The organism is Archangium sp., from assembly GCF_036277355.1.
Taxonomy (GTDB): Bacteria; Myxococcota; Myxococcia; order Myxococcales; family Myxococcaceae; genus Archangium.
Window position 1 is genome coordinate 57672 of sequence record NZ_DASUNC010000019.1, and the last position, 112345, is coordinate 170016.

100 protein-coding genes, 2 pseudogenes and 1 riboswitch (2 of these 103 only partly in view) are annotated in these 112345 nt (G+C 69.4%); of the genes and pseudogenes, 67 read left to right on the forward strand and 35 right to left on the reverse strand.

Going from position 1 to position 112345, the window contains the following annotated elements; all coding sequences use genetic code 11:
* On the reverse strand, positions 1 to 911 hold the 5' end (the start) of the coding sequence (locus VFZ09_RS05315; RefSeq protein WP_329726384.1) for a PQQ-binding-like beta-propeller repeat protein. 1276 nt of this gene lie to the left of the window's left edge; the window shows 911 of its 2187 coding nt (coding positions 1-911); it begins with the start codon at positions 909 to 911; its stop codon lies off the left edge, out of view.
* A 103-nt stretch (positions 912 to 1014) separates the two neighbouring features.
* Between VFZ09_RS05315 and VFZ09_RS05320 the strand changes: the two genes are divergently transcribed.
* The 7 genes from VFZ09_RS05320 (at position 1015) to VFZ09_RS05350 (ending at position 9223) form a co-directional block, all read left to right on the forward strand.
* A complete protein-coding gene (locus VFZ09_RS05320; RefSeq protein WP_329726385.1) occupies positions 1015 to 3216 on the forward strand; it encodes an HTH domain-containing protein in 2202 nt (733 codons plus the stop codon).
* A 54-nt stretch (positions 3217 to 3270) separates the two neighbouring features.
* On the forward strand, positions 3271 to 4203 hold the full coding sequence (locus tag VFZ09_RS05325) for a HEAT repeat domain-containing protein (RefSeq protein ID WP_329726386.1): 933 nt from the start codon (positions 3271 to 3273) through the stop codon (positions 4201 to 4203).
* A 5-nt stretch (positions 4204 to 4208) separates the two neighbouring features.
* The gene (locus VFZ09_RS05330; RefSeq protein WP_329726387.1) at positions 4209 to 4814 is read left to right on the forward strand and encodes a hypothetical protein; all 606 of its coding nucleotides are present in this window, start codon (positions 4209 to 4211) and stop codon (positions 4812 to 4814) included.
* Positions 4815 to 4836: 22 nt separating this feature from the next.
* Entirely contained in the window at positions 4837 to 6162 is a 1326-nt protein-coding gene (locus VFZ09_RS05335) for a homoserine dehydrogenase (RefSeq protein WP_329726388.1), read from the forward strand.
* Between the two features lie 107 nt (positions 6163 to 6269).
* Positions 6270 to 7274 (forward strand): biotin--[acetyl-CoA-carboxylase] ligase, encoded by a 1005-nt coding sequence (locus VFZ09_RS05340; RefSeq protein WP_329726389.1) that lies wholly within the window; start codon positions 6270 to 6272, stop codon positions 7272 to 7274.
* Positions 7275 to 7289: 15 nt separating this feature from the next.
* Positions 7290 to 8060, forward strand: coding sequence for a type III pantothenate kinase (locus VFZ09_RS05345; protein ID WP_329726390.1), 771 nt, complete (start codon positions 7290 to 7292; stop codon positions 8058 to 8060).
* Positions 8057 to 9223, forward strand: coding sequence for a hypothetical protein (locus VFZ09_RS05350; protein ID WP_329726391.1), 1167 nt, complete (start codon positions 8057 to 8059; stop codon positions 9221 to 9223). The genes VFZ09_RS05345 and VFZ09_RS05350 overlap by 4 nt, the downstream gene beginning before the upstream one ends.
* Before the next feature lie 168 nt (positions 9224 to 9391).
* Here VFZ09_RS05350 and VFZ09_RS05355 read toward each other — a convergent pair whose 3' ends face one another.
* The 4 genes from VFZ09_RS05355 to ald all read right to left on the reverse strand — a co-directional run bounded on the left by VFZ09_RS05355 (position 9392) and on the right by ald (position 14203).
* Complete coding sequence (locus VFZ09_RS05355) at positions 9392 to 11095, reverse strand: response regulator (protein WP_329726392.1); 1704 nt, start codon at positions 11093 to 11095, stop codon at positions 9392 to 9394.
* Positions 11096 to 11277: 182 nt separating this feature from the next.
* Positions 11278 to 12105 carry an anti-sigma factor family protein gene (locus VFZ09_RS05360; RefSeq protein WP_329726393.1) on the reverse strand — a complete coding sequence of 276 codons (828 nt, stop codon included), beginning with the start codon at positions 12103 to 12105 and terminating at the stop codon, positions 11278 to 11280.
* A gap of 79 nt (positions 12106 to 12184) precedes the next feature.
* Positions 12185 to 12856, reverse strand: a complete 672-nt coding sequence (locus tag VFZ09_RS05365) for a sigma-70 family RNA polymerase sigma factor (protein ID WP_329726394.1) — start codon at positions 12854 to 12856, stop codon at positions 12185 to 12187.
* A gap of 216 nt (positions 12857 to 13072) precedes the next feature.
* Positions 13073 to 14203 (reverse strand): alanine dehydrogenase, encoded by a 1131-nt coding sequence (gene ald, locus VFZ09_RS05370; protein WP_329726395.1) that lies wholly within the window; start codon positions 14201 to 14203, stop codon positions 13073 to 13075.
* Between the two features lie 172 nt (positions 14204 to 14375).
* Here ald and VFZ09_RS05375 point away from each other — a divergent pair, with 172 nt between their 5' ends.
* A complete protein-coding gene (locus VFZ09_RS05375; RefSeq protein ID WP_329726396.1) occupies positions 14376 to 15680 on the forward strand; it encodes a radical SAM protein in 1305 nt (434 codons plus the stop codon).
* Between the two features lie 19 nt (positions 15681 to 15699).
* On the opposite strand, the pseudogene VFZ09_RS05380 reads toward VFZ09_RS05375, so the two are convergent.
* Positions 15700 to 16200 (reverse strand): annotated as a pseudogene (locus VFZ09_RS05380) (response regulator); the annotation flags it as partial.
* Positions 16201 to 16809: 609 nt separating this feature from the next.
* Positions 16810 to 17322 (reverse strand): annotated as a pseudogene (locus VFZ09_RS05385) (response regulator); the annotation flags it as partial.
* Positions 17323 to 17431: 109 nt separating this feature from the next.
* On the opposite strand from VFZ09_RS05385, the gene VFZ09_RS05390 reads away from it, so the two are divergent.
* The 6 genes from VFZ09_RS05390 to VFZ09_RS05415 are packed head-to-tail and all read left to right on the forward strand — an operon-like array spanning position 17432 to position 24536.
* Positions 17432 to 17947: a chemotaxis protein CheW gene (locus VFZ09_RS05390; RefSeq protein WP_329726397.1), complete on the forward strand. Its 516-nt coding sequence runs from the start codon at positions 17432 to 17434 to the stop codon at positions 17945 to 17947.
* Complete coding sequence (locus VFZ09_RS05395) at positions 17944 to 18327, forward strand: Frizzy aggregation protein FrzB (RefSeq protein ID WP_329726398.1); 384 nt, start codon at positions 17944 to 17946, stop codon at positions 18325 to 18327. The genes VFZ09_RS05390 and VFZ09_RS05395 overlap by 4 nt, the downstream gene beginning before the upstream one ends.
* A gap of 5 nt (positions 18328 to 18332) precedes the next feature.
* A complete protein-coding gene (locus tag VFZ09_RS05400; protein ID WP_329726399.1) occupies positions 18333 to 19559 on the forward strand; it encodes a methyl-accepting chemotaxis protein in 1227 nt (408 codons plus the stop codon).
* Between the two features lie 54 nt (positions 19560 to 19613).
* Entirely contained in the window at positions 19614 to 21890 is a 2277-nt protein-coding gene (locus VFZ09_RS05405) for a hybrid sensor histidine kinase/response regulator (protein WP_329726400.1), read from the forward strand.
* Between the two features lie 19 nt (positions 21891 to 21909).
* Positions 21910 to 22917: a chemotaxis protein CheB gene (locus VFZ09_RS05410; protein WP_329726401.1), complete on the forward strand. Its 1008-nt coding sequence runs from the start codon at positions 21910 to 21912 to the stop codon at positions 22915 to 22917.
* The gene (locus tag VFZ09_RS05415; protein WP_329726402.1) at positions 22911 to 24536 is read left to right on the forward strand and encodes a CheR family methyltransferase; all 1626 of its coding nucleotides are present in this window, start codon (positions 22911 to 22913) and stop codon (positions 24534 to 24536) included. Before VFZ09_RS05410 ends, VFZ09_RS05415 begins: the two co-directional genes overlap by 7 nt.
* Before the next feature lie 4 nt (positions 24537 to 24540).
* On the opposite strand, the gene VFZ09_RS05420 is transcribed toward VFZ09_RS05415, so the two are convergent.
* Complete coding sequence (locus VFZ09_RS05420) at positions 24541 to 24861, reverse strand: polyhydroxyalkanoic acid system family protein (RefSeq protein WP_329726403.1); 321 nt, start codon at positions 24859 to 24861, stop codon at positions 24541 to 24543.
* 207 nt (positions 24862 to 25068) lie between these two features.
* Here VFZ09_RS05420 and VFZ09_RS05425 point away from each other — a divergent pair, with 207 nt between their 5' ends.
* The 7 genes from VFZ09_RS05425 (at position 25069) to VFZ09_RS05455 (ending at position 33519) form a co-directional block, all read left to right on the forward strand.
* The gene (locus VFZ09_RS05425; RefSeq protein ID WP_329726404.1) at positions 25069 to 26100 is read left to right on the forward strand and encodes a hypothetical protein; all 1032 of its coding nucleotides are present in this window, start codon (positions 25069 to 25071) and stop codon (positions 26098 to 26100) included.
* Between the two features lie 66 nt (positions 26101 to 26166).
* Positions 26167 to 27312 carry a DUF1015 family protein gene (locus VFZ09_RS05430; RefSeq protein WP_329726405.1) on the forward strand — a complete coding sequence of 382 codons (1146 nt, stop codon included), beginning with the start codon at positions 26167 to 26169 and terminating at the stop codon, positions 27310 to 27312.
* A 49-nt stretch (positions 27313 to 27361) separates the two neighbouring features.
* Complete coding sequence (locus tag VFZ09_RS05435) at positions 27362 to 28114, forward strand: tRNA1(Val) (adenine(37)-N6)-methyltransferase (RefSeq protein WP_329726406.1); 753 nt, start codon at positions 27362 to 27364, stop codon at positions 28112 to 28114.
* 261 nt (positions 28115 to 28375) lie between these two features.
* Positions 28376 to 28708, forward strand: coding sequence for a PAAR domain-containing protein (locus VFZ09_RS05440; protein ID WP_329726407.1), 333 nt, complete (start codon positions 28376 to 28378; stop codon positions 28706 to 28708).
* 21 nt (positions 28709 to 28729) lie between these two features.
* Positions 28730 to 31693, forward strand: a complete 2964-nt coding sequence (locus tag VFZ09_RS05445; RefSeq protein ID WP_329726408.1) for an RHS repeat-associated core domain-containing protein — start codon at positions 28730 to 28732, stop codon at positions 31691 to 31693.
* 20 nt (positions 31694 to 31713) lie between these two features.
* Positions 31714 to 32595, forward strand: a complete 882-nt coding sequence (locus tag VFZ09_RS05450) for a hypothetical protein (RefSeq protein WP_329726409.1) — start codon at positions 31714 to 31716, stop codon at positions 32593 to 32595.
* 36 nt (positions 32596 to 32631) lie between these two features.
* A complete protein-coding gene (locus VFZ09_RS05455; RefSeq protein WP_329726410.1) occupies positions 32632 to 33519 on the forward strand; it encodes a DUF4123 domain-containing protein in 888 nt (295 codons plus the stop codon).
* A 28-nt stretch (positions 33520 to 33547) separates the two neighbouring features.
* On the opposite strand, the gene VFZ09_RS05460 is transcribed toward VFZ09_RS05455, so the two are convergent.
* Genes VFZ09_RS05460 through VFZ09_RS05470 form a run of 3 tightly spaced genes read right to left on the reverse strand, consistent with a single transcriptional unit; the run spans position 33548 to position 36425 of the window.
* Positions 33548 to 34684, reverse strand: coding sequence for a hypothetical protein (locus VFZ09_RS05460; RefSeq protein WP_329726411.1), 1137 nt, complete (start codon positions 34682 to 34684; stop codon positions 33548 to 33550).
* Entirely contained in the window at positions 34684 to 35520 is an 837-nt protein-coding gene (locus tag VFZ09_RS05465) for a hypothetical protein (protein WP_329726412.1), read from the reverse strand. The genes VFZ09_RS05460 and VFZ09_RS05465 overlap by 1 nt, the downstream gene beginning before the upstream one ends.
* Positions 35517 to 36425, reverse strand: coding sequence for an ABC transporter ATP-binding protein (locus VFZ09_RS05470; protein WP_329726413.1), 909 nt, complete (start codon positions 36423 to 36425; stop codon positions 35517 to 35519). The genes VFZ09_RS05465 and VFZ09_RS05470 overlap by 4 nt, the downstream gene beginning before the upstream one ends.
* A gap of 242 nt (positions 36426 to 36667) precedes the next feature.
* On the opposite strand from VFZ09_RS05470, the gene VFZ09_RS05475 reads away from it, so the two are divergent.
* From VFZ09_RS05475 to VFZ09_RS05495, 5 genes are read left to right on the forward strand one after another with little or no spacing between them, the layout of a single operon-like run.
* Positions 36668 to 36877 (forward strand): hypothetical protein, encoded by a 210-nt coding sequence (locus VFZ09_RS05475; RefSeq protein WP_329726414.1) that lies wholly within the window; start codon positions 36668 to 36670, stop codon positions 36875 to 36877.
* Positions 36878 to 36935: 58 nt separating this feature from the next.
* Complete coding sequence (hemB, locus tag VFZ09_RS05480) at positions 36936 to 37907, forward strand: porphobilinogen synthase (protein ID WP_329726415.1); 972 nt, start codon at positions 36936 to 36938, stop codon at positions 37905 to 37907.
* A gap of 33 nt (positions 37908 to 37940) precedes the next feature.
* Entirely contained in the window at positions 37941 to 38486 is a 546-nt protein-coding gene (locus VFZ09_RS05485) for a hypothetical protein (protein ID WP_329726416.1), read from the forward strand.
* Positions 38487 to 38527: 41 nt separating this feature from the next.
* Complete coding sequence (locus tag VFZ09_RS05490) at positions 38528 to 39118, forward strand: RDD family protein (protein WP_414640673.1); 591 nt, start codon at positions 38528 to 38530, stop codon at positions 39116 to 39118.
* Positions 39103 to 41298, forward strand: a complete 2196-nt coding sequence (locus tag VFZ09_RS05495; protein ID WP_329726418.1) for a D-alanine--D-alanine ligase family protein — start codon at positions 39103 to 39105, stop codon at positions 41296 to 41298. The genes VFZ09_RS05490 and VFZ09_RS05495 overlap by 16 nt, the downstream gene beginning before the upstream one ends.
* A gap of 24 nt (positions 41299 to 41322) precedes the next feature.
* Here the strand turns inward: VFZ09_RS05495 and VFZ09_RS05500 are convergent, their stop codons facing one another.
* Genes VFZ09_RS05500 through VFZ09_RS05510 form a run of 3 tightly spaced genes read right to left on the reverse strand, consistent with a single transcriptional unit; the run spans position 41323 to position 44193 of the window.
* Positions 41323 to 41505 (reverse strand): hypothetical protein, encoded by a 183-nt coding sequence (locus VFZ09_RS05500; protein ID WP_329726419.1) that lies wholly within the window; start codon positions 41503 to 41505, stop codon positions 41323 to 41325.
* Between the two features lie 11 nt (positions 41506 to 41516).
* On the reverse strand, positions 41517 to 42698 hold the full coding sequence (locus VFZ09_RS05505; protein ID WP_329726420.1) for an acyl-CoA dehydrogenase family protein: 1182 nt from the start codon (positions 42696 to 42698) through the stop codon (positions 41517 to 41519).
* A gap of 55 nt (positions 42699 to 42753) precedes the next feature.
* Positions 42754 to 44193 carry a carotenoid oxygenase family protein gene (locus VFZ09_RS05510; RefSeq protein WP_329726421.1) on the reverse strand — a complete coding sequence of 480 codons (1440 nt, stop codon included), beginning with the start codon at positions 44191 to 44193 and terminating at the stop codon, positions 42754 to 42756.
* Positions 44194 to 44355: 162 nt separating this feature from the next.
* On the opposite strand from VFZ09_RS05510, the gene VFZ09_RS05515 reads away from it, so the two are divergent.
* From VFZ09_RS05515 to VFZ09_RS05530, 4 genes are read left to right on the forward strand one after another with little or no spacing between them, the layout of a single operon-like run.
* Positions 44356 to 45486, forward strand: a complete 1131-nt coding sequence (locus tag VFZ09_RS05515) for a LamG domain-containing protein (RefSeq protein WP_329726422.1) — start codon at positions 44356 to 44358, stop codon at positions 45484 to 45486.
* 57 nt (positions 45487 to 45543) lie between these two features.
* The gene (locus VFZ09_RS05520; RefSeq protein ID WP_329726423.1) at positions 45544 to 46191 is read left to right on the forward strand and encodes a TetR/AcrR family transcriptional regulator; all 648 of its coding nucleotides are present in this window, start codon (positions 45544 to 45546) and stop codon (positions 46189 to 46191) included.
* A gap of 32 nt (positions 46192 to 46223) precedes the next feature.
* Complete coding sequence (locus tag VFZ09_RS05525) at positions 46224 to 47558, forward strand: P1 family peptidase (protein WP_329726424.1); 1335 nt, start codon at positions 46224 to 46226, stop codon at positions 47556 to 47558.
* Between the two features lie 40 nt (positions 47559 to 47598).
* Positions 47599 to 47709: a hypothetical protein gene (locus tag VFZ09_RS05530; RefSeq protein WP_047858218.1), complete on the forward strand. Its 111-nt coding sequence runs from the start codon at positions 47599 to 47601 to the stop codon at positions 47707 to 47709.
* A 48-nt stretch (positions 47710 to 47757) separates the two neighbouring features.
* On the opposite strand, the gene VFZ09_RS05535 is transcribed toward VFZ09_RS05530, so the two are convergent.
* The gene (locus tag VFZ09_RS05535) at positions 47758 to 48252 is read right to left on the reverse strand and encodes a hypothetical protein (RefSeq protein ID WP_329726425.1); all 495 of its coding nucleotides are present in this window, start codon (positions 48250 to 48252) and stop codon (positions 47758 to 47760) included.
* Between the two features lie 113 nt (positions 48253 to 48365).
* On the opposite strand from VFZ09_RS05535, the gene VFZ09_RS05540 reads away from it, so the two are divergent.
* Together VFZ09_RS05540 and VFZ09_RS05545 are read left to right on the forward strand one after the other, a co-directional pair.
* On the forward strand, positions 48366 to 49532 hold the full coding sequence (locus VFZ09_RS05540) for an AI-2E family transporter (protein WP_329726426.1): 1167 nt from the start codon (positions 48366 to 48368) through the stop codon (positions 49530 to 49532).
* Positions 49533 to 49592: 60 nt separating this feature from the next.
* Positions 49593 to 51236: a hypothetical protein gene (locus VFZ09_RS05545; protein WP_329726427.1), complete on the forward strand. Its 1644-nt coding sequence runs from the start codon at positions 49593 to 49595 to the stop codon at positions 51234 to 51236.
* Positions 51237 to 51260: 24 nt separating this feature from the next.
* Here the strand turns inward: VFZ09_RS05545 and VFZ09_RS05550 are convergent, their stop codons facing one another.
* From VFZ09_RS05550 to VFZ09_RS05560, 3 genes are all read right to left on the reverse strand, one after another.
* The gene (locus VFZ09_RS05550; protein WP_329726428.1) at positions 51261 to 52016 is read right to left on the reverse strand and encodes a response regulator transcription factor; all 756 of its coding nucleotides are present in this window, start codon (positions 52014 to 52016) and stop codon (positions 51261 to 51263) included.
* A complete protein-coding gene (locus VFZ09_RS05555; RefSeq protein ID WP_329726429.1) occupies positions 52013 to 53293 on the reverse strand; it encodes a sensor histidine kinase in 1281 nt (426 codons plus the stop codon). The genes VFZ09_RS05550 and VFZ09_RS05555 overlap by 4 nt, the downstream gene beginning before the upstream one ends.
* 91 nt (positions 53294 to 53384) lie before the next feature.
* A complete protein-coding gene (locus VFZ09_RS05560) occupies positions 53385 to 53765 on the reverse strand; it encodes a hypothetical protein (protein ID WP_329726430.1) in 381 nt (126 codons plus the stop codon).
* Positions 53766 to 53903: 138 nt separating this feature from the next.
* Between VFZ09_RS05560 and VFZ09_RS05565 the strand changes: the two genes are divergently transcribed.
* From VFZ09_RS05565 to VFZ09_RS05600, 8 genes are all read left to right on the forward strand, one after another.
* Positions 53904 to 54629 (forward strand): HesA/MoeB/ThiF family protein, encoded by a 726-nt coding sequence (locus VFZ09_RS05565; RefSeq protein ID WP_329726431.1) that lies wholly within the window; start codon positions 53904 to 53906, stop codon positions 54627 to 54629.
* Positions 54617 to 54859, forward strand: coding sequence for a sulfurtransferase TusA family protein (locus VFZ09_RS05570; RefSeq protein ID WP_047858212.1), 243 nt, complete (start codon positions 54617 to 54619; stop codon positions 54857 to 54859). The genes VFZ09_RS05565 and VFZ09_RS05570 overlap by 13 nt, the downstream gene beginning before the upstream one ends.
* A gap of 3 nt (positions 54860 to 54862) precedes the next feature.
* Entirely contained in the window at positions 54863 to 55135 is a 273-nt protein-coding gene (locus VFZ09_RS05575; RefSeq protein WP_329726432.1) for a ubiquitin-like small modifier protein 1, read from the forward strand.
* 4 nt (positions 55136 to 55139) lie between these two features.
* Positions 55140 to 55751 carry a ThiF family adenylyltransferase gene (locus VFZ09_RS05580; RefSeq protein ID WP_329726433.1) on the forward strand — a complete coding sequence of 204 codons (612 nt, stop codon included), beginning with the start codon at positions 55140 to 55142 and terminating at the stop codon, positions 55749 to 55751.
* A gap of 13 nt (positions 55752 to 55764) precedes the next feature.
* On the forward strand, positions 55765 to 56253 hold the full coding sequence (locus VFZ09_RS05585; protein WP_329726434.1) for a M67 family metallopeptidase: 489 nt from the start codon (positions 55765 to 55767) through the stop codon (positions 56251 to 56253).
* A 163-nt stretch (positions 56254 to 56416) separates the two neighbouring features.
* Positions 56417 to 57193 carry an adenylyl-sulfate kinase gene (cysC, locus tag VFZ09_RS05590; protein WP_329726435.1) on the forward strand — a complete coding sequence of 259 codons (777 nt, stop codon included), beginning with the start codon at positions 56417 to 56419 and terminating at the stop codon, positions 57191 to 57193.
* 110 nt (positions 57194 to 57303) lie between these two features.
* Positions 57304 to 58185, forward strand: coding sequence for an ATP-dependent sacrificial sulfur transferase LarE (gene larE / locus VFZ09_RS05595; protein WP_329726436.1), 882 nt, complete (start codon positions 57304 to 57306; stop codon positions 58183 to 58185).
* A gap of 333 nt (positions 58186 to 58518) precedes the next feature.
* Positions 58519 to 58683, forward strand: coding sequence for a ribbon-helix-helix domain-containing protein (locus VFZ09_RS05600; RefSeq protein ID WP_073562486.1), 165 nt, complete (start codon positions 58519 to 58521; stop codon positions 58681 to 58683).
* Here the strand turns inward: VFZ09_RS05600 and VFZ09_RS05605 are convergent.
* The gene (locus VFZ09_RS05605; protein ID WP_329726437.1) at positions 58680 to 59543 is read right to left on the reverse strand and encodes a tRNA pseudouridine(38-40) synthase TruA; all 864 of its coding nucleotides are present in this window, start codon (positions 59541 to 59543) and stop codon (positions 58680 to 58682) included. The two genes, VFZ09_RS05600 and VFZ09_RS05605, sit on opposite strands and share 4 nt — an antisense overlap.
* Positions 59544 to 59622: 79 nt before the next feature.
* Between VFZ09_RS05605 and VFZ09_RS05610 the strand changes: the two genes are divergently transcribed.
* The 4 genes from VFZ09_RS05610 to VFZ09_RS05625 all read left to right on the forward strand — a co-directional run bounded on the left by VFZ09_RS05610 (position 59623) and on the right by VFZ09_RS05625 (position 63301).
* The gene (locus VFZ09_RS05610) at positions 59623 to 60585 is read left to right on the forward strand and encodes an AgmX/PglI C-terminal domain-containing protein (protein WP_329726438.1); all 963 of its coding nucleotides are present in this window, start codon (positions 59623 to 59625) and stop codon (positions 60583 to 60585) included.
* 68 nt (positions 60586 to 60653) lie between these two features.
* The gene (locus tag VFZ09_RS05615) at positions 60654 to 61286 is read left to right on the forward strand and encodes a hypothetical protein (RefSeq protein ID WP_043395457.1); all 633 of its coding nucleotides are present in this window, start codon (positions 60654 to 60656) and stop codon (positions 61284 to 61286) included.
* 206 nt (positions 61287 to 61492) lie between these two features.
* Entirely contained in the window at positions 61493 to 62770 is a 1278-nt protein-coding gene (gene clpX, locus VFZ09_RS05620; RefSeq protein ID WP_204219198.1) for an ATP-dependent Clp protease ATP-binding subunit ClpX, read from the forward strand.
* A gap of 120 nt (positions 62771 to 62890) precedes the next feature.
* Entirely contained in the window at positions 62891 to 63301 is a 411-nt protein-coding gene (locus tag VFZ09_RS05625; protein WP_329726439.1) for an endonuclease domain-containing protein, read from the forward strand.
* Between the two features lie 33 nt (positions 63302 to 63334).
* On the opposite strand, the gene VFZ09_RS05630 is transcribed toward VFZ09_RS05625, so the two are convergent.
* Together VFZ09_RS05630 and VFZ09_RS05635 are read right to left on the reverse strand one after the other, a co-directional pair.
* Positions 63335 to 64849 (reverse strand): Hsp70 family protein, encoded by a 1515-nt coding sequence (locus VFZ09_RS05630; protein ID WP_329726440.1) that lies wholly within the window; start codon positions 64847 to 64849, stop codon positions 63335 to 63337.
* 61 nt (positions 64850 to 64910) lie between these two features.
* Complete coding sequence (locus VFZ09_RS05635) at positions 64911 to 67322, reverse strand: hypothetical protein (protein ID WP_329726441.1); 2412 nt, start codon at positions 67320 to 67322, stop codon at positions 64911 to 64913.
* A 415-nt stretch (positions 67323 to 67737) separates the two neighbouring features.
* Here VFZ09_RS05635 and VFZ09_RS05640 point away from each other — a divergent pair, with 415 nt between their 5' ends.
* The 6 genes from VFZ09_RS05640 (at position 67738) to VFZ09_RS05665 (ending at position 76375) form a co-directional block, all read left to right on the forward strand.
* Positions 67738 to 70020, forward strand: coding sequence for a serine protein kinase PrkA (locus tag VFZ09_RS05640; protein WP_329726442.1), 2283 nt, complete (start codon positions 67738 to 67740; stop codon positions 70018 to 70020).
* Positions 70021 to 70153: 133 nt separating this feature from the next.
* Positions 70154 to 71038 (forward strand): serine protease, encoded by an 885-nt coding sequence (locus tag VFZ09_RS05645; RefSeq protein ID WP_329726443.1) that lies wholly within the window; start codon positions 70154 to 70156, stop codon positions 71036 to 71038.
* Positions 71039 to 71111: 73 nt separating this feature from the next.
* A complete protein-coding gene (locus VFZ09_RS05650; protein WP_329726444.1) occupies positions 71112 to 71579 on the forward strand; it encodes a cytidine/deoxycytidylate deaminase family protein in 468 nt (155 codons plus the stop codon).
* Between the two features lie 239 nt (positions 71580 to 71818).
* Positions 71819 to 72499 (forward strand): histidine kinase dimerization/phospho-acceptor domain-containing protein, encoded by a 681-nt coding sequence (locus VFZ09_RS05655; protein ID WP_329726445.1) that lies wholly within the window; start codon positions 71819 to 71821, stop codon positions 72497 to 72499.
* 66 nt (positions 72500 to 72565) lie between these two features.
* Positions 72566 to 73999: an enhancer binding protein Nla6 gene (gene nla6, locus VFZ09_RS05660; RefSeq protein ID WP_329726446.1), complete on the forward strand. Its 1434-nt coding sequence runs from the start codon at positions 72566 to 72568 to the stop codon at positions 73997 to 73999.
* Positions 74000 to 74353: 354 nt separating this feature from the next.
* Positions 74354 to 76375, forward strand: coding sequence for an ArsA family ATPase (locus VFZ09_RS05665; protein ID WP_329726447.1), 2022 nt, complete (start codon positions 74354 to 74356; stop codon positions 76373 to 76375).
* A gap of 145 nt (positions 76376 to 76520) precedes the next feature.
* On the opposite strand, the gene VFZ09_RS05670 is transcribed toward VFZ09_RS05665, so the two are convergent.
* Complete coding sequence (locus VFZ09_RS05670; protein ID WP_329726448.1) at positions 76521 to 76982, reverse strand: hypothetical protein; 462 nt, start codon at positions 76980 to 76982, stop codon at positions 76521 to 76523.
* Between the two features lie 82 nt (positions 76983 to 77064).
* On the reverse strand, positions 77065 to 77745 hold the full coding sequence (locus VFZ09_RS05675) for a tetratricopeptide repeat protein (RefSeq protein WP_329726449.1): 681 nt from the start codon (positions 77743 to 77745) through the stop codon (positions 77065 to 77067).
* Between the two features lie 97 nt (positions 77746 to 77842).
* Here VFZ09_RS05675 and VFZ09_RS05680 point away from each other — a divergent pair, with 97 nt between their 5' ends.
* From VFZ09_RS05680 to cmk, 3 genes are read left to right on the forward strand one after another with little or no spacing between them, the layout of a single operon-like run.
* On the forward strand, positions 77843 to 78814 hold the full coding sequence (locus VFZ09_RS05680) for an acetyl-CoA carboxylase carboxyltransferase subunit alpha (RefSeq protein WP_329726450.1): 972 nt from the start codon (positions 77843 to 77845) through the stop codon (positions 78812 to 78814).
* A 27-nt stretch (positions 78815 to 78841) separates the two neighbouring features.
* Positions 78842 to 79936 carry a histidinol-phosphate transaminase gene (hisC, locus tag VFZ09_RS05685; RefSeq protein ID WP_329726451.1) on the forward strand — a complete coding sequence of 365 codons (1095 nt, stop codon included), beginning with the start codon at positions 78842 to 78844 and terminating at the stop codon, positions 79934 to 79936.
* Positions 79933 to 80622, forward strand: a complete 690-nt coding sequence (gene cmk, locus VFZ09_RS05690) for a (d)CMP kinase (protein ID WP_329726452.1) — start codon at positions 79933 to 79935, stop codon at positions 80620 to 80622. Before hisC ends, cmk begins: the two co-directional genes overlap by 4 nt.
* 48 nt (positions 80623 to 80670) lie before the next feature.
* On the opposite strand, the gene VFZ09_RS05695 is transcribed toward cmk, so the two are convergent.
* Positions 80671 to 81162 (reverse strand): GAF domain-containing protein, encoded by a 492-nt coding sequence (locus VFZ09_RS05695; protein ID WP_329726453.1) that lies wholly within the window; start codon positions 81160 to 81162, stop codon positions 80671 to 80673.
* Between the two features lie 117 nt (positions 81163 to 81279).
* A complete protein-coding gene (locus VFZ09_RS05700; RefSeq protein WP_329726454.1) occupies positions 81280 to 82959 on the reverse strand; it encodes a serine/threonine-protein kinase in 1680 nt (559 codons plus the stop codon).
* A gap of 212 nt (positions 82960 to 83171) precedes the next feature.
* Between VFZ09_RS05700 and VFZ09_RS05705 the strand changes: the two genes are divergently transcribed.
* Entirely contained in the window at positions 83172 to 85133 is a 1962-nt protein-coding gene (locus VFZ09_RS05705) for an ABC-F family ATP-binding cassette domain-containing protein (RefSeq protein WP_329726455.1), read from the forward strand.
* Between the two features lie 43 nt (positions 85134 to 85176).
* Here VFZ09_RS05705 and VFZ09_RS05710 read toward each other — a convergent pair whose 3' ends face one another.
* Positions 85177 to 86022, reverse strand: a complete 846-nt coding sequence (locus VFZ09_RS05710) for a hypothetical protein (RefSeq protein ID WP_329726456.1) — start codon at positions 86020 to 86022, stop codon at positions 85177 to 85179.
* 155 nt (positions 86023 to 86177) lie between these two features.
* On the opposite strand from VFZ09_RS05710, the gene VFZ09_RS05715 reads away from it, so the two are divergent.
* Positions 86178 to 87437, forward strand: coding sequence for a dipeptidase (locus VFZ09_RS05715; RefSeq protein WP_329726457.1), 1260 nt, complete (start codon positions 86178 to 86180; stop codon positions 87435 to 87437).
* Positions 87438 to 87466: 29 nt separating this feature from the next.
* Here the strand turns inward: VFZ09_RS05715 and VFZ09_RS05720 are convergent, their stop codons facing one another.
* From VFZ09_RS05720 to VFZ09_RS05740, 5 genes are all read right to left on the reverse strand, one after another.
* Entirely contained in the window at positions 87467 to 88048 is a 582-nt protein-coding gene (locus VFZ09_RS05720) for a Uma2 family endonuclease (protein WP_329726458.1), read from the reverse strand.
* 67 nt (positions 88049 to 88115) lie between these two features.
* Positions 88116 to 90215 (reverse strand): serine/threonine protein kinase, encoded by a 2100-nt coding sequence (locus VFZ09_RS05725; protein WP_329726459.1) that lies wholly within the window; start codon positions 90213 to 90215, stop codon positions 88116 to 88118.
* Positions 90216 to 90218: 3 nt separating this feature from the next.
* Entirely contained in the window at positions 90219 to 90986 is a 768-nt protein-coding gene (locus VFZ09_RS05730; protein WP_329726460.1) for a sigma-70 family RNA polymerase sigma factor, read from the reverse strand.
* Between the two features lie 69 nt (positions 90987 to 91055).
* Positions 91056 to 92699 (reverse strand): apolipoprotein N-acyltransferase, encoded by a 1644-nt coding sequence (lnt, locus tag VFZ09_RS05735; RefSeq protein WP_329726461.1) that lies wholly within the window; start codon positions 92697 to 92699, stop codon positions 91056 to 91058.
* Positions 92696 to 93337, reverse strand: a complete 642-nt coding sequence (locus tag VFZ09_RS05740; RefSeq protein ID WP_329726462.1) for a hypothetical protein — start codon at positions 93335 to 93337, stop codon at positions 92696 to 92698. Before VFZ09_RS05740 ends, lnt begins: the two co-directional genes overlap by 4 nt.
* 66 nt (positions 93338 to 93403) lie before the next feature.
* Between VFZ09_RS05740 and VFZ09_RS05745 the strand changes: the two genes are divergently transcribed.
* Complete coding sequence (locus VFZ09_RS05745; RefSeq protein ID WP_329726463.1) at positions 93404 to 94294, forward strand: hypothetical protein; 891 nt, start codon at positions 93404 to 93406, stop codon at positions 94292 to 94294.
* A gap of 30 nt (positions 94295 to 94324) precedes the next feature.
* Here VFZ09_RS05745 and VFZ09_RS05750 read toward each other — a convergent pair whose 3' ends face one another.
* Positions 94325 to 96574 carry an ATP-binding protein gene (locus tag VFZ09_RS05750; protein ID WP_329726464.1) on the reverse strand — a complete coding sequence of 750 codons (2250 nt, stop codon included), beginning with the start codon at positions 96572 to 96574 and terminating at the stop codon, positions 94325 to 94327.
* Positions 96575 to 96676: 102 nt separating this feature from the next.
* On the opposite strand from VFZ09_RS05750, the gene VFZ09_RS05755 reads away from it, so the two are divergent.
* The 10 genes from VFZ09_RS05755 (at position 96677) to VFZ09_RS05800 (ending at position 108204) form a co-directional block, all read left to right on the forward strand.
* Positions 96677 to 99070, forward strand: coding sequence for a transglycosylase SLT domain-containing protein (locus VFZ09_RS05755; RefSeq protein WP_329726465.1), 2394 nt, complete (start codon positions 96677 to 96679; stop codon positions 99068 to 99070).
* A 69-nt stretch (positions 99071 to 99139) separates the two neighbouring features.
* Entirely contained in the window at positions 99140 to 100537 is a 1398-nt protein-coding gene (gene selA, locus VFZ09_RS05760) for an L-seryl-tRNA(Sec) selenium transferase (protein ID WP_329726466.1), read from the forward strand.
* Positions 100531 to 101130: an HNH endonuclease gene (locus VFZ09_RS05765; RefSeq protein WP_329726467.1), complete on the forward strand. Its 600-nt coding sequence runs from the start codon at positions 100531 to 100533 to the stop codon at positions 101128 to 101130. Before selA ends, VFZ09_RS05765 begins: the two co-directional genes overlap by 7 nt.
* 133 nt (positions 101131 to 101263) lie before the next feature.
* Complete coding sequence (locus VFZ09_RS05770; protein WP_329726468.1) at positions 101264 to 102991, forward strand: hypothetical protein; 1728 nt, start codon at positions 101264 to 101266, stop codon at positions 102989 to 102991.
* Positions 102992 to 103120: 129 nt separating this feature from the next.
* Positions 103121 to 104068, forward strand: coding sequence for a P-loop NTPase (locus VFZ09_RS05775; protein WP_329726469.1), 948 nt, complete (start codon positions 103121 to 103123; stop codon positions 104066 to 104068).
* Positions 104068 to 105291: a helix-turn-helix domain-containing protein gene (locus tag VFZ09_RS05780; protein WP_329726470.1), complete on the forward strand. Its 1224-nt coding sequence runs from the start codon at positions 104068 to 104070 to the stop codon at positions 105289 to 105291. Before VFZ09_RS05775 ends, VFZ09_RS05780 begins: the two co-directional genes overlap by 1 nt.
* A 94-nt stretch (positions 105292 to 105385) precedes the next feature.
* Positions 105386 to 105649, forward strand: coding sequence for a hypothetical protein (locus VFZ09_RS05785; protein ID WP_047858179.1), 264 nt, complete (start codon positions 105386 to 105388; stop codon positions 105647 to 105649).
* The gene (locus VFZ09_RS05790; protein ID WP_329726498.1) at positions 105643 to 106644 is read left to right on the forward strand and encodes an RluA family pseudouridine synthase; all 1002 of its coding nucleotides are present in this window, start codon (positions 105643 to 105645) and stop codon (positions 106642 to 106644) included. The genes VFZ09_RS05785 and VFZ09_RS05790 overlap by 7 nt, the downstream gene beginning before the upstream one ends.
* A 75-nt stretch (positions 106645 to 106719) precedes the next feature.
* Positions 106720 to 106775, forward strand: a riboswitch (guanidine-III (ykkC-III) riboswitch).
* Between the two features lie 16 nt (positions 106776 to 106791).
* Complete coding sequence (gene sugE, locus VFZ09_RS05795; protein WP_329726471.1) at positions 106792 to 107118, forward strand: quaternary ammonium compound efflux SMR transporter SugE; 327 nt, start codon at positions 106792 to 106794, stop codon at positions 107116 to 107118.
* A gap of 54 nt (positions 107119 to 107172) precedes the next feature.
* Positions 107173 to 108204: an NAD(P)/FAD-dependent oxidoreductase gene (locus tag VFZ09_RS05800; protein ID WP_329726472.1), complete on the forward strand. Its 1032-nt coding sequence runs from the start codon at positions 107173 to 107175 to the stop codon at positions 108202 to 108204.
* A gap of 18 nt (positions 108205 to 108222) precedes the next feature.
* Here VFZ09_RS05800 and VFZ09_RS05805 read toward each other — a convergent pair whose 3' ends face one another.
* Positions 108223 to 109542, reverse strand: a complete 1320-nt coding sequence (locus tag VFZ09_RS05805; protein ID WP_329726473.1) for an HD-GYP domain-containing protein — start codon at positions 109540 to 109542, stop codon at positions 108223 to 108225.
* A 5-nt stretch (positions 109543 to 109547) separates the two neighbouring features.
* Positions 109548 to 111314 carry a HEAT repeat domain-containing protein gene (locus VFZ09_RS05810; RefSeq protein ID WP_329726474.1) on the reverse strand — a complete coding sequence of 589 codons (1767 nt, stop codon included), beginning with the start codon at positions 111312 to 111314 and terminating at the stop codon, positions 109548 to 109550.
* Between the two features lie 278 nt (positions 111315 to 111592).
* On the opposite strand from VFZ09_RS05810, the gene VFZ09_RS05815 reads away from it, so the two are divergent.
* The gene (locus tag VFZ09_RS05815) at positions 111593 to 112237 is read left to right on the forward strand and encodes a hypothetical protein (RefSeq protein ID WP_329726475.1); all 645 of its coding nucleotides are present in this window, start codon (positions 111593 to 111595) and stop codon (positions 112235 to 112237) included.
* 30 nt (positions 112238 to 112267) lie between these two features.
* Here VFZ09_RS05815 and VFZ09_RS05820 read toward each other — a convergent pair whose 3' ends face one another.
* On the reverse strand, positions 112268 to 112345 hold the 3' portion of the coding sequence (locus tag VFZ09_RS05820) for a hypothetical protein (RefSeq protein ID WP_329726476.1). Its footprint extends 720 nt past the window's final position; the window shows 78 of its 798 coding nt (coding positions 721-798); its start codon lies beyond the right edge, outside the window; the stop codon is at positions 112268 to 112270.

Below are 112345 nucleotides of genomic sequence, written 5' to 3' on the forward strand. Positions count from 1 at the left end.
TTGCCCGCCAGGGCCCGCTCGCGCTCGGACATGGCCACCCCCAGCGCCTGCCCCAGGTGGTACATGGCCTCCACCAGCGCCTGGCCCGTCAGCGGGACGGTGGCCCCGCCCAGCCGCGCCTCGCCCGCCTTCAGGTCCAGCGTCAGCTCCGGACGCACCCCCGCGGGCTCCAGGCCGAAGCGCGGCTCGCCCAGCTCCACCGCCCGCGCCAGGTCCGCCGCCTGCCGCGCCAGCTCCAGCGCCGTCAGGAAGGGCGGCCCCGGCGCGCGCCAGGCCACCGGCCGCTCCGGCAGCGACAGCCACACCTCTCCCGGGCACAGCAGCGACGCCAACGCCGGGCCCTTCTCCTTCGCCGAGCGCCGCAGCACGTCATCCGCGTCGTCCAGCGCGAAGCCGAAGCCGGGCACCCCCGGTGGCGCCACCCGCCGTGTGAAGGGCTCGGGACGCCGCTCCTCCCGGAAGTGGACCGGCTCCTCCAGCTGCTTCAGCGCCCGCTCGAGGGCCTGCTCGGCCGCCCCCGCCAGTCTCCGGGGGGCCACCTTCCGGATGTCGTCCAGGAACCCCTGTCCTCCCACCCGCACCGCCTCCGCCAGTTCCTCCGCGTCCAGCCTCAGCGGTGGGCGCAGCAGCCGGGCCGGCCGCGACAGGCTCGCCACCTGCAGCTCGATGTCCGTTCCTGAACGGCGCAGCACCAGCTCCAGGTGCGCCTCCGTCAGCGACACCTGCGCCAGCCGGCGCCCTCCCGCGTGCAGCCCCGTCACGGCTTCCACGAGCGCCGGCACCGCCTCCACGAGCGGTTCCTCCACCGCTCCGGGCAGCAGATTGACCCCGTCCAGCTCCAGCGAAACGGAATCGTGCGGCGCCTCCGCGGGTTCGCGCTTCCACCGATGTCCGATGCGAAAGCGGATCATCCCTTCCCCATTCGTTGACAACCCAGAATAGCGATGGCTAGCATCCGCCGCCTATACGGACCTACATTTTTGTAACCGTTCGATTTTGTTGGGGAATTAGCCGATGACTTTTTATGAGGCCGCTCTCCGCGTGCTGGAGAGCGAAGGACGTCCCCTCACCTTCCTCGAGATCACCGAGAAGTCGATCGCCCAGAACCTGCTGTCCCACGTGGGCAAGACGCCCGAGCTGACGATGTTGTCGCGGCTCGCGGCGATGGCCCGCAGGACGCGCGATCGCAAGGTGGTCGTCACCGCCAAGGACACCTTCGCGCTCGCCGATTGGGCGTTGCCGGAGGATGCCGAGGCGCTGGCGCTGACGGGGGTGATGGAAGCCCATCCTGAAGAGAGCCTGCCGCCCCTGCGGCCGGTCGAGCGTCACCCGGAGCCGCGCACGGACAACGTGCGGGTGGCCGGCCGTGGCAGCGAGCGCAAGCGCCGCCGGGAGGAGGAGGAGGAGGGACGGGGTGGCCGCCGCCGCCGCTTCCCGCCCATTCCGGAGGTGGTGTTCGAGATCCTCAGCGAGGCCGACCAGGCCCTGCGCCCGGACCAGATCCTGGAGCAGGCGCGGACCAAGGAGCTGGCCGCCGAGGACGCCACGGTGGAGGCGCTGCTCACCGCGCTGCTGGAGGACAACCAGCGCCGCATCGACGCGGGCCGCCGGCCCCAGTTCTCCTTCTCGAAGGAGACGGGAGCGGTGGCGCTGGAGCGTGCCGGTGCGCCGAGCGAGGCTCCGCCGCTGGAGCTGCAGGCCGCCTTCGCCGCCGCGCTGGGCATTCCGCTCGAGGACGGCCGTCCGGTGCTGCCGAGGGCAAGTGCCGCCGCCGCCGCGACGCCCGAGGCCCAGGCCGACGCCGCGCTGCTGACCACGGCGCGTGCCGCGGTGAAGGACGCGCGCAAGGCCGTGGCGCGGGTGCTGCGCAAGCGCCTGGGCGAACTGGAGGTGGGCGCCTTCGAGAAGTCCGTCGTGAAGATGATGCACGCGCTGGGCTTCCGCGAGCTGAAGGTGGCCAAGCGCTCCAAGGAAGGCCCGCTGCTCACCGCGCGCAAGCGCGAGGGCAGCGTGGATCTGCGCTACGCCATCCGCATGCTCAAGGGCACGCCGTCGTTGGATCGTAAGGCGGTGCAGGAGCTGCGCAAGGACCTGGGCCACTACTCGGCGCAGGTGGGCCTGCTGGCGAGCGCCGGGGACGTGCGGGGCGATGCGCGCACCGAGGCCCAGGCGAGCGGCTCGCTGGTGATGCTCTGGTGCGGGGACGCGCTCGGCGAGAAGTTCCTCGAGGCCAAGGCCGCGGTGACCGTCACCACGGTGGAGCTGTACGACGTGGACGAGCGCTTCTTCGAGGTGGCGAAGCTCGAGGCCGACGAGGCCCAGAAGCGCCGCGAGGAGCGCCAGCGCGAGAAGCAGGCCCGCGCCGACGAGGGCGAGGAGGGCGCCGAGGAGTCCGAGACTCCGCGCGAGGCTGGCACCGCCGAGCCGGCCGCGCCGTCGCGCCGCGAGGAGCGTCAGCGGGAGCGGGAGGAGCGCAAGCGTGAGCGGGAGGAGCGCCGCGAGGAGCGCCGCCGCGAGCGTCAGGCCGCCGCCCAGGCAGAGCAGGCCGAGGCCGCCGGAGCCGCTGGTGCTGGTGCTGGTGCCGCCGCCGTCGCGCCCACCGAGGCCACCGCGCCCGCCGGTCTCTCCGAGGAGCAGGAGGGCGAGGAGGGGGACGAGGAGGGCGAGGACGAGGATCTGGAGGCCGCGAGCGCCTTCGTGGCCGGGGGTGGACAGCCCGAGGGTGCGCCGGGAGAGGGCGCCGCCGCGGGTGAGCGCAAGCGCCGCCGCCGCCGCCGCCGGGGCCGTCGCGGCCGGGGTGGCCGGGGTCCAGAGGGCGCGCCGGGTGAGGCCGGTGCCGCGGGTGCGACGCCCGCCGAGGGTGCCGCCGCTGGGGTGACGTCCACCGAGGGTGCCGCTCCCGCCGAGGGTGCCGCTCCCGCCGAGGGTGCCGCCGCCGCCGCCGGGGCCACGTCCGCCGAGGGCGCCGAGGGCCTCGCGGCTCCGGGTGAGGCCACGAGGACGGCCGCCGAGTGGCAGTCGCCCTTCCCGAGTGTGGAGAGCGCCGCCACGGCCGAGGCCCAGCGCACCGCCGCGGAGGAGTACGCCCGGGTGGCCGCCGAGAAGGCCGAGTCCGTCGCCGAGGGGGCCCGTGCGCCCTCGGAGCCGGAGCCCGCGAGCCCCGCCAACGGGCCTGCTTCCTCGGGGAGCGGCTCGCCGGAGGGTGGAAACGCCTGAGGTTCTCGCGCTCCCGCGTGAGAGGCGCGCGGGAGTGCGTTAGGGTAGGCCGGTATGAAGCCCGGCCTGCTCATGGTGTTGATGGCCCTGATGCTCGGCGCCTGCCGTTCGCGGGAGCCGAGCTTTCCGGTCGCGCGCATCTCGATCCAGGGCGCGACGTTGGTCGACAACGGCCTGCTCGGTTGGGCCTCGACGGACGTCCACGACCTCTTCGCCCGCACGCTGCGCGACAGCCGCCGCTTCGAGCTGCTCGGAGAGGGCGACAAGGGCGGGAAGGACAAGCGTGCCCAGGGCGCCTGGACGCTGACGCTCGAGCTGCCCTTCACCCGTGAGGCGCTCAAGGACGGCAGCGCGTACTCCTTCGCCGAGGTGGGCGTCACCCTGTCCATGGAGCGCCGGGGCGAGGAGACCGATCAGCGCTACGAGGTGGTGGGGCTGGGCGAGGTGCGCGTGGAGCGCAAGGACGCCGAGGCCCGGCGCGAGGCCCTGCGCGAGGCCCTTCGCCGTGCGCTCAGCCAGGTGACGCAGGCGGCCGCGCTCCAGCTGGCGGCGGTGGATCGCCCGGACGCGGCGCTGCTTCAGGATCTGCGGTCCCAGGATGACCGCATCCGCCAGTTCGCGCTGCGCGTGCTCGCGGACCGGCGCAACCCCGCGGCGGCGCCGCTGCTGATCAGCCAGCTCCAGGAGGAAGACGATCCGCAGACGGTGCGTCAGGCCATCGGCGCGCTGGCGGAGATGAAGGCGCGGGATGCGGTGCCCGCGCTCATCGACCTGGTGAAGGATCGGGAGATCGGCTTCGTGCAGGAGGTGGTCTTCGCCATCGGGGAGATCGGCGGACCCGAGGCCGAGGCATACCTCTTCACCGTGGCCCAGGGCCACGATCAGCCGGATGTGCAGGCCGCGGCCCAGCAGGCACTGGATACACTCCTGGCATCACGCAAGCTCTCTGCTCCGGAGGCGCGCGGCACGGACCGCGCGGAACACTGACACCTATGAAGCTTTCGTCTGTCGTACGGTGGGGCCTCGGGGCCTCGCTGCTGGTGGTGGGTGCTGGCGCATGCTCCTCGAGCCGGCAGCAGGTGGCCGAGCGGGAGACCCGTCCCGCCGCCAATTCCCTGGCCGCGTACTACCCGCTGGCCGTGGGCAACCGTTGGACGTACCGGGTCAACGGCCGCGCGGACCGGACGGTGGACGTGGAGGTGCTCAAGGAGGAGGACGGGTACTTCCACGACAACCAGGGCGGGCAGCTCTCGGTGGACGGCTTCGGCGTGAGGGATCGCAAGCGCTACCTGCTGCGCGGACCGCTCACCGAGGGCACCCAGTGGACCAACGTGGTGTCCGTGTCCTCCACCGAGCGCTACCGCATCCTCCAGGCGGGAGTGCCCTGCGAGGCGCCCGCGGGCTCCTTCCAGCACTGTGTGCGGGTGGAGGCGCGCAACCGCGTGGATGCGGAGACGACGCTGGTGAACGCGCTCACCTTCGCCGAGGGCGTGGGACTGGTGCGCATCGACGTGTCCGCCGAGAAGAGCAACGGCGAGCGCCTGCCGCAGACGTGGTTGGAGCTGGCGTCCTACAAGCTCCAGGAATCGGGCCGCTGAACAACGCAGGGGAGGGAGTCACGTGAAAGAGATCGGCATCGCCCTGCTGGGACTGGGCAACGTGGGACTGGGGACGTACCGCATCCTCGCCAACCACGCGAAGGACATCGAGCGCCGCCTGGGAGCCCGGGTGCGCGTGCGCCACGTGCTGGTGCGCAACGCGGGCAAGGCGCGGCCCGAGGACGTGCCCGCCTCGCTCATCACCCATGACATGAAGACGATCCTCGAGGACAAGGACGTCTCCGTCGTGGTGGAGGTGATGGGAGGGCTGAGCCCCTCGCGCGAGTACCTCGAGCAGGCCATTGCCTCGGGCCGCAACGTGGTGACGGCGAACAAGGCGCTGCTGTCGGCGTACGGAGAGGCGCTCTACTCGAAGGCCCTGGCGCGCGGGGTGGACGTGCACTTCGAGGGCGCCGTCTGCGGCGGCATCCCCATCATCCGCACGCTGCGCGAGGCGCTCGCGTCGGACCGGGTGGAGTCGCTCACCGGCATCGTCAACGGCACCACCAACTTCATCCTCTCGGCCATGGCCAACGAGGGGGCCAGCTACGCGGACGCGCTCCGGCGCGCGCAGGAGCTCGGCTACGCGGAGGCGGATCCCACGCTGGACGTGAGCGGCATGGACGCGGCGCAGAAGCTGTGCCTGCTGGCCTCGCTGGCCTTCTCCGCGCGCGTGTCCCCCGAGTCCATCCTCGTGGAGGGGATTACGAGCCTCACCCCCACGGACATCGCCTACGGGCGCGAGGCGGGGTACGTGCTCAAGCTGCTCGCCACGGCGCGCCGGGCCCCCGAGGGACTGGACGTGCGCGTGCACCCGGCCTTCATCCCCTCGGCCAGCCCCCTGTCGGACGTGAGCAGCGCCTTCAACGCGGTGCTTCTCCAGTCCGCGGCGCTGGGGGCCTCGCTCTACTCGGGCCGGGGCGCCGGAGACCTGCCCACGGGCAGCGCGGTGGTGTCCGACATCATCGACACCTGCCGCAACCTCCTGGCCGGCGTCTCCGGGCGGCTGCCCCTGCCGTGCCCGCCCCACATCCACGACGTGCCCCTGCTGTCCTCCGGGGAGCGCCGCGGGCCCGTCTACCTGCGCTTCTCCGTGAGCGACGAGCCCGGTGTGCTGGGGCGCATCGCCAGCGTGCTGGGCGAGAAGGGGGTGAGCATCAACTCGGTGCTCCAGCGCCCGCCTCGTCCCGCGGACGCGCACGCCACCATCGTCGTCTTCACCCACGACACCCGCGAGGCGGACGTCTCGGCCGCCGTGCAGTGGATCGACTCACTGCGCAGCACACGTGCACCTACCCAGGTCATCCGCATCGAGGAAGGCCCGGGAGTGTTGCTCGCCAGCCGTTAGGAGGGCAGGCGGGCATCCGAGCGAAGGTTCACCACCCGGCGGGGCCTGTTGAAAGCGGGGCCGCCGATCCCTACCCTGGGAGCCCTTTTTCCAGGGAGGTTCGCGGCATGGGTGTCACGGAGAACGCCGAGCAGACGCAGCAGGAGATCATCCTCGGCTTCCTCGCGGACGGGCGGGAGGAGTTCCTCTCGGGCGAGGCGCTCTCCGCCAAGCTGGGCCTGTCCCGGACCGCGGTGTGGAAGCACGTGCAGTCGCTGCGCGAGAAGGGCTACCGCATCGACGCCGTGCCCGCGCGGGGCTACCGGCTGGTGGACGTGCCGGATCGGCTCTCGCCGCTGGAGCTGGCGCCGCTGCTGTCCACTCACGACCTGGGCCAGAGCATCCACTTCCACGAGTCGCTGCCGTCCACCAACGAGGCCGCCTTCCGGCTGGCGGCGGACGGTGCCGAGCACGGCGAGGTGGTCATCACCGATCAACAGACTGCGGGCAAGGGCCGCCGGGGCCGCACGTGGGTGTCGCCGGCCGGGTTGAACCTGTACTTCTCCGCCATCCTCCGGCCGGAGCTGCCGCCCCAGCGCGCCCCCGAGCTCACCCTGGTGGCCGCGGTGGCGCTCGCCGAGGCGCTGCGCGAGGCGGATGCCGACGCCCTCATCAAGTGGCCCAACGACGTGCAGATCGGCGGCCGCAAGGTGGCGGGCATCCTCACGGAGCTGTCCGCGGAGCCGGAGCGGGTGCACTTCGTGGTGCTGGGCATCGGCGTGAACCTCAACGCGGGCCCCGAGCACTTCCCGCCCGAGGTGGCCAGCACCGCCACGTCGCTCTCCCAGGCGCTGGGCCGGCGCGTCAACCGGGCCCTCTTCACCGCGTCCCTCTGGGGCCGCCTGGAGGAGTGGTTGGATCTGCACCACGAGGTGGGCTTCGAGCCGGTGCGCGCGCGCTGGAAGGAGCTGTCCGCCACGCTGCGCCAGGAGGTGCTGGTGCGTACCGGCGGGTCGGAATTGCGCGGTGTGGCTGAAGACATCGACACGTCGGGTGCACTGCTGGTGCGGACGGCCGGGGGCTCGCTGGAAAGGGTGCTCGCCGGGGATGTGGAGCAACTGCGGCCCCGCTAGACTGCGCGGCGAGCCATGCTTCTCGCCATCGACGTCGGCAACACCAACACGGTGATTGGGGTGTACGAAGGCAAGCGCCTCCTGGACCACTGGCGTCTGGAGACGAGTGCCCGCCGCACGTCGGATGAGTACGGCATCCTGCTGCGCCAGCTCTTCCAGTCGAGCGGGATCGATCCGGACAAGGTGCGCGCGGTGGCGGTGTCCAGCGTGGTGCCGCCGCTGCAGTTCAACCTGGAGCGGATGAGCGAGCGCTACTTCAAGACGCGCCCCATGTTCGTCGGGCCCGGGGTGAAGACGGGCATGCCCATCCTCTACGACAACCCGCGCGAGGTGGGCGCGGACCGCATCGTCAACGCGGTGGCCGCCTACGACAAGCACCACCAGGGCCTCATCGTGGTGGACTTCGGCACGGCCACCACGCTCGACGCGGTGACGCCGAAGGGCGAGTACCTCGGCGGGGCCATCTGCCCCGGCATCAACATCTCCATGGAGGCGCTCTTCCAGAACGCCTCGAAGCTGCCGCGCGTGGAGCTCGCCCGGCCTCCGCACGTGGTGGGCCGCAACACGGTGCACTCCATCCAGTCCGGCCTGTTCTACGGCTACGTGGGCATGGTGGACGGCATCTGCGCCCGCCTCCAGTCGGAGATCGGCTTCGAGACGCGGGTGGTGGCCACCGGTGGCCTGGCGCCCCTGGTGGCCAGCGAGTCCAAGCTCATTCACGAAGTCGACGAGTTCCTCACGCTCGAGGGGCTCCGCATCATCTACGGAAGGAATCACGCCTCATGAGCACCGCTGCCCAGCCGATCCCCGCGGCCCCCGCCGGTTGTCCCATCACCGCCGAGTTCCTCCCGCCCAACATGCGCAAGCATGTGGATCCGGCCGCGCCCGTGCCCCTGCGGATGATGGCCGCCAAGGCGCTGGTGCCGCTGGCGCCCGCGGACATGCTCGGCGCGCTCTTCATGCTCACGTTCGACGCGGACGCGGCGGTGCGGGAGACGGCCGCCAGGTCGGCCGCGGCGCTGCCGGATCGCTTCTCCACGGGCCTGCGCGACGAGGCCGTCGCGCCCCCGGTGCTGGGCTGGTTCCTCTCGCTGCTGGGCGGCAAGGACGCCCTGGCGGAGATGCTCGTGCTCAACCCGTCCACGCCGGATGACGCCGTGGCCGAGGTGGCGCGCACCTGCAGCGCGAAGATCGCGGAGATCATCGGTCAGAACCAGCTGCGCGTGCTGCGCTCCGAGAACATCATCCGCGGCCTGTGCGCCAACCCCCATGCCACCCCGGCGCTGATCGACAACGTGTGCGACTTCGCGGTGCGCAGCGGCATGGCCGTCGCGGATGTGCCCCAGATGCAGGCGGCTCGCGTCCGCGTCTTCGGGCCCTCCGCCGCGCCCCCCGAGGCCGGTCCCACCGCCGAGGAGATCCTCAAGGAGCTCGAGGACGCCACGCCCAAGGCCGCCGCCGCGGCTCCGGCGGAGGCGAAGGAGGGGGAGGATCCCACCGCCGCCATTCCCGAGGCCAAGAAGCTCAGCCTCACCCAGCGCATCATGAAGATGAGCATCGCCCAGAAGATCAAGCTGGCGACGCTGGGCAACAAGGAGGCGCGCAGCTTCCTCATCCGCGACACCAACAAGCTCGTCTGCACCGCCGTGATCCGCAGCCCCCGCATCACCGACGGCGAGGTCCTCAGCTGCGCCACCAACAAGGCCGTCAACGAGGAGGTGTTGCGCATCATCTACAACAGCCGTGAGTTCACGAAGAACTACAAGATCAAGATGGCGCTGTTGAAGAACCCCAAGCTTCCGCTCGCCGTGGGCATGAAGTTCCTCAGCACCCTGCGCGAGAACGACCTCAAGGATCTCAGCCGGGACAAGAACGTCCCATCAGGCCTTCAGAGCGTGGCCAAGAAGATGGTGGACAAGAAGAACGAGCCCAAGAAGGAAGAGAAGTAGGGCTCGGGTGGGGGAGGGGCCCGCTCGGGTTCGAACCCGGGGCCCTCGATACCCTCACCCCGTCCCTCTCCCGATGGGAGAGGGGATGTGACTCGGTGGGGCAGGGGACTCCCTGGGAGGGTCCCCGAGACGACTGTCTCGAGGGGACTCCTCGACGACGGCTCTGCTTCAGGCGACGGCTTCTTCGTCGTCCTCGACTGCCGGCTGCTCCTCCAGGAGCTGCGTGGCGATCGCCAGCGCCTTCTTCGTCTTCTCGCGCAGCTTCTCGTCCGACTTGATGCGCGTGTACAGCCGCGCCACGCGGTCCTCGTTGCGCGCCACCTGCTCCTCCATCTCGGTGATGCGCTTGCGCAGCTCGTCCGTCTCCTGGCCCGCCTGCGCCTTCACCGCCTCCAGCTCCTCGCGCCAGCTGTCGCCCTCGCTCCTCGCCGCCGCCAGCTCCGCCTCCAGCTGCTCCGCCCTCGCCCTCAGCTCCTCCACCTCGCCCGACTGCGCCTGGTACTGCTCCACCTCCGCCTGCAGCGCCGCCGCCCGCGCCGTGGCCCCTCGCGCCTCCTCCTTCGCCGCATTCAGCTGCTGCTCCACCCGGCGCCGCTCCGCCATCAGCTGATCCGCCTTCGTCTTCAGCGTCTTCAGCTCCGCGTCCCGCCGCGCGATCTCGTCCGTCGTCCCGTTGGCCTGCTGCTCCAGCGCCAGCAGCCGATCCTGCTGCTCGACGATCTCCTGCTCCTTCTGGTTCAGCTCGCTCTTGAGGCGGAGGATCTCCCGATCCTTCCGGTTGGACGCCTCACGCAGCGCCAGCGTGGCCGAGTCGTTCTTGCCCACCGAGGCCTTCGCCGTCTCCAGCTCGGTGTTCTTCGTCTCCAGCTCGGCCTCGAGCTCCTGCACCCGCGTCTCCGCGCTGCTGGCCTGGCTGCGCGCATCCTCCAGCGCGCCTTCCATCTCGAGCACCTTGGCGCGCAGGTTGCGCAGCTCGGCCGCGTCCGCCGCCGACATGGCCGGAGCCGCGGGCGTGCTCACCGGAGCCGCCCGGGGCGTGGGGGCCGGCGGCGTAGCGCGGGGCGCGGGCGTCACGGGCGCCGGAGCCGGCCTGGCCACCGGAGCCGGAGTGGGGCGCGCCACCGGAGCAGGGGCCGGCTTCGGAGCCGGGGCCGGCGGGGGCTCCGGCGGCATGAAGCCCACCACCGTCTTGTCGCTGTCCATGCCCAGCGAGTCGAGCGCGTTGTCGTCCTCGCCACCGCCCAGGCCGTCCAGCCCGGAGAAGTCGTCCTCGGGCGAGCTCAGCTCCGGCGGGGCCTCCACCGGCTCCTCGATGCTGCCCGTCACCGGCGGATCATCCACGCTGTCGCCGAACGGGTTGTCGAGCAGCGCCAGCTCCTCGCCGTGGCTCTCCAGCGGCTCGCCCTCGATGGCCAGCTCCTCGCCCTGCACCGGCTCGTCGCCCAGTCCGTCCAGTCCGCCCAGGCTCAGGCCGTCATCGACGACCTCGCCCGCGGGCAGCTCCGGGAAGCCGATCAGCGCACCGGCGCGATCCACCAGCTCGTCGGCGTTCACCGGCTTGGCCACGTAGTCGTCCGCGTGCGCCTTCAGCTTGCGGTGCTGAGCGAAACCATCCGGGTTGCCGATGATGATGATCGGAATCGTCTTGAGCTCATCGTCCTTCTTCAGCTTGCCGCAGATCAGATAGCCGTTCTGTCCGGCCGAGAGATCCACCGCGAGCACCACCAGCTCGGGCCGATCACGGCGGATCTGCTCCACGCTGCCCTTGCCGTCGGTGGTCTCCTGCACCGCGAAGCCGCGGGCCTCCAGGGCCTGCCGCAGATTCGCGGAGAGGGCGGTGTCACTTTCGACGATCAGGATGTTCTTGGACATGGAAGGGATGCCGGACCTGTTGGGGCGTGCGCGTCGCGCGTCGGAGACGGGAGACGGCCACGCTGGAAAACTCGCTCGGGGAGGCTATCGGTGCCTACCGGGACCGTCAATCTTCGGTCCAGTCGGAGTTCCAGGCAGTCCAGCTCGTGGGGCAGGCGGGCAGCCCGCGCCGCACGGGTGCTTCAGCGCTGTAGCGACACGGGCCGCGCGGCCACGTCCGGCGAGACCGGATGCGACGGCCGGCTCTTCATCGCCGCCTGCTCGGCCACCATGCGGCGGATGTCCGATTCGTCCAGGTCACTCACCAACTCGTAGACGATCTCCTCGTCCCGCCACACCGCCACGTTGTACCCGTGGCTGGAGCCCACCTGCACGGAGGGCAGGGGAGGGGCCTCCACCTCGCGCTTGGCGTCGTCGAAGACGAACAGGCCGATGCGCCGGGCCGGCGCGCCCTGCTTGTCCGCGTTGCGCTCGTAGCTGATGTACGCGGCGGGGTACTTCTCCACGTTGGAGATGCGCGCTCCGGCCAGCTGCACGTTGGGCAGCCGGGGCACGGAGACCCGGTGGTCCAACTTGCCGTCGAACCAGGCCTCCACGTGCTCGTGCGAGTGGCCCGCGACCTCCACCGGCAACTGCCGGGCGTGCCAGCGCGCGGCGTCCTCCACGAAGCGCTGCCGCTGCTCGGGCCGCAGCACCATCCACGCGCCGCCGGCCATCAGCACCACCACGGCCGCGGCGCTCGCGCGCAACCACCACATCTGCGTGTCGCGGCGCTGCTCCTGGCGGATGCCCAGCTGGATCCGCGCCCTCAGCGCATCCGGAGCGCGGGTGGTCTCCACCGCGTGACGCGCGGCCCGGCGCAGCGACTGCTGCATCCGGACTTCCATGTTCACCCGCTGCGCGCACTCGGCACAGCCGGTGAGGTGCGCTTCAACGTCCAGCCGCTCCTCGGGCTGAAACTCGCCGTCGAGGAACGGGTAGAGGATGGAATCGAGTTCCTGGCAGGTCATGAGCGCTCAGGGCGGGAGATGGTTGGGGTCCCGTTCGGAAATATCGTGAAGAAATATTTCCGGGGCCATCAACCTCGATCTACCCCACCTTCTTCCTGCGTCGGTAATCTTCGAGGTTCGTCGGTGATCCCGCGGCGGCGGCCGTGCTGTCCCCATTCGCCGCCTCGCCCCCGTCCTGACGCAGCACGCCAGAGCCCTGCGCGTACTCGCGCAGCGTCTTCTGCAGCAGCTTGCGTCCGCGGAACAGGCGGCTCATCACAGTACCCACGGGGCACTCGAGGATCTCCGCGATCTCCTTGTAGGAGAACTCCTGCAGGTCCGCGAGGATGACCACCAGCCGGAAGTCGATGGGCAGCGCGTCGATGGCGCGCAACACATCATCCGACAGGAGGCGATCGAAGAAGTACTGCTCGGGGTTGGCCGCGAAGTCCGTCGCGTCCCGGCTCACGAAGCGCTCGTGCACCGCCTCGCGCTCCACACCTTCCACCACACTGCGCTCCTTCACCTTGCGCCGGTAGCGGTTGATGAAGGTGTTGGTGAGGATCTTGAAGAGCCAGGCCTTGATGTTGGTGCCGCGTTCGAACTTGTCGAAGAAGCGGTAGGCCCGCATGCAGGTGTCCTGCACCAGGTCCTCGGCGTCCCGCTCATTCTTCGTCAGCCTCAGGGCCGCGGAGTATAGCGGGTCGAGGTGGGCCAGGGCCAGTTCCTCGAATTCCTGCTTCGTCCGGTTGTTCTGCCTGAAGTCCAGCATGCTCCCGCCTTCCAGAGGCCCGAAATTACAGGCAATTGAGTCGTTACCTACCCGGCAATGTATGCACGGGAACAGACTGGGCAACAACACAAAGCCCGCTGGCGCCGTTTGCACGGCTGCCCCAGCGGGCGGGAGACAACCGGCGGGGAGAATTATTCCCTGATTTCGGGAGCAACCCCTCCGCCGGGGTGTCGCACTGTGGATGACCGGAAACTACTACCGGCCCTTGGCGCCGATGGCGTCGAAGATGGACATGTAGTTGTAGCCGAGGTCCTTGGCGACGGCCTCGTAGGTGACCTGGCCGTTGTAGGTGTTGAGGCCGCGGGCCAGGGCCTTGTCGGCCTTGATGGCCTCGACGAGGCCCATGTCGGCGATCTTCCGGGCGTAGGGCCGGGTGGTGTTGGTGAGGGCGAAGGTGGAGGTCTGGGGCACCGCGCCGGGCATGTTGGCCACGCAGTAGTGCACCACGCCGTGCTTCACGAAGGTGGGGTTGTCGTGGGTGGTGGGGACGCAGGTCTCGATGCAGCCGCCCTGGTCCACCGCCACGTCCACCACCACGGAGCCGGGGCTCATCTCGGCCACGAGGGCCTCGGAGACGAGCTTGGGCGCCGCGGCGCCGGGGATGAGCACGCCGCCGACGACGATGTCCGCCTCGCGCACGCTCTTGGCGATGCTCTCGGTGTCCGAGGCCAGCGTGGCCACGCGGCCGAGGAACACGTCATCCAGGTAGGTGAGGCGCTCGAGGTTGACGTCGAGGATGGTGACCTCGGCGCCCATGCCCACGGCGACCTTGGCCGCGCAGGTGCCCACCACGCCGCCACCGATGATGGTGACGCGGCCGCGGCGCACGCCGGGCACGCCGCCCAGGAGGATTCCCTTGCCCCCGTGCGCCTTCTCCAGGCACGCGGCGCCGACCTGGATGGCCATCTTGCCGGCCACCTCGGACATCGGCTTGAGCAGGGGCAGCGAGCCGTCATCCAGCTGGATGGTCTCGTACGCCACCGCGGAGGCCTTCTTCTTCACCAGGGTGCGCGTGAGCTCGGGGTCCACGCCGGACAGGTGGAAGTAGGTGTAGATGATCTGCCCGTTCTGGATGCGCTCGTACTCGGGCGCGATGGGCTCCTTCACCTTGACGATCATCTCGGCGCGCTTCCACACCTCGTCCGCGCTCTGGACGATCTGCGCGCCAACGCGCTGGTATTCCGAGTCGGGGATGCCGGAGCCGACGCCGGCGTTCGTCTCGACCAGAACCGTGTGGCCCGCGCTGGTCAGGGCGCGAACGCCCGCCGGAACCATGCCGACACGGTACTCGCGGGTCTTGATCTCCTTGGGGACTCCGACAATCACTTGAGCTGCCTCCGAAATGTCCGCGATAAGGGACGCAAAAGCGGGCGGACCCTAGGCAGGGGCCCTGGGGGAGTCAAGACGCGCTCCGGCATGGGGCCATCCGGAGAGCCATACGGCTCGTGAATGCGCGGCGCGTCGAAAGCTTCGCCCGCCAGTGATAGTTAACGAGGTCATGACTTTGGCACCGAAGCTGTTGTTCGCGGATCCGAAGGGGCGCGTGATGGAGCACCCTTATCTGCTGGCCACCCTGCGCAGCGGGGAGGAGCTCGTTCCCCCGCAGGACAAGCCCATTCCGCTGCCGTCCGCTGGCCGGCTCGTCCACCTGCCGGGCCGGCTGCCCGTGGGCATCGATCCCGAGACGGGGGAGCTGGAGCTCGTCCGCGAGATCAAGATGAACGGGAAGACCTTCGTGCCCAACGCGGTGGGCGCGCTGCTGCCTCCGGGCTACACGCGGACGTTCCTGCCCGGCGAGGTGAAGGCGGACGGTCCCGTGCTTCCGCAGTGGGCCTATACCGCCGCCGCCTGGGGCGAGGACGGTCCGGTGGCCTGGGCCATCCACACCGACAAGCGCTCGCACTGGGATCCGGAGAAGTACTCCACCCCCGAGCTGAAGAAGATCGTCGACGCGCACCTGGCGCGCTTCCCCGGCAACCGCGTGCTCAAGCAGCTCACCACGTGCGCGATGCTGTACCGGTGCTTCACCTCGCAGAACATCTTCTACGTGCGCGACGAGGGCGCCATCCCCGCCTCGGTGATGTGCAACGCGCGCTGCGTGGGGTGCATCTCGGATCAGCCCGCGGATGGGCCTCCCGCCTCGCACGAGCGCATGAATGACGGGCCCACCGGCGAGGAGATGGGACGGATCGGCCTGTACCACCTGGAGCATGCGCCGGGCCGCACCATGGTCAGCTTCGGCCAGGGCTGCGAGGGCGAGCCGCTCACCCGGTGGAAGTTCATCGCCGAGGCCATCCGCTACATGCGCGAGCGCACCTCGCGCGGCTCCATCAACATCAACACCAACGCGAGCCTCACCAAGGGACTCGAGGCGCTCTTCGACGCGGGGCTGGACGCCATCCGCGTGTCGCTCAACTCGGCGTCGAAGGAGCTCTACGAGGCCTACTACAAGCCGGTGAAGTACGGCTGGGAGGACGTGGAGGCGTCCATCGCCCTGGCGCGCGAGCGGGGGGCGTACCTCGCGCTCAACCTGCTGCTCTTCCCGGGCGTCACCGATCGCGAGGGCGAGGTGAAGGCCCTGGAGCGGCTGGTGAAGAAGTACAAGGTGGACCAGGTGCAGACGCGCTCGCTGTGCATCGATCCCATCCAGTACCTGGAGGTGGCGCGAGACAAGGGCGCGGGCGGCGAGCCCGTGGGCATCCGCACGCTGCTGCGCCGGCTCAAGGCGGCCCGGCCGGGGTTGATCATCGGCAACTTCGCGCGCGGGCTCGACGAGCGGGAGAACGCGGCCAACGCGCGTTGAAGCAGGGCTCGAGCGCGGGTTACTCCTGCAGCTCCTTCGCCACCAGGTGGCCCAGCACGGCGTCCTTCGGCACGTAGCCGTCGGCGCCGGCCTCGCGGCAGATGCGCTGCAGCTCCTCGATGTTCTCGCCGGAGCACAGCAGCACCTTGATGCCCTTGAAGAGGCTGTTGCTCTTGATGAACCGGCAGAACTGCTCGCCGTTCACGTTGGGCATGCGCACGTCCAACAGCACCAGGTCCGGGCGCGTCTGCTTCTTCAGGATGATCTTCGTCGCCTTGTCCGCGGAGTCGGCGATGTGCACCTCGAAGCCCTTGCTCACCAGGTCCGCTTCGATGATGCGCGCCGTCATCTCACTGTCATCGACGATGAGGATGCGGGGTTTCCTTCCGGCCGCCGCCGCCATCTTCGCGGCCGAGGGGAATCCACCCGTCGCGGCCGGAGCGGGCGCGGCGGCAGGCGCGGCCGGAGCCGGAGTGGCCGCCGCAGCGGGTGCGGCCGCCGGGGCAGGGGACGCCGCCGGAGTGTGGGCGGGCGCGGCCGCCTGAGGCGCCACGGGGACCGGAGCCGGGCCATGCGCGGCGGGAGCCGGCTGGGCCGTCGCCGCGTGGGCCGCCGGAGCCGTGGGATGCGCCGCGACGGGAGCCGCGGGCCTCGCGGGCGCCGTCGCCGGAGGAGCGGCATGCGCCGGAGCCGTGGTGCGCGGAGCCGTCGGAGCGGGGGGGGCGCCCGCCGCCGGAGCGGAGTGCGCACCCGCCGGGGCCTGCGCCACCGGACGAGGCTGGGCCACCTGTCCCGGGACGGGCGCGCGAGGAGCGGCCGGTGCCGCATGGGCGCCCGCCGCCGGAGCGGGGTGCGCACCCGCCGGAGCCTGCGCTACTGGACGAGGCTGGGCCACCTGTCCCGCGACGGGCGCGCGAGGAGCGGCCGGTGCCGCATGGGCTCCCGCCGCTGGAGCGGGATGGGCTGCCGCGGCCGGTGTCGGATGGGCGCCCGCCGGAGCCTGCGCTACCGGACGAGGCTGGGCCACCTGTCCCGCGACGGGGGCACGTGGGCCGGGAATCGCCTGTCCCGGAGCCGCCGCGGGGGCGACGCGAGGCGGCGCGGCGACATTCGCCTGGGGAACTCCAGGTCCGGTGGGGCGGGGACCGGGCGCGGCGGCGGGGGGACGGGTTGCCGGTGCCACCGCGGGCGGGCGGGGGGCCGCCGTGGTCCCCGCAGGGCGGGCGGCCGGGGCGGCGGGCGCTGCCGCTGGACGTGCGGGTGCGGCCGCACTGGCCGTGGGGGCCCTCAGGATGCGCATGATGCCGCCGATCACCGCCTCGATGCCGCCCCCCTTGAGGATGTAGGCGTCCGCGCCCGAGTTCCGGGTCTTGGCCGCCAGTTCCTCCTCGGAGATGTCCGAGTAGAGGACCAGCTTGGAGGTGACCTTCTTCTGGGTGCGGAGGTACTCGACGACGTCATCGCCGAACATCTCCGGCATGTTCACGTCCATGAGGATGAGCGCGAACGGTCCCTCGGCGAGCTTCTGGTCGAGGCTCGCCAGGTCGGTCGCTCCGGTGGCGTGGTAGCCGGCAGCGGAGAGGGCCCGGACCGTGAGTTCCACCAGCATCGGGCTATCATCGATGACCAGTACGCGAGACATCTGCCTCCTCAAGGAATACTGCTGTTACCCTACACCGTTGAGTGGGCCCGGACCATGTGATTCGGTCCTCTCTTGACCCACTTCGCTAGCCTCCGGATACTTTGGCGCCTTGACCAATACTCCCCTTCAGCGTGCGCTTCGGAAGGCTCCCGACCGAGCCATCACGGGCCAGGCCCGGCCGGAGCAGGAATTCTTCTGCTTCCGCGTGGGTGAGCTTCGCCTCGCGGTCCCCAGTGAGAATGTCCTCGAGGTCATTCGCACCGGGCTCCTCACGCCCCTTCCGCGAACTCCATCCTTCCTCCTGGGTGTTACCGGCCATCGCGGCGAGGTACTCCCCGTGATGGATCTCCTGCGCTTCCTTGGCAAGGGGGAGGCCCGCGTCGGGGCCAGGACCCGGCTCTTCATCGGCACCAGCGGCAACTACCGCGTCGGTGTGGTGGCGGATGCGGTGCTCGGCCTGCGGCGCATCCCCGTGGCCGACATCCTTCCTCCTCCCCTGGGCGGGGATGCGGCCGTCGAGCACCTGCTCGGCGTCCATGGGGGCGCCACGCCCCAGGATGCCATCGCCCTCATCAACTTCACCAAGCTGCTCCAGAGCGCCCGGCAGCGGGCGGTGGTGCGATGATCTACGACGATCACTCGCCCGACCCGTCCGAGCAGAACGAGGTCGACCTCCTCTTCTTCGAGGTCGGCGGCGTCGTCTACGGCACCGATGCCCAGCAGGTGCTGCGCATCGATCGCTCGCACCCGGACGATCTGGAAGTGCCGGGGCTCGGTCCGCTCAAGCGTGGCGGCCGCGCGCTCGTCTTCGACACTCCTGAAGGGGAGGGCCACCTGAAGGTGGACGCCATCCGCGGCGTGCGGCCCGTCCCCATCCTGGACCTGCGGCGCCTGCCGGTCGTGGCTGGTGCGGCACCGTATGCGGTCGGTGTGTTCCTCGACCAGGAACGCCCCGTGATGCTCATCGATCTCGTTGAAACCTTGAATGCTCAAGGAAGGCACTGAAGGCAATGTCCCCCGCTGACACGAAGAACGAAGTTGTCCCGACGGAGGGCGCGGCTGCCCCTCGTACCAAGAAGGCCGGCTCGCTCAAGCCCCTCACCGACACCGTCATCGCGGTGCTGGCGGGCAACCTCGAGGCACGCGTTCCCAAGAACGCCCTGGAGGACGATGCCGCCGACCTGGCCCAGCTCTTCAACCAGCTGCTGGACCGGCACGCCTCCTCCGAGCGCCGCAAGCAGGTGGCCGCCCAGGAGATCGATCAGGCCATCGACGCCCTCATCACCCTGGTGCGCGAGGGTGACCTGGCCCAGTGGAACACCTCCACCGAGGACGCCCAGCTCGGGCCCCTGCTCGAGGGCTTCGGCAAGGTGATCGAGACGCTGCGCACCTTCGTTCGCGAGATCAACGAGGCGGCCCTGCGCCTGTCCTCGTCCGCCAACCAGGTGCTCGCCGCCTCCACGCAGCACGAGACGAGCAGCACCGAGCAGGCCGCGGCCATCCACGAGACCACGGCCACGATGGAAGAGCTCAAGCACGCCTCGGCGCAGATCGCCGAGAACGCCGGCAGCGTGGCGCGCGTGGCCGAGGAGACCCTGGGTGCCGCTCGCGCGGGCCGGGGCGCCATCGGCGAGTTCATCCAGGCCATGCAGCAGATCCGCAGCGACGGCGTCGCCGTGGCCGACTCCATCACCAAGCTGTCCAAGCGCGTGGAGCGCATCGGCACCGTCGTCGAGGTCATCGACGAGATCGCCGACCGCTCGGACCTGCTCGCGCTCAACGCGGCCCTCGAGGGCAGCCGCGCCGGTGAGGCGGGCAAGGGCTTCTCCATCGTCGCGGCCGAGATGCGCCGCCTGGCGGAGAACGTCATGGAGTCCACCAAGGAGATCAAGAACCTGATCACCGAGATCCGCGAGGCCACGGCCGCCGCCGGCAGCGCCGCGGATGCCTCCAAGGAGGCCACGGAGTCCGGTGAGAAGCTGGGCGCGGTGGCCGCGCAGGCCGTCGAGGGCATCCTCGCCGGTGTGCAGGAGACGAGTGACGCCGCCCGCGTCATCAACCTCGCCACGCAGCAGCAGCGCACCGCCACCGAGCAGGTGGTGGCCTCCATGGCGGAGATCGAGGACGTGACGCGTCAGACCACCCAGGCCTCCAAGCAGGCCACGGGTGCCGCCGCCGAGCTCACGCAGCTCGCCGGCCGTCTGGCGGAGCTCATCAAGCGTTTCAAGGCCGACTAGTCAGGAGCGGGAGAGGCAACTCGGGGCGGATTTCCGTCCTGACGCCCTCTGGTCATGGACACCGAGTCCCTCAAGAAATCCCTCCTGTCGAAGTTCCAGGAGGTCAGCGCCGACCGTCTGCAGAAGATCCAGCTGGGCATTCTCGATCTCGAGAAGCCCACCGCGGATCAGGCGGCGGACGAGGTCGCGCGCGAGCTGCACACGATGAAGGGCGAGGCCCGCATGCTGGGCCTGGCCGCCATCGGCCAGCTCGCGCACGCGGCCGAGGACGTGTTGCGCGCCGAGCGAGACGGGAGGGCCGCCACCGAGGTGGCGACGGACCTCCTGCTGCGTGCGTGCGACACCATTTCGGACCTCCTGGAGGACACCGAGGGCGCCCAGTCGGGCACCCCGGCCTCGCAGGAGATGGTCGAGGCGCTCACCGCGGCCTCCGGCCACGCGCCTCCGGCCATCGGCGGCGCCCGGCCCTCGCAGACGGCCATTGCGGTGGTGCCCGCGGTCCCCGTGGTGGAAGCCACCCTCGAGGAGCCCGCGGAGCCCGTCTACGTGCCTCCGCCCGCCGCGGCGGTGTCACCTCCGCCCCGCGCCAGGGCCGAGCACGCCCACGAGGAGGGTCACTCCCCCAAGGCGCTCGCCGATCGCAGCATCCGCGTGAATGTCGAGGTGCTCGACTCGCTCGGGCTGCTCGCGGGAGATCTCCTGGTGGAGAGCGCGCGTGGCCGGCTGCGCGCGTCCGAGGCCGAGGCGCTGCTGCAGCGCTTCTCGCGCCTGGGCGACCGCTTCCTCAAGCTGGCCGAGCATCTGGCTGTCCCCAACTCGCTGCGCAACGACCTCGAGCGCATCGAGGGCGATCTGCACATGCTGCGCGACGACGCGTTCCGCTTCGTGCGCCGCAACGGGGACGGCATCGAGACGCTGCACGGCAACCTGTCGATGATGGCGGACCACGTGGCCGAGGCCCGCCTCGTGCCGCTGTCCACCGTCTTCGACGCCTTCCCGCGCGCCGTGCGCGACATCGCCCGCGCCCAGAGCAAGGACGTGGACCTCGTCATCGAGAACGCCGACCTCGGCGTGGATCGCTCGATGCTGGCCGACGTGCGCGACGCCCTGGTGCACCTGCTGCGCAACGGCGTGGACCACGGCCTGGAGACGCCCGACGAGCGCCGCATGCTCGGCAAGCCCGCCGCGGGCCGCCTGCGCATCCGCGTGCGCGCCGACGGCGACATGCTCAGCATCGAGGTGGACGACGACGGCCGCGGCATGGATCCGCAGAAGCTGCGGGAAGCGGCCGTGCGCAAGGGCCTGCTGACCGAGTCCCAGGCCGCCGCCCTCTCCGAGCGCGAGGCCATGGAGCTCATCTTCCGCGCCGGCTTCTCCACCCGCCATGAGATCACCGACATCTCCGGCCGCGGCGTGGGCATGGACGTGGTGAAGAAGAAGGTGGAGTCGCTGGGCGGCTCGGTGGGCATCGTCAGCCGCCTGGGCCGTGGCAGCGCCTTCACCCTGCGCCTGCCGCAGTCGCTGGCCCTCATGAAGGTGCTGCTGGTGCGCCTGGGCGACGACGTCTACGGCATGCCCGCCGCGGACGTGGTGGCGGTGATGCGCGTGAAGCCCGAGGACCGGATGGAGGTCTTCGGCACCCTCGCGGTGAAGCACCGCGGCAAGCCCACCGCGCTGGTGGGCCTGGGGCCGCTGCTGGGCGTCAACGGAGGCAACCGCTTCGACAAGCCGCCCGCCGTGGTGGTGCGTCACGGCGATGACCTGGCCGCCCTCGTGGTGGACGGCTTCGTGGACGAGCGCGAGGTGGCGGTGAAGCCCTGCGGAGGCGAGTTCCTCAAGGGCGCCGCCTTCATCGCCGGCACCGCCGCGCTGGAGGACGGCCGCATCGCCGTGCTCCTGCACGTGCCGGACATCATGACGGAGGTGCGCCGCATGGCGCGGCCCGTCACCCAGGGTCAGGCCGCCAAGCGCCTCCGGGTGCTGCTGGTGGACGACTCGCCCATCGCGCGCGCCACCGAGTCGGCGCTCGTCAAGGCGCTGGGGCACACCGTGGACGAGGCCCAGGACGGCGAGGAGGGCTACCTCAAGGCCCAGTCGCAGCAGTACGACCTCATCCTCTCGGACGTGCAGATGCCCCGGCTGGACGGCTTCTCCCTCACGCGGCGGCTCAAGTCCACCGTGGGGCTGTCCCGCATCCCGGTCATCATCCTGTCCTCGCTCGCGTCGCCGGAGGACAGGCGGCGCGGGGCCGAGGCGGGCGCGGATGCGTACCTGGTGAAGGGCGAACTGGGCGTGGAGAGCCTGGCGCAGACCATCGATCGTCTGACCTGAAGCGAGGCGAGGGGGAAGCTTGGACGTCGGTGCGTCCGCATACCGAGTGTTGCTGGTGGGCGAGGTGCTTCGGAGCGCCTCGCGGGGGTTGTTCGACGGGGTGGTGCTCGCCCCGGCCGGCAACGTCTGCGAGTTCTCCGAGGCCCTCGAGGTCGTGCAGCGTCTGCACCCGGACGTGGTCGTGGTGGACCTGTCCGGCCCGGATGCCCTCAAGGCCATTCAACGGGTGATGGCGGAGCGGCCCGTGCCGGTGCTCGCGCTCCACCCGGGCACGCTCTCCGGCGCCGAGGCCTTCCAGGCGCTCGCCTTCGGGGCCGTGGACGTGGTGGATCGGCCACACGAGCCCGGCATCGACTTCTGGCAGGCGGTGGGCCGCAAGTTGATGTTGCTCGCCGAGGTGCGCGTGTCGCGCCCCGTGCAGGTCCAGAAGCAGAACGTCCGTCCCGCGGCCACCGAGGCGCCGTACCCCCTGGTGGTCATTGCCTCCTCCCTCGGAGGGCCCAAGGCCCTCTCCGTGGTGCTCAAGATGCTTCCCAAGGACTTCCCCGCGCCGGTGTGCATCTGCCAGCACATCAGCCACGGGTTCACCGAGGGCCTGGCCCAGTGGCTCGGCTCCGAATCGCCGTTGAAGGTGGTGGAGGCCACCGACGGCGAGGAGATGGTGCCCGGCTGTGTCTACATCGCGCGCTCGGGCTCGCACCTGGTGGTGCGTCCCAAGGGACGGCTGGTGTTGGATCCCAGTCCCCCGGTGCGAGGCTTCCGGCCCTCGTGTGACGTGCTGCTGACGTCCGCGGCGGAGTCCTTCGGGACGCGCGTGCTGGGCGTCATCCTCACCGGAATGGGCCGCGACGGTGCCCGCGGACTCAAGGAGATCCGCGAGCGCGGCGGGCGGACCATCGCCCAGGACAAGGCGAGCTGTGCCGTGTACGGCATGCCCAAGGAGGCCGTGCGCCTCGGGGCCGCCGAGGAAGTGCTGCCGCTCGAGCAGATCGGTCCAACCCTCGTTCAGTGGGTACAGTCATGCTGACGGTGACCTCCAAGGCCCTGCAGCAGCTCTCGTCCCTGCTGTTGGAGCGGGCGGGGCTGAAGATCACTCCGGACGGCTACCACAGCCTCCGGCTGGCGTTGTCCACGCGCATGCCCGTGGTGGGCATCGTCAACGCCGAGGAGTACGTGAAGCTGCTGCGCTCCGCGGAGGACGAGCTGCGCGCGCTGCTGCCGCTCGTCACGGTGGGGCACACCGAGTTCTTCCGCGATCCCAAGCAGTTCCGGGCGCTGGAGAGCCGCATCCTCCCGGACGCCCTGTGGAAGGCGCGGCGGGAGAACCGCCGGGTGTCCATCTGGTCCGCGGGCTGCGCCACCGGCGAGGAGCCCTACAGCCTGGCCATGGTGCTGGCCGAGCAGGGCGCGCTCCCCATCGAGGTGGACCTGTGGGCCACGGACCTGAACCTCGCCGCGGTGGAGGCCGCGAAGCAGGGGCGCTTCTCGGCCCGCCGCGTGGCCGGCATGCACGGCGATCGCCGCACGCGCTTCTTCCGGCCGGTAGAGGACGGGTACGAGATCGTCTCCTCGCTCAAGGACTACGTGCGCTTCGACGGGCAGAACCTCGCCGTCCCCGTCTTCGAGAAGGTGAAGCCGGAGTCGCTGGATCTCATCCTCTGCCGCAACGTCATCATCTACTTCGATCTGCCCACCATCCGCGCGCTGATGGATCGCTTCCTCGCGGCGCTGCGGCCCGGGGCCCTGCTGCTGCTGGGCTACTCGGAGAGCCTCTTCAAGGTCTACGATCGCTTCGAGATGGTGGAGATGGAAGGGGCGTTCGTCTACCGGCGGCCCGTGAAGCCGCTGGCGCCGCGCACGCCCATCGGCATCGGGAACACGAAGTCCCACTCCGCGCTGCTCCCGTCGACCCGGGCCCTCAAGACGACGCTCGACACGTCCGCCAAGGTGCCTTCGGTAGCGCGCAAGACGGTGGAGGTGCCCGCGTCCAAGGCTCCCGAGGCGCCTCTTCCGGCGCTCCCCCCGGGCCCCCAGGAGCCGCCCCGGAAGTTGCTCGAGGCCTCCACCGGAGGCGCCGAGGCGGGCCGCACGCGCACCGGGGAGATGCCCGCGTGGTCGCTGATGCTGGCGCCGGGCGAGCGGCTCAACGCCGCCGTGCGGATGATCGAGCGCGGTGACTTCGTGTCCGCGGTGGCCACCGTGGAGCAGCTCCTATCGGACGAGCCGGGCCACCTGGACGCGTTGCTCACCCTGGGCAACATCTACTCGCTGAGCGGACGTGTCGTGGACGCGCGGGATGCCTTCGCGCAGGCCATCAACCGCGAGCCGCTGTGCGTGGAAGCGCGGGTGTTCGGCGGACTGGCGGAGCTGCAGGCCGGAGAGCTCGCCGAGGCCCGTGCGGAGCTGGGCAAGGCGCTCTTCCTGGAGCCCTCGCTGGCCATCGGTCACTACCTGATGGCGCAGGTGCACGAGCGGCTGAAGGATCACGAGGCGGCGCGGCGGCACTACCGCAACGCCATCTCGCAGCTGCGCTTCCCCCAGCGCCAGCTGGCCGGCCACTATCCGGAGCTGCCGGACTCGGCCGAGTCCATCTCCCGCGCGGCGCGTTACGCGCTCGCCGCGCTGGAGGAGGGACCGCTGCTGTAGCCGGCTACGCCAGGCCCTTGTCGTCGTCGAGGCCGCCCTTGCTCGGGTCGAGCGCGGCCGTGAACTTCTTCTGCAGGTAGGACCTGGCCTGGCTGCGCAGCAGCATGCCGGGGTCGGTGCCCTCGCCCTGGATGGCGCCGTCGGTGATGGTGAAGCTGGCATCGAGGTTGATGCCCATCACCTTGCCAATCACCTTCGCGCCGTCCCCGGCCCAGTTGGCCTTCACGCCGTACTTCTCCGTCCAGTACTCGAGGAGCTGCTCGACGCGCTTCCTGGCCTCGTCCTTCGGGAGGGAGTGGGGGACCTCGAACTTCATCGTGCCCATATGGCGCTCCTGGGTTCGTGAATGGACCCGCCCGGTCCAGGGATGCCGGAGCGGGAGGGGAACCCGGGTCTCGCCGCCGGGCGCGCGGAAGTCAACATTCCGATGACGCTCTGTCCACCCTCTCCCTCTGGGAGAAGGTGAGATTCCCGCTGCATCGGCCGTGCATTGGGGTTTGATGCCGCCGAGTCCGGACAAGGAGTGGTTCGCGTGTCCCCGTTGACCCGTTGGTTGTCCCTCGCCGCTGTCCTCCTGCTCGCCATGCCGGGGACGGCCCGCGCGCAGTACGCCTCCGATGCGCCGGTGCAGCCGCCGGACACGGCCTCGCTGCGCACCGCGCCCCAGGCACCTCTCACCCAGGAAGGACAGTTGCCGCCCGCGGCGCCCCGGGCCTCCGATGAGCCCGAGGCCAACGGGGCCATCCTCGATGGCCACCTGCGCTACGGCGCGTTCCTCTCCGGGCCGGGCAGCCTCTCCTTCATCCTGCACCACTCCGTCATGGGGGCACTGGGCGGCTTCTTCACCCAGGGCATCGCCAACGGCTTCAGCTTCGAGCGCAGCTCCCGCGAGGCCATGCTGGCGGGCACGCTCCTCGGCGCGGGGCTCGGGTTCGGCGCGTCGGCGTGGTGGCAGTTCTACAACTGGATCGACAAGCCGATGGGCTACTTCGGCATCGGCAACTCCCTCATCGGAGGCATGTTCGCCGCGGGCTTCGTGGACATGCTCACGCGCGATGTGACCGCGCTGGCCTGGGCCTCCTTCGTGGGGGCCGAGCTCGGTGCGTGGCTCACCGCGACCGTTGCCGGCAGCCAGTTGCCGCTCGATGACGGCATGCTGGTGGCCTCGGGAGGAGGGTGGGGCCTCATCTACGGCGCGCTGCTGCTGGCTGTCGTTCACTTCTCCGGCACGAAGATCTCCGGGAAGGCGTGGGCGGACACCCTGCTGATCACCCCGGGCATCGGCGCGACGGCGCTCGCGCTGGCCACGATGAAATACGACCCCAGCCCCGGGCAGATCCTGAGGGCGGACATCTTCGGCGTGGGCGTGGGCGCGGTGGTGCTGCTGCTGTCCGGACTGGTGCTCGGCGGGTTCGATCAGCCCACCCCGTACGTGCTGTCCTTCCTCGGCTCGGCGGGCGCCATCGCCACCGTGAGCCTCCTGTGGGAGGAGGCCGCCGAGCGTCCGGGCCCGCTGGGTCTCGGCCCGGCGCGCTCCAAGCCCTACCGCTGCGTGTGGTGGTAGCTCGGCTGCCGGGCGCCCGAGAGGGCGTCGTGGCGGGCGGGGAAGCGGGGCCCCATTTTTTCCCATATGGCGCGCGTCCTCCCGTTCTCAGCCCTGCTTCCTTCGCTCGAATCGCACCTGGCGGCCGATGACGAGGGTTCTCCCTTCAACGCTCCGCCCCGCTCCGCCTTCATCCGCCCGCTGCTCGACAGGGTGGACCCCACGGCGGAGCTGGGACGGCTGAGGCAGGCGGGCTCCGTCCTGCGCGACTCCCGCCCGGCCCTGTACCTGGCGGAGGTGTACAGCTCCGCGGGCCGGCTCGGAGGGCCTCCGGTCCGCTTCCTCCTGTGTGGCCTGGCGCCGGACGCGGCCGAGCCGCTGGAGCACGAGCCCTACCGGCCCCGCTCGGCCCAGGTGGAGCCCACCGTCACCCTGGCGGCGGACGACCATGGAGTGCTCCGGGCCCTGCTGGCCGAGGCCGCCGAGTTGAGCAGCACCGTGTGGCAGGGCACCTTCGAGGACGCCCCGGTGTCCCTGCGGCGCATCGAGCCCTCGCCCGTGGCCCGGCGCATCCAGGCGGTGCTCGACGAGGCGCCCCTGCGCCCCCTGGCCGAGCTGGATGAGCGCAGGCCGAGTCTGGCGGCCATCGTGCCGCTGTCGGATCCCGGGCTGCACTTCGAGCCGGTGCACCGCGCCATCCAGGGCCTGGAGACCTTCGAGGAGGAGACCTTCCTCGCGCTCGTGACGGCGTACGCGCGCATCCATGACCTGGACGAGCCGCTGACGACGCCTCGGGGCGTGGCCCTGGCGAACGAGCGGCTGGCGACGCTGGTGCGCGGACACCACGCGGTGCTGATGGTGCTGCCCGGAGGGCGGGGGAAGATCCTGCGCTTCCGGCAGGGGTTGGATCTGGCGCACCTGAAGGCCGCGCCGCGCAATCCGACGCTGCGCAGCCTGGACCTGGCGCTGCTCAACGCGCTGGTGCTGCGCACGGTGCTGGGCATCAAGGACCCCGAGGATCCGGGACACCCGCAGGTGTTCGCGGTGCAGGGGCTGGACTCGCTGGTGCGCGGCGTCCACGCGGGGACGTTCCAGGTGGGCTTCGCGCTCAACCCGCCGCCCCTGTGGGAGGTGCGCGCGGTGATGGAGGCGGCGCAGTCGCTGCCACCCAAGACGCTGCGGGTGGAGCCCGCGCCGCCCGCGGGGCTCCTGTTCCTGGATCCGGAGGCCTAGGAGCGGGGTGGGTGCCCTGCTGACAGAAGCGTTGGCGTGGCCCCAGCGCATGCCGCTCGAGCTCCGGCCCGGGGCCGGGGAGACGCTCGATTCCGTCTGCGGGGGAGAGGTGAGGGTGCTCCAGCGCCGCCGGGGCTACCGCTTCACGTTGGATCCAGTGCTGCTCGCGCACTTCGCCGTCTACGAGGCCGGAGCGGTGCGGGGCCGGCTGATGGACCTGGGCACCGGCTGCGGCATCATCCCGCTCATCCTCGCGCGGCGGTTGGGCTGCGAGAGCATCACCGGGCTGGAGCTCCAGCCGCGTCTGTTCTCCCTGGCCGAGCGCAACGTGCACCTGAACCGCTGCGAGCGGGAGGTGTCGCTGGTGCGGGGAGATCTGCGCTGCGTGGACCGGCTGTTCCCGAAGGCCAGCTTCTCCTACGTGCTGTGCAACCCGCCGTACCGGGCGCGGGAGCAGGGGAGGATCAGCACGGACATGGAGAAGGCGCTGGCGCGGCACGAGATCTCCTGCGAGCTGCGGGACGTGGCGCGCTCGGCGGCGTATCTGCTGAGGAGCCGCGGGAGCTTCTGCGGGGTGTACCCGGCCTCGCGGCTGTCCGAGCTGATGGCCGTGCTGCACGCGGCGAAGCTGGAGCCGAGGACCATGCGCATGGTGCACTCGCGCGCGGGGCGCCCCGCGAAGCTGGTGTTGATGCACGCCGTGAAGGGCGCGCCCACCGGGCTCACCGTGCTGCCCCCGCTCGTCATCCACGCCGATGACGAGCAGGCCTTCTCGCGCGAGGTCAGCGCGATGGTGGAGTGAACTTTTCACTCTGGCCATAAAGTCGTTTGGGACTCGGGTCGAAATTCCGCCTTCACTCTGAGAATCGCTGGTATCGAGTGCTACACTGAACGTGGCGTTTGCCGGGATTCACAGGGGGGGGTGGTGTTCTCCGACAGCGGTGCAGCACTCGCGACATCAGAGGAAGCCGCCGAGGTGAAACCCAACCCTGTGGACTCAGTCCAGTGACAACTGCTTCAGAGGAGAGAGCGCTCCATGCCTCCAGCTGCTCGAATCAGTGACATGCATACCTGCCCGAAGTCGGAGCCGGGCCCGGTCCCCCATGTGGGAGGGCCCGTATCGGCGGGTGAGTCAACGGTGCTCATCGGTTACATGCCCGCGGCACGAGTGGGTGACATGGCCGTGTGCGTGGGGCCTCCGGACTCCATCTCCCAGGGTGAGTCAACGGTGATCATCGGAGGCAAGCCCGCGGCGCGGTTGGGGGATCCGACCTCGCATGGTGGAGTGGTGGTCGCGGGCTGTCCGACGGTGCTCATCGGCGTTGCAGCTCAGTCCAAGTGCATGGCGGATGCGTCGGCGGGTGGCGCGCCCTTCGTGACCAAGGCCGGGTCGTAAGCGTCCACCAGGACCATCGGCATGCTGAAAATTCATGACACGCAGTTGTCCACGCTGCGCAAGCACTTCCTGGCTGAGTCGCTGGCCCGGTCGTTCCAGTCGTCCTCGCTGAGTTCCTCCGTGGAGTCTGCGACCGGCGATGTGCTGGTGGCGGATCCCAAAGGCAACCAAGCCCGGTACACGTTGGACGGGCATGGATTCGTCAATGGTGTGACGAGCCCCCTGGGTCGCCGTTGGCGGCTGGAGAATGACTCCCAGGGAAAGCTGCTCGCTCTATCCGACCCCAAGGGCCTGCGCCTTGGTTTGTCCTATGACTCGCGAGGCTTGCTCACCAGCACATCGCAGGGCTCTCACAAGCTCTTCGACGTAGGCTACGACAAGCAGGGACTGCTCAACGAAATCATCTACCCCGATGGGACCCGACGCACTTACGAATACAAGACGCCGCAGTTGATATCGGCCGTGGGCAACCGGCTGGGTGCCGGGGTTGAATACAAGTACGACTCCGGGGGATTGCTCGAATCCATCCGTGATGGGAATGGCCATCGGACACAGTTCGAGTATGGCCGGTGGAGCCGTCCTGATCGAGCCATCCGCGCGGATGGCTCGTACGAGTCGTATGTGTACAACTCCCGTGGGCTCGTCGAGCGGATCTTCACTGGCTCCGAACTGCTGGCCTACATCGAATACGACGACCAGGATCAGCCCGTCGTCATTACCTACGGTGGTGGAGAGAGGCTCTCGCGGGTCTATGAGGGTGGCAGGCTCGTTGAGACATCCACCGAGGGTTCCACCGTCAAGTATGTGTATGACGACAAGGGCCACGTCCTTGAGGAGCACCAGGATGACCTCGTCGTCCGGTATGACTATGACGAGTCAGGGGCGCTGACGGGTTTGGTGTATCCCTCCGGCGAGCGGGTCGAGTTCGCCCTGGACGCGGACCAGCGTCCATCGAGCATTCGGCTCTGGACGGGGGATTTCTACCGCTTCGGATATGGCGCGGATGATCGGACGATAGAACTATCCGGTCCCAATGACCTGACCACCGTCATCCGGCAATCACAGCTCGGGCTGCCTGTCTCGGTAGTGACCCGGCGATCTAACTTCGCCACTGCTCGGGATCTCTTCTCGTATACATGCGAGTATGACGCCGAGGCCCGGCTGCGGTCCTGCAAAGACTCCGCCTTCGGGAGTCGACGGTTCACCTACGATTCCGAGGGGCAGATTCTCGAGGTCGATTCCGAGAACCCCGGCCTGAGAGAGCGCTTCGCGTATGATCTCGCGGGCAACCGTGTGCGCTGGAACGAGCAGCGCGCCACCTTTGATTCCGTCAACCGGCTGATTCAACAGGGGGACACTTGGTGTGGCTACGATGCACGCGGAAACCTCGTGTCCCTGCGTTCTTCCGCGGGCGAGTGGATCTATCGCTATAACTTCCGCAACCTGCTCGTGGAGGCGCACGGGCCCGGTGGGCAGAGAGTTTCCTACGGGTACGATGCGCTCGGACGCCGCATCTGGAAGCGCACGGCGGCGGCGGAGGTACGCTACGTCTGGGCGGGTGAGACGCTCATCGGTGAGGTGGAGCGCTCCGGTAGCCGGACTATCACCCGTGATTTCCTCTACATCCCGGGGACATACACGCCATTGGCCATGCGTGTGGATGGCCGAATCTACTCCTACCACACGGATCACCGGGGTGTCCCGATCCGTCTCACGAACGAGGTCGGCTCCGTCGTCTGGGCCGCGGATTACAGCGCCTATGGCCAAGCGTCGGTCCTGGTGGAGCGGATTTCCAACCCCCTCCGTCTTCCTGGCCAGTATCACGATGAGGAGACGGGGCTGCAGTACAACCGCTTCCGGTACTACTCGCCGCTGCTGGGGCGCTACCTCACCCAGGATCCCACCACGTACTTGAATGGGCTCCATTTCTACAGCTATGCCAGCAATGATCCGATCAACTCGGCGGATCCGCAGGGACTCTGGAGCTGGAGTTGGAGTGCAGTCGCCTCAATAGCGGCCAGCGCCGTAGTTGGCATCGCCGTCACAGTTGCCGTTGGTGCCCTGCTGGCTCCGTTGGCGCTGCCAGCCCTGGCGGTGACGGCAGCTGCGGTCGTATTGGGAGGCGCCGCCGCAGGCGCCGTGGGCTTCGGCTTGAACGAGGCGCTCAATCAGACGGACTTCTGCTTCCTATGTATCCTCAAGGCGATGGGCAAAGGCGCGCTAGTTGGTGCCGTTGCTTCGTTGCCTTTCGTGTTCCTGCCTGCGGCGGCGGGGGCGCTGGCCTTCATGGGCGCAGGCGCTGCGAGCGGAGCCATCGGGTACATTGGCGACTGGCTCGCCAGCCCGGGAGCAGAGTGGAGTTGGTTGGGCTTCAGCATATCCGTGGGATTGGGGGCTGTCACCGCGGGCGTTGGGGCTAAATACATGAAGTGGAAGCAGAGCCGGAACGCTCCTCGTGAGGCTCCGCCCGCGGAGACTCCGGAACCGCCGGTGCCGCAGCCAGAGGCACCAGTAGGCCATTCGAAGGGCACCACCGTACGTCTCGATCAGGTTCGTTATAGTCAGAAAACGGTCAACCCGGAAATGAGGGGCAGTTCGGGGGACAAGGCTTCTATCAGCGATGTGGCGAATGACATGCGAAATAATGGCTGGAATACGAAGAGCGATCCCCCTGACATGGTGGATTGGGGCGATGGGCAATACCAAACGTTGGATCATCGCCGGATCATGGCGGCCCGAGAGGCCGGTCTGGAGGAGATTCCCGCCAACATTCACGCAGCCAGCGATCCACTTCCCCCTGATGTTGCGCAACGCTTCGAATTCCAAAAGACATTCACGGATCCAGTGACTGGAGTGAAATACAATAAGGGAGATTTGCCAACGACCTGGGGAGAAGCAGCGATGGGGCGCGCTGCCAAGCAGGGGTCGAGCTTCCCATTGAGAGGCAGCGTAGAGCCGCCCAAGCTTTCTGGTTCGGGTAATTGATATTGGCGAGGTTCTGGCAAGTGTCCAAGGTCAATAGTATCGATTCTATGTATCGGCAGTACCTCGAAACCAGGTTTGCTCCTGGGGCCGTAGCTTCGCTGATTGGAGTGCTTCATCAAGCGGATTTGACCGATGAGGCGAAAGCCTTGAAGGCGTACTTCGAGGGTGGGCCCGGTGTGATATATACCGCGCAGAAAACACCCTGGCTTGGGCGCAAGTGTTTTGTGGGAGCCGTGTTGCCGGGCACTGCCAAGCCCGGAGATTTGTGGTTCGACATCGTTGAGATGGCGATGATGGTGTTGGTGCCTGGGAACAACAAAGCCGATCCCAAGAAATGGTTCTGGCTGAGTACGCATCCTGCGTATCTGTGGCAGTTCAAAGGCTTCGCGGCCCTGTCGCGGTGGAGGCTGCGCCAGCAACATTTCTTGAAGGCCAAGGATCTCATGTCGACGGATGCGCGCTTCGCTTCCGTGCAGGAGACAGAATTTGTTTCCGACGTGTATCACGAGGAAGCGGTTGCCTACGCTCGTTGGTTTGGCAAATTCCTGTGTAGCCAACATGTCCTTCAACTGGCGAAAGAATTCCTGCCTCGGGAGTGCTTCGACTCTGTGCTGCCCAAGGGGGTCCGGTTCTGGAGTGAAACGGAGTTCGTGGACTCTCAATTCGTACGCATCGCGACCGGGCAAGACACGCTGGAAAAGGAGCCCGATGACGAGTTTGCGCTGAGGGAGAGCAAAGAGAACGAGAAGCTTGCCGACAGAATGCTCTACGAGGAGTGGGAGCGCAGGGTCGAGGTGGGCGTATCCACATTCGTTCCTCTACAGGTTGGCCTGGTACAGAAGTCTCCAGCACGAGTCTATGAGTTCATGGAACTCGAGGCCCTCGCACCGCGACCCGGATAGGCAGGCACTCGGTCTATGGCGGGAGGGAAGAGTGGAGTGACGGCTGCTGGCACAGACAAGAGACTCATCGTCGAGGTGCGCTGGGGCGCGAACGCGGGCCACAAGGCGGTGGTCGAGCCAGGGCGGGTGCTGCGTGTTGGCAGGGCGGAGCCGGCGGAGTTCGTGGTTGTCGGCGACACCGGAGTGTCCGCTCTGCACTTCGAGCTGGCTTGGGATGGAGCGACGTGCCAGTTGAAGAACCTGGCAAGTGGAGCGGGCACGCTGCTGAACGGGCAACTCGTGGATGAATCAGAGGTCTCCCACGGAGCCTGGGTGCGCGCGGGCCAGACCGATTTCTCCGTTTATTTCGAAGGCAATACCCCTCCGCCTTCGCCCGCTGACCCCGAATCCGCCGAGCGCAAGGCACGCGCGTTGGATGTGCTCTCCGGGCTGACCGGACCTCTCTTCGCGGTGCTGGATGCGGCGCGGGATGAGCGGATCCTCGTCCTGCTGCGCGAATCGGTAGAGGCGTATCGCTCCCTCTATGAGGGAGCCCAGGGCGAGGCGATGGCGGAGATCGCGCCCTACGTGGTCCATCTGCCCAGGGACTCGCGGCTGCTGCGGTCGCTGGTTCAGGAGGGGTGGGGGAGGAACTGGGGGATCTTCCTGTCCAGCCAGCGGCCCTTCAGGGACGTGCGGCGCCACCTCCGCAAGTTCCTCATGGTGAAGGACTCCGCGAACCGGGAACTCTACTTCCGCTTCTACGATCCGCGCGTCCTCCGGGTCTTCCTCCCCACGAGCTGGCCCGAGCAGAACCAGGCGCTCTTCGAGGGAATCGGGGCCTACTGGGCGGAGGGGGACGATGGCACGAGCCTGCTCCGCTTCGCCTTGAAGGAGCAGGCGCTCCACCGGGAGATCATTCCGCTCGCCGAGAGCCCGGCATAGACCGGGCCCCTCGGCTCGACCCCGGAATTCACGGCGTGGGGCTGGCCTCCTGCGGCTTCTCGTTCTGGGCGCCCTGCTGCTCGCGGCAGAAGGCGAGCTGCTGCTTGATGGTCTCGAGCGGCACGGCCAGCTCCAGCTTGAACTCGTTGCCGTCCGGCCGCACCTTCGCGAAGTCCAGCAGCTGCGCCAGTTCCTTCTCGCCCTCGGTCTGCGCCTTCATCCGCGCCAGCGACAGCGCGCCTCCGAGCGACTTGCCCAGGTCTGTCACCTTGTCCGCGTCCGGCCCCTTCACCTGCGCCGTCATCGCGAAGTCCGAGCTCGCGTCCACGTGCAGCTCCACGTTCTCCGCCACCTCGGCCAGCCGTGCCGCCAGCTCCTGCTGCTCCTGCGGGAACAGCTTCTTGAGCTGCTCCGTCGAGATCACCCCATACATCTCTCCGTACGTGCTGCTCTCGGAGATGACGGGCGGCTCGTCCGGCCCGCGGCCCTCGACCCGGTCGATCACCTGCTTCACCCCGTCCGCCGACCGGCCGAACACCAGCATCTGGTTGTTCCACAGGCCCATCTGCGGCCCGTCCCGCCGCACCACGCTCCCGTCCGGCATCTTGCGCTCGTACTGCCGCTCGAAGAGCCGCGCCTCGTCTCCGTAGTCGTAGTGCGTCGCCCCCCGGCTGCTCAGCAGGTTCTTCAGGCGCTCGTCCCCGAAGTTGCCCGAGAGGATGACCCCATCATCCGTGAGCACCATCCGGTCCAGGTCCTGGAACGGGTCCACGCCCGTCTCCTTCTTGAACCGCTCCAGCTCCGCGCCCTCCCGGTTCATCAGGCACTCCAGCAGCATCTCCCCGATGGGCGAGTGACGGATGGCGTTGGCCTCGATGACCACCGCCGTCTTCCCCTTGCCCCGGGGCAGCGCCGCCAGCACCGGATCGCTCGGCCGTATCGGCTTCTGCTCCGCCACCGTCCCCGCGTCCATCACCGCGGGCATCACGTACGTGCGCCGCTTCTCCATGCGCTCGCGCTCCGCCGGCCGCAGCCGGTTCGGGAACGCCACCTTCGGCGGGGGAGGGGCCTCCTCCTCGCCCTGTCCCGACAGCATCAGCCACGCGGCCAGGCCGAAGAGCACCACCGCGAACACCAGCCACAGTCCACGACGCCGCTGCTGCATCAGTAATCCCTCCCCTCGAACCACCAGAAGCCCAGCGCCAGCACGCCCAGGCCGAACACGAACACTCCCGCCAACAGCATCGTCAGCGACTGCACCCCCAGTGGCGTCGAGGCCGCCAGGTCCATTCCCGCCTTCGCCAGCGCGGACAGCCGCGGCAGCACCAGCGTCACGCCCTTGAACAGCTCGCGGCTCACGCCCTCCTCGAGGAAGGGGGCGATCTTCGTCCGGAAGCCCGCGATGACGCCCGCCACCAGCGTGATGCCTCCCAGCGCCGCGCACAGGGCCGAGCTGCGGATCAGCGTCGCCGTCGTCAGCATCACCGCGTACACCGCCGCGAAGCTCACGCACGCCAGCAGCGCCGAAATCACCGGCCCCACCGTCCAGTACCCCGTCTTCACCCCGAAGATGAGCACCAGCCCCACCGAGCCGTACAGCGACCCGAGCAGCGCCAGCGTCATCACCCCCACGAACGTGCCCGCCAGGATGTGCCAGCGGCGCAAGGGCAGGGCGAGCAGGTGCTCGATGCGCCCCGGCGACAGCAGGCTCGGCGCGAAGTCACAGCACGAGACGATGCCGAACAGGATGCCCCCGTAGAAGACCAGGGCCGCCGCCGCCATGAACACCGGCTTGAGCGCCACGTCCACCGCGCGGATGTTGATGTCCATCACCTCGCCGAACAGCCGCGAGGCCGCCAGCGCCCCGTCCACCACTTCGATCTTCAGGCTCAGCGACAGCGTCACCAGCACGCCCGTGACGCCCAGCAGGAAGGCCAGGATGAACTTGCGCGAGACCGCCTCGCGCAACACGTACCCCGCGATTCCCAACACGCCGTTCATGCCGCCACCCCCATGGCCGAGGCCAGCACGCTCTCCAGATCCTGCCCGTCCCGCTTGAGCTCCACCAGCAGCGCTCCCGCCGCCCGCGCCTTGTCCAGCGCCGCGTTCAGCCCCGCCGCGTCCGCCGCTTCCACGTGGTACTGGCCCTCGGTGCCCGCCGCCGTGAAGCCCGCCGCGCCCAGCGCCCCCGCGTCCGCTCCCGGCGCGAAGCGCACCACCCACCGCGCACCGCTCCGGGCCAGCTCCTCCAGCCGCCCCTCGCGCAGCACCTTGCCGTTGCCGAGGATCGCCACCCGGTCGCACAGCCGCTCGGTCTCCGCCAGCAGGTGCGAGTTGAGGAACAGGGTCGTGCCGCGCTGCACCTCCTCCTGGAGGATCCGCCGCACTTCCACCCGTCCCATCGGATCGATGCCGTCCGTGGGCTCGTCGAGGATCAGCAGATCCGGGCTGCCCAGCATCGCCGCCGCCAGCCCCAGCCGCTGCCGCATGCCCTTCGAGTACCCGCCGATGCGCCGGCCCAGCGCGTCCCCCAGTCCCACCCGCTCCAGCAGGCGCAGGTTCGCGGCCTTGTCCGGCTTCAGTCCTTTCAGGCCCGCCACCGTCCCCAGGAAGGCCGGCGCCAGCCACGCGCCCGGCAGGTGCAGCCGCTCGGGCAGGTAGCCGATGCGCGCCCGGATTCGCGGATCCTCCGGCGAGCCACCGAGCACCCGCACCGTCCCCTCCGTGGGCTGCACGATTCCCAGCATGCTCTTGATGAACGTCGTCTTCCCCGCGCCGTTGGGGCCGATCAGCCCGAACGCGCTGCCTTCTGGTACGGAGAGGTCCACACCCCGCAGCGCCTCGTGTCCGGCGCGGAACGCTCGCCGGTAGGTCTTACGGAGTCCGATCACTTCGATGGCTGGCACGATGCGCACTCTACGACGGAGCCCGGCCCGCGATTGCCCTGCATGCCACACGAGCCAGCACCCGAGCCCGTGTCCCGGCCGCTCGCGAGCCCCTTTGCGCACCCGGGAAATGCGGTTCGCACCTTTTTTCCGGGTGCTTGGAGGTCCCAACTTTTCCGGCCTTCGTGGTTTCGCGCCCTTGCGGGGCGCCCCTGCATGGCCCGGCGTGTGCACAAGCCGCGAAGCACAGGAGGCAACACCCCATGTCCACGATCAAGCTGATGGAGCAGGAGCTGTACGCGGCGCGCCGGGAGCTGGCGGAGGCGGAGCGCGGTCTGCGCGAGAACACCGAGGCGGCCCGGACCCGCTATGCCCGCGCCGTCCACGAGGCCGAGCTCGCCGAACGCATGGCCGCTCGCATGTCCAGGCAGCGCAGCTGGCTCGACGAGAGCTGGCGCCTGGCTGCTGTCTGAGCAGCCCCATCAGGAGATTTCCTTTCCGGTGGCCGCCAACGGTTTATACCGTCGGCACATGGCTCATCCGATCCACCGACCCCGCCGGCTGCGCCGCAGCCCGGCCCTCCGTGAGATGGTGCGCGAGACCACGCTCGCGCCCTCGGACTTCATCTATCCGCTCTTCGTCGTCGAGGGCCGCGACATCCGCCGCCCCATCGGCTCCATGCCCGGCATCTCCAACCTCTCGGTGGAGCATGCCGTCGCCGAGGCGAAGCAGGCCCACGCGCTCGGCGTGCCCGCGGTGCTCCTCTTCGGCATCCCGAATCACAAGGACGCCCAGGGCTCCCAGGCCTACGCGCGCGAGGGCATCGTCCAGCGCGCCATCCGGGAGATCAAGAACGCGCTGCCGGACATGCTCGTCATCGCCGACGTGTGCCTGTGCGAGTACACCGACCACGGCCACTGCGGCATCATCGAGGGCGGCCATGTCGCCAACGACGCCACGCTGCCGCTGCTCTCGCGGATGGCCGTGACGTGCGCCCAGGCCGGCGCGGACATCATCGCCCCCTCGGACATGATGGACGGGCGCGTGGCCTCCATCCGCTCGGCGCTGGACGAGGTGAAGCTCACCGAGGTCCCCATCCTCTCCTACGCCGTCAAGTACGCCTCGGCCTTCTACGGGCCCTTCCGCGAGGCCGCCCAGAGCACGCCCCAGTTCGGAGACCGGCGCACCCACCAGATGGACCCGGGCAACGTGCGCGAGGCCCTCAAGGAGACGGACCTGGACATCGAGGAGGGCGCGGACATGATCATGGTCAAGCCCGCGCTGTCCTACCTGGACGTCATCCACCGGGTGCGCGAGCGCGTGAACGTGCCGGTGGTGGCCTACAACGTGTCCGCCGAGTACTCCATGGTGAAGGCCGCCGCGCAGAACGGGTGGATCGACGGAGATCGGCTGATGCTGGAGATTCTCACCTCCATCAAGCGCGCGGGTTCGGATCTCATCATTACCTATCACGCGCTGGAAGCCGCGAAGCTGCTCGGTTGACGGTCGGGCACGGCGTCTCTACAGAATCGGCACATGGCCACCCGCAAGAAGAAACGGCCCCCCCATCGCAAGGCGGCACCCCCGGCGGCGACCCGGCGCACCCCCCGTGCCGGCAAGCGCCCGGGTGCCGCCCGCACCGCCATCCCCGCCTCCGCCGTGCGGCCCGCGGGGCCCCTCCAGTACAAGGTCGTCGAGCTGTCCACCGTGGACGAGGGGACGCTCGAGCGCACCGTGAATGAGTGGAGCCTCCGGGGGTGGACCCTGGACGGGGTGCAGTTCGCCATGCGCGAGTCCTCCAAGCGGCCCGCCATGGCCTTCGTCTTCTTCACCCGCGAGGGAGAGCCCGCCGCCCAGGACGTGGAGGGCGCGCGCGGCCGGCTGCGGCAGATGTCCGAGACGGGCTCGCCCACGGCCCAACTGGTGGCCTCGCCGGACTTCACCGGCAACGCCGCCGCCTCGTCCTCGCCGTACCAGCGGCCTCCGGGCATGGTGAGCGCCCATGAGCGGCTCGCGCAGCTCGCGGGCCTGGACGAGCCCGAGCGCCCCGAGCGGGGCCTCATCCTGGAGCCCGAAGAGTGAGCCCCTCCCATCCTGTCTTCTCCACCCACCGCCGGCCCGGCCTGCGCGTGGTCCACGACGGCGACGAGCTTCCGGGCTCACCCTATCCCAAGGCCTCGCTGTGGATGCGGGCGGGCGCGCGCATCGTGGACGTCGCGGTGGCCTGGGGTCTCTGCGTCGTCTGCGGCGCCGCCGGCGAGGTGGTGGCGCTGCTCTTCCTGCTGCTGGCCGACGGCATGCTCCAGGGCCAGAGCGTGGGCAAGCGCATCTTCGGCGTGAAGGTGATGCACCTGCCCACGCAGTCCGCCGCGCGACACCGCGACAGCACCCTGCGCAACGCCCCGCTGGCCCTCATCGTCCTGCTGGGGATGATGCCGAAGCCCCTCGGGCTGGTGGTGGGCCTCGCGGGGCTCGTGGTGATCGGCGGCGTGGAGGCCCTGCGCGTGGTGAGGGATCCGCTCGGCTGGCGGCTGGGGGATACCTGGGCCCAGACGCAGGTGGTGGACGGGAAGGTCGTCGCCGGAGCAACGGTTGCAGCACGCACACCTGTGACGGCCGCTCGCGTCCCAGGCAGATTCTTGTCCGCGGCCCGGCTCCGCCGGATCCGCCATTTCAAGAAGTCCAGAAGGGGAAAGCCTTGCGCATCGCGCTGACGTACAACCTCCGGTTGTCCGACTCGGAAGACGAGGCGGAGTTCGACACTCAAGAGACGGTGAACACGCTGGCCTCGGCCATCGAGCGGCTCGGCCACCGGCTCGAGCGTTTCGAGGTGAGCGGCCCGGCTTCCCGCACCGTCGCGCGGCTCGAGGCGTACAGCCCGGACCTCATCTTCAACATCGCCGAGGGCCGCCGCGGCCGCTTCCGCGAGGCCTTCTACCCGGCGCTCTTCGAGGAGCTGGGCTTCGCGTACACCGGCTCGGACGCGTACGCGCTGGCGGTGACGCTGGACAAGCAGCTCACCAAGCTGGTGCTCTCCAAGCACGGCATCCGCACCCCGGGCTGGCAGTTCGTCGAGAAGCTCACCGAGCTCAAGGCGGAGGATCTGCGCTTCCCCGTCATCATCAAGCCCAACTTCGAGGGCTCGTCCAAGGGCATCACCCAGGACTCGGTGGCCGAGACGTTGGAGCAGGCCCGCGAGAAGGTGTCCCAGGCCCTGGCGCGCTACCCGGCCGGCGTCCTCGTGGAGGAGTTCATCAGTGGCACGGACATCACCGTCCCGTACCTGGCGGCGGTGCAGAACGACCATGACGGCGTGCTCAGCCCGACGGAGTACGACATCGATCCGGCCGCCATCGCCGGCCGCAAGTACGCCATCTACGACTACGAGCTGAAGACGAAGAAGGAGAACGCCGTCAAGGTGCGCGCCCCGGCCAACATCCCTCCGAAGGTGGCCGAGGAGATGCGCACCATGTCGAAGAAGATCTTCCAGGCGCTCGACTGCCGGGACTTGGGACGGATCGACTTCCGGCTCAGCGACGCGGGCGTGCCGTATTTCCTGGAGATCAACGCGCTGCCGAGCCTGGAGCCGGGCGCGGGCATCTACGCCGCCGCGGCCATGGAGGGCATGCACCTGGACGGGGTGGTGGGCGCCATCATCCAGAGCGCGGCGCGGCGCAACAAGATCAAGGACGGCAAGCGCCAGGGCAAGCCGGCGCGCAAGTCGGGTCCGCTGCGCGTGGGCTTCACCTACAACGTCAAGCGCGTGAAGCCGGCGTTGGACGGCCAGGCGGTGGAGGACAGCGAGGCCGAGTACGACTCGCCCACCACGCTGCAGGCCATCCGCGAGGCCATCGCCTCGTGGGGCCACGAGGTGGTGGACCTGGAGGCCACGGCGGAGCTGCCCAGCGTGCTGGCCAGCACGCCGCTGGACATCGTGTTCAACATCGCCGAGGGCTTCAAGGGCCGCAACCGCGAGAGCCAGGTGCCGGCCATGTTGGAGCTGCTGGACATCCCGTACACGGGCTCGGATCCGGCCACGCTCTCCATCGCGCTGGACAAGGCGCTGGCGAAGAAGATCGTCCGCCAGGCGGGCATCCACACGCCCAACTTCCAGCTGATGCACACGGGCAAGGAGCGGCTCAACAAGGAGTTCACCAGCTTCCCGCTGATGGTGAAGCCGGTGGCCGAGGGCTCCTCCAAGGGCGTGGTGAGCAAGAGCGTCTGCCACAACGAGGCGGAGCTGCGCGAGGTGGTGAAGGAGATCGTCACCAAGTACCAGCAGCCGGCGCTCATCGAGGAGTACATCGGCGGGCGTGAGTTCACGGTGGGCCTGCTGGGCGAGCGCCGCCCGCGCGTGCTGCCGCCCATGGAGATCGTCTTCCTGGACAAGGCGGACAAGACGCCCATCTACAGCTTCGAGCACAAGCTGGATTGGACGGATCGCATCCGCTACGACGCGCCCGCGAAGCTGGAGCCCGCGCTGCTGGAGAAGCTGAGGGCGGCGGCGCGTGGCTCGTTCATGGCGCTGGGATGCCGGGACGTGGCGCGCATCGACTTCCGCATGGACGACAAGGGCCGCATCTACTTCATCGAGTGCAACCCGCTGCCGGGTCTGACTCCGGGGTGGAGCGACCTGGTGCTCATCGCGCAGGGCGCCGGCATGGACTACCGGGGCCTGATTGGCGAGATCATGGCCCCGGCCATCCGCCGCTACAAGGAGCGCGAGGCCCGCCGCGCGGCGGATGAGAGCGCGCTGATGAAGCTGGCCATGGAGAAGGCCGCCCTCGAGAAGGCCGCCATGGCCGAGGACAACAAGGCCGTGACGGGCTCGGGCTCCGGGTCGTCGTCCTCCTCGGGCGAGGGGCCGGTCCGCATGGACATGAAGGCTCACTGAGACAGGGCTGGGACCTGGCGGACGTCAGTCGTTGGTGAAGATCGGAAACCGGCAGAGCGTCTCGAAGCCGAGGCGCTCCAGCAGGGGCCCGGAGGTGCTCGCGCGGGAGTGGACGGTGGCGAGGGGAATGCCCCGTCCGGCGGCATAGCCCAGCCGCGCGGTCACGAGCGCCCGGTACAGCCCTCGCCCACGGAAGGCGGGCAGCACGAACGGCCCGCTCAGAGCATGACCGTGTTGGCTTCCACTCCGAGCAGCACGCTGCCGATGAGCTCCAGCGTGGCCGGGGCCACCATGGCGTGCTGCGTGGCCACGTGGATGTCGCGCAGGCAGCGCTGCAACGGACTGGCGCGGTAGACGGCCGTGCCTCCCGCCGCGTCGTACATCCGGTCCACCACGCGCGCGCAACTCCGCATGGCGTGCGTATAGGACAGCCGCAGCTCCGCCCGGTGCTTCACCGTCACCTCGCCGCGCGTGGCGGCCTCGAAGGTGGTGTGCACCGTCTCGAGCAGGAAGGCGCGCGCGGCACGCAGCGTGGCCTCGGCCTCGGCCACCGCCTCCTGCACCGCGGCCCTCCTGGCCAGCAACTGGCCACCGTGCGCCATGAGCTTCTTCTGGCTCGCCAGGGCCGTCAGCTCGTCGATGGCGCGGCGGGCGATTCCGAGCGCGACGGCCGGGATGCCCACCCCCAGCAGTCCGAAGGCGGGGAAGGCGTAGAGCGGCCGAGCGACACGCGGGCGCTCGGTGACGAGCGACATGCTCCGATCGGCGGGCACGAAGACGTCCCGTACCTCCATGTCGCCGCTGCCCGTGCCGCACAGGCCCGAGGCGTGCCAGGTGTCGTGCAGCGTCACGTCCGAGCTGGGGAAGAAGAACAGGCGCACCTCGGGCACGGGCCCACGCATCTGGGGGGCACCGTCCTTCGTCACCACCGCGCCACTCACGAGCCAGCGGCAGTTCTGGCTCCCACTGGCCCAGGGCCAACGCCCGGTGACCCGGTAGCCTCCCTCGACGAGCTCGGCACGGCCCATGGGGGCGGCCACTCCGCCGGTGATGACGTCCGGCGCTCCATAGATGACGCGGGCCTGCGGCTCGGGCAGCCACGCCGAGCACATGGCGGTGCACGCGCCGATCATGACGCACCAGCCCGCCGAGCCGTCCGCCCGTGAGAGCATCTCGACGGCCTCGATGATAACGGCCGGGTGCAGCTCGAGGCCTCCGTAGGCCTCGGGCACCACCATGCGGAAGAGCCCGGCCTGGGCCAGCTCCTGGGCGAGATCGGCTGGCAGCCGGCGGGCTGTTTCAATCTCCTCGGAGCGGGCGGCAACCCTGGGCGCGAGTTGGCGGAGGGTGGCGAGCAGCGGGTGCTCTCCAGCGGACTTCACGGCGGCGGAGGTCGTCATGCCGGAATCGTACGAGGAGCCCGGCCCGGCTGGCCAGTGACGCCATCGGGTTACGCTACGCCGCCGGTACCCAGGTGCCGTGGAAGGTGAACGGGAAGCCGTGGTCCAGCCAGGCTCGCGCCACCGGGCCCGCCTCCGGCGTCCTCGCGTCCAGCACCGCCAGGTACGTCTGGTCGCTCGTCGCGTCGTAGGTCTGGGCGAGCAGCCAGCCATCGTCCTCGGCCGAGCCGCCCGGGCGCGGGATGAACACGGGCTCGGAGGCGTAGTGCTCGCGCCCCAGCGTCACCACCGTCTCCCGGCCCGTCTCCATGTCCACCTTCACCAGCGCGTCCTGCGGCCCCCGCCACGCCTTCTGCCCCGAGTGCGCCGCCAGGTACACGTAGCGGTGGCGCGCCCCCGAGAGCAACGGCGTGGCCCCGGGGAACTCGCAGCGCCGATCCGAGATCTGCTCGGTGCGCAGCGTGCCCGCCTTCGGGTCGATCGTCGTCCGGTGCAGCCGGCCCTGCGCGTCCGTGGAGGCCCACCCGTGGATCTGCTCGGCCAGCCACTGGTTGGTGCCGAAGTCCGGGTAGCGCACGGAGTCCACCACGATGCGCCCGTCCTGCTCGAACGCGTTGCCGAAGTGCCACGTGTAGAAGGGCTCCGCCTGGAAGCGCATCACCTTCGAGGGCTCGTCGATGGGGATGACGAGCACCTCCGTTCCCAGCTCCGGCCGCCAATCGAAGTTGTCCGAGAAGCTGCCCAGGCCCAGCAGCACCCGGAAGATGCGGATGCGCATCGGGGCCACGAAGAAGAGCAGGTGCCGCTCGGTGGCGATGAAGTCGTGGATCATCACCATCCCGGGCAGGGGCACGCTGCCCATCCGGCGGATGGGGCCCGAGTCGGGCAGCTCGTACAGGTCCAGCAGGGGAACGCGCCCGTAGTGCACGCCGAAGTTGTACGCCGCCCGCCGCGAGCCCACCCGGTGCGGGTGCGCGGAGAAGGCCGGGCCCACCACGCCCTCGAACGTCGTCTCTCCGAGGGTGCGCAGGTCCTCCAGGGACAGCTCCGTGGGGATGGTGGACTCCACCAGCGCGAAGAGCCGCCCGTTCCACGTCATCGCCGAGGTGTTGGCCGCGTTCTTCGTCCCGCCGAACATCCGGCGCCACAGCGAGGGCGCCGCCGTCCCATAGTTGCTGTAGAGCACCTTGCCCGCCGTGCGCTCGGCCCGGATGCTCGGGGTGTCGATCGCCCGGGCCGCTCCCCAGGCACCACCCTCCGCGAAGCGCACCGCCAGCGCGCCGCCATCCCCGTCGAACCAGTGGCCATAGCGCTGCTCGCCCACGCCGAAGCTCACCGGGCCCACGCGCACCAGCGTGCCCTTCAAGTCCTCGGGGAGCCGGCCCTCGAGCCTCATCGGCTGGAAGCCATGGTCCCTCGTGAAGTCGCGGTAGGCGTTGAGCCAGGACGGCTTTCCAGGGGAGGGCGGGGGCGCGGCGGCGGCAATCGGCATCATGGGCGGATGATGGCTTCCCACCCCGGGTTCGACAAGGAGCCGAGGGCCCGTCTCCTCGTCCGTGGAGGGAGCCGCATCCTGCCCTCCAGGGCATCACGTCCTTTCCGGCCCATCTCCACCCTTGAAGTGGAAGACAGGCACTCGTCTTCAAGGGAGGCGCGCATGGTCCGCGGATTCGCCATTACCACGTCCACTTCCTCGATCCGGTTGGACGGCTCGGGCCGGGGAGAGCTCACCTTCACGGTCTCCAATGCGCTGGGGCGGCCGGTCCGGGGCCGGGCCGTCGTCGAGCCCGAGGGAACGACCTCGCGGGACTGGTTGGCGCTCGACGGGGAGGCGGAGCGCGATTTCCCTCCCGATGGCACCCACCAGTACACCGTGAAGGTGAACGTTCCTCCCGGCACGCCCCAGGGGCAGCACGCCTTCCATCTCTCCATGGTGAACGTGGCCAATCCCGACGAGGAGTTTACCGTCGGGCCCTCGGCGAGCTTCCAGGTCCCACTTCCCCAGGCTCCCGCGCCCAAGAGGAAGTGGCCCCTCGCGTGGATCGCGCTAGCCGCCGGCATCCTCGTCATCGCCCTGGGCACCTTCCTCGCGCTGCGCGGCCGGGGTGACGAAGACAAGGGCGTGGGCGGCGCGGGCGAGGCGGGACAGGCCCCGGCGAAGCAGGTGTTCCTGACCCTCGATGGAAAGGAGTCCTATATCGAGCTGGGCAACCCGAGGGAGCTGATCTTCTTCGGCCCCATCACCATCGAGGCGTGGATCCGTCCGCGGTCCCTCAATGGCATCCGCAACATCGTGGTCCACGGCCACACCAACTCGCCTCCCGCCGAGGTCTATCTCCGCATCAACGGCGGGAAGTACCAGGTCGGCTCCTTCAACGGGCAGGACTTCTCCACGAGCGCCGACGTTCCCCCCTCGGACGTGGGCCGGTGGGTCTATCTGGCTGGCGTCTACGACGGTGCCCGCTGGGTGCTCTACCGGGATGGCGAGCTGGTGGCGTCCGCGCCCCAGCCGCTCGGCGCCTTCTTCGTGGATGGCTCCTGGGCCATTGGCGCCCGGGGCGGTGGGCGCGAGCGCTTCTTCCAGGGAGACATCCGCGACGTGCGCATCTGGAACCTGCCCCGTGGCCAGCAGGAGGTCCGCGCGGACAAGGATCGGACCTTCACGGGCAACGAGCAGGGGCTCGTCGGCTACTGGCCGTTGAACGAGGGGCAGGACGTCGTGGCCCGGGATCTCTCGCCCAGCAAGATCGATGGTCTCATCCGCGATGCCACCTGGGGTTCGGAGTAGAGGGGAAGAAGTTTCCACCGTTCACATGGGACGTGAACGGTGGTTACATTTCGTGCCATGGCCATGCGTGGTACCCGGAAGAAGACGGCGGAGAAGCCCCACTACCACCATGGAGATCTGCGCCGGGCGCTGTTGGACGCGTCGCTGGCGCTCATCTCCGAGGAGGGCTTCGGGGCGCTGTCGCTCCGGGAGGTGGCCCGGCGGGCGGGGGTGACGCACGCGGCGCCCTACCGTCATTTCGAGGACAAGGAAGCGCTGCTGGTGGCGGTGGCCGAGGAGGGCTTCCGCGTCATGACGGCCCGGATGAAGGAGCGCATGGCCCGGGAGACGTCGCCCGAGGGCCGTCTGGCGGAGTGCGGCGTGGCCTACGTGCTCTTCGCCGTGGAGCACCCCGCGCACTTCCGGGTGATGTTCGGGCCGCACTTCACGCAGCCTCCCAAGCTGGGCCCGCCCGGCGGGGACACGGATTCGTTCGGTCTGCTGGTGGACTCCATCACCCAGGGTCAGCGGGCCGGCGTGTTCCGCGAGGGCGAGCCCCTGCCGCTCGCGCTGACGTGCTGGTCGCTGGTGCACGGGCTGAGCTCGTTGCTGGTGGACCGGAAGCTGGAGATGTCGGGGGTCATCACCGTCGCGCAGGCCGAGACACTGGCCCTGGAGCAGACGCGTCTGTTGCTACGAGGGCTGATGCGCGCAACGAGCAATTGACCGGGAGAGCGCCTCGGCTAGGTTGGCGCCCCATGGCCAACCCACCCGAGAGCGAGCCCACCGAGAAGCGCGTCCGAGCCCGGGAGCTGGGCATCCCGTTGGGCCGTTTCAAGACGGGCCGGCACAACGCCATCACCGACGTGGAGGGCGTGCTCGTCGGGCACAGCACCATCATCCGGGGCGAGGGGCCGCTGCGGCCGGGCCATGGCCCCGTGCGCACGGGCGTCACCGCCATCCTCCCCAACCGCGGCAACATCTTCATGGAGCGGATGAACGGGGGCGGCTTCGTGCTCAACGGCGCCGGTGAGGTGGCCGGCATGACGCAGCTCCTGGAGTGGGGCCTGGTGGAGACGCCCATGCTCCTCACCAACACCATGTCCGTGGGCGCCGCGTCCGACGCCCTGGCCCGCCACATGGTGGAGCAGTACCCGGGCATCGGTGACGAGCACGACGTCATCATCCCCATCGTCGGCGAGTGCGACGACAGCTACCTCAACGACATCTCCGGCCGGCACGTCCGGGCCGAGCACGTCTTCGAGGCCATCCGCAATGCCTCGGAAGGCCCCGTCCCCGAGGGCAACGTGGGCGGTGGCACCGGCATGGTGACGTGCGACTTCAAGGGCGGTATCGGCACCGCCTCGCGCAAGCTCCCCGAGGCCCTGGGCGGCTACACCCTGGGCGTCCTCGTCATGTCCAACTTCGGCAAGATGCACAACCTGCGGGTGGGCGGCCTGCCCGTGGGCGAGGTGCTCGCCGAGAAGTTCAAGGACACGCCCCGGCGCGGGCAGACGTACGGCTCCATCATCGCGGTGGTGGCCACGGACGCCCCGCTGCTCAGCCATCAGATCAACCGCCTGTGCAAGCGCGTGTCGCTGGGCATCGGCCGGGTGGGCAGCTACGCGGCGCACGGCTCGGGGGAGATCGTCGTCGGCTTCTCCACCGCCAACATCATCCCCCGGCGCACCCAGAAGATGGTCTACAAGCTGAAGATCCTCCTGGATCAGCGCCTGGACCCCCTCTACGAGGCCGTCATGGAGGCCACCGAGGAGGCCATCCTCAACGCCATGTGCATGGCCACCTCCATGAAGGGGGTGAACGACAACTACGTCCCGGCGCTGCCCCTGGACGAGGTGCGCCGCTTCGTGCAGGCCTGCCGGCCCATCTTCGCCTCGGTGAAGAAGCGCCCCCAGCAGACGAGCGCCCCCGTGGGCCGGGACAAGCCGGCGGACGTGGACAAGGAGGGGGAGGTGACGGCCGGAGCGGTGCTCCCCACCGAGGTCCGGGGGGCCGAGGGCATCCCGTATCCCACCCGTCCGGCACCGGACGATATCGAGGACTCCTCATCCGGTGGATCTTCTGGTAGTTAGGCGCCCCTCGTTTGTCCTACCTCTCTCAGGAGACGCCTACATGGCCCGCAGCAAGAGCAAGCACCGCCGCGTTCAGAACAAGATCAAGCAGAAGTGGAAGCGCCAGTTCAAGCGCAAGGCGGCCAAGGCGGCCGAGGGCGAGAAGAAGTAATCTCGCTCGGTTGCCTCGGACCCGCTCCACGCGAGCACGCTCGCCTGCCTACTGGCGGGTCGCCGTGAAGGAGCGGGTCACCGAGCATCGCCGGGTATTGCCGGCCGTGGTGCTCGAGTAGTTGCCCTGCCAGTCCCCCACCAGTCTGGGCACGCCGCCATCCCCGATCGCGGGGATGTAGCGCCCGGAGAGGATGGCCGAGTCGGGCCCCCGGGTCCCCCCATCCATGTCCTGCCCCAGGCTGTTGCCCACCAGGCTGAAGTCGTACGTCGCGTAGAGCGTGCCGCGCAGCGTCATGCGATCCAGGTTCGCGGTGACGTCGCTGCCCTGGCGGCTCACGTCGATGGGACCCACGGGCAGATCCACCGGCACGCCCTCGCAGGCGGAGGGGAGTGTCCCCGGGTCCAGGGCCAGGCCGTAGCGGCCCTCCATGGGCGGGCAGTCGATGCAGCCCTGGGAGGTGCCCCCACACCCGGAGGCGAGCAGGAGCGCTCCGGCGAACGTGAGGGTCAAGGTGGGGAAGCGGAAGCGTCCAGAAGTCATGGATCGTCTACCTCGGGTAGGGACCCCCGGCTTCCCGCTGAGAAGCGACGTTCCTACGTTCTGTCGCGTCCTGGGCGGGATGTCGTGGGGTGTGTCGTGGGGGAGGGGTGGGCGTGACTGGGCTCGACACGAAGCGGTGGTCCAATCTTATCTTCGCCGGGCTGTTCGCCCTGGCGCTGATTCTCTTCTCGAGAATCCTGATTCCTTTCCTGATGCCGGTGCTGTTGGGGGGCTTCCTGGTGGTGCTGTTCCGGCCGCTGCAGGATGTCCTGTTCCGCACGCGGCTGAGGGCGTACCCCTCGCTGTGCGCCGGCCTGTCCACGGTGGCCGTCTTCCTGCTCATCCTGGTGCCGCTGGCGGTGGTGGGCTGGCTGGTGGCGCGCGAGATGCTCGGGCTGATGGAGCACGCGCAGGTGCTCGTGGACCGCATGGAGCAGGGCGAGCTCGCCGCGAGCCTGCCGAGGGGTCTGCGGCGCTACGTGCCGGCGAACCTGCACGGCTCGCGGACGGAGGAGGCGCTGATGGGGGCGATGACCAGCGGGGCCTCGGTGCTCAAGGATCTGCTGGGGGCCGGCACGGAGCTGATCATCGATCTGTTCCTGATGACGGTGGCCATGTACTACTTCTTCCTGGATGGCCGCCGCCTGTGGGCCGAGTCCACGCAGCTGGTGCCGCTGGACAAGCGCTACATCCAGGCGTTCGCGCAGGAGTTCACCGACGTGGCGCACGCCATCGTCTACGGCAACACCATCACCGCCTTCGTGCAGGGGGCGATGGGGCTGGTGGGGCTGTTGCTGGTGAAGGTGCCGCACGCGGGGGTGTGGGGCGCGGCCATGGTGCTGGTGTCGCTGGTTCCGGTGGGGGGCACGGCGCTCGTCTGGGGCCCCATCGGGGGGGTGCTGCTGATGACGGGCAAGGTGAACGAGGGCGTCTTCCTGCTGGCCTGGGGCGCCTTCGTGGTGGGCAGCATCGACAACGTCATCCGGCCGAAGCTGTGCGGCTCGCGCATGGCGCTCCACCCGCTGCTGGTCTTCCTGTCCATGTTCGGCGGGCTGGCGGTGTTCGGGATGATGGGGCTGCTGGTGGGGCCGCTCATCGCCTCGCTCTTCATGGCCATGGTGCGCATCTACCGGCGTGACTTCCTGGGCATCCTGCCGCCCGTGCTGCCGGCGGTGTCCGCTCCCGTGCCCGTGCCGGTGGCGGTGCCCGTGGCGGTGTCCCAGCCGGTTCCGGCGCCGCAGCCAGTGATCGCTCCTGGACCAACGGTCGCCGAGGTCTGACGCCCGGGCGCCACGAGCCTGGACAACGGCCCATACGGTGGGTGAGTCTGCTGGCCATCCATGATGGCCTCTGGACGCTGGTTGTCTCGCTGGGGCGTGGTGCTGGCCCTGGCCCTGATGCTCACCTCGCAGGCCGCGCGCGCCGAGCGCGTGGCCGTCTCCGCGCTCGAAGGAGACAAGAACAACAAGCTGCGCGCCCAGGTGACGGGGTTGTTGCGCAAGACGCGCAAGGTGAAGGTGTTGCCGCCCGCGGTCTGGGCGATGGCCGCCGCGAAGCTGAAGATGCGAGGCCCCGCCTCGGTGGATCCCCGGGTGGTGGCGCGTCTGGCGCCGAAGCTCGAGGTGGACGCCGTGCTCACGGGCTCGGCGGGGCGGACCTACAGCACCTTCAACGCCCGGCTGCTCGACGCGGAAGGCCACGAGGTGTGGACCGGGGAGTTCGTGCTGCAGCGCGGGCTGCTGCCGAAGTACGAGGCCCAGAAGTTCACCCGGGCGGTGCTCGAGGTGGTGCTGGTCTCGAACCCGCCCGCCCCCGAGCCGTCCGAGACCCAGGCACCCGAGCCGTCCGAATCCGTGGCGAGCCCCACGCCCGCGCCCCAGCCGGCGCCCGCGGTGGAGCCGCCCGCGTCCGAGCCCCATGCGGCGGGTCAGGCCGAGCCGGAAGCGGTGGAGCCGGCCCGTCCGATGGAGTCCGCGCCGAGGGCCGAGGCCACGCCCCCCGCGCCGAAGCCGGTGCTCGTTCCGGAGGCGAAGTCCGCCCCGGTGCCCGCCTGGGAGGAGCTGGACGAGGAGTCGCACACGTACCTCACGGAGCTCGAGGGCAGTGGCGGAGGCTTCCCCGAGGAGGGGGGCACCGCATCGGACGCGGGCCGGTTGCCGCCGCGGGTGAAGGTGTTGCTCGGGGCGGCGGTGACGTGGCGCCGGTACTGCGCGCGGCCGGGCGTGATGGCGTGCAGCGAGTACGACGCCCTGCCTCCGGAGCAGCAGTTGGGGGACATCGCGGACTTCACCTCGAACGCGCCGTACGCGGGGCTCGCCGCGGAGGCGGAGGTGTTCCCGCTGGCGCACTGGCCGACGCTGCTGCGGGGCGTGGGGCTCACGCTGGGCTTCCAGCGCAGCTTCGCGCGGACGACGGTGCAGGTGTCGACGCCCATTGGCGAGACGCCCGAGCGCGAGGTGTACGCGACGGACACGGCTTATGGGGCCATGCTGGCGTACCGCTACTTCTTCGACCTGGGGACGCAGGCGACGCCGCTGTGGGGCCATGCCGGGGTGCGGCTGGGGGCGCTCGGCCGGGAGTTCGACGTGGGCGAGCGGCTGGAGACGCCGCTGCCGGTGGTTCACCGCTTCTACCCGGCGGTGGGGCTGGACGTGTCGGTGCCGTTGATGCGCGCGGTGCGCATCGAGGGCGCGGGCCAGCTCTTCTTGCGGCCCAACCCCGGGCAGTCGCTCTGGGCGGACACGGATGGCTCGCGGGTGGCCGAGGTGCGTGACTACGGCGACGCGGTGTCGAGCCTGGGCTGGGCGGCGGAGCTGGGCGTGGCGGGAGACCTGTGGGGCCCGTTCGGCTACTCCGCGCGCTTCCGGCTGGAGTCCTACAAGGATCGCTTCACGGGGCAGGGCTCCCGGCGCGGCTGGACGGACAACGGCGTGGCCGAGGAGTCCTACTCGAGCATCATCGCGGGCATCACCGCCGCCTGGTGAGACTCCGGGGAAGGCCTGGGCCCGTCACACGGAGATGAGGCCCTTGCGGATGCCCTCGGTGACGGCCTCCACGCGGTTGGTGACCTCGAGCTTGCGGTAGATGTGCTCGAGGTGGGTGCGGATGGTGGCCTTGGAGAGGTTGAGCAGCCGGGCCGCCTCGCTGTTGGACACGCCCTTGGCGATGAGCTGGAGCAGCTCCGTCTCGCGATTGGAGAGCGGCTTGAGCAGGGGCTCGCTGGCCTCGGAGGCGGCGGCCGCGGCGGGCGGCTCGGGAGTCTCGGGCGCGGCGGGAGCGGGCGGGGCCACGGGCTCGGTGGGCACGGGGCTGGAGTCCGGCTCCACGCGGAAGTGGCGCAGCAGCCGGCGCGCCAGGCTCGGCTGGATGACGGTGCCACCGGCGCGCACTTCCTTGATGGCCTCGATGATCTTGTCCGCGGGCGTGCCCTTGAGCAGGTAGCCCGAGGCGCCGGCCTTCACGGCCTCGAGGACTTTGTCCTCCTCGTCGAAGATGGTGAAGATGAGGATCTCCACCTGGGGCCAGCGCGCCTTGACCTCGCGGGTGACGTCGATGCCGCTCATGCGGGGCAGGCCCAGGTCCAGCAGGAGGACGTCCGGGGTGACGCGGGGCACCTCCTCGAGCGCGGCCTCGCCGGACAGGGCGGTGCCCACGATGGTGATGTCCTGGTTGCTCTCGAGCAGGCGGAGCTGGTTCTTGAGGATCTTCGTCTGATCCTCGACGACGAAGACGCGGATGGGGGAGGGCGCGGTGGCGTCGGTCATGGGCTGGAGGGGAGGGAGAAGGATACGCGGGTGCCGTTACCTGGCGCCGAGTCCACGATGAGGGTACCGCCGAGCTTCATGGCCCGCTCGCGCATGTTGAGCAGGCCGTAGTGGCCGCGAGGCGTCTGCTTGGGATCGAAGCCCTTGCCGTCGTCGCGGACGGAGAGGTGCACCGTGTCCAGGTCGTAGTCGAGCTTCACCTGTACCTGCCTGGGCTGGGCGTGCTTGACGGCGTTGGACAGGCACTCCTGGAGGATGCGGAAGAGGGCGAGCTGGGCATCCGGGGACAGCTTGCGCGGCAGGCCGGTGCGCTCGAAGCGCAGGTCCACCTGGGTGCGATCGCCGAACGTCTTCACGTAGTCCTCGAGCCCCTGGGTCAGCTCGAAGTCCTCGCGCATCATCTGCAGGTTGCGGCGCAGCTCCTCGATGGACTCCTCGGCGGTGCTCTTGAGCTCCTGGATCTCGGAGCGCAGCGAGTCGTCCTTCGCCATGCCGAGGATGAACTCGGCCTGGATGATCATCGAGGAGAGCGAGGCGCCCAGGCCGTCGTGGATTTCGCGGGCCAGGCGGCTGCGCTCCTCCACCACGGCCAGCTCCTTGAGATCGCCCTGGAGCTCCACCACTTCGCGGTGGGAGGCGGCCTCGCGCTCGCTGAGGTACACGAGCACGTAGACGATGGTGAAGTTGAGCGCCGAGTACCACAGGAGGGTGAGGACCTCGACGGCGGTGACCTCGCGATTGAGGAGCAGATCCAGGCGGGCGGTGATGGGCAGCGCCAGCATGGAGGGGAGGATCGCGATGGGCTTGGGGAAGAGGATGGCGAAGAGGGTGGTGAAGAGCAGCTGCGTGCCGAGCAGGGGGCTCTGCAGACCGCCACCGACCTGGGGCTTGTTGATGAGCACCACGACGATGAGCAGATCGAAGCACAGGGTGATGTACGTCACCCAGCGGCCGGCCTTGGGGTGGTCGATGACCGTGTAGTTCGCGACGCTGTAGAGCAGCATGGCGAAGTAGCCGGCGAAGGCGAAGTTGCCCTGGAAGTTGAAGTAGCGGGACCACGCGGGCACGGCGAGGATGGCCAGGCCCAGGGTGAGGAAGCAGAGGCGCGCGAAGAAGAGGGCGCGGGCCCGGGCCACGAAGCGATCCTGCTCCCAGGAAGCGGCGGCCTGCTCGGCGGAGATGTTGTCGGTGAGCTTGCGCCGATCGAGCACCGCCCGCACGCGAGCACGCCGGTGCGAGTCGGGGTTGTGGTCGTCGAGCGCGAGAGCGGGTTCCATCGGACCGGCAGCTTAAGGGACCTGCCGGGTTCTCGGGAATACCACCACTTCAGCGGATGCCTGCCTCCCTGGTGCCGGGAGGCGGCGGGGGCTACTGCGCGGACGGGGTGGCGCAGGCCTTGCGCGCCTCGGGCTGGCGCGCGAAGACGTACTCGAGCCGGTCCCGGGACTCGCCGGTGGCCTCGTTGAAGAGCGGGGTTCCGCCCGCGTACATGGTGCCCTCGGCGTTGCCGTAGCGATCCAGCTTGTGCTCCTGGAGCCAGCGGTCCACGCAGGCCTCGGTGGTGGCCTGGGTGTCTCCCTGGCCCTTGGGGCCGGCGTTGGTGGGGGCGGTGAGGGTGGCCCCGGTGGAGCCGGTCTGCGGGCCGGCATCGTTGGCGGAGGGGTTGTCGGCGGGCTGGTTCTCCCCGGTCTTCTTGGGGCAGCCGGTGGCGAGCAGGGCGACGGCGAGGAGGGCGAGCGCGTGTCTCATGGGTCCTCAGGAAAGGCGGGTGGAGGTGCTCGGGATGGCGACGGAGCGGGGCGGGACGATATTCGTTCGGGTGCGGGCCGGGGCGGCTTTTCGCCAGCGGGGTTGACGGCGGACAGGGGCTCGGCGAGGGTCGCGCGCGTGGAACGAGTGGCTTCGGCACGGGTGCTGGTGGTGGGCGCGGGCGGATTGGGCTGTCCGGCCTCGCTGGCGCTCGCGCGCGCGGGGGTGGGGCACCTGACGCTGGTGGACCCGGACCGGGTGGACGTGACGAACCTCCACCGGCAGCTCTGGCACCGCACACCGGACGTGGGCCGGCACAAGGTGGAGTCGGCGGCGGAGGGACTGAGGCGGGCCTTCCCGGCCCTGAGGGTGGAGGCACTCGCCGAGCGGGTGGACGATCGCAACGCCGCCTCTCTGTTCCGGGCCCATGACGCGGTGGTGGATGCCACCGATGGCACGTCCACGAAGCTCTTCCTGTCGGATGTGGCGGTGGCCGCGGGAGTGCCGCTCGTCTACGGCGGGGTGCTGCGGATGCAGGGGCAGGCGATGCGCGTGGAGCCCGGCGGGCCGTGCCTGCGCTGTCTCTACGAGGAGCCTCCTTCGCCGGACGCGGTGCCCACGTGTGCCCAGGCGGGGGTGCTCGGCTCGATGGCGGGGCTGGTGGGGGCGCTGCAGGCCATGCTGGTGCTGGAGCGGCTGACGGGATCGGCTCCGGTGGCGGACGGAACGGCCACCCTGCACGTGCTCGATGGCGCCACGCTGCGGGGCCGTCAGGTGCGCGTGCGCCGGGCTCCCGATTGCGAGGGCTGCTCCCGACCGCGCCCACCCGTCTTCACCGAGGAGAGTGCCCGATGCACGAGGTGACCCGGACGCTGGACATCACCCGCGAGGTCTGCCCGATGACCTACGTACGCACCAAGCTCGCGCTGGAGGCGCTCGACGACGGCGCGGTGCTGGAGGTGGTGCTGCGGGGAGACGAGCCGCTGAAGAACGTCCCGCGCAACGCGCGCGAGGAGGGCCACGAGGTGCTCGTGCTGGAGCCTCGGGGCGATGGAACCCACCGCCTGCTGCTGCGCAAGCAGGGAGGAGCCTGAGAGATGGCCACGATCCGGATTCCCACCACGATGCGGAGCCTCACGGGCAACAAGGGCGAGGTGCGCGTCGCGGGCGCCACGGTGGGCGAGGTGCTGAACAACCTGGAGAAGGCGCACCCGGGGATTGGCGCGCGGGTGTTCGACGACAAGGGCGCGGTGCGGCGCTACGTGAACGTGTTCCTCAACGACGAGGACATCCGCTTCCTGCAGGAGCTGTCCACGCCGGTGGCGGACGGGGACCGCATCACGCTCATTCCGGCGATCGCGGGAGGGTAGGGCGATGGCGCTGCGCGAGGAGCAGATCCTCCGCTACTCGAGGCAGATCCTCCTGCGCGAGGTGGGGGGGCGAGGGCAGGAGAAGCTGCTGGCGGGAGGCGTGCGGCTGAAGGCGGCGGATGTGGCGGGGCTCACGGCCGCGGCGTACGTGGCGGCCGGGGGCACGGCGGTGGAGCCAGGCCCCGAGCCCCTGCTGCCCGGTGCCGAGGGCTTCCTCGTGCGGGCGGACGAGGTGGGCCGGCCGGGTGCTGAGGTCCTCACGCGGGTGCTGCCGGACGTGAACGCGGACGCGCTGCCCGCGCGCGGGACGGGGCGGCTGGCCGAATTGCCCGCGGTATGGGACGGCGAGGGCCCCTGGGTGGCGCTGGGCGGTGATGGGACACGGGGCGTGGCCGTCTTCCGGGGCGCCTCGGGGTGTCCCGGATGCTTCGAGGCCACCACGGCCGGGCTGGGGGCTCCGCCCTCGGGAGCGCTCGGGGTGGGGCTGGGTGCCTTGGGCGCGCTGATCCTCCAGCGGCTGCTGCTCGGGATGGAGCCGGTGCTGGGCGCCCGCGGATGGGAGGCACCGGGCCTGCTGACGGACCTGCCGGTGCGGCGCTGTGGCCGGTGTGGCTGATCCAGGAGCCCGCGTGAGCCCCCCGCTGCCGGAAGACTTGTCGGACGTCATCCGACACCTGGCGTCCTGCTACCCGCGGGAGGGCTGTGGGGTGCTGCTACGGGCCGGGGAGTCGGGGCCCTGGCGGGTCCGCCCCCTGCGCAACGCCCAGGACGACCTCCACGCCCAGGATCCTGTGCGTTTTCCTCGCACCTCCCGGACGGCCTACGCGTTCGAGCCCCGCGAGTGGCTCGGCGTCCTCATGGAAGCGGAGGCCCGGGGCGAGCACGTGGCCTGTGTGTTCCACTCCCATGTGGACACAGGTGCGGAGTTCTCCGACGAGGACCGACGCCAGGCCGCTCCGGACGGAGCACCTCTGCTCCCGGGGGTTTCCTACCTCGTCATGGCTCTCCACTCCGCGTCCGTCAGGGATGTGAAAATTTTCTGGTGGGAGTGCGGATTTTTTCAAGGTCGTCCGCTTTTACTTGACTTCGAGACGGATCAACCCTTGGAAATCCCTTGAGAAGGCGGGCACTTGGCCGTCTGCCCCCCCTACCTGCGGAAAGGTGGGTGCGAATTGTCAAAGCACCGGATCTTCGTCTATAACGCCCCCGACTTTTGATCTGCCGCGCTCTTGGGGGGCACGGATGTAACCTCCTGGAGGCGCAGGGAGTTTGGGACCCGTTATGGCGCAGACGACTGGTTTTACCGTTTGGCTGACCGGCATGTCCGGGACCGGCAAGAGTACGATGGCTGCCTACATCGCGGCCCGGCTCAGGCAGGTGGATCGCAACGTGGAGATACTCGACGAGAACGAGCTCCGGGACGATCTCTGGCAGGGACTGGGAGACAGCAAGGACGAGCGCAACACCATCGTCCGCCGGCTGGGGTATGTGGCCGGGCTGCTCACCCGCAACAACGTGGCGGTGCTGGTGCCGTGCGTGAGCCCGTACAAGGCGGGGCGCGAGGACAACCGCCGGACGATCGGCCGTTACATCGAAGTGTACGTGGACTGCCCGACCGAGAAGCTGATCGAGCGCGACAGCACGGGCCGGTACAAGAAGGCGCTGAGTGGGGAGATCCCCAACTTCATCGGCATCACCGAGCCGTATGAGCCGCCGGCCTCGGCCGAGGTGGTGATCCACTCGGACGTGGAGAGCGTGGAGGACGGCGCGGGGAAGATCTTCCAGTCGCTGCTGGACCTCGGGTACGTGACGGTCGAGGAGCTGAAGATCATCACGGGCAAGAAGATGAAGGCGCAGCCGCCGACGAAGACGGAGGTGACGCGCGTGTCGTCGGCTCCGGCGAAGGCGGGCAAGGCGGCGCCGGCGGCCAAGGCGGCGGCTCCCGCGCCGAAGGCGGCGGCGGGCAAGGGCGCCAAGGCGCGTCCGGCGGCCCGGGCGGCCCGGGTGGCCAAGCCGGCGGCCAAGAAGGCGGCGGCTCCCAAGCGCAAGGCCCGCTAGCCGGGCGGCCCATCTCCCTCCTGGCGAGGGAGGGGCACGGGCCCGGGAGCATCGAGGACCCCCAGGTTGCGCGGGCAACCCGGGGGTTCTTCGTTTATAGAGGTGCCCCCATGCTGACCCCCGAGCGCATCCAGGCCCTGTGTGACTCCTCCCGCCCCAAGCTGGACGCGATGCGTGCCGCGTTGCGCGCGCACGGTTCGGCGCTGGTGGCGTTCTCGGGAGGGGTGGACTCCACGTTCGTGCTGAGGATCGCGGTGGAGGAGCTGGGGGAGCGGGCGCTGGCGCTGACGGCGCTGTCGGCCTCGGTGGCACCGGAGGAGGAGCGGGAGGCGCGGGAGCTGGCGGCGAAGCTGGGGGCGCGGCACGTGGTGGTGTCGAGCGACGAGCTGGCCAACCCGAGCTACGCGGCCAACCCGACGAACCGCTGCTACTTCTGCAAGACGGAGCTGTACGATCTCTGCGAGGCGAAGCGGAAGGAGCTGGGGCTGGAGGTGGTGCTGGACGGCTTCAACGCGGACGACTTCAAGGATCACCGGCCGGGGCACCAGGCGGCGAAGGAGCACGCGGTGCAGTCGCCGTTGGCGAAGGCGGGGCTGACGAAGGAGGAGATCCGGGCGTGGAGCCACGCGCTGGGGCTGCCCACGTGGGACAAGCCGCAGATGGCGTGCCTGGCGTCGCGGATTCCGTATGGCACGTCGGTGACGCGGGAGCGGCTGTTCCAGATCGCCGGGGCGGAGTCGGAGCTGCGCAAGCGGGGCTTCCGGCAGTTCCGGGTGCGCTACCACGACGAGATCGCGCGCATCGAGCTGGCGGCGGAGGAGTACGAGCGCTTCCTGTCGGCGGAGCTGCGGCGCGAGGTGGACAAGGCGCTGAAGGCGCTGGGGTTCAAGTTCGTGGCGTTGGACCTCGAGCCGTTCCGCTCGGGGCGGATGAACGAGGCGGCGGGCATCCAGAGGCCCGCGGACGCCCACCCGCTGCCCGTGGTGAGCTGAAACCTGATCCACCAGGTGATCCCGCGCTGATCCGGCCCTGATCCCCCATTGATCCGTCTGTTGATCCGTTCCTGATCCGCGGAAACCTCCCCTCGCCCCCCGGGAGAGGGACGGGGTGAGGGTATCTCGCACCCCGGCTTCCCCTCTGTGATCACAGGCCGGTATTTGGATCCGTGCGCGGATCGGATCTACAGCAGAGCGCGGCGTGCGCGGGAGCGCCCGTGATCGGCTTCTGATCCCGGGCGATCCCCACATGATCCAACGGGTACGGGGATTTTCTTGCGATCCGATGCGTCTGTGAGACTTTGTGCGCACCTGTAGGAGACAACGCACATGGACATGAATCCTCGCCTGACCTCGGTGGTGTTCCGTCTCAACCGCGAGAAGCTCGATGCACTGAAGGAGCTGTCGCGCTCGACGAGGATCCGCCAGAGCGAGTACCTGCGGGAGGCGATCTCGGATCTGCTGACGAAGTACGAGGATCGCCTGGTGGACTAGGCGGCGGCCGCGGAGTCCGAGTCAGCCGAGAGGGAGAAGGGAGGCGCCAGGGGGAGACCCGGGGCGCGGGCCCGCTCCTCGGCGGGGAACGGATCCACGGCGGGCGGGTAGAGCACCTCCCAGAGCAGGAGTCCCTGAGCCGGGGCCTTGAGGCCGGGGATGGAGGTGCCCCTGTCGAGTGCGGAGCGGAAGAGCTCCTCGGAGAGGACGCCGGCTGCGGTGAGCAGGGTGGAGCCCACGAGGTAGCGCACCTGGTAGCGCCCGAAACCATCACCCCGGAGCCGGGCCTCGAAGAGGCCGTTGCCGAGCTCGTGGAAGGTGGCGGACTCGAGGGTGCGGGGCTTGCACAGGCTGGAGTTCTCGTGGAAGGCGCGGAAGTCGCGGCAGCCCACGGCGGCGCCGAGCAACTCCGCGACGCGCTCGGGCTTCAGCGCACGGCCCTCCAGGAGGCGGGGCTCGGCGGAGGGCTCCATGACGAAGGGCCGCCAGGGCTCGGAAGGGGTGCCACCGAGCTGGATGCGGTAGCGGTACTCCTTGCCCACGGCGCTCCACTGGGCATGGAAGCCGTCGGGCGGACGCCGGGCGACACACAGGCCGAGATCCGGCGGGACATGGGGCGGGAGCCGCTCGGACAGCATCTCCGAGGTGTAGCAGGGAGGCAGCCGGACACTGACGACCTGCATGCGGGCGTGGACGCCGCGATCGGTGCGGCCGGCGCCCATGACGGGGTAGGGGACCCCGGCCTTGCGGAGCGAGGCCTCGAGGGTCTCCTGGACGGTGGGGCCTTCGGGCTGACGCTGGTAGCCACGGAAGTGGGTGCCGCGGTACCAGATCCACAGAGCGGCGGGGGTTCTTTTCACGGAGGGTAGGGGGGAGCGAGCGGGAGGGAGTGGAAGGGGCGTTGTGGTGTCCCGTGCGGCCTGGGATACTTCCCGGCCCATGTCGGCCGCACAAGACCTCCATGATCTCGAGCGTGAACAGCTCGATTCCCAATGGCTCTACCGCCAGGGAGACCTCGTCCTCGGTCCCCTGACTGGCCACCAACTGGTGGAGAAGCTGTACGCGGGCGCGGTGACCGGGAAGACGGAGGTGTCCGCCACCGGCCCGAGCGGCTTCCGCAAGCTCGAGGAGTTGGACGCCTTCAAGCTGCACGTGTCCAAGGCGGCGGCGAAGCAGCGCGTGGAGGCGGAGGCCCGGGCGTTGCGCGCGCGGCGGATGCGCCAGCGGCTGTTCGCGGCGGCCGTGGCGGCGGTGGTGCTCGGCGGGCTCGGGGCGGGGGCGTGGCAGATCGCCCGCTACTCGTCGGTGTACCTGCCGGGCGTCGAGCGGGACGAGCTCTCCATCGAGGTGTCCACGCCGGTCATCACCGTGGCGAAGCGCTCCAGGCCCGAGGAGCTGTTCGAGTACCCCGGCGAGCCGAAGCAGCAGACGGCGGAGCGGCCTCCCAGCAAGCCCACCGAGACGGCGCCGGAGAAGCCGGAGGCCACCAGACCGGACAGCAAGCCGGAGAAGGTGGCGTCGGCGGCGGTGTCGAAGCCGGATCGCCGTCCTCCGACGGGTGGGCGCCCGGCGGGCAAGGTGATCACGGACGCGGATGGCATGTCCACGGAGGTCAACTACGACCAGGCGGCCATCAACAAGGTGGTGAAGCAGAGCCAGAGCACGCTGTACCGGTGCTTCAAGGAGGAGGCCGAGCGCCGTCCGGGCTTCGCCGCCAAGGTGCCGCTCGAGTTCACCATCGGCAACGACGGCCGGGTGGCGCAGCTGTGGGTGGACCATCCACAGCTGAAGAAGGGCCCGCTCTTCGACTGCCTGCTGACCGAGATGAAGAAGTGGCCCTTCAAGCCCTACAAGGGGGAGCGGGCGACGGTGAACCTGGCGTTCACCATCGGTAAGAAATGAGGGGCGGATGTAGGATGTAGCAGGCTGGTTTTTTGCCCCCCCGGTTTTCCTGCCCGATACAGGTGGGCATGGTGACCGCCGCAGAAATCGACATCGAGAAGAAGGCCGCCTCCGTGCCCCCGGGCACCTTCCGCCACACCGTGCTGGTGGCGGCCAAGCGCTTCAAGTCCACCTGGGCCGAGCTGGGCAAGCTCCTGGTGCAGGTGCGGGACGAGAACCTGTGGGAGGCCTGGGGGTACAACTCCTTCGAGGCGTACGCCCTGAAGGAGCTGCACATCAAGAAGCAGACGGTGCTCAAGCTCACGCGCTCGTTCAGCTTCCTGGCCAAGCACGAGGCCCCCGAGGAGGTGTCCCAGCCGGACTTCCCCGAGAAGGCGCCCCCCTTCGAGGTCATCGAGGTCCTGGCGGACGCGGAGGAGCGTGGACAGCTCTCGCCGCAGGAGTATCGTTCACTGCGTGACAGTATCTGGAACGCGGAGAAGCCGGCCAACGAGCTGAAGAAGGAGTTCGTGGAGCGCTTCCCGAAGCCGCCCCCGGAGCCGCCCCCGGAGAGCCAGCAGGTGAGGAAGCTGGCGCAGATGGCGCGGAAGCTGGCCGCCGAGGTGTCCGGGTGTCGCCGGGTACCCCACGCCATCGCTGAGCGGGCGGGCACCCTGGCCGAGGACCTGGAGGAGCTCGCTTCGGGCGTGAATGACGCCTGAACGAGTGTTACTCAACGCTGACCTCGTCCGGCGGTGCACAGCCCGCCGGTCGACACATCCGAGATGGGCTTCCTGCGGATTCAACCGGAGCCTATATTTTGTCGGACGGCTGTTCGAGACGTGGGCAGCCAGGCAACTTGGGTGTGGTGAGGGTGGTCGGCTAGGTAGGCTCCGGGGAACCGGGGTCGGTGAACTCGGAGGCGGCAGTGAAGAAGGAGCACCACGTCAACCTGTCCTGCTCGTTCTGCGGCAAGTCGCAGCGCGAGGTCCGCAAACTCATCGCGGGCCCGACGGTCTACATCTGCGACGAGTGCATCAAGCTGTGTAACGACATCATCGCGGACGAGAACGAGCGCGAGGAAGGCAAGCCGCAGGTCAGCTTGCCGACGCCGATGGAGATCAAGGCGTTCCTCGACGATTACGTCATCGGTCAGGACCAGGCGAAGAAGGTCCTCTCCGTTGCCGTCTACAACCACTACAAGCGCATCTACCAGAAGAAGCCGGCGGCACGGCCTCGACCGGGGATGAAGCCCTCGGGTTCGGAGGATGTGGAGCTCAGCAAGAGCAACATCCTGCTGGTGGGCCCCACGGGCAGCGGCAAGACGCTGCTGGCGCAGTCGCTGGCGCGCTTCCTCAACGTGCCCTTCACCATCGCGGACGCCACCAGCCTCACCGAGGCCGGCTACGTGGGTGAGGACGTCGAGAACATCATCCAGAACCTGCTCCACAACGCGGATTACGACGTGGAGAAGGCGGCGCGGGGCATCGTCTACATCGACGAGATCGACAAGATCGCGCGCAAGGGTGACACGCCGAGCGCCACGCGCGACGTGGGCGGCGAGGGCGTGCAGCAGGCGCTCCTGAAGATCATCGAGGGCACGCGGGCGAATGTGACGCCGCGGGGTGGGAAGAAGTACAACCAGCAGGAGTACGTGCAGGTTGATACGACGAACATCCTGTTCATCTGCGGCGGCGCGTTCCACGGGATTGACGGAGTGATCAAGCGCCGTGTGGGCGAGAAGGGCCTGGGGTTCGGGGCGAAGATCACCCACCGGGAAGAGCGCAGCGTGGGCGAGCTGCTGGCGATGGTCGAGCCGGAGGATCTGATGAAGTTCGGGATGATTCCCGAGTTCATCGGCCGTCTGCCGGTGGTGGCGACGCTGAACGACCTGAAGGAAGAGGATCTGATCACGATCCTCACGCAGCCGAAGAACGCGCTGATCAAGCAGTACCAGAAGCTCTTCGAGATGGAGAAGGTGAAGCTGACCTTCACGAAGGAGGCGCTGAAGGCGATCGCGAAGGAAGCGATGCGGCGCAACTCCGGAGCGCGTGGCCTGCGAGCCATCCTCGAGGACGCGATGCTGGACATCATGTACGACGTCCCGTACCGGGATGGGGTGAAGGAGTGCAAGATCACCGAGACGGTGGTGACCAAGCACGAGCCGCCCCAGCTGGTGATGGAGAAGGAAAAGAAGTCGGCATAGCCGATGCTTCTCCCGGCGGAGAAGAGCCCCCGTTGCCCACCGAGGCACGGGGGTTTTTCATTTGGATGGGCTGGAGCCAATTTCCCCTCTCCCCTCGGGAGAGGGACGGGGTGAGGGTGCGTGTACAGATCGTCCCACGGTGAACTGGATCGACTCGGGTTGCTCACGCTGTGCCGGCGGCTCCGAGCGGACACCACGGATGCCGAGTCCCTGCTGTGGCGACTGCTGCGGGCACGTCGGCTGGTGGGAGTGAAGTTCCGGCGTCAGCACCAGTTCGGCCCGTACATCCTCGACTTCTATTCACACGAGGCGAAGCTGGTGCTCGAACTGGACGGGGATGACCATGCGCAGCCGGAACAGCGGGCCCGAGACGCGGAGCGCACGGCGTTCCTGGCGTCTCACGGGCTGACGGTGCTGCGGTTCTCGAATCGGGAGGTGCTGCAGGAGACGGAGGCCGTGCTCACACGGATCTGGAACCAGATGAGCACGCACCCTCACCCCGTCCCTCTCCCGGAGGGCGAGGGGAAATAGGCGCGGAGGGAACACAGGCGCGCCAGAACCCGATCAGCTCACCCGCACCGTGGTCTTCATCTCGCGGCCGGTGGCGGGATCCCTGGCGCGCATGGTGAGGATGCCTTCCACGTTCACGTCGAAGGTGATCTCCACCTGCACCGTGCCCGCCCGCGCCGGGCGGATCCCTGAGAAGGTGAACTCTCCCAGCATGTCGTTCTTCGCGACCATCTCGTGATCGCCCTGGAAGATGCGCATGGCCAGCTCGGTCTGGTTGTCCATGCTCGTGGTGGCCACCACCTGCTTGGCGTTCGGAATCGGCGCGTTGCGTGGGAACACCGTGTGGAACGCCCCGCCCGCGCGCTCCAGGCCGATCGCCATCGGAATCACATCGAGCAGCTGCAGCTTCATGCTCGAGTTGTCCTCCAGCGACTTGGCGTACAGCGCCGCGCCCACGGCCACGGCCTCGTCCGGGTGGACGCCCTTGCTCGGCGTCTTGCCGAAGAACTTCGTCAGCCGGTCCTGCACGATGGGCATGCGCGTCTGCCCACCCACCAGCAGCACCTCGTCGATGTCCTTGGTGCTCAGCCCCGAGTCCACCAGCACCCGCGCCACCATCTGGAGCGTGCGATCCACCAGGTGGTTCGTCAGCTTCTCCAGCATCTTGCGCGTGAACTTCATCTCGATGTTCAGCGGCTGGCCCTGCGCCGTCATCGTGATGAAGGGGATGTTGAACTGCACGTCATCGCGCGCCGACAGATCGATCTTCGTGCGCTCGGCGAGGTCCTTGATGCGCTGCATGGCCACCGGATCCGTGGCCAGATCAATGCCCGTCTTCGACGCGAAGTCCGTCAGCACATGGTGGATGATGGCGTTGTCGAAGTCGATGCCGCCGAGGAACACATCACCGCCGGTGGCCTTCACCTCGAAGACGCGATCGCGGATCTCGATGATCGACACGTCGAAGGTGCCGCCGCCCAGGTCGTAGACGAGCACCTTCTTGTTCACGCCCTTGCCGGCGCCGTAGGCCAGGGCCGCGGCGGTGGGCTCGTTGATGATGCGCACCACCTCGAGGTCGATGAGCTTGCCCGCCTCCTTCACCGTCTGGCGCTGCCGGTCGTTGAAGTAGGCCGGCACCGTGACGACCGCGCGCTTGATGGGCGTCTTGAGGTAGTTGGCGGCGACGTCACGGATCTTGTTGAGGATCTTGGCGCTGATCTCCTGGAGGGAGAACTCCTTCTTGCCCACGTCCAGGACGACGTCGTTCTTCTTGCCGGGGCGCACCGAGTACGCCACGACCTTCTTCATCGCGTCGACGATGTCGCTCTTGTAGGTGCGGCCGACGAGGCGCTTGGAGCCGTAGATGGTGTTCTTCGGGTTGAGCTGCCACTGGCGCTTGGCCTCGTAGCCGATCAACTCGTTGCCCTTGTCGTCGATCGCGAAGATGGAGGGGATGGTGTACTCGCCGCCCTTGTAGGGGATGAGCTTCACGTTCCCACCGTCCTCGACGATCGCGGCGCACGAGTTGGTCGTGCCGAGGTCGATGCCGATGATGGGATCCTTGTGCATCTCGCGTGAACTCCGAAGAAAAGGGGGGCTCGGCTTATCAACTCGCGAGGTTAGTGCAACTTCACGGTGCTCGCGAGCGGGAGTAGGCGTCCAGCACGACGGGAAGCTGGAGCAGATTCGCCCCCGGAGCATCCAGGAGACCCTCGGCCGACACCCCCGCGGCCAGGCGCAGTGCCGTCACCTCCAGGGACACCCCGCTCTCCGCCGCGGGATCCGCACCGGCCCCGGCGGGCGAGTCCGGCACCTGGAGGGCTCCTCCGCCCGCGACCAGCGCGAAGAACACCACGTGCCGCCCCTGGGCGCCGGTGAGCGTCACCCGGGCGAGCCCCGCGCCCGCTCCGGCCAGGGCATTCCAGCTCGTCGCCGAGGGGGTGAGGGTGCGGCTCGCGGGGGTGTAGGCGGCGGTGGGCACGGGCAGGAAGGCGGGCACGGAGACGCGGGTGGGGAGCGACGCCGCGCGGACGATGCTCCCGCTGACGGAGGCCCCCGAGGTAGCGGACGTCGCGAACACCCACACTCCGGGTGAGCCCGCCTCCGCCCCGCCGTACGGGGCACCACTGCGCAGCAGTACCGGCGGGACGGGCCGGGTCCCATCCGGCTGGGCCGCTCCGGCCGTCTGGGAGGCGAGCCCCACGGGCATGAGCCCCGCCTCGGAGGACATCTCCACGGCGGCGACCACGGCCGTGTCGAACCCGGAGGGCAGGTGGGGGATCACCACCTCCGTGCGGCGGAGCTGCTCGCGGCGGGGGCGGTGGGTGAGGCCGGTGAAGCGGCTGTAGGCCGGGAGATCCTCGCTGCCCGTGCAGCGCGTGGTGTCCGAGCACAGACCATCCCCATCGAGATCCGTGTCGTCCGGCGCGTAGGACAGGTGGGTGATGGGGGTGAAGGCCTGGAGGGCGTAGTCCATCGCGCCGGTGTAGGCGAGCAGGTCCGTGGCGCGGAGGTTCGTGGCCCGGGAGAGCGGCAGCTTGCCGGCGAAGGCCACCGCGGTGCGTCGTCCGGCCTGTCCCAGTCCGTACGAGCGCGCCTTGAGCTCCGTGTTCCCCGCCAGCCCGAGGGACGCGTACGCCACCACGCTACCGGGAACGGGGACGCGCTGGGTGAGGCCGGGGAGGGGAACGAGGAAGGTCTCCCCGAAGAGGTTGGAGAGGTCCACCGCCGTCGGATCCCCGGCGGACAGCACCGAGACACCGAGCGAGAGCTCGCCGGAGGAATGCACCTCGTTGAAGCTGATGCCCGCGTTGAAGCCGGCGGCGCCATGGACGGGGTTCTCCCCGAGCGGCAACAGCACGTCGCGCGCGGGCGTGGCGACCACGGAGACGCGGTCATACCGGGGGCGCCCGTCCGCTCGCAGCTCGCCCGAGGCGGCGGAGAAGCTGGCGGTGGCGCCCGTGAAACCAGGGAAGAGGGCCACGCCGGCCGCATCCGTCGTCACCGTGACGGGAGCGGGGCAGGGACCGGAAGCGGGAGGCGCGTCACAGCCGAGCACCTCGGCCCCAGCGAGCGGGCGCCGGGAGGCCGCGTCCACCACGATGAGCCGCCGGCCGCTCTCCAGGACGGGCAGCACGGTGAGGGTGGCCTCCTGGGGAGACACCGCCGCGCCCACGGGCCTGGCCTGCACGCGCACCGTTCCAGCGGACACGGCCGTCACCAGGCCCGAGGACGACACCGTCACCGCGCTGCTCGGCGAGCCGCTCGCGTCCACCGCGGAGAAGCTGCCCGTCGAGAGCGGGAAGCTGGCACCGTCCAGTGTGAAGGCCACCAGCGAGAGCTGTGCGGTATCCCCCACCACGAGCGTGAGCACGCGGGGGCTCAGGGCGATGGAGACGATATTGGCCACCGGGGGCGGGGAGCGGCAGGTGCCATCCGTGCAGGCCTGGCCCGAGGCACAGTCCGCATGTCCCCGGCAGCCGCCCGGAACGCACCGGCTCGCCACACAGGTGAAGCCCGGGGCGCACTCACTGCCGTCCGTGCACACGGAGCCCGGCTGGCAGTGCGAGTCCCGGCAGTACGCGGCGCCGGAGCAGTCCGTGTCCAACAGGCAGCGCGGCAGCTCCTGGCAGATCTTCGTCGCGCAGTCGAAGCCCGGGGGACAGGTGGACGAAGTAAACGCCCGGCACTCGGTGTTGGGGCCACATTCCGCGGTGGAGCCACAGGCCTGGTACTCGAGGCAGCGGCCCGCGGTGGCGCTGGTGCAGTACTGGCCCGAGGGGCAGTCGGCCTGAGTGGTGCATCCGGCACGGGCACACGTCCCGGCCTCGCAGATGAAGCCCGCGCCGCAGAGCTGATCATTCAGGCACTGGCGCAGACAGTCGCCCGCCCGGCAGACGTACAGCAGCGAGGCCACGCGCGGATCCACCCCGGGAGCACAATCCGTGGCCTGGACGCAGGGGGCCTGACACACGCCCTGGACCACCTCGCAGCGCTGTCCGGCCGGGCAGTCGGCGGCCGAGGTACACGCGGCGGCCGTCACACACCGGCCCTCCCGGCAGGACTGGTTGGCGGCACAGGCCGCGTCCGAGCCACACTGGCAACGGCCCTCCGTGCAGGCGAAGCCCTCGGCGCAGTCCGTGGCCTGGGTGCACTCGGGACGGGGAGCGCACGAGCCCCCCGCGCAGACCTGCCGGCTGCCACATTCGGTGTCGTCAAGGCAGATCGGACCACAACCGCCCAGGCGGCACCGGCCGGCGGGACAATCCGAGTCCGTGTCGCACGGCGTCGTCGAGGTAGGTGAGCAGGCGGAGAGCACTGCCAACAACACAACGGAAAGAACAGCCCTGGACATCCCGCTCTCCGAGGGGAAAGTTCCCGGGGGTTCCGCGCGACATGGCGGCGACCGTCCGGTGTGGTTAGTGGGTTCCTGAACTACAGCACAGAGGAGTCATCCCGTGGAAGCCAAGCGATACCTGCAGGAAGTGGGCGCCCAGGTGTCCGACGACTTCGTGAAGAACCGCTCCATCCTGTCCTTCGAGGAGTACGTCACGCTCTTCATGAGCGACCCACGGGGACAGTCGCGCAATGCCGCCCAATACCTGCGCGACGTGATGGACCATTACGGCACGGAGACGGTGTCGCACCCCACGGGGAAGATCCGCCGCTTCAAGGTCTTCGACGTGCCCGCCAGCGACCGGGATGGCCGGGTCGGTGTCGCAGGCCAGGAGGAGGTGCAGAACGCCATCTACCGGCTGCTCGGCAACTTCACGCGCGCCGGCCGCATCAACAAGCTGATCATGCTGCACGGCCCCAACGGCAGCGCGAAGTCCACGCTCGTCAACGCGCTCAAGGCCGGCATGGAGGACTACTCGCGCCAGCCCCAGGGGGCCCTCTACCGCATCAGCTGGATCTTCCCCTCGGAGAAGCTCGTCAAGGGCTCCATCGGCTTCGGCGGTGAGCAGCGCGCGGCGGCCACGGCCGCGGCGGCGGCCGCGGGTGGAGACCTGTCCACCTACGCGCATCTGGACGCCGAGTCCATCGACGTACGCATCCCCTGCGAGCTGCGCGACCACCCGCTCTTCGTCGTCCCGCCCTCCGAGCGCCAGCGCCTGCTCGAGGGCGCGCTGAAGAAGAAGGGCCTGGGCAACGGAGACGGGCAGGGTGACAGCGACTTCGTGCTTTCCGACTACATGGTGCACGGGGAGCTGTGCCACAAGTGTCGCAGCATCTACACGGCGCTGCTGGCCAACTACAAGGGCGACTACCTCCAGGTGCTGCGCCACGTGCGCGTCGAGCGCTTCTACATCTCGCGCCGCTACCAGGTGGGCACGGTGACGGTGGAGCCGCAGATGAGCGTGGACGCCATGTACCAGCAGGTGACGGCGGACCGCACGCAGCTCAACGTCCCGCCCGCGCTCCACAACGTGGCCCTCTTCGAGCCCCACGGCCCGCTGGTGCACGCCAACCGGGGCCTCATCGAGTACTCGGATCTGCTCAAGCGCCCGCTGGAGGCCTTCAAGTACCTGCTGGGCTTCAGCGAGACGTCCCAGGTGCCCCTGGAGCACTTCGTGTTGCAGCTCGACGAGGTGCTCATCGCCTCGTCCAACGAGAAGCACCTGGGCGCCTTCAAGGAGCTGCCGGACTTCGCCTCCTTCAAGGGCCGCATCGAGCTGGTGCGCGTGCCCTACCTGCGCCGCTTCAAGCAGGAGCAGCAGGTCTACGACGCTCAAATCACTCCGACCACCGTGGGCAAGCACGTGGCCCCGCACGCCACCGAGGTGGCCGCCATGTGGGCCGTGCTCACGCGCCTCAAGAAGCCGATTCCCGATCGCTACCCGCCCGAGGTGAAGGAGCTGGTGGATCAGGTGACGCCGGTGGAGAAGATGCACCTGTACGAGGAGGGCGTGGTGCCGGACAGGCTCAGCCTCTCGCACGGCAAGGAGCTGCGCAAGCTGCGCACGGACATGTACGAGGAGTCCGACGCCTACCCCAACTACGAGGGCCGCAGCGGCGGCAGCGCCCGGGAGATCAAGACGGCGCTCTTCAACGCCGCGCAGAACCCCGACTACAAGTGCCTCAACGCGCTGGCGGTGCTCGAGGAGCTCGAGGCCATCTGCAAGGACAAGAGCGTCTACGAGTTCCTCCTGCAGGAGGTGGTGGACGGCTACCACGACCACGAGGAGTTCGTGCGCGCGGTGGAGGCCGAGTACCTCGACCGGGTGGACGAGGAGGTGCGCGAGTCCATGGGGCTCGTCTCCGAGGGCCAGTACCGCGAGCTGGTGGAGCGCTACGTCTACAACGTGAGCCACTGGGTGAAGAACGAGAAGGTCCGCAACCGCATCACCGGTTCCATGGAGCGTCCGGACGAGCAGCGCATGGCGGAACTGGAAGCCATCGTCATGCCGAGGGGCGAGGATCCGGGCGAGTACCGCCGCGGGCTCATCTCGCAGATCGGCGCGCACAAGCTGGACAATCCGGAGGCGGAGATGGACTACCCGCGCATCTTCCCGGACATGTTCCGCCGCCTGCGCGACCACTACTTCGAGGAGCGCAAGCGCGTGCTGCGCCGCAACAAGGAGAACGTCCTCAAGTACCTCTCCGAGGAGCGCGGCAGCCTGTCCTCGCGCGAGCAGGCCCAGGTGGAGAGCACCCTCAAGACAATGCACGAGCGCTACGGCTACTGCGAGCACTGCGCCAAGGACGCCATCCTCTTCCTCATGAAGAAGCGCTACGGCTGATGCTCGGAAGCAGCCGGGGGAGCGGGCGCCCGGCCGCCGCGATGCTTCCAGAAATCGCGTGACAGCGGGGATGATGGGGACTCTTTAAAGGTTGAGGGGTTTTGTTCCCTCCACCTCCCTGCTCGGAGCGTCGATGAACCGTTTCTCCCTGGGCCTGCCCGCCCTCTTCGCCGTGCTCTCCTGCGCCGCCGCCCCGACTCCCCCGCTCCCCCAGATGGCGGGCACGGGCGGGGCGGGTGGCTCGCCGGTGGTGATGAATCAGGTGGGCGCCTTGACTCCCCGGCCCACGCGCAAGGAGCAGGTGAAGCGGATCCTCCCCCACAACGTCCGGCTCTCCATCCTCGAGGACGGCAAGGCCCGGCGCACCGCCTCGGGCGTGATCATCGGCAACGAGCAGACGCCCGAGGGGCTCGTCAGCTACGTCATCACCAACGCGCACGCGGTGGAGATGGACGATCTGAAGAACCCGCACCTCGTCGCCATCGTGGACGATCGCGCCAACTCCACCGAGTACACGGCGCACGTGGTGGCCACGGGCGTGGTGCCGGACATGGACCTGGCGCTGCTCAAGGTGCCGGGCCTGTCGCTGCGGCCCGCGCGGCTCGCCACGGACTCGGAGCTGGAGCTGGGCGATGACGTGGTGGTGGCCGCCTCGCCCTTCGGCCGGGCCCTGTCGCTCTCCGGCGGCATGGTGTCCCAGGTGGAGTGGGACAAGGAGAGCAAGACGCCGCGCATGGTGAAGACGGACGCGGCCATCGGCTATGGCGCTTCCGGCGGCGGCATCTTCAGCCTCGAGTCCGGCAAGCTGCTCGCCATCGTCGAGGGCTACCGCACCGCCAAGGTGGGCTTCGCCGTGGCCGAGCAGAACTTCAGCTTCGACGTCCCCATGCCCGGCGAGACCTTCGCCGCCCCCAGCGCCAAGGTGCGCCTCTTCCTCCAGCAGAAGGGCTTTGGCCGGTTGCTCGCCGACAACGCGGCGGGCTCGGGTACAGGCGGCTCGCAGACGGCCAGCCGCTGAGCCTCGCGCCTCCGGCCGGAAATTCGACTGCGGGCCCCACCACGGTACATCCGCCGGAGGAGGGGAGGCTCGCATGGGCAACGACCGGAGCTCGTGGGATCAGTACTTCATGGACATCGCGCGTCAGGTGGCCAGCCGCGCCACCTGCGATCGCAAGCACGTGGGGGCGCTCCTGGTGCGCGACAGGACCATCCTCTCCACCGGCTACAACGGCTCCATCCGTGGCCTGCCCCACTGCAGCGACGTGGGCCATATGATGGAAAACGGACACTGTGTGGCCACCGTCCACGCCGAGGCCAACGCCATCATCCAGGCGGCCAAGAATGGCGTTCGCATCGACAGCGAGCGGGACAAGCCCACCACGCTCTACACCACCGCCAGCCCGTGCTGGCCGTGCTTCAAGCTGATCGCGAACGCGGGCGTGCAGCGCATCGTCTACGGCGAGTTCTACCGTGATCCGCGCATCTTCGAGTACGCGGGCCGGCTGAACATCGAACTCGTGGGGCCGGGCCCCGCGGAGCAGCAGCCGAGCGGGCGCTGATCATTCCCCGCACACTGTTGGCCGGTACACGAACGGAGCGTGGACTCGAACTCCAGTACGAGTGAAGCGTCTTGTTCGGGACATCCAGACAGCCGAGTGGCCGACGGTTCGTTGTGGGAATTCCTCGCAGCCAGCAAGAATTACCGCCCCAGGGTTGACGGTACTTGGGCGGCTCCCTAAATCCTCGCAGCGACAGGGCGGCGGGAATGAAGGGCGCCGGTCAATCTCTAGGAGCTTTCGTGATTACCTCCACGGCTGCGAGCAGCAGTGCGCCCTCGGTGCGCGAAGGGGCGGACCCGGTGGTGGATGCCGCACGGTACGGTGCGGTGCCCTCGCTGATGGACAGCCTCTTGCATGATGTGCGCAACCCCTTGAATGCACTCTCCATCCACTTGGAGGTGCTGTCCGAGAAGTTGAAGGGGGAGACGGGCCAGGTCCCGCCCTCGCAGGAGAAGAACCTCAAGGCCATGCGCGATCAGATCCAGCGCGTGGATGGGATTCTCCGGCGCTTCGCCGAGTTCATCGTGAACCGCCCGGGTGCGCCCGGTGACGCGGACCTGTCGGAGACGGTGACGCGCGCCCTGGAGGTGTTGGCGCACGAGAGCCGCAAGCGGCGCCTCCAGGTGCGGCAGAACATCTCCACCGGGGTGCGGGCGCGGCTGTCGGACACCGGCGAGCTGGGCTTCCTGGTGGTGCAGGCGCTGATGAGGGCCTATGGCCGCTCGGAGCAGGGCGCGGACGTCCTGGTGGCGGTGCGCACCGAGGAGTCCCGGGCCGTGCTCGAGGTGGTGGATGCCACGTCTTCCCCCGCGGAGACCGCCCCGGAGGCGGCCGCCGCCCTGGAGCTGCGGTGTGCGCAGCTCGGCGTGGAGCTGCAGCTTCGCGCGGGGACGTGCCGGCTTTCCTTCCCGCTCGTCTGATCCAGACCGGGCGGTCGCGGCAACCTTTCCTTTACACGAGTTGTTCTGATGTCTGGAGGTACTCACGTGGGCAGCGCGCGAATTCTGGCCGTGGACGACGAGCGCGATACGTGCGAGGCGCTGGCGGAGATGTTGACCGCCTGGGGCCACAAGGTCGAGACCGCGTTCGACGCACACGACGCTCTGCGCAAGGCGGGCGAGTTCCGCCCGGACGTGGTCCTGTCCGACCTGGCCATGCCGGAAACCGACGGTCTCGGCTTGTTGCGCGCCCTGCGCGATGAGCTGCCGGACTGCCCGGTGGTGCTCCTCACCGGCCATGGCACCATCACCGCCGCGGTGGAGGCCATCCGCGAGGGTGCCTATGACTTCATCGTCAAGCCGCTCGACACCGCGCGGCTGAAGGTCTGCATCGACCGGGCGCTGGAGAAGAAGGAGACCATGCGCGAGGTGCAGGGCCTGCGCCGGCGCCTCAAGCAGCTCGGCTCCTCGGACTTCATCGGCCAGTCGGCGAACATGCGCAAGGTGTTCGAGCTGATCGAAAAGGTGGCCCCCTCCAAGGCGAGCGTGGCCATCTCCGGCGAGTCCGGTACGGGCAAGGAGGTGGTGGCGCGCTCCATCCACAACCTGTCCCAGCGCCGCGACAAGCCCTTCGTCGCCATCAACTGCGCCTCCATCCCCGCCACCCTGATCGAGTCCGAAATCTTCGGCCACGAGAAGGGCGCCTTCACGGGCGCGGATCAGCGCCGGCCCGGCGTCTTCGAGCTGGCCCACGGCGGCACGCTCTTCCTGGACGAGCTCGGTGAGATTCCCATCGAGCTGCAGGCCAAGCTGCTGCGCGTGCTCGAGGAAGGGAAGCTGCGGCGGCTGGGCGGCAAGGTGGAGCTCGAGGTGGACGTGCGTGTGCTGTGCGCCACCAACCGCGATCTCAAGAAGGAGATCGAGGCCAAGCGCTTCCGCGAGGATCTCTACTTCCGCCTCAACGTCTTCCAGATCCAGCTGCCGCCCCTGCGCGAGCGCCGCGACGACGTGCCCATCCTGGTGCAGCACTTCGTGGAGAAGTTCCGCGGGGACTCGGCCAAGCGCGTGACGGGCGTGCACCCGGACGCCATGGAGACGCTCAAGAACCACGAGTGGCCGGGCAACATCCGCGAGCTGCGCAACGCCGTGGAGCGCGCCGTCATCCTCTGCGACGGCGAGCTCATCATGCGCGAGCACCTGCCTCCCGACATGGCGGGCAAGAGCCCGGAGCGCCACACCTTCCGCCTGCCCTACGGCCTGTCGCTCGACGCGGTGGAGCGCGAGTACATCCTCGGCAGCCTCCAGCGCAACGGGAACAACAAGGCCCGGACGGCCGAGGTGCTCGGGGTGAGCGAGAAGACGCTCTACAACAAGCTCAACCGGTACGCGGCCGAGGCCCGTCAGCAGGGCGGCAAGGAGCAGGGCAACACCCTGTCCGGCCATGGCGGCCCGTCGCTGGGCAGCACTCCGGAAATCCGCTGATCGCCGTCCCACCGCCGCCTACCTACTCCGGCGGAACCCGGCCCGGAGCCGACCTTTGCGGTTGGCCTGGGCTGCACTCCCGGTCCACGTCCAGAGACCGGGAGAGCGGGCGCCAGGGCGCATGTTCCGTATGAGAACGAGGCCTGACGCGGTGCGCGAAGCACAGGGTGGGATACCCCGTCTTCGCTTGACTCACAGGGTCACTGCGGGCGATCCTTCTGGTACACACACCCACGGGGTAACCGGTGCCACAGCTCCCTACTCAGGAGCACCTCCGGTGTGCCCTCTCCGCGGTTGTCCAGAATAGGACGGAGACCGGCCACGCCCGTGGGCGTCAAGGAAGGCCACGTTTTCATGAGCGACGCGCGAGTTCTTCACTTCTTCGGGGGCAAGGGCGGGGTGGGCAAGACCACACTCGCGGCGGCGTACGCGCTGCGGCTCGCGGATGAAGCGCCCAAGGAGAAGGTGCTGCTCGTCTCGTTGGATCCGGTGAGGTCGCTGTCGGATCTGCTGCAGAAGAAGCTGTCGGCGAAGCCGGTGAAGGTGGAGGAGGACGAGGCCGCGGCCGCGAAGGAAGCGAAGCCGGAGCCCAAGGGCAAGGGCAAGGCGGCGAAGGCCACCAAGGCGGACGGGGGCGTGTGGGCGATGGAGGTGGAGCCCGCCGCGCTGGCCAAGGGATTCCTGGCGAAGTACGTGCCGGCGCTGCAGAAGGCGGCGGTGAAGGGCCAGCACCTGACGGAGGAGGATCTGGGCAAGCTGTACGGCCAGGCCACCCCGGGGCTGGAGGAGCTGCTGGGCCTGCTGCACGTGGTGGAGCTGGCCGAGAGCGGCGAGTTCGATCGGGTGGTGGTGGACACGGCGCCCACGAGCCACACGCTGCGTCTGCTCGACATGCCGGTGGGGCTGCGCAAGTTCCTGGGCATCGTGAAGGCGGGGGCGGAGCGGGCCGCGGGCAAGGGCAAGAAGGCGGCGGCCCCGTCCGAGGAGCAGCTGTTCCTCGAGGAGTTCGCGGCCAAGGCGGAGAAGCTGCTGGCGCATCTGAAGGATCCGGCGCGCTCGGCCTTCCATCTGGTGACGCTGGCCGAGCCGGTGCCCGAGGCGCAGACGCGCATGTACTTCACGCAGCTGCGTGAGCGGGGCATTCCGGTGGTGGAGGTGGTGGTCAACCAGGTGGAGGACAAGGAAGGCTGTACGGCCTGCCTGGGCCGCCGCGGGCTACAAGCGCCTCATGTGCGCAAGTACCAGGCGCTGGACAAGAACGTCCCGGTGCACCTGGTGCTCAAGCGCGAGGTGGCGCCACGAGGCCTGGAGCTGCTCAAGCCCTTCGCCAAGGAGTGGGCGAGCGGCAAGGAGACGAAGACGATGGAGTTCGCCGCGTCCGAGGGTCCTCCGGCCCTGGTGCGCGCTCCGTCGATGCCGCCGATCGCGGCGCCGCCGCTGCCTCCCACGCGGTTGATCTTCTTCGTGGGTCAGGGCGGGGTGGGGAAGAGCTCGTGCGCGGCGGCCGCGGCGGTGACGCTGACGGAGAAGGAGGGGCCGGTGCTCCTCATCTCGACGGATCCGGCGCACTCGCTGTCGGACGTGCTGCAGAGCCGGCTGACGGACGTGGAGACGCAGGTCAAGGGCACCAAGGGCCTGTACGCGCGCGAGCTGGACATGGCGGGTTGGTTCGGCAACCTGCGCAAGCGCTGGAAGGAGAAGGCGGAGAAGGCCTTCGAGGGCGCGCCGAAGACGGGCAACGAGGTGCCGACGGATCTGCTGCTGTTCCGCAACCTGCTGGACGCGGCGCCTCCGGGCATCGACGAGCTGGCGGCGATGTCGTGCCTGACGGACGCGCTGGTGCAGGAGCGCTTCAAGCGGATCGTGGTGGACGGGGCGCCCATGGTGAGCTCCATGCGCGTGGTGGAGCTGGCGGACACGGCGAAGGCCTGGTTCACGGCGCTGCACGGGGTGCTGTCCAAGTACAAGTCCAAGGGCCTGGGCGAGCTGGCCGACGACATGGCGGCGTTCCTCAAGCACATCAAGCGCTTCGAGGACGCGCTGGCCTCGCCGAACGAGTCGCGCTTCGTGGTGGTGACGCGGGGTGAGGAGCTGGCGGCGGCGCGCAGCGAGCGGCTGGTGGAGTACCTGAAGGAGCGCAAGCTGCAGGTGGAGCGCGTGCTGGTGAACCGGGTGGGTCCGAAGGCGGACTGCCCGAAGTGCGAGAACCGGCGGAAGAACGAGCTCAACGCGGCGAAGGTGATCGAGAAGAAGATCGGCCTGCCCGTGACGGTGGCGCCCGCGCTGGGCCGTCATCCGGCGGGTCTGCGCGAGCTGAAGGCCTTCCGGACGGCCTGGTACGCCCTGAGCGCCACGGCGAAGACGAAGGCGGCCTGAGAGCAAGAGGCTGACGGAGGAACCATCCTCTCCGCTGTGCACCCCCTGCCTCGCCCTCCGGGAGAGGGTCGGGGTGAGGGTATCAGGACCCCAGGTTGTACCCCTGCCTACTCCCTCTCCCTCTGGGAGAGGGTTGGGGTGAGGGTCACCACGCGCCCAACCGTGGCAGACGCGGAAGCACCCGAGGCAACTGATACCTGAGCCGTTCCGCGAGCTCCCGAGCGGGCACGAACCGCTCCGTACGAGCCACCCCCACGCCGCGCTCGAGGCGCACGGCGAGGGCGGGCCCCGCGAGCATCAGACACAGCGCGGGGACGATGCACAGCCCGAGCGGCACGAACGTCGCGAGCACCAATCCGAACACACGGCGAACCGGCGAAGCGGCCATCGCGGGCGAGCGCGAGAGCGCGCCCAGACAACCCGCGAACACGGCCCCACCCAGGAGCCCGAGAATCACGGCCAGCCCCCAGCTGGCGCCACCGAGCACCGTGCCGAGCACGGGCTCGACGAGCCCCGGGGACGAAGCCGCGAGCAGGAGGGCGAACAGGAACGGGGTGCTCGCCACGACAGCCACCAATCCCCACTGATGCCCCGCGAGTCGCACCATTCCCCGTCACCTCCTGGAGGGAGGGTGAGCAGGGGGCGCTCGACCGCCAAGTCCCCGGGGGTGGCTCCGAGGGCAATCCGTCCTAGGCTTCGCACTCGGACGGAGAGTCCTGGAACGCTCCCAACTCCTCGAACTCCAGCACTCCACGCGTGCTCATCTGCCCCTTGAGGGGCTTGCGTCCCGGGAAGGTCAGCGTGATGGAGCGTCCCTTCACGGTGTACGTGCCGGCCTGCTCCTCGGTGCGGGTGGGGTCCTCGACGATGCGGCGCCAGAGCACGACGCGCTTGCCATCGGGGAAGGTGAGCCGGCGGGTGGAGCCGTAGACGCCCTCACCGGGGGAGAACCAGGTGACGCGGCGGAGGAGCTCGGGGACATCGGCCTGGCGCGAGGGCGAGCGGCCCAGCAGCTTCTGCCAACCGAGGGTGTCGCGGATGGGATCCAGGTCCGCGTCCTGCCTGGCGCGGGCGAGCCGGCGGGGATCCAACTGGATGGAGGTGTTGAGCCGCTCGAGGATCGTCTGCCGGTGGGCGGAGTAGGGGCAGATCTGCCCCTGCTTGCGCAGCACGCCCAGGGTGGCGGCGACGTTGTAGTGGGCGAGGGCGAGCTTGGGATCGGCCTGGGCGGCGGCCTCGAACTTCTCGAGGGCTTCGGGGTACTTGCCGGCCTGGTAGAGGCGGAAACCCTCGGTGTTGAGGGCGCGGGCCGACTGGGCGGCCGAGGGGGTGGCGAGGACGAGGGCGAGCAGGAGCAGCAGGCGGTACATGACACTCCGACGGGCGGAAGGGAGGGGGGATTCTACGCACCGCGTAACGGGTTGCGCGTTGTAAAGGCCCACGGGCAGGTGATAGGGGTCCGGCGCCATGGCAAACGGCATCAACTATCCACTCGATTTCGAGCGCCCGCTCATCGAGCTGGAGAAGAAGATCGACGAGCTCAAGGCCCTCTCGGCGAGCGGCTCGGTGGATTTCACCTCGGAAATCTCCAAGCTGGAGAAGAAGGCCAAGAAGCTGCAGACGGAGATCTTCAGTGATCTCTCGCGCTGGCAGGTGGTGCAACTGTCGCGCCACAGCTCGCGTCCGTACTTCCTCGACTACGTGCAGTACCTGTTCCCGGACTTCACCGAGCTGGCGGGGGATCGCCGCTTCGGGGAGGACCCGTCCATCGTGGGCGGCTTCGCGCGCTTCGATGGCCGGACGGTGATGCTGATCGGCCACCAGAAGGGGCGCAACACGAAGGAGAACATGGCGCGCAACTTCGGCATGCCGCGCCCCGAGGGCTACCGCAAGGCGCGGCGGCTGATGGAGATGGCCGAGCGCTTCGGCAAGCCCATCCTCACCTTCGTGGACACGCCGGGCGCCTACCCGGGCATCGGCGCCGAGGAGCGCGGCCAGGCCGAGGCCATCGCGGTGAACCTGGAGGTGATGAGCCGGCTGACGGTGCCCATCATCGCCACGGTCATCGGCGAGGGCGGCTCCGGCGGCGCGCTGGCCATCGGCGTGGGCAACCGCGTGCTGATGCTGGAGAACAGCGTCTACTCGGTGATCTCCCCCGAGGGCTGCGCCTCCATCCTCTTCCGTGACGCCACCAAGGCGGACAAGGCGGCGGACGCGCTGAAGCTGACGGCCAAGGACCTCAAGGGGATGAACGTCATCGACGAGCTCGTCCCCGAGCCGGCCGGCGGCGCGCACCGTGACCACGCCAAGGCCGCGGAGAACCTGGCCAAGGTGCTCCGCAAGAACCTGGACGAGCTGGCGCAGCTGTCGGGCGACGAGCTGATCCAGGACCGCTACCAGAAATTCCGCGCGCTCGGTGTGTTCTCCGAGGGGCGCTAGCCGTACCCACGAGGAATCCAGACTCCCATGAGACCGCTCGTCCCGCCGTACATCGAGACGCTCAAGCCCTATGTCCCGGGCAAACCCATCGAGGAGACGGAGCGCGAGTACGGGCTCACGGGCGTCATCAAGCTGGCCTCCAACGAGAACCCGCTGGGGCCCTCGCCCAAGGCCATCGAGGCCATGCGGGTGGCGTCGCAGAAGGTGCACCTGTACCCGGACGCGAGCAGCTACTCGCTGGTGCGCCGGCTGGCCGAGCACCTGGGCGTGAAGCCGGAAGAGGTGGTGCTGGGGTGCGGCTCGAACGAGATCATCGAGCTGCTCATCCGCACCTTCACCACGCCCGAGGACGAGGTCCTGCTGTGCAAGGGCTCGTTCCCGGCATACCGGATTTCGGTGCAGGCACATGGCCGGCCCTTCGCGGAAGTGCCCATGCGCGAGGGGTACCGGTATGACCTGGAGACGATGGCGAAGGCGATCAACCCGCGCACGCGGATGATCTTCATCGCCAACCCGGACAACCCCACGGGGACGACGTTCGGCCGCCAGGAGTGGGAGCGCTTCCTGGCGAAGGTGCCGGAGCACGTGCTGGTGGTCCACGACGAGGCCTACTTCGAGTTCGTGGACTGGCCGGAGTACTTCAGCGCGGTGGAGTACTTCCGCAAGCACCCGAACGTGGTGGCGCTGCGCACGTTCAGCAAGATCTACGGGCTGGCGGGGCTGCGGCTGGGGTACGGGGTGATGGACGCGCGGCTGGTGGCGTACCTGCAGCGCACGCGGATGCCCTTCAACCTGACGATTCCGGCGCAGATGGGCGGGCTGGCGGCGCTGGAGGACGTGGAGCACGTGCGGCGCACGCGCGAGCTCAACAGCGAGGGGCTGCGCTACTACCAGACGGAGCTGCCCAAGCTGGGGGCGAAGCTGGCGGAGAGCCACGCGAACTTCGTGCTGGCGGACTTCGGGCGGCCGGCGATGGAGGTGTACGAGAAGCTGCTGCGCAAGGGCGTCATCGTGCGGCCCATGGCGGGCAACGGGTACCCGACGTCGCTGCGCATCTCGGTGGGGACGCGCGAGGAGAACGTGCGCTGCGTGACGGCCCTGCGCGAGGTGCTCGCCTCATGAGCGCACGCCCCTTCATCGTGGCGATCGACGGCCCGGCGGGCGCGGGCAAGTCGACGGTGTCGAAGGTGCTGGCGCGGCGGCTGGGCTTCGCGCTGGTGGACACGGGAGCCATCTACCGCTGCGTGGCGCTGAAGGCGCGGCGCGAGGGGCTCGCCTTCGACGACGACACGAAGCTGGGCGAGTTGCTGAGCCGGGTGCACATCGCCTTCCAGGTGGTGGGCGAGGACAACCACGTGTTCCTGGATGGCGAGGACGTGTCGGGGGAGATCCGGACGCCGGAGAACTCGATGGCGGCCTCGCAGGTGTCGAGCCGGCCGGTGGTGCGCGCGGGGCTGCTGTCCTTGCAGCGGCGGCTGGCGCTGGGCGCTCCGAAGGGAGCGATCCTGGAGGGACGCGACATCGGGACGGTGGTGTTCCCGGACGCGGACGCGAAGTTCTTCCTGGAGGCGGATCCGAGCACCCGGGCGAGGCGCCGTTTCGAGGAGCTCTTCCAGAAGGGCGTGGAGCGCTCGCTGGAAGAGGTGCTGGCGGATCAGATCAAGCGGGACCAGGACGACGCGTCGCGAGCGGTGGCGCCGTTGAAGCCGGCGGAGGACGCGGTGCGGCTGGACTCGACGAGCATGCCGCTGTCCGAGGTGGTGCGGATCCTGGAGCAGACGATCGTGGACCGGATGTCCAAGCGTTGATTTCCCCTCTCCCCTCGGGTTCCAACCCCCGCCCCCACCCGAGTGCCCCTACTTCCGGCGCGAGAACCAGGCCATGATCTCCTCGAGGGCGCGGCGGTCCACGTCGTCGAAGGTGGCCTTGTGCTCGGAGTCGATGTCGAGCACGGCGATCAGCTCGCGGTTGGGCCCGAAGACGGGGACGACGATCTCCGAGGCCGAGCGCCCATCACACGTGATGTGACCCGGGAAGGCGTGCACGTCGGCGACGACGAGGGTCTCGCCCTTGGCGGCGGAGGTGCCGCAGACGCCCTTGCCGAAGCGGATCTCCAGGCAGCCGAGGATTCCCTGGTAGGGTCCGACGCGCAGCAGCTTGCCGGGCTCCACGACGCGGTAGAAGCCGGTCCACAGGTGGCCGAAGGCGTTGTGGAGCAGGCAGCTCATGGTGGCCATGGCGGCCACGTCGTCGTTGATGCCCTCCAGGACGGACTCGATGTGCTTCTTGAGCTCGGCGTAGGCCTCGGCCTTGGGCGTGCCGCGCAGATCCAGGGTGACTTCAGCCATGGTGTGGTCCTCGAGACGGGGGCCGGCGGGGTGTCGCGCCGGCGCGGGGCGCATGTTTAACCTGATCCGGATCGCGCCGCGATAGAACCCCTCGCGCCCCCCGGGAGAACCCCGGGACTACTCGAAGATGGGGACGGAGTCGTCCTTGGTGTCCCGGTTCTGTTTCGCGGGGCGTGAAGGACGGGAGGGCTCCGCCACGGGCTCGGCCTTCACGGGCTCCAGCGTGACGCTCACGGTCTCCGCGTCCGCCACCACGCCATTGAAGTCCAGCTTGCGCTTCACCTCCTGGTGCCCGGCGAGCTGGAAGGTCAGCTCGTGCACCTGGTCCCGGCGCAGCCGGCGCTCCAGCGGAGCGGTGCCGATCTGCACATCCCCCGCGAAGACGGTGGCGCCCTCGGGGGTGGAGCGGATGCGCACCAGGATCATGCTGTCCACGGCGGGGGCCGCGGGCTTCGGCGCCGGCTTCACCTCGGCGACGGGGGGAGGCGGCTCGGCCGGGGTGGAGGGGCGCAGCGCCACGACCGCGCCTCCCGTGGCGATGAGCAGCAGCGGCAGTACCACGAACGCGATCTTCCTCCCCATGGAGCCGCGCTGCGTGTCCTCGGGGAGCGAGTGGGTGTGGTGGGGCGCCGGAGCGGCGGCCTCGGGGCGCGGAGGGCGCGGACGGGCGGCCGAGGCGGAGCCACTGCCCGCCCGGGCGGGAGCCGCGCTGGACGGCTGCGAGCCCCGGGACGAGGGCTGTGCGGCCCGGGCCGCGGAGGGCTGCGAACCCGGACGCGCCGCCGGAGCACCGGGACGGGAGCGCGAGTCACTCGGAGACGAGCGGCCCGGCTTCGACACGCTGCGCTGGCCCACCTTGCTGCTGCTGCCGGCCCTGCTGCTCCGGCTGCTGCTGCCCGCCTCGGGGACCGAGTTGGCGGGGAGCGCATCCAGCTCCTCGGGAGACAGGTCCGCCACCGCGTCCAGCATGGCGTCGATGAACTCCTGGGCGTTCTGGAAGCGGTCTTCCTTCTCGCGGGCGAGCGCCTTCGCGAAGAACTCCTCGAGGGACTGGGGCACGGGGGCGCCCTGGCGCTTGGCGGCCACGGTGGGCACGGGCTGCGTCAGGGCGGCGGTGAGCGCCTTGCGCACCGTGTTGGCGCCATACGGCGAGGTGCCCGTGAGGCAGTAGTAGAAGACGCCGCCCATCGAGTAGAGGTCGGAGCGGTGATCCACGTGCTCGCCGCCGGCCTGCTCGGGGGGCATGTACTGGGGCGTGCCGAGCACCTGGCCGGTGGAGGTGAGCTGATGCTCGTCCTCGGCCTCGAGCGCCTTCACCAGGCCGAAGTCCAGCACCTTGACGAAGTCCCGCTTGTCCAGCTGCTGCACCATGATGTTGTGCGGCTTGATGTCGCGGTGGACGGCGCCCTGCTCGTGGGCGTGGGCGAGGCCGCGGCAGGCCTGCTCGATGACGTCCACGGCGCGGCGCAGGGACATGGGGCCGTCGCGCTTGACGAGCTCGCGCAGGCTCTCGCCCTCGAGCAGCTCCATGACGTAGTAGCAGGTGCCGTCCGGGGCGCGGCCGAAGTCGTAGATGGTGATGACGTTGGGGTGGCGCAGGCGGCTGGCGATCTCCGCCTCGCGCCGGAAACGCTCGAAGAACTGGGGCGCGGCCGCCAGCGAGGGGTTGAGCGTCTTGACGGCCACCGGACGGTGGACGGACGTCTGGGTGGCGCTGAAGACCATGCCCATGCCTCCCTGGCCGAGCACGTCTTCGATCTTGTAACGGCCATCGAGCACCTGGCCGATGAGGGCCATCTGGGAGGCGCTGCACAGGTGGTCGGAGCCGTCGGTGCTACCGCAGTGCGGGCAGGGAGAAGCCATCAGGAGGCCGAGTATAGACAGACCCGGGGAGCTCCGGGCAGGGGTCCTGACGGGGGGCCGCCCCGGGCCGGGGGCGGGGGAGGGAGCGGACGGGCATCTCGGCCGTTCCCGGAAGGCGGCCAGGCTGTTACACCCCCGAATCCGCCATGAGCCTCGTCATCGCCCAGGACATCTGCCTCTCCTACGGGAAGAAGGTTCTCTTCGACAACGAAAGCTTCGCCCTCAGCCCCAAGGACCGCATCGGCCTGGTCGGGGCCAACGGAACGGGGAAGAGCTCGCTGATGAAGATCCTCGCCGGGGTCCAGAACCCTGACTCGGGGACACTCACCTACCGGCGCAAGTCACGAATTGGTTACCTGCCCCAGGAGCTGGCGGGCCTGCCCGAGGGCTCGGTGGTGGACGCGGTGATGAGCACGGTGCCGGGCCGCGACGCCCTGGAGGCGCGCCTGCGGGAGACCGAGGAGGCGCTCGGCAAGGCGGCCAACGAGGAGGAGCAGCTCGAGCTGGCCCAGACGCTGGCGGACCTGCACACGGAGCTGGACCACTTCGAGGAGCACTACGGCCGGCACCATGCCGAGCGCATCCTCAAGGGCCTGGGCTTCCGCGAGGCGGACCTGGCCAAGCCCACGGGGGCGCTGAGCGGTGGCTGGCGCATGCGCGCGGCCCTGGCGGGACTGCTGCTCCAGGACCCGGACCTGCTGTTGATGGACGAGCCCACCAACCACCTGGACGTGCCGACGCTGGCGTGGTTCGACGGCTTCCTGAAGCGCTCGAACAAGGCGGTGGTGCTCATCTCGCACGACCGCGACTTCCTCAACCGGCAGGTGGACCGCATCCTCTCGCTGGAGCTGGAGGGCCTGCGCTCGTACGTGGGCAACTACGACACGTACAAGCGGCAGCGCGCCGAGGAGATGGAGCAGCTCAAGGCGCAGGCCGAGCGCGTCGAGGCGCGCAAGGCGGAGCTGCAGGCCTTCATCGACCGCTTCGGCGCGAAGGCCACGAAGGCCCGGCAGGCGAAGAGCAAGGAGAAGCAGCTCGAGAAGATGGAAGACGTGCAGGTGCTCGAGGAGCGGGCCACCATGCGCTTCCGCTTCCCGGAGGTGGAGCGCTCGGGGCGGGACGTGATGACGCTGGAGGGCATCCAGAAGCGCTACGGGGAGGCGGTGGTGTACTCGGGGCTGGACGCGCGGGTGGAGCGCGGGCAGCGCATCGCCGTGGTGGGCGCGAACGGCGCGGGCAAGACGACGCTCCTGAAGATCATCGCGGGCGAGCTGGTGCCGGATGGGGGCACGGTGAAGCTCGGGCACAACGTGGTGATGGGGTATTACGCGCAGCACCACGGCGACAAGCTGAACAAGCACAACAGCATCATCGAAGAGGTGCGGCCGCTGGCGGCGGACAAGCCGGAGAGCTTCGTGCGCGGGGTGCTCGGCGCGTTCATGTTCTCGGGGGACGACGTGGACAAGCCGGTGGGCGTGCTGAGCGGTGGCGAGCGCGCGCGTGTGGCGCTGGCGAAGCTGCTGCTGGTGCCCTCCAACCTGCTGCTGATGGACGAGCCGACGAACCACCTGGACCTGGACTCGACGGAGATGCTGATCGAGGCGCTGAAGGGGTACGGGGGGACGCTGGTGTTCGTGTCGCACAACCGGAGCTTCGTGAACGGGCTGTCGACGCACGTCTGGGACGTGGTGGGCGGGAAGGTGGTGCCGCACCCGGGCAACCTGGACGACTACCTGTACCACCAGGAGCAGCAGCGGCTGGCGGCCGAGGCCGCGGGCCTGGGCGAGAAGGTGGCGGAGAAGGGGCCGGCGGCGGGGCTGACGGAGAAGGACCGCAAGCGGATGGAGGCCGAGGCGCGGCAGAAGCGCAGCGTGGTGGAGGGCCCCATCAAGAAGGAGATCGCGAAGCTGGAGGAGGCGATCGCGAAGCTGGAGGCGGCGCAGAAGGAGCGCGAGGCGCAGCTGGCGGATCCGGTGCTCTACAACGACTTCGCGAAGGCGAAGCCGCTGATGGACACGCACCGCGAGGGCAAGGAGCAGCTGGAGCAGCTCTACGCGCAGTGGGAAGCGGCGCAGGAGAAGCTGGCCGAGGCCTCCGCGTCCCTCTAACTCCCTCTCCCTGTGGGAGAGGGTCGGGGTGAGGGTCTACCGGTCAGTGATGCCCGCCCCCCCGATGTCCGCCTCGACGGCCGCCCCAACGGCCTCCGTGCGGGTGATCACGGTACGGGCTCGCGTCGTGGTAGCGGTGACCACGATACCGGCCCCAGCCCCAGGGCCGATTCCACTCGTGCTGACGCATCACCGGGTAGTGCCGCCAGGTGTGGAAGAAGTAGTTGGGGTGTCCCCACCTCACGGCGATCCTCGCGTGGCGGTACTCCGGAACGACGATCCGGACCGAGCCACGCGGAGCCCATCCGCCCTCGATGAAGACCCACGAGTAACCCCGCCGGACCCACCTTGGCGCGATGAAGACCAGGTCCGGCTGGGGAGGCGAGACCCAGGTGCCCTCCACCCAGACGTACTGGCTTCCTGACCAGTACCAGTAACCCGGTGCCCACGTGAGGTTCTGCGCGGGAGGCGGAGGCGGCGTCTCCGCCTGGATCTGCGGAGGCGCCTGCGCCGTCGCGACCTCCTCGCTGCTCACGTCGATGGGGATCTCCACGTCCGTCGAGCCAGGCCTCGCCCAGCCACCGGAGATCCAGCGCCAGACGTCTCCATCCTGCTGCCAGTAACCGTTGACGAACTGATAGCCGGGCATCCGCGCGATCCACGCGCCGGGCTTGAAGCGCCACTCGCCGCCATCCCAGTACCAGTGTCCGGAGGTCCACACGGAGTCGGGGAAGGGCCGCGGCGTGGGCCGCTCCAGGGGGAGCGCCGGAGGAGGGGAGGGCGCCAGGGGCTCCGACTCCACATCCTGCTCCTCGGTGTACCCGAACCCTGGCTCGGCGACCGGAGCCGTCTGCGCATGCACGGCCGGAGCCGCAAGACCGAGAACCAAACAGACCCACCAACGAGGCGTCATGACGTCGTCTCTCCCCTCACTGCCGCTTCATGGGTGGGACGTTTTCCGCCTCGATTTATTCACGCACCCCTCGGGCCAGTCGCCCTGATGCCGATGACGCGCCCGCGCCGGTGCGCTAAGCGGGTGGCCCCATGAGACCGACCACCGCGTTCCTCAGCCTCTTCCTGCTCGCCACCTCGTCCTGCACCCATGGCTCGAACCGCCAGGAGACTCCGGCGAGTCCCTCGTCCACGGATCTCGCCGAGCGCAGCCGCGCGCTCGCGAAGCGCGTCATCATCGCCGACGGCCACATCGACGTGCCGTACCGTCTCCACGAGAAGCTGGGCCCCAATGGCGAGCCCACCGAGGACATCTCGCAGCGCACCGCCGAGGGTGACTTCGACCACCCGCGCGCCGTGGAGGGCGGGTTCGACGTGCCCTTCATGTCCATCTACATCCCCGCGGATCTCCAGACGAAGCCCGGGGCCTCGAAGGCACTCGCGGACTCGCTGATCGACATGGTGGAGAAGATCGCCCGTCAATCTCCCGAGAAGTTCGCCATGGCCCGCTCGGTCGAGGAGGCCCGGCGCAACACCCAGGAGGGCAAGGTGTCCTTCGCCATGGGCATCGAGAACGGCTCGGCCATCGAGGACTCGCTCCAGAACGTGGCTCACTTCCACCAGCGCGGCGTGCGCTACATCACCCTCACGCACTCCAAGGACAACCAGATCAGCGATGCCTCCTTCAACACGGGCAAGCGCACCTGGAACGGGCTCAGCCCCTTCGGCAAGCAGGTGGTGGCCGAGATGAACCGCGTGGGCATCATGGTGGATGTCTCGCACCTCTCGGATGACGCCATCCGCCAGGCGGTGGAGTCGAGCCAGGTGCCCGTCATCGCCTCGCACTCCTCGTGCCGCCACTTCACGCCCGGCTTCGAGCGCAACATCAGCGACGAGCTCATCCGCGCCCTGGCCGCGAAGGGGGGCGTGGTGATGATCAACTTCGGCTCCGCCTTCCTGTCCCAGGCCTACAACGCCTACGAGCTGGAGGGCCGCAAGGCGGTGATGGCCTTCGCCCAGGAGCGCGGCCTGACCCCCGACAGCCCCGAGGTGAAGGCGTTCGTGGAGTCCTATATGCGCGAGCATCCCGCTCCGCTCGCCCGGGTGGAGGACGTGGCCGACCACATCGACCACGTGGTGAAGCTGGTGGGCATCGACCACGTGGGGCTCGGCTCCGACTTCGATGGCGTGGGCCCGACGCTCCCCACCGGGCTCAAGGACGTGTCCCAGTACCCGAACCTCTTCCGCGTCCTGCTCGAGCGCGGCTACAGCGAGGCGGACATCGAGAAGATCGCCTCGGGCAACGTCTTCCGCGTGTGGCAGAAGGTCGAGTCCCACGCCGCCGGCCGCTGAGCACCTGCCACGGCTCCGGCAATGGTGGGTCAGCTCGTCGGAGCGGGTGGCCAGAGCTCGCCGAGCCTGAGCGCGAGGAGCTCGAACGGCGGCGCGTGGATGACATCGTCCTCACCGTAGACGCCCAGCTCCCACCAGTGTCCGTTCAAGAGCTCGCTCACCGTGAGCGTGCGCGCCTCCAGGTCCACGAACCACAGGTGGCGCACGCCAATGCGCGCGTAGAAGGGCCTCTTGATGCGTTGGTCGTAGCTGCGTGTGCTCGGTGAGAGAATCTCGCAGATCCAATCCGGGATGATGCTGAAGCGATCCTCCGGGAGCTCGGGAAGCCGCTCTCGCCGCCAGCCGGCGAGGTCCGGAACGAACTCCGGGGAGCCCTCTGCCTGGATGCCGGGCTCGACGAGAATCCACCAGCCGCCCGGGCCATCCCGCCCCAACTCGAAGGGCCCCTGAAGTTCCCGGGACAACCTGCCCCCAAAGTGGACGTGCTTGGGACGTGGGCGGGCATGCGTGTAGAGCGTCCCCTCGATGATCTCCCCCACGACGGTCTCGGGCAGGGCCTCGAGGTCGGCCAGGGTTGCGGGGGAGGGTGTGAGACGGGCGGTGGACCCCATGTGCCTAGTCTGGGGAGCGTGGCGGTTCCTGGCAAGCAGCTCCCCGCTCGTCCGCTTGCTCCTCTCCTCACGTCTCCCGGGACTCGCGCCACCGGAGCGTCGCGCGCCAGGCGGACCACAACACGAGCCCGAGCAGCGCTTCCCCGAGCAGGAAGGGCACGCCGCCCCACAGCACCAGGCGGCGGGCCAGGGTCCTGTCCATCTCGAAGGCCGCGTCGGCGGGCGTCTGCACGATGACGACGAACCCCGTGTAGCCCACCGGCGCCAGGGCCGCGAGCCACGGTCCCTCCCGTGTCGCGAGCGGATCCCGGTGCTCGGCGAGCGTCACGGTGGGCCAGGGCTCGGGCATCCGGAGTTGCTCGTCCTCCGTCCGGGTCAGGGTCCTGCGCACCTCGTCGAGCTCACGCGCCAGGCCTCCCTCCAGAGGCAGGGACTCGCCGTGCCCCAGTGCCTCGTGGAGCAGGATGATGTAGCCCCCGGGTGCCGGCTGCCCGGCCTCGCCCCGGTTCCTGTCCCGCGGCGCGACGAGCACGGCGGTCCGATGCCGGGCCTCGTCCGGATCGCTCAGGCGCAGGGAACCCAGGGTGGCGCCCGTGCCCACCATGCCCACGAGCACTCCCCGCCATCCTCCCTCCGCATCGAGCAGCGGAATGGAGATGGCGAAGCGATGCCGATCATCCGCCTCCGACAGGAACGCGCGGGAGATGTAGGGCTGGACCCGTTGCGCGAGCGCGTTGCGTTTCGCGCCCTCGAAGTAGTCGCGCCACGCGAAGTTCTTGCCCAGGAAGTCCCGGGAGGGCTCGGGCCAACGCGCCAGGACCGTTCCCTGGGCATCCACGATGAACCAGCTGTCGAACGGAGACTCCCCACCCGGGAGCTTCAGGCCGAGCCGTGGATCCTCGTGTGCCTCGTACATCTCCCGGCAGAAGCCCTGGAGGGCGGGCAGATCATGGCGCAGGAGCGGCTCGCGCAGCCGGGGCGAGCTGGCGGCCCGCTCGATGGCATCGCTGTACTCCTCGAGCTTGAAGAGCACCGTGCCCGCGACCGTGCGCGCGGCGTAGATGTTCGTGCTCAGCTCCTCCCTGCGCCGATCGTCCACCTGCGCTCGTGCCACGGTGAGGGCCGCTCCCGCCGTGATGAGCAGCAGCCAGGCGATGCTGCCCACCAGCCCCGCGGGGACCGGGTTCCGCCGGCACCACCGCCACACGCGCGCGGCCCTTCCCATGGGCCGGGCCAGGATGGGCTCGCCCCGGAGGTAGCGATCCAGCTCCTCGGCCAGCTCCTCCGCCGAGCCGTAGCGCCGCGCCGGATCCTTCTCCAGGCACTTGAGGCACAGCGTCTCCAGGTCTCGATCGATACCAGGAGCGAGCTGGTGGGGTGGCGTGGGTTCGGTCTCGAGAACGCGCCGGAGGACCTGGGTGGGAGTGTCCGCGGTGAAGGGCGGCTGGCCCGTGAGCAACTCGTAGAGGATGGCGCCCAGGCCGTAGACGTCGGTGGCGGTGGTGAGGTTCCGGGAGCGTCCGGCGGCCTGCTCCGGTGACATGTAGCCCGGCGTGCCCACCACGATGCCGGAGCGGGTGTGATCGGCCTGCTTCTCCAGGTGCCGGGCCACGCCGAAGTCCGCCACGTGCGGCCGTCCCCCGGCATCGAGGATCACGTTGGCCGGCTTCAGATCGCGATGCAGGACGCCGCGCTGGTGTCCGTGGTGCACCGCCCGCGCGAGCACCGAGAGCACCTCGGCCACGCGCCGGCCATTTCCCCGGAACCGCTCCAGGTTCTCGGCGAGGTTGCCGCCCTCCACGTACTTCATCGTGAAGTAGGGGCAGCCGTCGTGCTCGCCGACCTCGTAGATGGGGACGATGTTCGGATGATCCAACCGGGCCGCGGCCTCGGTCTCGGCGCGGAAGCGGTGCAGCTCGGCCTCGCTGGCCAGCCCGCCTCCCACGAGCATCTTCAAGGCCACCACGCGCTCCAGGCGCAGGTCGCGCGCGCGGTACACCCGGCCCATGCCCCCCCGGCCCAGGAGCTCGAGCAGCTCGTAGTCCCCGAAGCGCGAGGGGAGGCCCGAGGCCGGGAGGGGCTCGGGCTCCTCGTCGAGTGCTCCGAGCAGCAGACAGCGGGGGCACAGGCCCGCCGCGCTCAGGTTCGAGCCACACTGGGGGCACACGGGCTACTCCAGGGAGACCAGCAGCAGGCGGATCTCATCCTCGATGTCCTCGGGCCGCTCGACCGTCTGGGCGATCTCTTCCCGGAGCAGCTCCCGGTACCGGCCGCGGAGCCGGTGGGCCGCGATCTTCACCGCATCTTCACTCATGCCCAGGGTTCCGGCCACCTGCGCATGGGGGATCTTCTCTACGTCTCCCGTCAGGTTGCCGCGCAGCTTCTCGAAGAGCCGCTGCTTGCCGAGTCGGGCGCACTCCTGCTCCAGCGTGGACAGCACGCGCTCCAGCAGCGTCAGGGTCCAGCGGCGCTGGTAGAGCTTCTCGGGCGTCAGGTCATGCGAGGGCTCGTGCTGGTAGAGACCCTCGGCGGTCTCGGCGTCGATGGACAGGCCCGTGAGGCCGCCGCCGCGCTTCTGGGCCCGCTCCCGGTCCCACTCGTTGGCGAGGTAGTGCTTGAGCGAGGCGAGCAGCCATGAGCGGAACCGGCCGCGCTGGCGATCCACGTCGGCGAGGTCGTTCTTCTCCAGCAGCCGCGTGAAGAAGCCCTGGACCGAGTCGCGCGCGTCCTCGGGCCCGCGTCCCTGGCGCCGGGTGAAGGCATAGAGCGGGTACCAGTAGAGCTTGCACAGGGTGGACAGGGCCTCGTGCGCCTCGGACGAGGTGCCATGGCCCGCGGCGAGGACCAGACTCCAGCGTGTCGTCGAGAACTTCCTGGGGCTGGGCCGAGGAAGTCCCTCGAGTGCATCCTCACCATTGTCTCGCGTGGGTGCTGTCATGGGCTCCCCCGGGTGGATTCGCCGAGAGAGCCTAGCCCAGGGCCGGTCCCGCCCGGGTGACGAATCGGGCTACGCGGACTGCCGGGCCTTGCGCCGCGCCAGGAGCGAGGGCGCGAGGAGCAGCACCACGCTCAGCACGAGGGCGGTGGGGCCCAGCCAGTCCCCCCAGAGCACCATCAGCGTGGGCACACGGGGAGTGAGGGGCACCGTCACGGCGAGGCTCGCGCGGTGAGCATCCGGCACCTCGGCGAGCACCTGGCCCGTGGGGCTGATGAGGGCGGAGATGCCCGAGTTGGTGACGCGCACCTGCGGCAGCCGCGTCTCGATGCTGCGAAACGCCGCGTGCATCAGGTGCTGCTTCGGCGCGGGCGTCCCGGAGAACCACGAGTCGTTGGACAACGTGATGATGAGCTCGGCTCCCCGGCGCGCCTCCTCGGCGACATAGCTGGGGAAGATGGACTCGTAGCAGATGAGGGGCGCGACGGTGATCGCCCGGCCTCCGCCGAGCTGGAGCGCCATCGTCTGCGGACCGGGTCCCCGCTTCCAGTAGCCCGTCCAGGGCATCCGCTCGCGCAGCCACTGCGAGTCGATCAGCTCGGGGACCCACTCCGTCAGCGGGAAGAGCATCGTCTTGCGGTAGGCCGAGCGCTCCAGCGCTCCGTTCTTCCCCGGGCCCAGGAACATGGCGGCGTTGTACTCGCGCTCCTGCTCCAGATCGTACGTGCCGAAGAGCAGGGGCACCTGGCCGCGCGAGACGAACTCGCGGATCTCCGCGTCGAACTCGGCGCCCGCGTCGCTCTTGGGCGTGCCGAAGGTCGTCGGGTACACCGTCTCGGGCCAGATGAGCAGATCCAGCTTCCGGTTCTGGAGCAGATCGGCCGAGAGCCGGTAGTGCGTGTCCAGGATCATCCGGACCACGTCGTACGTGCCCATCTCCGCCGCGAGCTTCTCGTACTTCGTGATGTTGGCCTGGACGACGCCCACCGTGAGCTGCTGCTGGGGGGCCTCGAGCGCGGTCACCTGCCGGTAGCGGAACTGGCCGTACCCGAAGCACGCCAGCACGAGCGCCGCTCCCACGGCCACCGGAGCCAGTGCGCGCCGCGAGCCCTCGCGCACACCGTGGGCCACGAGGACCCTGCCGGCCTCGAGCACGCACGCGTTGACGATGACGAGCACGAACGTGAGCCCATGCGTCCCGGCGATGTCCGCACCCTGGCGAAGGGACTCGGAGGCGATGAAGCCCTGCCCGAGCGTCACGGCGAAGAGCTTGGGGCTGATCCACTCGGTGCCCACGTACACGAGTACGCCCGTGAGCGTGGCGCGCCAGAAGCCCCGGGGGTTCTGCTGGGCGGTGCGCCGCAGGTGGTAGCGGGTCAGCGCGAAGGTGATGAACTGCAGCTCCATGAGGGGCGACAGCACCAGGAAGGCGAGCCAGCACACCGCCAGGGGCGCCCCGGAGTAGCTCTGCAGGGAGCCGGGGAACCACGCGAAGAGCGCGGCGTTGAAGGCGCAGCCCATGGCCACGCCCGCGAGCACCGTCTCACGCCGGGAGGTGGTCCGGTCCAGCACCCACAACCAGGGCACGAGCGACACCCAACCGGCCGAGACCCAGAGGGGCTCCTGGCTGCCGAACAACCACAGCAGGCCCGCGGTGCCCGCCGCGCCGAGCAGCAGGAGCACGAGGCGCCTCGCGCGGACCGCCATCGCGCTCATGGAATGGGCTCCACTCCCTCTGGCCCTTCGGGCAGCTCCAGGATCTCGATGGGCATGCCCGGGGGCGCCAGCTCGGGCGGGACGACCCGGTTGGAGGGCAGCTCGACTGGCACTCCCTTGGAGTCCACCGGCTTGTAGTCCGGGTGGAACATGAGGATCGGCTTGATGCCCTCGCCATTGTCCGTGGTCTGGTAGTGGCGCACGTAACCGGGAGGCAGCTCGAAGTTCTCGGGGACGATGATGCCCTGCTTGAGGGGGCTGGTGCCCGGGCGGTACAGGTTGATGCCCTCCGCGGGGCCAGCGGGCGCCGCGTCCTGTGGCACGGGCTCCTCCTGGGGCGTGGGCTCGGACGGCTGGGCCGGGACGCTCTGGGGCCGCGGGGCCGCCTTCGGAGCGGGACGGGACGGGGTGGGGGAGGGCGCGGGTGCTCCCTGCGCGAGCCTCACGGGCTCTGTTTCGGGAGGGGAGGGCACGGAAGCCGGCGATGACACGAGCCAGGCACTCAGGAGCAGACACACGACGGTGACGCCGAGCCCCAGCCCGACGATCCACGTGCCGCTGCCGGTGCTCTTCCGCTGGATGCGTGTCACGCCATCACCGTCGACGTGCCGCTCGTACTCGGGATGCTGCGAACCCATTCTCGCCCCTGTTCTCCGGGGCTCGTATGCTACGGGCCCCTTGCCGCCCGGGCAATCCGTTCCCCCATGAGCCCCATGTCCGCCGCCGATGCACCCGTCGCGCCTTCAGCCCACGGCCAGCCCGTGGCCCCGCGCTTCCAGGTCCACGCCTACTCGCTCGCCCTGCGTCTCGTCAGTGCCCTGCTCCAGGTGTTGATGACGGCCGACATCCTGTGTGCCTCGGCGCTCATCGTCGTGGGCACCTTCACGGGGGCGATGAACCCCAGGCCTCCGGCACTGGCGGGCTGGCTCGCCCTGATCGCGCTGGCCCTGTTCGGCCTCACCCGGCTCATCCGGTGGCTCACCGCCGCGACGTTCTCCGTCGAACCGTCACAGTTCGTGCTGGAGCGCCGTGGGGATCGGTTCGAACTGCCCGTCACCTCGGTGGAGTCCGCCCGGGTGTGGCGGCTGCCGTTGCCGGGGGCGGGCGTGTCGTTGCGGATGAAGTCGGGACGAGGTTTCCAGTACGCGTTGCAGGTGGTGGATCCACTGCCGGTGTTGGAGGCGATGGGGACGGAGGCGAATCACCCGCTCACGGCCTTCGCCCACGCCCGGGCCACGGTGAGCCGCCGACGCTGGTACCACCTGGTGCTCAAGTTCGTCCTGTTCCCGCTGGTGCCCGCCGTCATCATGTTCCAGCTCAACCAGCGCATCACCTACGGTGGGCCGTTCGCGCAGTACCAGATGTACGGGATGGGGCCGTACATGCAGAGCTTCTTCACGTACTGGACCTACTTCACCGCGCTGCTGGTGCTGTTCGCGAGCATCTGGCGCGTGCTGGCCGAGCTGGTGGCCTTCGCGGGGGCGTGGATCTCCCCGCGGCGGGCGAGGGGCGTGCGGCGGTTCGTGGAGGTCGCCAGCGCGGTGCTCTACTACGGGGGCTTCTGCTCGCTCGTGGCGTGGAAGTTCCTCCAGTAGACAGTGCCCCCGGTCCTCCTGAGTTGAGCCTCAACCCGTGCGGCGCTTCTTGTCGCGTTTCGGTTTGCGCTCGGGTTTGGGCGGTGGCGTGCTGTCCGGAAGGCCGCCCTCAGCCACCTTGCCATCCGAGGGTCTCGTGGTGGGGAAGGGCGTTCCATCCATGAGGATCGGCTCTGGCAGTGGGAGTGGCTCGGACGGAGGCGCCGGCAGGCGGATGATGAACGCGGCGCCCTCGCCCGGTTTGCTCTGCACCGACAGCGTCCCGCCGTGGTTCTTCACGATGCGCTGGCAGATGGCCAGTCCCAGTCCCGTGCCCTTCTGCTTCGTCGTGTAGAAGGGCACGAAGATGTGTTGCTGCTGCTCCTGCGGAATCCCCGGGCCCGTGTCCGTCACGTGCAGCTCCACGAACGAATCCCCCGCCGAGCGGAAGTCCGTGAAGCGATCCGGCCGCACCGTCTTCACCGTGATGGCGCCCCCGGTGTCGGCCATCGCCTGCATCGCGTTCTGCACCAGGTTGATCAACACCTGCTTGAGCTGCTCCGCGTCCGCCTCCACCCGCGGCAGGGCCTCCTCCTGCTCGACCTTCAGCTCGATGCCCGGTGGCATCTCGTTCTGGATGAGCCGCACCGTCCGCGTCACCACCTCGTTCAGGTCCGTGGGCCCGAAGGTCTGCTTCAGTGGCCTCGCGTAGTCGAGGAACGCCGACACCACCCCGTTCAGGCGGTTCACCTCCTCGACGATCACCTCCAGGAACTCGCCTTCCTCCCCCGGCAGCCGCTTCGGATCCAGGCACTGCGCCGCGCCCTTGATGGCCCCCAGCGGGTTGCGGATCTCATGCGCCAGGCCCGCCGCCATCTCGCCCAGCGCCGCCAGGCGGTCGCGCTCGCGGATCTTCTCGTACAGCTTCGAGTTCTCCAGCGCCGTCGCCAGCCGCTCGGCCACTTCCAGGATCAGGGCGATCTCGTCCGAGGCGTACGCCTCCGGCACCCGCTCGTCCCACAGGTTCAGGAAGCCGATGACCCGGTCATTGCCCAGCAGCGGCACGGTGATGCCGCCCTTCATCTGCAGCAGCGCCGCCCGCGTGTCGTTGAGCCGCTTGAGCTCGTCCCGGAAGCGCTTGCCCTCCACCGCCTGCTGCCGCAGCACCGCGATGCGCCGCTCCACGTTCTCCAGCAGCACCGCCTTCTGTCCCGATGCCACCGCGAACAGCACGCCCCTCGCCGCGCCCGTGTCCAGGAAGCTCACCGGTGCCGGTCCCCGCGCGTCCAGCAGCCGGTAGCCCGGCCTGTCCTCCGCCAGCAGGTACAGCGAGGCGTGGGTGATCCGCCCCGACTCGTGCAGCGCGTCCAGCACCATCCGCGCCAGCTCGGAGATTTCAATGACGCCCGCCATCCTCGCCCGCGCGTTGCTCAGCACCCGCAGCAGCTCGAAGCGCTCGCGGAAGAAGATGGACACCACCTGCTCCTCCACCTTCACCCTCAGGGGCTCCAGGAGGATGAGCACCACGAACGCCGCCACCACCGTGTTGAACACGAACAGCGAGGTGTTGTTCTGGTCCACCCACACCGTCAGCACCGTGAACACCGCGGCCAGGATGGTGGCCAGCACCGTCTGCGAGGCGATCTTCCCCAGCAACTCGTGCAGGTCCATCAGCCGCAGCCGCAGCAGCGTCTGGGCCAGGAAGAACAGGTAGAGCGTGGTGAAGACCGGCCCCAGGGTGGGGAAGGGCAGGCCGTAGCGCTCGAGCAAGTCCAGCGCCGTGAAGAGGATGGCCGCCCCCGCGCCGATGGCCAGGTACGTCAGGCGCAGCCGCTCGATGCGCGACTCGGTGGTGCTGACTCGTCGGAGCAGCAACGACACCGAGCCCAGCAGTGCACCGAGCACCCAGGCGCCCATGGCCACCCTGGCCCACCCATTGTGCGCCAGGGGCGACACCGCCACGCCCAGGCCGAACACGGCGGAGAGCACAGCGAGCCGCCTGCCGAGCAGATGTGTTCCCTTGCTGACCCCCAGGAATTCGAGGAAGAAGGCAACGGCCGCGCCAGGAACCAGCGAAGCCAGTAGAATGGTGGCACCCACCGCCACCCTCGACACCCAGGGGTACTCGGCGCGTGAGAAGAGGCTGTGGAAGAAGCTGGAGAGGTAGTACCCGCCTACTGTCAACGCGAAGACGGAGTAGAGCGTGAGCACCCGTGGACGTCCCGCCCTCAACAACATGGAAACGCCCAGCGCCAACCCGATGATGGATGCGAGAAGTGCGCTCTGTGTCCGGATGTCCATGCGTGGTGGGCAGTCTAACCTCCGTTCGTTCGCGGAAATTTTTTCCCTGCTTCCAGTTGTCTCCGTGGCTGCCCAGGCCCATCACGTGAGGGCCCATCCCGTATGAAAGCCTTCGTCCCCCTGCTCGCCGCCGCTGCCGCGGCCACCTCGCTGGCCTTTGCCCAGGCGCCGCTCACCGAGGAGCCCTCCGCGGCTCCCCAGGCGCTCACCGGCCAGGCTCCGTCCGAGGCCCAGCTCTCCCCACCTCCGGATGCCGAGAAGGTCCTCGTGCCCCCGGGGTATGTGGAGGTGCTCAACCCGGCCTTCCCGGACCCGCCTCCGCCCGCGCCCGCCGCGCCCATGATTTTCAAGGGCCGCGCCTACAACCTGGACGACCTGTCCCCCTACTTCGCCAAGGGCAAGCTCCTGGAGGCCAGGCAGGCCTTCGACAAGGGCTTCTACGTCCGCGCCCGCGAGCTGCTGGAGAAGGAGGGCCACTCGCTGCCCGTGCGCTACCTGCGCGCCCTGAGCGCGGTGCGCGCCGGGGACGACAAGCGCGCCGCCGAGGAGATGTCCACCCTGGCCCGGGACTACCCCGCGCTGGCCGATCGCTGCCTCACCCATGCCGGCGTGGCGCTCGAGTCGCTCGGGCGCTTCGCGGATGCCGCCGTGCTGCTCGCCCAGGTGCCCGAGAGCTCCCGGCTGTACGCCGATGCCCGCCTGGCGCTCGGCCGCGTCCTGCGCAAGACGAAGGACACCGAGGCCGCGCTCGCCGCGCTCGCGCCCCTGTCCGGCCGCACCTCGCCCTCCTGGGGCCGCAACGTCGCCGCCGAGGCCCTCATGGCCAGCGCCGACATCGCCGCCGAGAAGAAGGACAAGGCGCGCGAGCGCGAGTTCCTCTGGCGCCTGTGGGCCAACCACCCCCTGTCCGCCCTGGCCCAGCAGGCCGAGAAGCGTCTCAAGGGCCAGCAGGCGCCCGTCGACATGAAGGTGGCGCGCGCCGAGCAGCTCATCGAGCTGCACCGCAACAAGCAGGGCCTGGACGTGCTCGAGCCGCTGCTGCCCAAGCTCAAGCTGCCGGACGCGCTCGCCTGCCGCGCGCACTTCGCCTTCGGCAAGGGGCTGCGCAAGGAGCGCCAGCACACCCGCGCCATCTCCACGCTCACCCCCGTGGTGGAGAAGTGCCAGGACCGCGATCTGCTGCCGCGCGCCATGTACGTGCTCGGCTCGTCGCGCTCCATCGTGGACCAGGTGCAGGGGCCCCAGACGTACGAGCGGCTCGCCCGCGACTACCCGGAGCACTCCTTCGCCGACGACGCGCTCTTCTACGCCGCGGACCTGTATGTGAAGACGGGCCGCCTGGAGCTGGCCTCGCAGCGGCTCAAGGAGCTGGTGAAGCTCTACCCCCAGGGGGACTTCCTCGGCGAGGCGCTCTTCAAGGACTTCTGGATCTCCCGCACGCTGAAGGCCGCGGACGGGGGCATCCCCATGCTCCTGGAGATCGAGAAGCGTTTCGCCGACGCGGACGAGACGTACGACCTCGAGCGCGCGCAGTACTGGCGGGCGCGCACCCTGCAGGACAAGGGCGACAAGAAGGCCGCGGCGGATCTCTTCGAGACGATCGCCGTGGAGCACCCGGCCACCTACTACGGGCTGATGGCCCGCACGATGCTCGCCGAGGTGGACCCGGCGCGCATGGAGCGCGTGACGCCGCAGCTCGACTTCACCCAGCAGGAGCGTCGCGCGCCCTGGCCGCTGCACGCGGGGGCGATGGAGAAGGATCCGCACTTCACCGCCGCGGTGGAGCTGCTGCGCCTGGGCTTCCCCGAGGCCGTCTCCTCGGAGCTGCTCGCCGTCAACCGCACGAACCTGCCGTCGGAGAATGTCCGGCTGCTGGTGCAGCTGCTGTCCGTGTCGGGGGACGAGCGGGGCGCGCATGCGGTGGCCCGCGTGGCGCTGCGCCGCGACCTGAGCGGCCGCATCACCCCGGAGACGCGGCCGGTGTGGGAGGTGGCCTATCCCAACGCCTTCCGCCCGCTCATCGAGAAGCACACCGCCGCGGCCGGCGTGGAGCCGGATCTGCTCCAGGCGCTGATGCGCGAGGAGAGCGCGTTGGATCCGAAGGCGCTCTCGTGGGCGGGCGCGCTGGGCCTCACCCAGCTCATGCCCTCCACGGCGCAGGCGGTGGCGCGCCAGCTCAAGCTCAAGAAGGTGACGACCCAGGCGCTCCTGGAGCCGGACCTCAACATCCGGCTGGGCGCGCAGTACCTGGGCTCGCTCATCAAGCGCTTCTCCGGGCACACCCCGTATGCCGTGGGCAGCTACAACGCCGGCCCCAACGCCATCGACCGGTGGCGCGCGGACCGTCCGGGCGTGCCGCTGGACGCGTGGGTGGAGGAGGTGCCCATCGCGGAGACGCGGGGCTACATCAAGCGGGTGCTGCGCTCCTACAACACCTACCAGCTGCTCTACGGGCGGCCGGCCAAGGTGACGGGTGTGCAAGCCGCCAGCCGGTAGTGTGAAACCGGTGTGAAGGGCAGGGGAGCCGGGTGGCGCGCGAGCCCCCGCCCCCTTACAATTGCGGCCGTGGGTGCACCCTCGACCGAGAACGGGGGGAAGAACGCTCTGCTGCGAGCGCTCCCCTCCATTGAGCAGCTCCTGCGCCGGCCCTCCCTGGAGGAGAAGCTGGCGGCGATTCCGCGTCCCCGCGCCGTGGCGGCGCTGCGGCTGGCGGTGGCGCGCGTGCGCGAGCGGCTGTTGCGCGGCGAGGCCCGTCCCTTCGAGGACTCGGACGTGGACGAGGCGCTGCGCGTGCTGGCCACGCCCAACCTGCGGCCCGTGCTCAACGCCACCGGCGTGGTGCTGCACACCAACCTGGGCCGCGCCCCCCTGGCGCCCGAGGCCGTGGCCCGCGTGGCCGAGGTGGCTCGCGGCTACTCCAACCTCGAGTACGACCTGGACGAGGGCGAGCGTGGCAGCCGCTATGCCCCCGTGGTGGAGCTGCTCACCCAGCTCACCGGCGCCGAGGACGCCCTGGTGGTGAACAACTGCGCGGGCGCGGCGCTGCTGGTGCTCGCCACGCTGGCGGCGGGCCACGAGGCCATCGTCTCGCGCGGGGAGTTGGTGGAGATCGGCGGCGGCTTCCGGGTGCCGGACGTGATGAAGCAGTCCGGGGCGCGCCTCGTGGAGGTGGGCACCACCAACCGCACGCGGCGCTCGGACTACGAGTCGGCCCTCACGCCGGACACCGGCGTGCTGATGAAGGTGCACCGCTCCAACTTCGCGCTGGTGGGCTTCACCGAGGAGGTGGAGGTGAAGGAGCTGTCCGCGCTCGGCCGCGCGCGCGGGGTGCCCGTGTTCGTGGACCTGGGCTCGGGGGCGCTGGTGCCGCTCACCGGCGAGGGGCTCACCGGCGAGCCCACGGTGCCGGCCACCGTGGCCGCGGGCGCCGACGTGGTGGCCTTCTCCGGCGACAAGCTGCTGGGCGGGCCGCAGGCGGGGATCATCGTGGGGCGCGCGGAGCTGATCGCCCGCATCAAGAAGCACCCGCTGACCCGGGCGTTGCGCATCGACAAGATGACGGTGGCGGCCCTGGAGGCCACGCTGGAGCTGTACCGGGATGGCCGGCCGGAGGCCATCCCCACGTACCGGATGCTCACCTGGCCGGTGGAGGAGCTCCGTGTGCGTGCCGAGCGCCTGCTCGGTCTGCTGGTGATGAAGGGAATCAAGGCCCGCGTGGCTCCCATCTCGGGGCAGGTAGGCGGGGGAGCGATGCCCCTGGCCAGGTTGCCGTCCTATGCGTGCATCCTCACCGTTGAGGAGCCAGCGGCGTTCCTGGAATGTCTTCGGGGAGCGGGAGTTCCGGTGATTGGGCGGATCTCGGACGGCGAGGTGGTTATGGACGTCCGGTGCCTGGCGGAGGAGGACCTCGGGCCGGTCGCTGACGCCGTCGGTACGGCCTCACAGGGAAGGCAGCCATGTTGAACAGCGCCGTTCTCGTCCTGAACCGAAACTATCAACCGGTGCACGTCACCTCGGTGAAGCGCGCCCTCTCGCTGCTCTACCTGGGCGTGGCCAAGGCCATCGATGCCCAGTACCGCCTCTATGAGTTCGAGGACTGGGCGGCCCTGAGCGCCAGCGCGCCGCACGACAGCGTCAACACCATCAACCGGCGCATCCGCGTGCCCCGCGTGGTGGTGCTCTCCGCCTACGAGTACCTGCCCAAGGGCCGGGTGCGCTTCTCCCGCCTCAACATCTACGCGCGCGACCACGACACGTGCCAGTACTGCGCCCGGCAGCTGCCGCGCTCGGAGCTGAACCTGGACCATGTCGTCCCGCGCTCGCAGGGAGGCAAGACGAGCTGGGAGAACGTGGTGTGCTCGTGCGTGCCCTGCAACCTGCGCAAGGGTGGGCGTACGCCGGCGCAGGCGGGCATGAAGCTCCTCAAGGTGCCCATGCGGCCCCGCTGGACCCCCTTCTTCCGCGGCGCCTCCCGCCGCATCACCTACCGCGAGTGGCTGCCGTTCCTGAACCTGGCCGACGCCTCGTACTGGAACGTCGAACTGCTCGACGATTGACCCGGCCGCCCGCTCCGGCGCTGGAGTTTTCCAGGCCGCTTGTAGCGCCGGATTCTCGTGGCCGCTGTAGGCCTTGCGGGGTCTCCCCCGAAGCACGGATTCTGTCCGCGCTTGGACTTTCCGGGAGACATTCATGCAGGGAAATCGCTGGCTGGTGCTGGGCGCGCTCGCACTGGTCATGAGCATCACGGGCTGTAACTGTGGCGGCGTCGACGGGCCGCCGGACGCGGGAATCAGCGACGACGGCGGAACCAACAATGATGATGGAGGGGGCGGCAACCCGGATGACGGCGGTAACGGGACCCTCCCGGATGGCGGTGAGCCCCCGACGTGTCTGGCCCAGGGAGCCTCCTGTAGCCGTGAGTCGGATGCGGGTGCCTTGTGCTGTAGCGGCGTGTGTGGGGCGGATGGCCGTTGTCCGGAGCCCGACACGCTCTGCCGCACCCCCGGCGAGGCCTGCACCTCCGGCATCCAGTGCTGCACCAACGTGTGCCTGAGCAACGGCACGTGCGGCAACGCCCAGTGCCTCGACATCGGCGGCTCCTGCTCCAACAACGAGCAGTGCTGCACCAAGACGTGCACCGGCGGCAAGTGCGCCCAGATTCCGGGCGACACCACCTCGATGTGCAAGGTGATTGGCCAGGCGTGCGGGGTGGACGGCGACTGCTGCTCCACCAACTGCCAGGCCGGCATCTGCGCGCGCGCCTACACCTGCCAGGGCTACGGCGACATCTGCGGCAAGAACTCGGATTGCTGCGGCAACGCGTGCTCGGTCAATGACGGCGGCGCGGGCCGGTGCCAGTTGATCACCGGCGGTGGCGGTGGCGGCTGCATCCAGGATGGCAACCCATGCAGTGGTGGCTCCGGCTGCTGCTCGCGCACCTGCGTGGACCTCGGCTACGGCGCCACGGTCTGCCAGCCGGTCGGGGGTTGCAAGCTCACCGGAAACTTCTGCATGCAGGACAGCGACTGCTGCGGTGGTGGCAAGTTCCCCGACGGCGGACCCATCAACCCCAACGGTACGGTGAAGTGCGTGGGCGGCCGGTGTGACAACGGGCAGTCCTGCAACGGCGTGGGCAACATCTGCGGCGCCGGCACGCTGCCGGATGGTGGCTCCGTGGACATCAACGCGTCCCAGAACTGCTGCGACGGCAGGAAGGACGTGTGCCAGGTGGACTCGTCCGGCGTGCCGCGCTGCTTCGGCGGTGGCACCGGCCCGAGCGGTCCTTGCCCCAGCGGCTACACGGGCACTTCGCCCTGCTGCATCGCCCAGGGCAACACCTGCCAGTTCTCCGAGCAGTGCTGCGATGACGCCCTCTGCCTCCCGGCGGGGGATGGGACGGGCCGGCTCTCCTGCCAGAAGCCGACGTGCGCCCCCGTGGGCACGCCCTGCGACGCGGCGGGCGTGACGTGCTGCGCGGGCACCCAGTGCCTGCAGACCTCCGAGCTGACCAAGGCCTGCCAGGTGCCCTACACCCCGCCTCCCTCGGACGGTGGAACGCCCACGGATGCGGGAACCGACGCGGGCACGGGCGGCGTCTGCCAGGCCAACGGCACCACGTGCACCACCTCCGCTCAGTGCTGCTCGGAGATCTGCTCGGGTGGCACGTGCCAGGCGCCCGCGGCGTGCCAGCCGCAGAACGCGGCGTGCACCTCCGGCTCGGACTGCTGCACCGGCCTGCGCTGCGAGGTGCTCTCGGGTCAGACCACGGGGACGTGCCAGCCGGGAGCTACCTGCTCGTCCAGCGGCCAGGCGTGCTCGCCGACCGATCCGTGCTGCGCTGGCCTGGCCTGCCGCAACTCGGCCGGGGCGACGTGCGATGGCACTTCGGCCTGCCTCTGCCGGATCGTCATCAACTAACTTGGCCAGGGAGTCGACGCGGAGCGCGGGACAGGTTTTGATACGGGTGCTTTGAGTCCCCCCAGTCCCTCCTCCGCGTCGCAGCCCGCTCGTTCGTCCCCGCCCGCCCAATCGTCCGCGGGCGGGGCCGTGCGCACCGACCCCGAGTCTCCGGGGATCGTCGCGCGCAACCGCCCCCACCGCATCATCGCGGTGGGAGGCGGCAAGGGCGGTATCGGCAAGTCGCTCGTCTCCGCCAACCTCGGCGTCGCGCTGGCCCATCGAGGCCAACGCGTCCTGCTGGTGGATGCGGACCTGGGCGGCGCCAACCTGCACACCTGTCTGGGTGTCGCCCAACCCACGGCCACGTTGTCGGACTTCATGCTGCGCCCCAAGGCCCGGCTGGAGGACGTCATCGTGCCCACCGGCGTGGCCAACCTGTCGCTGATCGCCGGCGCGTTGGACGTGCTGGACGCCGCCAACATCAAGTACGCCCAGAAGCAGCGGTTGCTGCGCAGCCTGCAGACGCAGTCGGTGGACTACCTCATCATCGACCTGGGCGCCGGCTCCAGCTTCAACACGCTCGACTTCTTCATCATCGCCGACCACGGCGTGCTGGTGCTGCTGCCCGAGCCCACCTCGGTGGAGAACGCCTACCGCTTCATCAAGGCCGCCTTCTACCGGCGGCTCCAGCAGGTGGAGTCGCAGTACGGCATCGAGCGCCTGGTGGAGCGGGCCCTGTCCACCCGTGAGGGGGCCGCGCGCACGCCTCATCAGATCATCCAGCACGTGCGGCAGCAGAACGCCGCGCTCGCCGAGCGGCTCGAGAAGGAGCTGGCCGCCTTCCGCGTGAAGCTGGTGCTCAACCAGGCGCGCTCCGACGGGGACCTGAACGTGGGCGCCGCGGTGGTGTCCGCCTGGAAGAAGTTCTTCGGCCTGGAGATGGATGACCTGGGGGCCATCCGCTACGACGACGAGGCCTGGCGCGCGGTCCGCAAACGCCGGCCCATCGTCCTGGAGAAGCCCGACTCTCCCGCCGCCATCGGTATCCAGCGCATCGCCGATCGCCTGCTGGCGCTCGACGGGGTGACGGAGTGATGTCCGCCATGAAGCACTTCGAGCAACAGTCCTATTACGAGCTCCTGGAGGTGCCAGTCACCGCCTCGGAAGATCAGATCCTCGACGCCTACGCGCGCGCGATGGAGACGTACTCGCCCGACTCCATCGCCGTGTACACGCTGGCGGAGCCGGAGCAGCTCGAGGCCCTGCGCGAGCGGCTCACCCAGGCCATGGAAGTGCTCTGCGCGTTGGAGCAGCGCATCGAGTACGACCGGAAGATCGGCGTGACGCGCTCGGCCGAGGAGCTGGCCCGTCTGCGCACCGAGTCCCTCAAGCGCGCCGCGGAGTCCACCGCCGGCAGCGCCCCGGCGGAGCCCGTGGCCGAGGTGGAGCCCGAGGTCCAGGCCGCACCCGCCGCCGCGGAAGAGGAGCTGCCCGAGGCGGAGGTGGTGAGCGGAGAGGTGGTGGTGACCGAGGAGGTGGAGCCGGAGGCCGCCGGGCCCGTGGCCGAGGCGCAGCCTGGCGCCCAGGAGCTGGCCTCCGAGCCGCCCGCCGCCGTGATCCCGCCCGAGCCGGTGCCCGTTGCCGCTTCCGCCACCGCGGAGGCCCCGGCCTCGAACGTGGAGGCTCCGTCCGAGCCCGCCGCCGAGCCGGCCCCCCCGGCTCCCGCCGAGCCCACGCCGGCCGCCGTCCCGCGGGTGCCCCTGGCCGCGAAGCCGGGCTCCCGGTCGCTCACGCCCGCGCCCGTCTCGGGGCTCAAGCCGGCCATCCATGCCCGGCCCCTGGCTCCCATGACGCGCCACGGTGCGCCCATGCCGCCCCCGTTGCCGCCGCGCAATGGGGCCCGGGCTCCCGCCGCGCGTCCCAACGGCCAGCAGCTCGGCGAGGCCCCCGTGCTGGCGGAGGCCTCGGCCATCGCCAACGCCGAGTCGGCGCTCGCCCTCGCCTCCGCCAAGGCGCGCGACTCGCGCACCCGGCTCAAGACGGTGGTGGACATCCCCTCGGATGCCGAGTTCAACGGCGAGCTGCTGCGTCAGGTGCGCGAGGGCCGCAACCTGTCGCTGCAGATGCTGGCGGATCGCACGCGCATCTCGTCCCGCCACGTGGAGAACATCGAGGCGGACCGCTATGACATCCTCCCCGCGTCCGTCTATCTGCGCGGCATGTTGATGAGCATCGCTCGCGAGCTGGACCTGGATCCGCTCCGGGTGTCGAAGAGCTACATGGGGCTCGTCGCATCCGGTGAGAAAAAGAACCGCTGAGCCCCTCCCGGGGCCGTTCAAGCGTCTCCTCCAGGGGTCCTCGGGCTGTCTGCGAAGTTGACACCCTGGGGGGGCCTGCTTAGAAAGCTCCAGGATGACTGAAGAAGAAAAGATCAAGGCCATGCGGCTGGCCCGCGCGATTGCCTCGGATATCTCGCTCTACAACGAGCAGAAGATCATCAAGGGCATCGAGCAGGACAACCTCTTCGAGGTCCTCAAGGAGGAGCTCGAGGAGGGCCGGGAGCTCTACAAGAGCCGCGTCAGCCCGGAGATCTTCCAGAAGATGAATTTCTTCGAGCGGGCCATCAACGACATCGTGCTGCGCTCCAAGGCGCACGTGAAGTCGAAGATCTGGTGACCGCCGAGGCGCGAGAGCTCCGTGCCCCGCCCGAGGCCCGTGGCGAGCGGCTGGATCAGGTTCTCGCGCGCGCATTTGCCGATCTGACGCGCTCGCGCATCCAGGGCCTCATCGAGGCCGGGAACGCGCGAATCGACGGCAAGCCCGCCAAGGTGGCCCAGCGGCTGCGTGGCGGCGAGCTGCTCTCCCTCCAGATTCCCGCTCCCGTGGCGGCGGTGCCGGTGGCCGAGGAACTGCCGCTCGCGGTGCTGCACGAGGACCGGGATCTCGTCGTGGTGGACAAGGCGGCGGGGATGGTGGTGCACCCGGGAGCGGGCCATGCCTCGGGGACGCTGGTGAACGCGCTGCTGCACCGGGTGAAGGATCTGGCCGGAGTGGGCGGCGAGCTGCGTCCGGGGATCGTCCACCGGTTGGACAAGGACACCACGGGCTGCCTGGTGGTGGCCAAGCACGAGTCGGCCCTGGTGGGGCTGCAGAAGGCCTTCAAGACACGGGTGGTGGAGAAGACGTACCTGGCGCTCGTGCACGGGACGCCCAAGGCGGCCGAGGCGCGCATCGAGACGCTCTACGGCCGCCATCCGGTGCACCGCCAGCGCTTCACCGGGAAGGTGAAGGAGGGCAAGCCCGCCATCACCGTGTACCGCGTGCTCGAGGCGTTCGAGGATGCCGCGCTGGTGGAGGTGGATCTGCTCACCGGCCGGACGCATCAGATCCGCGTGCACCTGTCGGAGGCGGGGCACCCGCTGCTGTGTGACAGCGTGTACGGCGCGAGCCGCAAGGCGAAGGGGAAGGCGGCGGAGGCGGAGGAGGTGCTGGGCCGCCAGGCGCTGCACGCGTGGAAGCTGTCCTTCCCGCACCCGCGCACGGGCAAGGTGCTGCACGTGGAGGCGCCGCTGCCCGCGGACTTCACCGCCGCGCTGAAGGTGCTGCGCGCGAGCGGGGCGCCCACGGCCACGGCCACGGCGTCGTCGAAGGGCCGGGCCAGGAAGAGGTAGGCCCGGCCACGGGTTGTCCTGGACGCGAGGGGTGGGGCGAGGTTATCCCCCCTCCGTCTGGCGGGCTCGATGGGGAGCGCGCCAGGCCCGGACGAGGTGCGCCGTACCCGGTCACGACAAGACGACGCCTGAGAAGGAGTGTGCGTCATGGCGTGGGTTCTGCTCGTGGTCGCTGGGTTGCTCGAGACGTGCTGGGCCATCGGGCTCAAGTACACCGAGGGCTTCACCCGGCTCGTGCCTTCGGTGCTGACGGGGGTGGCCATCATCGCCAGCATGGTGCTGTTGGGGGTGGCGGCGAAGAGCCTGCCGATTGGCACCGCCTATGCAGTCTGGGTGGGAATCGGGGCATTGGGCGCGGCCGTGCTGGGCATCTTCCTGTTCCACGAGCCCGTCACCCCCGCGCGTGTCTTCTTCCTCGCGCTGATGCTGATCTCCATCATCGGCCTCAAGTTCACGAGCGGCGGGGAACACTGACCCCGAGCGGGAGGCGTGCGCCACGTGGAGGCTCGCGTTAGTGGAGGGGCCGCCATGGCTTCTTCGCTTCCCTCGGACTCCTCCCGCCCTTCGCGCACCGTGACGCCTCCCCGGGTGGCCATCATCGGCGCGGGCCTCGCGGGGCTCACGCTGGCCCGCTTCCTCACGGAGACCGGTTTCCCGGTGAAGGTGTTCGACAAGGGCCGGGGCCCCGCGGGCCGCATGTCCACCCGCCGTGAGGACGGTGGCGGCACCTTCGACCACGGGGCCCAGTACTTCACCGCGAGGGACCCGGGCTTCCAGCGCATGGTGGGCACCTGGGTGGAGCAGGGCCTCGTCGCCGGGTGGCGCGGGCGCTTCGGCTCGCTGGAGCACGGCACGGTGACTCCCGAGACCGAGGGCCCCGTGCGCTACGTGGGCGTGCCCGGGATGAATGCCGTGGCGCGTCAGCTCGCCTCGGGCGTGGACCTGCGGTGCGGCGTGCGGGTGGAGCACGTCCGGCGGGAGGCGGAGGCCTGGGCCCTCTCGTCCGAGTCGGGCGAGGCCCTTGGGACCTTCGATGTGGTGGTGGCCGCCGTTCCCGCGCCGCAGGCCGTTCCGCTGCTCTCCGGGGCTCCCGAACTGGCGGCTCGCGCGGCCGGGGTCCGCATGGAGCCGTGCTGGGCCGTGATGGCGAGCTTCGATGCCCCCGTGCCCCTGCCGCTCGATGGGGTGTTCATCCACGGCTCGCCCCTGTCCTGGGCCGCGCGCGACAGCAGCAAGCCGGGCCGGCCTCCGGGGGAGCGGTGGGTGATTCACGCCTCTCCCGAGTTCACCCGCGCGCACCTGGAGGAGACGCCCGAGGCCGTGGCGCCGCGGATCCTCGAGGCGTTCGCCCGTGCGGCCGGTGTGGAGATTCGTCCTCGGGAGGCCAGGGCCCACCGCTGGCGCTACGCCCGGGCCGAGCCCGCACTCACGGAAGGGGCGCTGTTCGACGAGCGCACGGGCCTGGGGGCCTGCGGCGACTGGTGCGCGGGCTCCCGCGTCGAGGGGGCCTTCGTGAGCGCCGTGGCGGTGTCACGGCGGATCGCGCTCATGGCACGGTGAGGCAGAGGGAGGCGGCGGCTACACGCCTCCGAGCGTCATCGACTGCTGCCGCCGGCTCAGCACCTTCACCGGCTGGATGGCCATCACGCGCATGAAGACCTGGAGCAGCTCCGGGTCGAACTTGTGGCGCATCTCCGTCCACATCAGCATCAGCGCCACCTCGGGGCCGTAGGCGTCGCGGTAGGGCCGCCTCGACGTCAGCGCGTCGTACGCATCACAGATGGCGAGGATCTTCGCGTACACCCCGAGGTTCGTCTTCGGGATGATCATCTCGATGTTGCCCCGGCCGTCCCGCACCGCCGTGCCGAAGTCCGCCTTGTGCTCGAACGTCGTCACCACGCGCAGCAGCGTCGAGCGCGTGAAGCCCTTCTCCATCAGGATGTTGCGGATGGAGATGAGCGGTGCCTTCTGGATGAGCGCCTTCTCCTCGGCGCTCAGCGCGCCCTTCTTGGTGGACAGCTCCTCGGGCAGCATCGCCATGCCCGCGTCGTGGAAGAGCGCCGTGTAGCCCAGGTCGCGCAGCTGCGCCTTGGTCAGCCCCAGCTCCATGCCGAACACGATGCTCATCAGGCACACGTTCACCTGATGGTAGACGAGGTAGTCCACCTCGCTCTTCTTGAGCGTGGTCATCCCCAGGAAGTGCGTCTTCTGCTCGAAGGAGATGTCCACGAAGTCCTGGACGATCCGCAGCGCCTTCGCCGTGTTCATCGGCTTGCCGGCCTGCACCGACTCCAGGTACTTCGACAGGAAGAACACCGCGCGCGAGTACACCGTCATCGCGTACTTCTTGCGGTCCACCTTCTGATCATCCGGGTTGGCCAGCTCGTCCCGGTTGAGCTTCTCCTTGAGCTTGGAGAAGCGGGTGACCTTCATGTTGAGCAGCTTGCGGCCCGCCAGCCCCTCCTCCTCCGCCTGCGCCGACTGATCCTTGCTGAAGATCCAGATGAAGTTCTTCAGGTCCGGCACCGTGACGGGCTTGTTCAGCGAGATGCCGCCCACGTCCTTGGCCCGCATCTCCCCCAGCAGGTAGCGCTGGTTGTCGATGGAGTTCAGGTCCACCTTCACCAGCATGTTGTTGAGGTAGAAGGAGTCCTTGACGCCCACCAGCTCCAGCCGGCCTTCCTTGGAGATGATCTGGTTGACGATGCCCTGCAGCTGCAGCAGTGGCTTCTCGAAGACGGCGTTCTCCGGATCGTACATCTTCACCGAGCGGATCAGCATGTACAGGCCCGACACGAGCCCGCGCGCCAGCGTCTGCAGCTTCTCCGAGTAGCCGCGGCCGAACTCGCCGACGTTCTCTTCCTGGGCCTGGGTGACCTTCAACGGGTTGTCCAGCATGGGGTTCAGGCCTCCTCGGTGGTGGACGTCTCGCCGAACAGCGTCTTCTTCGTCTGGTACATGGCCTTGCGCGCGGCGTTGAGCACCTCGACGGGCTGGTTCTTGTCCTCCACCACGCCCTGCAAGGCCTTGTACGAGGGAATGGAGCACGCACCCGCCAGCCCGGCGATGGCCAGCAGCTTGTCCTCCAGCACCTTCTTCTTGTTGAGCAGCGTGGACTTCACCGCGATGATCTGCAGCAGCATCGAGATGGCCCCCGGCAGCCCCGTGGCGCCCAGCGCCGTGTAGAAGGCCGTGCGCTCCTCGATGCTCTTCTTCTCGAAGTTCGGATCCTTCATCAGCCGCACCAGGTCCACGTAGGCCTTGTCGCGGTCGAACTCCGGCAGCAGCCGGGCCGCCAGCATGCGCACCTGGGCGGCGGGATCGTTGATCGCCTCGAGGATGAGCTTGCGCGCCTCGGGGGTGCGGCCGCGGGCGATGATGTTCATCACCTCCAGCTTCACCGCGAGGTTCTTGTTGAGCAGCACCAGGCCGAACATCTTCACCCGCTCCGGGTGGTTGCTCTTCTCCAGGATGTAGACCATGTCGCGCACGGTCTGCGGCCGCTCGGACTCCAACCGCTGCACGAAGGGCTGCGGGTTCTCCTGCGCGAAGCGCGCCAGCGCGTCACACACCAGCAGGCGGTTCTCCGGGATCTCGATCGTCTCCAGCGCGTTGAGCAGCGTGAACACGGTGGAGGCATCCAGCGCCTGCAGGTAGCGGGTGATGTCCACCGGGTGCCGCGGGCGCGTCGTCTTGAGCATCTCCGCCAGCCGCATCACCCGCTGCTCCTCGCCCATCTTCAGGACGAAGTGCTCCAGCAGCGAGCCGATGCTGCTTCCCGGTGCGCGCTGCGACATGGAGCGCAGCTTGAGGACCATCTGGTTGATGGTGGCGTAGTCGTCCTGGATGAGCATGGCATCCAGCAACTGCACGAAGACCTCCTCGAGCAGCGCCGTGTCGTCCACGCCGCCCTCGATCACCTGGAAGATGGCGCTCACCAGCTTGGGGAAGAGCCGGGCGTTCTCCTCCTCGGCGATCTCCCGCTGGAGCCGGGCCTTGAGATCGTCCGAGGCGTAGTTGCCGGCCACCACCAGGCCGCGCATCTGCTCCACGCCATCCAGCTTGGAGTCCAGATCCTCCGCGTTCACGCGGGCGAAGCGCAGGAAGTCGTCCGAGTTCGTCTTGAGGCGCGAGTAGAGGTAGCCGACGACCTTGTCGACCTCGACCTCGATCTCCTGCTCGGAGACCTCGTCCATCTTGAAGCCTTCGACGACGACGTACTCGACGTGCTCCAGGCCCGCGCGCCACAGCTGGGCGAGCACGTCCTCGGCGCCGCGCTCGGGCTCGGAGAGGGCGATGAGCGTGAACGTCACCAGCTCCGCGACGGTGAGGCCCGGCCGGAAGATGAGCTGGCGGATGCCGTCCCGGAAGAACTTGTAGGGCAGCGGCGTGTCCTCGGAGAAGGTGGGCTCGCCGTGCAGCATGAAGTTCTGCTGCTCCACCTTGAGCGACAGCGGGCCGTGCTTGTCCGTGTACGCGGCGAGCGCCTCGGTGGCCCGCGAGAGGAACTCGGGGAAGCGGGCCTCGTTGTGCCGGTACATGCCGATCTGCTTGATGCCCTTGAGCAGATGGAAGGTGAAGTTGCGCGCCGCCTCCAGCTTCTCCTCGACGGCCGGGTCCGTCGTGGGGGCCTGGGAGGCTTGACTGGCGTTCTGTGCCTGGAGGGCCATGACGTCCTTGGATGGGCGAGCGGGGGAGAGGGGGAGTTCAGTCTACCCCGTTTCTTCCCGTTTCGCCTCCCTGGAAAACGTCAGGAACCCGGGGGGTTTGCCCACCGCTGTGTCCAGTACGGGTTACTCCGCGTGTAGGGTCTGTGCACCCCTCCTGCTCCAGGCGGGTGGGCCATGGCGGAGACGTTGGGAGGAGCCCACACTGTGGGAGCGTGCGGGCGGCGGCTTCCGGACGGGGCTTGGAGGAACACGTGGATGGGGCGTAGGAGAGAGGAGCCATGACAACCGCCGGAAACATCATGCGGAGCCGGGCCCTGCTGGTCAGCGAGGGCCTGCACTACACCCCGGGATACGTGCAGGGCCACCGCGTCGTCTCGATGCGGGGCGAGGGCTTCATCGGGGTGGCCGCGGCGCTGAGTGCGTCCGAGTACGTCGTGCTGTTGCTGCCGGGAGTCACGCTGCTGCGCGAGCGCAAGCCGGACACGAGCGTGGGGGAGGCCCTGTTCTGCGAGGCCCAGGTGCAGCGGGGCCCGGTGGTGCTCACCATCAACGTGGCCTGGCGTGAGTCGGCGGCCACGCCCCAGCAGTGGCGCGACACCTTCGCGGAGGACCTGGACCTCGAGCGGCAGTCGGCCGCGTTCCGGGACAAGCTGGAGTTCGTGGACGTGCCCGAGGCGTTCCAGCACCTGCCGGATCGCGTCGTGCGCCGCTACGTGCCGAAGTCGAACCCCGCGCGGCTGTTCCAGGACGTCTGGCTCGGAGCGTCGCGCATCAACTTCGAGCTCATGGCCTCCGTGGACAACCCCAACGAGGCCGCGCCGCGGGGCCTGGATCCGCTCATCGAGCAGGCCGAGGTCTTCGTGGATAGGGATCTCATCCGCTCCTGGCCGGGCGTCGAGGCGGGGCCCATGAAGGAGCCGTGAAGCGAGTGCGAGAAGCGGGTCCTTGGAGGGTTACTTCTCCTCGCGCTTCCTGCCACGGCTGAGCCGTTCTTCTCCCGCCTGTCTTTCCCGTGCCAGGTCGTCGACCAG

What these genes read in the sequence shown, in the direction of transcription:
- VFZ09_RS05345 (WP_329726390.1), top strand. Translation starts at nt 7,290, where the DNA reads ATGCTTCTCGCCATCGACGTCGGCAACACCAACACGGTGATTGGGGTG.
- VFZ09_RS05645 (WP_329726443.1), top strand. Translation starts at nt 70,154, where the DNA reads ATGAACCGTTTCTCCCTGGGCCTGCCCGCCCTCTTCGCCGTGCTCTCC.
- VFZ09_RS05575 (WP_329726432.1), top strand. Translation starts at nt 54,863, where the DNA reads ATGGCCACGATCCGGATTCCCACCACGATGCGGAGCCTCACGGGCAAC.
- VFZ09_RS05810 (WP_329726474.1), bottom strand. Translation starts at nt 111,314, where the DNA reads ATGGCCCTCCAGGCACAGAACGCCAGTCAAGCCTCCCAGGCCCCCACG.
- VFZ09_RS05415 (WP_329726402.1), top strand. Translation starts at nt 22,911, where the DNA reads ATGCTGACGGTGACCTCCAAGGCCCTGCAGCAGCTCTCGTCCCTGCTG.
- VFZ09_RS05530 (WP_047858218.1), top strand. Translation starts at nt 47,599, where the DNA reads ATGGCCCGCAGCAAGAGCAAGCACCGCCGCGTTCAGAACAAGATCAAG.
- VFZ09_RS05325 (WP_329726386.1), top strand. Translation starts at nt 3,271, where the DNA reads ATGAAGCCCGGCCTGCTCATGGTGTTGATGGCCCTGATGCTCGGCGCC.
- VFZ09_RS05780 (WP_329726470.1), top strand. Translation starts at nt 104,068, where the DNA reads ATGTCCGCCATGAAGCACTTCGAGCAACAGTCCTATTACGAGCTCCTG.
- VFZ09_RS05395 (WP_329726398.1), top strand. Translation starts at nt 17,944, where the DNA reads ATGATCTACGACGATCACTCGCCCGACCCGTCCGAGCAGAACGAGGTC.
- VFZ09_RS05515 (WP_329726422.1), top strand. Translation starts at nt 44,356, where the DNA reads ATGGTCCGCGGATTCGCCATTACCACGTCCACTTCCTCGATCCGGTTG.
- VFZ09_RS05815 (WP_329726475.1), top strand. Translation starts at nt 111,593, where the DNA reads ATGACAACCGCCGGAAACATCATGCGGAGCCGGGCCCTGCTGGTCAGC.
- VFZ09_RS05805 (WP_329726473.1), bottom strand. Translation starts at nt 109,542, where the DNA reads ATGCTGGACAACCCGTTGAAGGTCACCCAGGCCCAGGAAGAGAACGTC.
- VFZ09_RS05545 (WP_329726427.1), top strand. Translation starts at nt 49,593, where the DNA reads ATGATGGCCTCTGGACGCTGGTTGTCTCGCTGGGGCGTGGTGCTGGCC.
- VFZ09_RS05330 (WP_329726387.1), top strand. Translation starts at nt 4,209, where the DNA reads ATGAAGCTTTCGTCTGTCGTACGGTGGGGCCTCGGGGCCTCGCTGCTG.
- VFZ09_RS05675 (WP_329726449.1), bottom strand. Translation starts at nt 77,745, where the DNA reads ATGTACCGCCTGCTGCTCCTGCTCGCCCTCGTCCTCGCCACCCCCTCG.
- VFZ09_RS05510 (WP_329726421.1), bottom strand. Translation starts at nt 44,193, where the DNA reads ATGATGCCGATTGCCGCCGCCGCGCCCCCGCCCTCCCCTGGAAAGCCG.
- VFZ09_RS05745 (WP_329726463.1), top strand. Translation starts at nt 93,404, where the DNA reads ATGAGCCCCATGTCCGCCGCCGATGCACCCGTCGCGCCTTCAGCCCAC.
- VFZ09_RS05405 (WP_329726400.1), top strand. Translation starts at nt 19,614, where the DNA reads ATGGACACCGAGTCCCTCAAGAAATCCCTCCTGTCGAAGTTCCAGGAG.
- cmk (WP_329726452.1), top strand. Translation starts at nt 79,933, where the DNA reads ATGAGCGCACGCCCCTTCATCGTGGCGATCGACGGCCCGGCGGGCGCG.
- VFZ09_RS05750 (WP_329726464.1), bottom strand. Translation starts at nt 96,574, where the DNA reads ATGGACATCCGGACACAGAGCGCACTTCTCGCATCCATCATCGGGTTG.
- sugE (WP_329726471.1), top strand. Translation starts at nt 106,792, where the DNA reads ATGGCGTGGGTTCTGCTCGTGGTCGCTGGGTTGCTCGAGACGTGCTGG.
- VFZ09_RS05740 (WP_329726462.1), bottom strand. Translation starts at nt 93,337, where the DNA reads ATGGGTTCGCAGCATCCCGAGTACGAGCGGCACGTCGACGGTGATGGC.
- VFZ09_RS05770 (WP_329726468.1), top strand. Translation starts at nt 101,264, where the DNA reads ATGCAGGGAAATCGCTGGCTGGTGCTGGGCGCGCTCGCACTGGTCATG.
- VFZ09_RS05375 (WP_329726396.1), top strand. Translation starts at nt 14,376, where the DNA reads ATGACTTTGGCACCGAAGCTGTTGTTCGCGGATCCGAAGGGGCGCGTG.
- VFZ09_RS05610 (WP_329726438.1), top strand. Translation starts at nt 59,623, where the DNA reads ATGTCGGCCGCACAAGACCTCCATGATCTCGAGCGTGAACAGCTCGAT.
- cysC (WP_329726435.1), top strand. Translation starts at nt 56,417, where the DNA reads ATGGCGCAGACGACTGGTTTTACCGTTTGGCTGACCGGCATGTCCGGG.
- larE (WP_329726436.1), top strand. Translation starts at nt 57,304, where the DNA reads ATGCTGACCCCCGAGCGCATCCAGGCCCTGTGTGACTCCTCCCGCCCC.
- VFZ09_RS05420 (WP_329726403.1), bottom strand. Translation starts at nt 24,861, where the DNA reads ATGGGCACGATGAAGTTCGAGGTCCCCCACTCCCTCCCGAAGGACGAG.
- VFZ09_RS05665 (WP_329726447.1), top strand. Translation starts at nt 74,354, where the DNA reads ATGAGCGACGCGCGAGTTCTTCACTTCTTCGGGGGCAAGGGCGGGGTG.
- VFZ09_RS05670 (WP_329726448.1), bottom strand. Translation starts at nt 76,982, where the DNA reads ATGGTGCGACTCGCGGGGCATCAGTGGGGATTGGTGGCTGTCGTGGCG.
- VFZ09_RS05440 (WP_329726407.1), top strand. Translation starts at nt 28,376, where the DNA reads ATGCATACCTGCCCGAAGTCGGAGCCGGGCCCGGTCCCCCATGTGGGA.
- VFZ09_RS05720 (WP_329726458.1), bottom strand. Translation starts at nt 88,048, where the DNA reads ATGGGGTCCACCGCCCGTCTCACACCCTCCCCCGCAACCCTGGCCGAC.
- VFZ09_RS05535 (WP_329726425.1), bottom strand. Translation starts at nt 48,252, where the DNA reads ATGACTTCTGGACGCTTCCGCTTCCCCACCTTGACCCTCACGTTCGCC.
- VFZ09_RS05360 (WP_329726393.1), bottom strand. Translation starts at nt 12,105, where the DNA reads ATGACCTGCCAGGAACTCGATTCCATCCTCTACCCGTTCCTCGACGGC.
- VFZ09_RS05340 (WP_329726389.1), top strand. Translation starts at nt 6,270, where the DNA reads ATGGGTGTCACGGAGAACGCCGAGCAGACGCAGCAGGAGATCATCCTC.
- VFZ09_RS05465 (WP_329726412.1), bottom strand. Translation starts at nt 35,520, where the DNA reads ATGAACGGCGTGTTGGGAATCGCGGGGTACGTGTTGCGCGAGGCGGTC.
- VFZ09_RS05320 (WP_329726385.1), top strand. Translation starts at nt 1,015, where the DNA reads ATGACTTTTTATGAGGCCGCTCTCCGCGTGCTGGAGAGCGAAGGACGT.
- VFZ09_RS05430 (WP_329726405.1), top strand. Translation starts at nt 26,167, where the DNA reads ATGGCGCGCGTCCTCCCGTTCTCAGCCCTGCTTCCTTCGCTCGAATCG.
- VFZ09_RS05365 (WP_329726394.1), bottom strand. Translation starts at nt 12,856, where the DNA reads ATGCTGGACTTCAGGCAGAACAACCGGACGAAGCAGGAATTCGAGGAA.
- VFZ09_RS05785 (WP_047858179.1), top strand. Translation starts at nt 105,386, where the DNA reads ATGACTGAAGAAGAAAAGATCAAGGCCATGCGGCTGGCCCGCGCGATT.
- VFZ09_RS05600 (WP_073562486.1), top strand. Translation starts at nt 58,519, where the DNA reads ATGGACATGAATCCTCGCCTGACCTCGGTGGTGTTCCGTCTCAACCGC.
- VFZ09_RS05475 (WP_329726414.1), top strand. Translation starts at nt 36,668, where the DNA reads ATGTCCACGATCAAGCTGATGGAGCAGGAGCTGTACGCGGCGCGCCGG.
- VFZ09_RS05570 (WP_047858212.1), top strand. Translation starts at nt 54,617, where the DNA reads ATGCACGAGGTGACCCGGACGCTGGACATCACCCGCGAGGTCTGCCCG.
- VFZ09_RS05525 (WP_329726424.1), top strand. Translation starts at nt 46,224, where the DNA reads ATGGCCAACCCACCCGAGAGCGAGCCCACCGAGAAGCGCGTCCGAGCC.
- VFZ09_RS05650 (WP_329726444.1), top strand. Translation starts at nt 71,112, where the DNA reads ATGGGCAACGACCGGAGCTCGTGGGATCAGTACTTCATGGACATCGCG.
- VFZ09_RS05400 (WP_329726399.1), top strand. Translation starts at nt 18,333, where the DNA reads ATGTCCCCCGCTGACACGAAGAACGAAGTTGTCCCGACGGAGGGCGCG.
- VFZ09_RS05705 (WP_329726455.1), top strand. Translation starts at nt 83,172, where the DNA reads ATGAGCCTCGTCATCGCCCAGGACATCTGCCTCTCCTACGGGAAGAAG.
- VFZ09_RS05505 (WP_329726420.1), bottom strand. Translation starts at nt 42,698, where the DNA reads ATGACGACCTCCGCCGCCGTGAAGTCCGCTGGAGAGCACCCGCTGCTC.
- VFZ09_RS05730 (WP_329726460.1), bottom strand. Translation starts at nt 90,986, where the DNA reads ATGACAGCACCCACGCGAGACAATGGTGAGGATGCACTCGAGGGACTT.
- VFZ09_RS05350 (WP_329726391.1), top strand. Translation starts at nt 8,057, where the DNA reads ATGAGCACCGCTGCCCAGCCGATCCCCGCGGCCCCCGCCGGTTGTCCC.
- VFZ09_RS05700 (WP_329726454.1), bottom strand. Translation starts at nt 82,959, where the DNA reads ATGGCCCTCATCGGCCAGGTGCTCGATGGCCGTTACAAGATCGAAGAC.
- VFZ09_RS05765 (WP_329726467.1), top strand. Translation starts at nt 100,531, where the DNA reads ATGTTGAACAGCGCCGTTCTCGTCCTGAACCGAAACTATCAACCGGTG.
- VFZ09_RS05580 (WP_329726433.1), top strand. Translation starts at nt 55,140, where the DNA reads ATGGCGCTGCGCGAGGAGCAGATCCTCCGCTACTCGAGGCAGATCCTC.
- VFZ09_RS05460 (WP_329726411.1), bottom strand. Translation starts at nt 34,684, where the DNA reads ATGCAGCAGCGGCGTCGTGGACTGTGGCTGGTGTTCGCGGTGGTGCTC.
- VFZ09_RS05695 (WP_329726453.1), bottom strand. Translation starts at nt 81,162, where the DNA reads ATGGCTGAAGTCACCCTGGATCTGCGCGGCACGCCCAAGGCCGAGGCC.
- hisC (WP_329726451.1), top strand. Translation starts at nt 78,842, where the DNA reads ATGAGACCGCTCGTCCCGCCGTACATCGAGACGCTCAAGCCCTATGTC.
- VFZ09_RS05755 (WP_329726465.1), top strand. Translation starts at nt 96,677, where the DNA reads ATGAAAGCCTTCGTCCCCCTGCTCGCCGCCGCTGCCGCGGCCACCTCG.
- VFZ09_RS05800 (WP_329726472.1), top strand. Translation starts at nt 107,173, where the DNA reads ATGGCTTCTTCGCTTCCCTCGGACTCCTCCCGCCCTTCGCGCACCGTG.
- VFZ09_RS05485 (WP_329726416.1), top strand. Translation starts at nt 37,941, where the DNA reads ATGGCCACCCGCAAGAAGAAACGGCCCCCCCATCGCAAGGCGGCACCC.
- hemB (WP_329726415.1), top strand. Translation starts at nt 36,936, where the DNA reads ATGGCTCATCCGATCCACCGACCCCGCCGGCTGCGCCGCAGCCCGGCC.
- VFZ09_RS05630 (WP_329726440.1), bottom strand. Translation starts at nt 64,849, where the DNA reads ATGCACAAGGATCCCATCATCGGCATCGACCTCGGCACGACCAACTCG.
- lnt (WP_329726461.1), bottom strand. Translation starts at nt 92,699, where the DNA reads ATGAGCGCGATGGCGGTCCGCGCGAGGCGCCTCGTGCTCCTGCTGCTC.
- VFZ09_RS05715 (WP_329726457.1), top strand. Translation starts at nt 86,178, where the DNA reads ATGAGACCGACCACCGCGTTCCTCAGCCTCTTCCTGCTCGCCACCTCG.
- VFZ09_RS05555 (WP_329726429.1), bottom strand. Translation starts at nt 53,293, where the DNA reads ATGGAACCCGCTCTCGCGCTCGACGACCACAACCCCGACTCGCACCGG.
- VFZ09_RS05445 (WP_329726408.1), top strand. Translation starts at nt 28,730, where the DNA reads ATGCTGAAAATTCATGACACGCAGTTGTCCACGCTGCGCAAGCACTTC.
- VFZ09_RS05355 (WP_329726392.1), bottom strand. Translation starts at nt 11,095, where the DNA reads ATGTCCAAGAACATCCTGATCGTCGAAAGTGACACCGCCCTCTCCGCG.
- VFZ09_RS05435 (WP_329726406.1), top strand. Translation starts at nt 27,362, where the DNA reads ATGCCGCTCGAGCTCCGGCCCGGGGCCGGGGAGACGCTCGATTCCGTC.
- VFZ09_RS05560 (WP_329726430.1), bottom strand. Translation starts at nt 53,765, where the DNA reads ATGAGACACGCGCTCGCCCTCCTCGCCGTCGCCCTGCTCGCCACCGGC.
- VFZ09_RS05615 (WP_043395457.1), top strand. Translation starts at nt 60,654, where the DNA reads ATGGTGACCGCCGCAGAAATCGACATCGAGAAGAAGGCCGCCTCCGTG.
- VFZ09_RS05520 (WP_329726423.1), top strand. Translation starts at nt 45,544, where the DNA reads ATGGCCATGCGTGGTACCCGGAAGAAGACGGCGGAGAAGCCCCACTAC.
- VFZ09_RS05680 (WP_329726450.1), top strand. Translation starts at nt 77,843, where the DNA reads ATGGCAAACGGCATCAACTATCCACTCGATTTCGAGCGCCCGCTCATC.
- VFZ09_RS05550 (WP_329726428.1), bottom strand. Translation starts at nt 52,016, where the DNA reads ATGACCGACGCCACCGCGCCCTCCCCCATCCGCGTCTTCGTCGTCGAG.